This window comes from Georgenia deserti (genome assembly GCF_042680605.1).
Lineage (GTDB): Bacteria > Actinomycetota > Actinomycetes > Actinomycetales > Actinomycetaceae > Allobogoriella > Allobogoriella deserti.
The window spans coordinates 212709-327224 of the sequence record NZ_JBHUEE010000005.1 but is presented as its reverse complement, the minus strand read 5'-3'; the positions used below and the strand labels follow the sequence as shown (position 1 = coordinate 327224).

The following is a 114516-nucleotide window of genomic DNA, read 5'->3' as shown; positions in this document are numbered from 1 at the left end:
TCGCATCGACGTCCTACACGCCATGCTCCGCAACGGCGCCTTCTACGACCCACCCACCCCCGCCGCCGCTTGACGGCAGAGATAGGGACACCCCCCTGCGCATCGAGCAGGAACAATCGTGACGACGGCCGGTCCCGCATCGAGCGAGCAACGAACGATGACATGGGACTCGACCGGCGACACGGCTCGGAATTGATGCGCTTTGTCGACCCCAGCAGCTTGTCTCGGAAAGCGCCCGGCTGCGGCGGGTGGACGAGATACTGAAGCTGACGCCTAGGGCTCATCCGGCAACGTCCTGGATCGACGACTTGCCCTGTCGCGCACGGCATGGTGGAGCTGACCCAGCAGCATGAAAGGGCTCGAGTATTGAGTCAAGCAGGTACGGAAGCACATCACCGCGTGGTCGACCAGAGTTCGCGGCTGCTCGACTACCTATCAGCGGTGGCGCGCGAGATCGGGCCCGCGCCGGTCCGGGACGTGCGCCAGCACGAGTTCACGTTGTGGCCGAAGGACGTCCCGAGCCATCGATCGGTTCTCCTAGGTCCGACGCAGGAGCGGCCCACATGGCTGCAGGTGCGACGGGTGCCAGCACCCGATCCGGTCGAGGTGCCTGACGCGCTCGATCCCTTCATCGATAGGGACTCGATTTGTGAGCCGAGTCAAGAACCCAGGGTCCGCTCGGACGCCATCGACGCTTGGGTCCGCAGCCAGGTGCCGGGCGACATACCTACCGACCAGCAGGACTTCGACCACGTCCAGGCCATTGCTGACGAGGTGCAGCAGCGCCGGGCAGACCTTCGTGAGGAGATTGACCAGGCCTTCTGCGAATGGCGCTCCACGACCTGGGCCGCCTGGGTCGAGTCGGTTACTCCGGACTTCGCTGCCAGGTCGCTCTACAGCAAGCTCTACGCACTCCACCTCCGTGCCGACTCCGAACAAGACCAGTACGAGGTGGTGTGGGGCCACGCTGTCATCTCATACCGCGGCGAGGGGGCTTCGGTTGTGGCTCCCCTGCTGACCACGCCAGTCGTGGTGGACATGGATACGAATGACGGAACGTTGCGCATCAGCCCAGAGCACACGGTCGAGCTTGAGCTCGATGCGCTGGAAGGCACGGGACTCGACGGGTTTGAAGACCTCGTCGGTCTTCGCTCCAAGACGCGCGAATATCCCCCAGACCCGTGGTCTGCCGGCGAGCTCGCGGAAGTTCGTCGCAAGCTGATCGCGCCGCTGGGGCTCGACGCGTTACTGACCGATTCCACGGACCCGGCTCCCGTGGGCAGCACGCCGATGCTCAACGACGGCTGGGTACTGATGATGCGCAAGCGTCCCTTGCGCCAAGAGCGCTTCTACGACGAGCTTGCCGGAAAGCTGCGAGAGACCGAGCGCGTACCGGACGCCCTCGCGTCCGTAGTGGCCGATAAGGACCTGGTAGACGACGCACTTCGCTCGATCGGGCACGACGTCGACGCCGACGACGGGACGGCCAGCAGGATACTGATGCCGCTCCCGACCAACGACGACCAGGAGAGGATCGCACGGCAGCTCGCGCACTCCCGCGGGGTGACAGTGCAGGGGCCTCCTGGCACCGGCAAGTCCCACACGATCGTCAACCTGCTGTCGCACCTGGTGGCACAGGGCAAGCGCGTGCTCGTTACGGCGCAGAACGATCAGGCGCTCCGGGTGCTGCGCGACAAGATCCCGGAGGAACTCCGCGACCTGTCGATCGCCGTCCTCGGGTCGACGCCCGCGGCGATGGAAGAGCTACGCAGCTCTGCCCAGTCGATGCAGGACTCGCTATCCGCGATCGAGCCCGTGCGGGAGGAAAGGCGGATCGCCGAGCTCGGCGAGATGATCGACCAGATCCGCGAGAACCTGAGGCGGACGGACCTCGCTCTCGTCGAGGCGCTGCGCAGTGAGCAGCGCGAATACCCGCTGCCGACCGGGCCCGCACGCGCCCCTCAGGTCGCCGAATGGATCAGCGAGCACCGCGACGTCGACGTCATCTCCGACCCCGTGCCGCCAGAATCTGTGGTCCCTCTGACGGCGGGAGAGTTGACCGAGCTTCGGGACCTGTCACGCTCGATCGAGGCCTCCGATGCCGAACAGGCGGTCCTCGACCTCCCTGTCGACTCGTGGCTGCCTACAGCTGCCGAGCTGCGTCAGACCTTCGAGCGAGTCGACGCCCTGCAGTCCGCCGTGGCGTCCCTGGAGTCCAGTGGGCTGCGCGTTGACGCCGTCGACCGCTTGAGTCGTGACGAGCTCGAGGCCATAGCCGAGATGGCGGCCCAGGAGGCCCGGGCGCTCGCGAGCCTGTCCGGTCCATGGGAACAGGACCTCGCTCGAGCCATCCGAAGTGCCAACCCCGCCGTCACGTTCACGCTAGAGCACAACCAGACTCTGCAGGCGAAGCTCGACGAGGCGCGGTCCATGACGTCGTGGGTGGCGGGTCAGGAGATTGAGGTCCCCGATGGGGCCCCAAACGTCCAGCTGCCGCTGCTGCGGCAATGGTCCGAGCGCCTCGCCGCCGGAAAGAAGATCCCCCTGTTTGGCGCACGCGACCTGAAGGCACTCAGCGACCAGGTCCGCATCGGAGGCTATCCGGTCACCTCGGCGCAACAGGTCGACCGGGTGGCGTGGGCGGTTCGTCTCCGCACGATCCAGGTCGAGATCCGCCGCCTGATGGCGAGCGCGTACGAACCGCTCGGGCTCCCTGTTCCAGACGGCGGATCGCGCTTCCGGTTCGAGGCGGAGCAGCTCGTCGCGCGTGTGACCGTCGTGCACCGGTGGTGGAGTCAGACGTACCCGTACCTCTCTGCACGCCTGATACCCCTGACGACGTTCACTGACCCTGCCGGCTCCGTCGAGTCTCTACGACGGGTCGCGGAGCTGATCTCCTCGGCGGCGGCACGACTGGACGAGCGCGAGCTCAGCGCCCAGGTGGCCGACCTCGAAGCCCGTCTGGCCGATCGACGTGCGCAAGACAACGCGTCGGGCCTCTGGGGGGACCTCGAGTCTGCTCTCCAGATGCGAGAGCTGGGGCGGTGGGAGCAGGCACAGATGGAGGCGGACCGCCTTGCGAAGTTTCGCCCCCGCCTGAGCCGCCGCACCGAGCTCGCCGGACGTATCGCCGATGCCGGTGCACCAGTCTGGGCTCATGCGATCCTCGGCTCCGGCGGCGACTCGACGGTGATCGACGACCCGCGGGACGCATCCACGGCGTGGACCCTGGCCGCCGCGCGGACCTGGCTCGCAGGGCTCCACGCCGAGTCCGACACAGCACGCCTGATGGAGCGTGCACATGAAGAAGCCACCGACCTCCGAATGCTCGTAGTCGACCTCGCCAGCAGGTCGGCAAGGGTCAGGCTTAAGCGGAATACCAGGGATCGGCAACGCCGCGCCCTGGAGACTTGGCTCACCGCCACCCGGAGAGCCGGCAAGGGCACGGGCAAGAACGCGCCACGCTACCTTGCTCAAGCTCGGACAGCCCTCCCCGAGGCCATGGGATCTGTCCCCGTGTGGATCATGCCGATCTATCGCGTGCTTGAGAACTTCGACCCCCGCGTGTCCGACCCGTTCGATGTGGTAATCGTCGATGAGTCCTCGCAGTGTGACCTACTGTCGCTCGGCGTCCTCGCACTGGGCGAGAAGTCCGTCGTCGTGGGCGACGACAAGCAAACCTCACCGCAGGCCGTCGGTGTGAGGACCGAGCGCATCTTCGACCTGCAGGGCCAGTTCATCGCTGACCTGCAGGGTAAGTCGCTGCTCACGATGGACGAGTCCCTGTACTCGGTCTCCGGTCGTGCGTTCCCATCCACGATCCTCCTGCGGGAGCATTTCCGCTGCGTGCCGGAGATCATCGCGTTCTCCAACCGGTACTACAACGGCAAGGTGCTCCCTCTGCGGGAAGTGACTGTCCCGGAGATCGGCGCTCCACTTCGGGCCGTGCATGTGTCCGACGGCGCCTCGGTCAGAGTCGGATCCACCGGGTCAACCGCCGCGAGGCGGAGGTGCTGGTGGAGCAGGTCGCCGAGTGCGTCGCTGATCCGCACTACGAGGGATTGACGTTCGGTGTAGTCACGATGATGAGCGGGCCACAGGCGCAGATCATCGAGAGCATGCTTGTGAAACGCCTGGGTCCCGAGGAGTACGAAAGGCGCCGACTGCGGGTGGGCAACCCGCCGGTATTTCAGGGCGACGAGCGCAACATCGTCTTCATCTCCGTCGTCGCCGACGACAACTCATACGCGGCGACGAGTGCCATGCACGAGCAGTGGGCAAACGTTGCAGCGTCCCGCGCCCAGGACCAACTGTGGGTCTTCTACACCGTCGACCCCTCGACGCTGAACCCACAGGACCAGCGACGGCAGCTCATCGAGTACGTCTGCGATTCTCGTGTTCGTGCGACTCACGACGACCTCTTCGATCTGACCGAGTCGAAGTTCGAGCGCGACGTGCTAGCCCAGATGCTCGATCGTGGCTACAGCGTCGAACCGCAACACCGCGTCGGCAGTTACCGCATCGACTTCGTCGTCACCGTGGCTGAGGGTGAACGACTGGCAGTCGAGTGCGACGGCGACTCATTCCACGGTCCCGACAAGTGGGATGAAGACGTACGACGCCAGCGTGTGCTTGAACGGCTTGGCTGGACGTTCTGGCGCGTGCGCGCGTCCGCCTACTACCTCGACCCGAACATGGCGATGCAGCCACTATGGGATCGACTTGAGGAGATGAAGAGGCGCGCGACGGAGAGTGAGGAACGCCGGCGTGCGAAGGATGAGAAGCTCGCCGCTGAGCGGCTCGCTCGCCTGGAACGCGAGGCCGAGGAGGCTGCGCGGGCAGCGTCCTCGATCACTCGGCACGACGACGAGCCGGACCCCACACCTGCGAGCGTGGAGAGCCCGGCGCGCGACGAGCCGATAGCAGCAACAGACATGGAGGCGTCCCCGCATCCATCGGGCCGTGACCCTGCGTGCGAATCCGGCTCCACGTTCGACGCCGTGCCGCCGGCCGTCATCCGCCGCTGGGCACGAGCAAACAACATCGCGGTCGGCAAGAGGGGCCGCCTCGCTCCAGAGCTCAAGCGGGCCTACGACGCCGCCCACGGGGAGGGCCGTGAAGCCCGGGAGACGCCCTCGTCACCGGCCACACCAAGCATTGCGCGGCGAACTCCGCCTTTGGTGTCGACCAAAGAGTCAACCCCATCACCCGCAGACGTGGATGAAGCTTGGCGCTCCGGCCAGCGCTACCAGTTGGACTACCAGGGCAAAGTGCGGCCTCGTGGTGGCGGCATCGATCTCGAGTCTGCCGTCGGCGAGAGCTCTGCCCGCGCAGTACTTGAGGCGATGAAACGCGCCCGGCCGCATGGCGGCGCGTTCAAGATCGACAGCTCAGGCATCCTTGTGACGTGCCGGGACAACGTTCCGGTGTTCGTGATGCGGGTGGCGCCCGAGAACTGGTTCCCTGGCCACCTTCGGTAGCCGCAGCAGAACTAAGCACCGACCCGGGGGCCTACGTTGAGAGTCTTGCCACTCGCATAGCGAGCCGCATAAAGGTCCTTGACACGTGACAACATGCCGCAGCCGAACCCCGCTTGACCGCCCCCGCACGAGACGGCCCGTGACCTTCGACTCCACGGAATGGTCGCCGTAGCGTCACCAGAAGGCGGCAGCGCTGGAGAGCGCAACACGGGAGCAAGCGCCACGGTGCCCTACGGGCCACCGGGCCCAGCCCTGAGTCCGCTGGCCGCCTGCACGGCACAGCCGTCGTATCGAGAGAAGGACCCGCGGTGACCACGTTCCGTCCCCCAGCCCGTCCGGCCCAGCGCCGCCGTCGTCTGCGCGGACCGGCCGCCTCCCTGGCGGCCGTGCTCGCCCTGGCCGCCTGCGGCGGGTCCGGGCAGTCCAGCGCCCGCGGCGGAGGCACCGACGACGGCGACGGTGGCGGCGGCGAGGTCACCGCCGCCGACCAGGTCCGCGCCTACGAGTCACTCGTGCGCCAGGGCGCGCCGTCATACAGAGCACGGAGGGCACGAGCGCCAACGCCACTGGGGACGAGGCCCGCCTGGCGAGCATGATCAAGCGGACGGCGCACGCGATCGTGCGGGACATGCACCGCGCGCCGTTCGGCTGAGGCACCTCTGCCGCGACCGCGGCACCGCCAACAATCAGCGCTCGACCGGCACACTCCCGCCGGCGTCGATGGAGTGGTGGATCGCGTCGAGGATGGCGGTGACGTGGCGCGAACTGGCCAAAGAGATCAGTGGTTCGGCTCCCGTGATCACGCAGTCGACCATGTGGGAGACCGCGGCGGCCAGCGCGCCGCTCTGCCTGCCGTGGATCGTCGGCATGATCGAAGTGCGCGGGTACTCGTAGCGGTCCGCGGTGGAGACCTCGAGCTGGTCCGCCTTCCGGTCCAGATGAATCACGCCGGCCGTCCCCACGACCTCGATGAAGGAGTCCGTCATGGTGGGGAACGTGTCGGGGTACGTCCAGCAGGATTCGAAGGTCGCGACACCCCCGCCGGCGAACCGCACCTGCGCCTGGACGGCGTCCGGAGTCTCGATCCCGCGACTGTGCAGGACGCCTCGCACCGCGGTCGCGTAGACCTCGACGGCCGGCTCCCCCATGTACCAGCAGACGAGGTCGATGTCATGGCTGGAGAGGAACCAGGCCGGCGTCGTACCCGGGGCCCAGCTGAGCATATGCGTGGGTACGAAGATCCGGTCATTCTTCCGGGCGTAGGCCATCCGCGGTGTGCCGAGACCGCCACGTGCGACCTCCTCGTGGGCGGCTGCATAGGACGGGATCCACCGGTGGTTGAAGCAGGTCATGGCGTTGACGCCACTGCGCTCCACCGCGGCGATGATCTTGTCCGCGTCCGCCAGGCTCGTCGCCAAGGGCTTCTCGACGAGGAAGGACTTGCCGGCTTCGGCGGCGGCGACCGCGATCTCGGTGTGGAGGTTGTCCGGGGTGGCGATGCACACCAGATCGACATCGTCACGGGACAGGAGATGGCGGTAGTCGTCGGTGGCCTCCTCGGCGCCGCACTGGTTCGCGAGTTCGCGCGCACCGTCCAGTGGGAGGCTTGCGACCCCGACCACTCGCGCCCTCGGGTCGGCGACGGCCGATGCGGCATGCGCCGTCCCCATGATCCCGGCACCGATGACGGCAACACCGACCGTCCGTCCGTCCGCGGTGACCGGCGCCCGGGTGTCCATCGATTCGTTCATCGCCGTCAGCCCCTCGCCACATCGACGGTCCGGCCTGAGATGGTTGAGGACTCGATCGCCGAGACCACCGCGACGGCCTTGCGGCCGTCGGCCGCGGTCACCGGCGGAGCCGATCCGGGCGAGGTAGCGAGGAAGGCGCGAATCTCGGCCTGAAGGTCCCCGGCCGGCACACCCTGTTGTGCCGGCCAGTGGTACGTGTCGAGATACGTCTGCCGTCCGAGCCCGGCCGTGGTGAGCGCGACCGCGTTGTGGGACAGATCGACTTCGACCATTCCGTCGCTGCCGATCACCTCGATGCCGGCGTGCAGGCCCGAAGGTCGCTGCGGCGGCAGCAGCCAGGACCACGAAACCTGGGCCGTCCGTCCGTTCTCGAACGTCAGCTCGCCTCGGACGAGGTCGCGGCTGTGACTGCGCACGCTGCTCGCCGTCGCGCGGACGGACGTGATCTCCAATCCAGTGACATGTCGCACGAGGTCGACGTCGTGGATCCCGAGGAACCAGTCGACCGACGTCCGCGGGGCGATCCGGTCCCCGACCGCCGTCGAGTTGTTCCGCCAGCACCGCACGGCCCAGACCTCGCCGACGTCGCCGCGTTCGAGGGCCGCGCGAGCCATCGCCACCCGCGGGTCGAAGCGCAGGAGGTGGCCCACCATCAAGGCGTCCGGGCTGGGGCAGGCGGCGATCAGCTCGTCCGCCTCCTCGAGGCTCGTCGCCAGCGGCTTCTCGACGAGGACCCGCACGCCCCGCGCGAAGGCCGGAAGGAGGATGTCACGCCTGATGTCGTCCGGAGTGCAGACGCTCAGGGCGTCGACCGCGTCGAGCACATCGCCGACGTCGCCATGCACCGGCACCCGGAACCTGGCGCTGAGCTCTGCGTGCGCGGAGCGGTCCGGCTCGACGATGGCGACCAGATCCACTCCCGGTTCGGCCTGATAGATCTCCGCGTGCAACCGACCCATCAAGCCGGCTCCGACCACAGCGACACGAACGGGCATAGGGCATCTCCTTCACAACAGGCCGACAAGCTTGACGACGAACACCAGGGCCACCCAGATGCACAGGGCGACGAGAATGCGCAAGGAAAGCTGTCTGAGGGACATCCGGGCCTCAACCGATCAGGCTGCCGACGGAGTCGACGACGACGTATACCGCGAACGCGCCGTAGAACAGCGCGGCGAGGATCATCATGGCGAGCCGAAACCCGCCGATCCGGATGGTCCTGGGCAGTGCCTTGCGATTGAGTTTGATGATCAGGGCCGAGGAGAAGAAGATCACCAGACCTCCCACCAGACCACTGAAACTCAGCAGAAGGACCGGCGCGGTCAGCCCGGCGGCCAGAATTCCGACGCCGAACAGCACCTGGAGCCAGATCGCGGTGAGGTAGATCTTGCTCTCGGACCAGAACGTGCTCTCGCGGAGCGGGCCGACCTTGAACGAGTCACCGACCACCCGCGCAGCGATGTCCAGGTTCCCGACCGCCGTCGAGAACAGAATGCAGAAGCCCGCTACCCAGAACAACGTCCCGAACCATGGAGCGACAGCGTCCTGGAATGCCTGGCCCTCGGCCAGGAGGAACGCAAGATCCCCTTCCGGGACGTCCTGGCCGAAGACCGTCGAGTACGCCAGGACGGACAGGACAACGATCGAGAGGGTTCCGAGGACGAGAAAGAGCCAGAACTGTTCTCGCTTGGCCAACTTCCACCACCGGTTCCAGCGAGTCAGATTCGCCTCGTCCTGCGGGAAGAAGTGCCCGAGCGAGGGCGCGGAGGTCTCGGCACCGGTGATCGGTGAGACGACCCGCGGGATGTGCGCACCCATCCCCCAGTTCTTGTCCCTGATCCAGTTGCTGACCGTGAGATTGCCGAGGCCGCCGGAACCCGCGTACACCACGGCGCCGAACAGCACGAGCACATCCACCTCTGCCGGGATATGCCCGAACGAGACGAGGCCTCGGGTCGCTTCGCCCCAGTCGGCGAGCGTCGTCGCCATCACGACGGCGACGGCGAGAAAGGCCAAGGTGATGCCGACGACGACGAACTGGAACTTCTCCAAGGTCTGATAAATCACCGGCGAGATGCTGAACGCGATCCCGATCGCAAGCAGACCCAGAATCGTCAGGATGACGGGGTCGCCCCAGCCCGTGGCGTACGTGAGCACCGTCATCGCGCTGGTCGCGATGCCGGGGAACAGGAACCCGACGATCGGAAGTGTCGCGAACAGGATCCCCCAGGGCTTCCACAACCGGGCAAAGCCGGTGATCGCGGTTTCCCCGGTGGCCAACGTGTACCGCTGAACCTCGGTGTTCAAGAAGTACTGGAGGAAGACGCCGAGGAATGCCGCCCACAACAGGGCCAGTCCGATGTCGGATGCGAGCAGGGGCCAGAAGACGAACTCGCCGGAGCCGACCGCGCCGGCGAGAAGCACGAGACCGGGTCCCATGATCTTCCAGAACGATGGGGCTTCCGGCATATCCCGGTACGTCACCGCCGGGAGCTGATGGCTGGGAATCTCGCTCGCCACCACCTCGGATGGAGACGAATTGCTGCGCTCTGACATGGGCCCTCATTCCTTGCTTCGTCATCGAATGCTCGGAGTGGGCGTCACATTGACGTGCAACCGTTTGCACGTCAATGGGCGGCGGTCGTGCCCCGCGGGACAGGTCAGGCCAGGTGTGGGCTCGCCGCCACCCCGCTCTCGGGTCCGGCGCGATGCCACGCACCAGCTCGCGCCTCCTCGGCGAAGTGACAGGCAGTCAGATGGCGTGGTGCGTCCGCGACGGTCGGCTCGAGCAACGGGGCCTCGGCCGCGCACCGATCCTCCGCCAGCGGGCAACGGGTGCGGAATCGGCAACCGGAGGGCGGGTCGATCGGTGAGGGCAGCTCCCCCGTCTCCGGCAGTCGCTCCTTCCGCCCCGACTCCCACGGGAACAGGTCCGGCACGGATTCCAGCAACATCTGCGTGTACGGGTGCGTCGGCTGCGCGAACACCTCCTCGGTGTAGCCGGTCTCGACGATCCTGCCGAGGTACATCACGGCCACTCGGTCGCACAGGTGCCGGACCACGGACAGGTCGTGCGAGATGAACAAGATGCCCAGGCCCAGGCGCCGCCGCAGGTCGTCGAGCAGATTGAGCACCTGAGCCTGCACCGAGACGTCCAGCGCCGAGACGGCCTCATCGGCGATGAGCAGGCGCGGTTCCACGCTGAGGGCGCGGGCGATCGAGATGCGTTGCAGTTGGCCGCCGGAGAACGCGCGCGGCTTGCGCCGGGCGTGCTGCGAACTGAGCCCCACCATCTCGAGCAGCTCGTCCACCCGGCGGTCCCAGTCGTTCGGCTCGACGATGCCGGGGTGCGCGCGCCAGCCCTCACACAGCAGGTCGCGCACGGTCATGTCCGGGTTCAGCGACGAGTACGGGTCCTGGAAGATGAGCTGCACGTTCCGGCGCGCCTCCCGCCGCTGCCGCGACGGCAACGAGCCGAGGTCCTGACCGCACACCTCGACCGACCCGCTCGTCACGGGCTCGAGGCCGACGATCGCCCTGGCCATCGTCGACTTCCCGCACCCGGACTCCCCCACGAGGCCCACGGCCTCGCCCGGCCCCACGTCGAGGCTCACACCAGCCACCGCCTCGACCTGCTGCCGCCCTCGGCGCAGCAGCCTGCCTCGGAGCTTGAACGTGCAGGTGACGTCAGTCGCGCGGAGCACGGAGTCGGTCGTCGTGGTCACCAGCGAACACCTCCTTCGCGTAGTGGCATGCGGCGGCACGGCCCTCGGCCACCGGGGTCATCGCCGGTGTCTCCGCCCGGCACCGCTCGGTGGCCAAGGGGCACCGGGGGTGGAACGGGCATCCGGTCACCGCGTCGGAGAGGTTGGGCGGACTGCCGGGAATCGGCTGCAGGTCCTGCTGCTCGCCGGTGACCCGCGGCACCGACTCCAGCAGGCCCACCGTGTAGGGATGGGCGGGCCGTTCGTAGATGGACCGGATCGGCCCGCGCTCCATGACCTGGCCCGCGTAGAGGATGTACACCCGCTTGGCGTAGGAGGCGACCACGCCCAGATCGTGGGTGATGAGCAGTGTCCCGGCTCCGGTCTGCTTCGCCAGGTCTTCCAGCAGCGCCATCACATGGGCCTGGACGGTGACATCCAGCGCCGTCGTCGGCTCATCCGCGATCACCAGACTCGGTCCGAGCGCCAGTGCCATCGCGATGACCACGCGTTGGCGCATGCCACCCGAGAGCTGCTGCGGGTACTGCTTCGCCCGCCGCTCCGGATCAGGGATCTTCACCATGCGCAGCAGGTCGACAGCCCGCCGCCACGCCTCACGGCGGCTCGCCTTCTGGTGGACGGTGAACAGCTCGGCCAGTTGCCTGCCCACGGTGAGCACCGGGTTGAGGGCTGTCAGCGGGTCCTGGAACACCATCGACATCTGCCGGCCCCGGATGGTGGCGAGCTCAGCATCCGAGCCGATCTCGAGCGGCCGCCCGAGGAACTGGACGCTGCCGTCGGTCACCTCGCCCGCGTCGGGCAGCAGGCCCATGAGCGCGAACCCGATCGTGCTCTTGCCGCTGCCGGACTCACCGACGAGCGCCACCGTCTCGCCGCGGCCGACGTGGAAGGAGACCTCACGCACCGCGCCCAAGACCTCCTCGCCGCTGCGGTAGGCCACCGACAGGTGGTCCACCGCGAGCGCGGCTCGTTCCTCCTGGCCCACGGCCCCCTCCTTCGGTGATGTCACGGCCGCGGCGCTCATGACGACCGAGACACCGGGACGAAGTTCGGCTGGTTGTTCGGTGCGGGTTCCAACCCTTCGACCCCCTCGCGCACGCCGTAGGTGGCCAGCACCTGCAGCGGGAAGATGCCGACTGCGTCGTCCCAGATGATCTGGCAGGCCTGGGCGTACAGGTCGGCCCGCTGGTCCTGGTCGGTGATGCTGCGCGCGTTGCCCAGGATCTCGTCGAGATCCGGGTTCGAGTAGCCCATCCGGTTGGCCTCGGTGGTGTACAGCCGCCCGAGTGTGTAGTCGGCGTCGCCGGTGGCGTTGGCCGCGTTCTGCAGGTCCATGTCCCAGTCCAGCGCGAGGAGCCGGTCGAGCCACTCGGCTTGCTCCAGTTCTTGCAGCTCCACGTCCACGCCGATCTCCTGCCAGTACGAGGCGAACGACTCCGCCAGCGGCCGGATCTGCGGGGCCACTCCTTGCGCCCACATGACGTGCGTCGAGAAGCCGTCCGGGTGCCCGGCCTCGGCGAGCAGCTGGCGCGCCTGATCCGGGTCGTAGGGATACGGCTCCTGCTCGCTGTAGCCGAACACCGCGGACGGGATCGGGGCCGTGGCCACCTCCGCCGTCTCTCCGAAGAGATCGGTGACCACCTGCTCGACGTCGATCGCCATCCACATCGCTCGGCGGACGCGGACGTCGTCGAACGGTTCTCGGCTGGCGTTGAACCAGTTGAAGTAGTTGATGAAGCTCGGCGCCGAGACGATCTCGAGTCCGGGCTCGTCGAGCTGGGCGATCTGGTCCGGCGGGACGGACCAGGTCACGTCCACCTCGCCGGTGCGCAGCGCCGTCAGCCGTGTGGAGTTTTCCGGGATGTAGGGCAGCTCGAGCCGCGGCGACTCGGGCGCCCCCGCCCAGTAGTCCTCGACCGCATTGAGGTGGAGGTGGTCGGAGGCGGTGAAGGAGTCCACCTCGTACGGGCCGCTGCCCGCCGGTGACGTCGCGAAGAAGCTCTCGTCACCGACGGCGTCGGCCGGGACGATCGAGACCAGCGAGAGGTTCGACAGCATGGTCCCGAGGGGCGAGCTCGTGGTGATGGTGACGGTGCGCTCGTCGGTCGCGTCGACGGCGTCGAGCGCGCCCCACAGGGCGGCCTGGGGCGTCGATCCGCCGGCAATGTTCTCGATGCAGGCCTTGACGTCCTCGGCGGTGACGGGGCTGCCGTCGCGGAACGAGACGTCCCCGAGCGTGAAGATCCAGGTGTTCTCGTCGGGCTGATCCCACTCGGTGGCGAGGTGCGGTTCGAACCCGTCGTCGGTTCTGACCACGAGTGAGTCGAAGATCAGGGCCGCGGCCATCAGTGTCGCCTGCTCGACGTTGGCCGAGCCGAACGGGTTCAGATCGAGAATCGGCCGGTCGAAGGCGGCACGCAACGGCGCTGTCTCCCCGCCGCCCGTGTCACCGTTGCCGGACTGCATCCCGCACGAGCTGAGCACGAAGGCTCCCGCCCCTGCGCCGGCCAGCCCGAGAAAGGCCCGGCGGTCCAACGGCCTTGTGAGCGTGTTGTTCCTGGTCTGGGTGGACATCCAACTCTCCTTCGAGCGAGTGATTCGGTTCGGGGTGGGAGATGCGACGGCGCACCTCTCACATGGCTTGGTTCTTGTCCGCACGCTTGCTGTCGGTCGCCATGCCGGTGGCCACGACGAGGCACACCAGCGCGATGCCGGGGAAGGCGGCGATCCACCACGCGGACGAGAGATAGTCACGGCCGTTGGCGATGACCGAGCCCCAGGACGCCTGGTCCAGCGGGACGCCGAGGCCGAGGAAGCTGAGCGAGGCCTCCGCGATGATCATCAGACCGATCTGCACCGTGGCGGCCACGGCGAGCGGGCCCAGGACCCGCGGCACGATGTAGCGCACGATGATCCAGAAGGTGCTCACCCCCAGGACCCGGGCGCCCTCCACCGCCTCGCTCTTGCTCGCCACCAGGGTCGAGGCCCGCACGACTCGGGCGAAGATGACCCAGCGTGTGATGGCGAGCGTGACGATGACATTGGTGACCGACGGGCCGAGGACGCCCGCGATGAGGATGGCGAGCAGAATGCTGGGAAAGGCCAGCTGAATGTCGCCAAGCCGCATGATCAGTGCCTCGCCCCACTTGCCGAAGTAGCCGGCGATGAGGCCGAGGACGAGGCCGAGAGCACCGGCGACCAGGACGGTCGTGGCGGCGATGAGCATGGAGATCCGTGATCCGGAGATCACCTGGGCGAGGATGGACCGCCCGACCTGGTCGGTACCCAGCCAGCTGATGGATCCGTCACTCAGGGTGGAGCCCGGTGCCAGGAGCCGGTCCGTCGTACTCGTCGCACCGGCGTGGTACGGCACCACGAGGGGGCCGACGAGTGCCACGAGCACGTAGAGCGCGATCACCGCGCGGGCCACGAACCGTGCGTCGACGGAGAAGGTGATGGTGCGACGTCGCGCGGAGGGAAGTGCAACGGTTGCCATGGCTGGTTCCTCACCCGTTCCCGAAGCGGACCCTCGGGTCCAGATAGCTGTAGAGGAGGTCGACCGCGAGGTTCATCGCGACGTACAGCGCCGTGATCACCAGGACGGCCGCCTGGACCACCGAGTAGTCGCGGTAGGTGATCGCCTCGATCATGAGCCGGCCGACTCCCGGCCAGGCGAAGACCTGCTCGACGATCACCGCACTGCCGATGAAGACACCGAGCAGCAGGCCGATCACGGTGATGACCGGGATCAGCGTGTTCCGCACGACATGCCCGTAGAAGATGCGCTGCGGTGGGAGTCCGTTCGCCCTGGCGGTGCGCACGTAGTGACGGTCCAGTTCCTCCATGACCGAGTTGCGCACCGATCTGGTCAGCCACCCGATGTACGGCAGCGCCAGGGCGATCGCCGGCATGATCAGGCTCTGCGGGGTGGTGAATCCTGAGGATGGCAGCAGCCCGAGCGTCGCCGAGAAGGTGATCACCAGCATGATCCCCACCCAGAACTGCGGCATGCCCTGGAAGGCGAGCGACAGGGTCGAGACGGCTCGCCCGACGGCGCTCTTCGGGCGGCGTGCCGCCATGACCCCCAGCGGAAATCCCACGGCGATGGTGACGATCATGGCGCTGAAGGCCAGCGTCATCGTCGCGGGAAGCCGTCCGAGGGCCGCTGCCATGGCCGGGATGTGCAGGCGGTTGGAGTCGCCGAAGTCCAGCCGGACCGCATCGGCGAGGTAGGTCAGGTACTGGACCAGGAGCGGATCGTCGTAACCGAGCTCGGCGTTCAGCGCGGCGACCTGGTCCGCAGTGGCCGACGGCCCGAGCAGCAAGGCAGCCGGCTCCCCCGGAACCAACCTGACGACGATGAACACGATCGTCAGGGCGCCCCACAGCACGAGGACGGCTTGGCCGATCCGCCTGATGACGAGCGCCCCCATGGTCAGCCGACCGTTTCCGGGACCATCTCTGGTCCCAGGTAGGCACCGTCCTCGAGCAGCTGGTGCTGGAGGGTCGCGACATCCACCGAGCGCGGCTGGACGCCGGCTGCCACGGCAAGGGCGGCAGCGGTTCCTGCAGCCTGGCCCATGGCGAACGAGGGCGGCATGACCCGGATGGCGGCCAGCGCCTCGTGCGAGGCCGAGACACATCGTCCGGCGACCAGGACGCCGTCGAGGTCGCGCGGGACGAGCATCCGGTACGGCATCTCGTAGACGTTGGCCGTCTCGTCGTCCTCGAGGCGCCCGCCCTCGTCGACCGGAGAGTGGATGTCGACCGGGTAACCGCAGGTGCCGATGACGTCCTCGAAGTGCCGTCCCGTCTCGAGGTCCTTGAGAGTCAGCGTGTAGTCGCCGACGATGCGGCGAGTCTCACGGACCCCGATGGTCGATGCGGTGTCGAGCAACGTCGCGTCCGAGAATCCCGGGATGCGGCGGCGCAGGAAGTCCACGAGTTGCTGGACCTGCTCCCGCCCTTCGATCTCCGCCTTGGTCAGGTCCGCGACGTCGACACCGCTCACCCCGAGGATGCGGGTGGTGTTGATGCGCCACACCCCCGGCCGCAGCGTCTTGTACAGACCGATGCCCTTGCGGGGGATGGTGAACTCCCCGCTCTGACGGGCCTTCTCGACGATCGAGGCGAAGGGCCGGAACTCCTGCGCCTCGGTCACGTACTTGTCGACAGCCGCGTCATCCACGCCGGCGATCCGGAAGAAGAGGGTCATGGGCTGTGCGAGGCCGTCCTCGTTCCGGCCGTACACGGTCTCGCCACCGGCGCCGGCGACCACGTCGGCGTCGGCCGAGCAGTCGATCACCACGGAGGCGTCGATCGCCTCGATCCCGGACTTGCTGGCCACGAACAACCCGGTGACCCGTTCGCCCTCGGTCCGCGGGGCGATCACGCTGGTGTGGAACAGGATCTCGACGCCGGCCTCACGGAGCATGTCCAGGCCGGTGAGCTTGACCGCCTCGGGTTCGAACGGGGTGACCTTGTCATGGCCATAGGTGATGTAGCCGCAGTACGGGCTGTTGGCCGGGACCTTGGACGGGTGAATGGCCTGCCCCTGCTCCTCCATGCGCAGGACGAGCTCCTCGAACACTCCCTTGATGAGCTGGGTGGAGCCGTCCAGGCTGTACGAGGTCATGCACGGACCGACCAGCCCTGCCGTCAGATTTCCGCCGACGTAGCCGAACCGTTCGATCACCAGCGTCCGGGCGCCGCGCCGTGCTGCGCTGATCGCAGCTGAGAGGCCGGAGGGCCCGCTGCCGACGACGGCGACGTCGACGCTCGTCCGGACGGGCGCGTCGACGTGGAGCGTTGCTGTGGGATTCACGTGTCTCCTTCCGAGACGGGAAGGACGTTCCTTCCCGTGGCGTGCTGGGCGGCTGTGCCTGACCGTCAGGTCGGCCGGTCGCCTCTCGACCGGCGGGGTGCTTGGGCGATCGTGCGTCCGGGACGGGGCGCGCAGGGCAGGACGACGTTCTTCGGCCCGGCGCTCTTGTCGGTGATGAGCTCGACGAGTACGCGCACGGCTTCGGTCCCGATGTCGCCGTAGGGCATGCCGAAACCCGACCAGGAATGCTTGCGCACGCGCGGGATGGCCATGTCTCCCAGGACGGCGACGGACAGGTCGTCGGGCACGTCGAGTCCGAGCTTCCTGATCGCTCTGAAGACTCGAGCCCCGTCCTCCGGGGTTTCGATGACCACGGCCGTCGCACCGGCGTCGACCGCCTCGCGGATGAGGCCAGAGAGTTCAGCGTCCGGGTCCGGGCGGGCGGCGGTGGTCTCGAGCCCGTGGTCGCGGACGGCCCGTTCCCAGCCGGCGAACCGGTCGAGGTTCGGCTCTTCAGGATGACTGACACCGATGTACAGCGCTCGCCGGTGGTTCAGCTCCGCAAGACGAGTGACGACGTCGTAGGTGGCACGTTCGTAGTCGGCCGTCACCCACGAGATCTCTGCGCCGCTGATCTCACGGCGGCCGATGTAGACGAACGGATACCCCTCGTGGGCGAGGCGGGCGACCTCGTCGCGGTCCTCCCCGCGACCGAGGAGGATGCTTCCGTCGGCGATGCCGAGCTGATTGACGCCGTCCGCGTAGATACTTCGCGCGCGGCCCACGCCGCCTCCGGCACTGGTGAAGAGCAGCAGGTTCTGCTGCAGGCGCTCCGCCTCGGCCTCGATGCCCAGCAGGAACGGGTAGTACTGGTCCAGCCCGGCGATCGGGAAGGTCGGCTCGTAGGTGAAGACCCCGAGGATGCGGTTCTTCCCGCCCGCGAGCCGCCGAGCCGCAGGGTTGGCGCTGTAGCCGAGCGAGCCGCTCAGCGCCAGAATGCGCTGCCGGGTCTCCTCCGAGATACGTGCCGCCGTGCGGCCGGAGAGCACCATCGAGACCGTCGCCTGGGACACGCCGGCGGCACGCGCGATATCCGCTTGCCGTGTCCGCGAGGGACCGTGCCGGTCCTTGCTCTGCACCGTTGCTCCTTGCTGGGCCTCAGCACCCGTCAGCTGCATTGCTTATGCCCATAAGCATGGACGCCTTGGTCGTCGCTGTCAATACGCATAAGCAGAGTCTCGGACGCATCGAACTCCGCACGCCGTGCGGACGTTTCGCCCAGATCAGGGAGGACCTTCGGCCCTGCCCCACCCGGTCAGCGCGGCGGACGATGAGAGCACGAAACGAGCCGAGGAGCCCACCATGCAGATCCCCCAGAAGGTCTTCGTCGTCACCGGAGCCGGAAACGGCATCGGGCGCGAGGTGGTGCTCACGTTGCTCGCGCGCGGTGCCCGAGTCGCCGGCGTCGACGTCAGCGAGGCCGGACTGGCCGAGACCGCCCGCCTCGCCGCAGCCGGTACGCGGCTGTCGACCCACGCCGTCGATCTGGCCGACCGCGCCGCGGTCGACGCACTGCCCGACGCCGTCCTCGCCGCCCACGGCCAGGTCGACGCCCTGCTCAACGTCGCCGGCATCATCCAGCCGTTCGTGCGCGTCGCCGACCTGACCCACGAGCAGATCGAGAAGGTCATGGCCGTCAACTTCTGGGGCGTGGTCAACCCCGTCAAGGCGTTCCTGCCGCACTTGCTCGCCCGACCCGAGGCAGCCCTGGTCAACGTCAGCAGCATGGGAGCGCTCGCCCCGGTCCCGGGCCAGTCCGCCTACGGGGCCTCCAAGGCGGCCGTCAAGCTCTTCACCGAGGGCCTCTACGCCGAGCTCAAGGACACCCCGGTACGGGTGACCGTCGTCTTCCCGGGCGCCGTGGCCACCGGCATCGCCACGAACTCCGGCGTCGACATCGCCGGCCACGACCAACCGGCCGAGAAGGCCACGCCCAAGATGACACCCGCACCGCTCGCCGCCCGGCAGATCATCGAGGCCGTCGAGACCGGCACCTACCGCGTCACCATCGGCAGCGACGCCCGGCTGCTCGACCTGCTCTCCCGCCTCGCCCCGAGGCGCGCCACCGAGATGATCGCCGGCAAGATGAAGTCACTGCTCAGCGAGCCGGCGCGGCACTCCGCGGCGGCGTGAGGTTCGACGCGCCGGCAATCGCAGACGAGGGACGAGGGTGGTCGCCGTCCCGGCGGGCGCGGGCCGGGCACGGGCACGGCTGCCAGCCGGGCCGGACGCCCGCACCGCGTTGCTAGGCGGTCTCGAACTCCGTGACCGCCGTGCTGGCACCGCGCAACGGCGCGATCTGCTCGACCTCGGCCTGCACGCGCTGTTGATCTCGATCGGACAGCGCCTCGAAAGTCGCGACTGTGATGCTCAGCCTGCGGCCGTTCTTACGCGGACGCCAGATGCCAACGATCGCGCCATCGATCATGACCGTGCCCGGGTCTCCGACCTTCTTCCACACCTCCCGGTGATACGCCGGCGGCACGATCGTCTCGCGGTCCCGTAGCTGGGTGTAGGGGTCGCGGGGCGGCAGCAGGCGGACCCCGCGCACCGCCGGAGGCGAGCGCAATGCGTCGAGGTCCTCGGTGAGCACCCACGCCGCTCGCCTGAACTCGACCTCGGTCACCTCGTCCTCGATCAGACTCCACCAATGGTCCGCGTCCTGGGTGCGCACGCCCAGCCACGCGGCGAAGTCCGCTCTGGTCGACGGGCCGTAACACCGCAGGTAACGGCGCAGCAACTCCGCCCGGGCGGTGCGCGGGTCGGTCTCCGGGATCGGCTGATCCAGCCACTCCTCGACCAGCACGAAGGGAGCTTTGTTCCCCACGCGCGGCGCGAAACACACCACTCCTCGCAACGTCAGGATGCGCACGCAGAAGTGCACGACGGCCTCGCCGATCGGTTGACCGGCGGCGTGCGGGCCCTCCTCCTCCCAGACTGTCCGCTGCTCGGACGGGAGCCTGCCGGCGATCCGCTGGGCGAGCTCCGCGCCGAGCTCGTCGATGGCCAGTCGTCGCCCGGTCAGGACCTCCCCGATCTCCGCCTCGGTCAAGTCGACCGCCTCGGTCAGGGTGAGACCGACCTTGTCCACGGTCGGCCCGGCGCCGAGGATGAACTGGCGCATCACCTCCTCCGTCGGCGGGAGCACGCCGGTGGTGAAGACCGGTGCGTCGGTGGTCGGGATGTAGAACGGCGCGCCGCGCATGCACCAGCTCTGCAGCAGGCTCTTGTCGCCGACGGCGTTCTCGAGCCGATCTGCCGTCATCCCCTGCACGCGGGCATGCAGCGCCAGCCGTGCCGACCCGGGTGGGCTGTTCTGCACGCCGCACGCACCGGTCGCCTCGAGCAGGCCGTCCTCGTCCTGGCGATTATCGAGGTGCTGAGCACGGAGGCGGAACGCGATGACGTCGTCGTTGGGCACCGTCACGGCCATTGAGAGCAGCGTATCGAAGGCCCTGGCCGCTCACGCCTGACGGCTGTTCCATTCCTGCTTGACGACTCGCTCCAGTTGGCCGGCGGCACCGCGGCGGGCGTGCCTGGCGCGCCATCCCCGACGTTGCGGGTCTGTCGATGCCGTCACGATCCGTCTCACAGGTGCCGGCAAGAAATCCATTGCACCACCCAGCAGGCCGTACTAGTTTCTCGCGTTTGTGCGCGCGACCATCCGGGTCTACTGGCGACTCCTCGTGGCGGGCTTCCGCCGCCAATCCACCTACCGTCTCGCCGCACTCGGCGGGCTGGTGGCCAATGCCACCTTCGGCCTCCTCAAGGTCGCCATCCTCTTCGCCACCGTCGAGGCCGCCGGTGGTGAGCTCGCCGGCTACGACACCGGCCTGATGAGCTCCTACGTCTGGCTGTCCCAGGGCCTGCTCGGCTCGGTGAACCTCTTCGGCGGCAGCGACATGGCCGAGCGGGTCAAGAAGGGCGACGTCGCCGTCGACTTCCTCCGGCCGGTGGACGTCCAGGGCGCCGCGATCGTCACCGAGCTCGGGCAGTCCCTCTTCGCGCTGCTCCCCCGCGGCATCCCGTCGGTGATCATCGGAGCGCTCGTCGTCGGCATGTCCATGCCCGACTACCCGTCCGCCTACCTGCTGGGCCTCGTCAGCGTGGTGCTCGGCATCGTCATCTCCTCCGCGTTGGTCTACCTCATCGCGGCCTCGGGGTTCTGGCTGGTCGAGACCCGCGGCATCCAGATGCTGTACATGGTGGTCTCCGGGTTCTTCGCCGGGCTGTTCGTCCCGATCGCCCTTTTCCCGGGCTGGCTCGAGGCGATCGCGCACGCCACCCCGTTCCCCTCGATCCTCATGTACCCGATCGACGTGCTCTCCGGCCGCGTAGACCTGTCCACCTCGCTGCAGCTGGTGGCCGCCCAGCTCGGATGGCTGCTGGTCATCGCCGCGGCCGGACACCTCATGACCAGAGCCGGACGCCGGCGGCTGGAGGTGCAAGGTGGCTGAGGCCCTCTCACTGCGGCAGCGGTGGCGCCCCTACCGCGCGGTCCTGGCCTCGCGGGCCAGATCCCAGGCGTCCTACCGCTCGAACTTCCTGCTCGACCTCGGCGGCTCGCTGCTCGTGGGCATCATCGAGCTCGGCGAGGTGTGGGTGCTCTTCCACAACGTCGTCGAGCTCGGCGGACTCCGGTTCACCGAGATCCTCCTCGTCTTCGGCCTGGCCGACCTGTGCTACTCGCTCGCCGACATGACGTTCGGGCACTGCGACCGGCTGCCCACCTACATCCGGGCCGGCACGCTCGACGTCTTCTACCTGCGGCCCCAGCCGTTGTTGCTGCAGCTCGTCACCTCCGACATCTCGTTGCGCCGGTTGGCACGCGCGCTCATCGGTCTCGCGGCGTTGGTGGCCGGGCTGGTGCTCAACGACATCTCCTGGGGGCCGGCCGCCGTCGGGATGCTGGTGCTGGCACTGGTCAGTGGCTTCTTCACCTTCTCGGCGATGTTCGTCTGGGCGGCGGGGCTGCAGTTCTTCCTCATCGACGGCGCCGAGATGACCAACGCGTTCGTCTACGGCGGCCGCTACGCCGCCAGCCAGCCGGCGTCGGTGTGGACGCGGCCGGTCAAGGCGGTCTTCGGCTTCTTCTTCCCCATGGCCTTCACCGGCTTCCTGCCCGCCGTCGTCCTGCTCGACCTGCCCGGGACCGAGTGGATGCCACCCTGGCTGGGCTGGTGCACACCGGTGGCTGCGCTGTGGTCCTGGGGCATGGCGCTGCTGTGCTGGCGATGGGGTGTCCACCACTACCGAGGAGGCGGCGGATGAGTGCACCGGCGACGACGGCGACCGAGACGGACCCGATCATCGAGACCGAGGGCCTGACCCGGCGATTCAGCGTCCGGGACGGCCTGCGACGGCGGACGGTCACCGCCGTGGACAACGTCTCGGTGCAGATCGGTGCCGGGGAGGCGGTGGGGTACATCGGCGCCAACGGCGCGGGAAAATCGACGACGATCAAGATGCTCACCGGCATCCTCGTCCCGACCTCGGGGTGGGCACGCACCTGCGGTCTGCGGCCGGTTCCGGAGCGTCGCCGGCTGGCCCGGCAGGTCGGCGTGGTCTTCGGGCAGCGCTCCCAATTGTGGTGGGACCTGCCGGTGCGCGAGTCATTCCGGATCCTCGCGGCGATCCATTCGCTCCCGCGCGAGGAGGAGCGACGCCGCACGGACGAGCTCATCGACCAGCTCGAGTTGTCCGAGTTCCTGGCGACTCCGGTGCGACAGCTTTCGCTCGGCCAGCGCATGCGCGCCGAGGTGGCGGCGGCCCTCCTCCACTCCCCCAGGCTGGTGATCCTCGACGAGCCGACCATCGGCCTCGACGTGCTCTCCAAGCAGCGCTTACGCGACTTCCTCATCACCGAACGGCGCGAGCACGGCACCACGCTGCTGCTGACCACCCACGACATGGGCGACGTCGAGCGGCTGTGCGAGCGGGTCCTCGTGGTCGACCACGGGACCGTGGCCTACGACGGCGATCTGCCCGGTCTGTCCCGGACCGTCGGCGCCGAGCGGGTGCTGGTGATCGACCTGGTCGAGACGAGCGGGGACCTGACGGGGATCCCCGGGACGCGTCATCTCGAGTCCGAGGGCAGTGGGCTGCGCCAGCGCCTCGCGCTGGACGACGGCGCGACCACCGTGGCCCGGGTGCTCGCCACGGTCTCCGCCCGCGCCGAGGTCCGCGACCTCACGATCGAGGAGCCGGACATCGAGGACGTGGTGCGCAGGATCTACGCGGCGCGACGGTGAGGGCCCTGGAGTAGCCGCCTCAGCGAAAGTCCTTCGCCGAGGTGCACGAACCTTCGTGCGCGCAGAAACGCACACGTAGACCGGCAGGCCGATGGCGATACTCGCGACCTCGCACGGCCGTTGCCGTCGGCCGTGTCGGTGGCGTCTGGTTGCTTGGTCAGTGACATCCGTCAGCGACGGTTGAGGAACTGAGTACAGAAAGGCGAGAAGGAGTGCGCCCTAGATGGCTGAGCGAGAGACGTCTCACTGTGGTGGTCGACGGCACCGGCACTCGAAGAAGTCTCTGTGATGACTGCCTTGCACAGTGGTACCGCCGAGAAGTGCAATCGAGCCTCGCTACTTACTTCGTGCTCGCTGGTGTACTCGTTCCCAGCCAGGCAGCCGTATTCGCGCTCTACATCACCGGGCAAGTAGGCGAGTCGAACGGCAATCTCTGGGCGCAGATCCCGGACGCCATGCGGGAATTGGCCCCGGCCGTGTCGGAACACGGATGGACGGTTCTGGCCATCCTCGCGACCTTGATCGTTGCGATCACCGTTTCCCTGCATCAGGTATCCAGGCGCATGGATGGGCTGATGGCGAAGGATCGCGGGCGCACTGTTGTGTCCGCCGACGTCCGCGCTCGAGCCTGGCTGGAATGGACCCTCGTTGCCGAGTTCGTTGCGGCGCTGTCGTGCGCTGCGTTGGCACTGATGACGGGGATCGCCGGGATCTGGTCGATCGCGGGAGCAGGAGGTGTGCTCTTGTTCGCGGCGGCGATCCTCCTGATGTTGTGGGGTTTGCTGACGGCAGTGCGGTCCCTGGCAGCCGTCAACAAACGTGACCACATAGGCCACGCGCTCGGCCGGGCACAGAGACGAAGCGTGCTGGCCGGCCGACGTCCCCGGGTGGAGCAGGCGTCGCGATTCCACCGTCAGTGGGCTGCCACGCTCTGGTGGGTAGCGCTGCTCGCGATAGCACCCGTGTGTTGGGCCGCTGGACGCAACGCACCGACCAACGCCAAACTGCAGATCCTGGCGTTGTGGTTGCCGGCTTTGGGAGTAATCGTGTGGTCGTTGACCCGCACCTTTTGCTCCGGCTCGGCCCGCAGAACCGGGGCCACCCGTACGTTCATGACCGGTGGGGCCGTCATGCTCGGCACCGTTCCCGCTTCCGTGTTCATCGGTCTCATGGCTGCTCTCTTTCCCGCGACGCCACACGAAATGCGCGCCGTCGTCGCACTCGGCGTCACTCTTTGGGTGATTGTTCTCGGGACCCTGCTGGCGTTGGGCGAGTCGGGCAGTGGCCCACTCCGGGTCATTGCTCGCGAAGGGCTTGGCCTCAATACGGTGCCGAAGCGCGCGCTTCGTCACGCTCGGCGAGCACGCCTCGGCCCGCTCAACCCGAGTCGCTGTACGAGCGGCACGAAGGTTCGACTTGCCGGCGTGCTCGTGGCCACGGCAATCGGCACCGTCGTGCTTCCTGTCATGAGCATCACAGGCTCATCGGCGAATTCGACCGTGGACGCTGGTACGTGGGTCGTCGGGGAGTTGCTTGTTCTAGTCCCGATCGCATTCTTCGTGCTCGGCCATCGCGGTCCGGCACGTGCAACCGGCCTCGTACTGCTGTATGCGCAGCCGCTGCTTCTCTCGATTCTATTGTTTGATCACATCGAAGCTGACTCCTTTTCTCAGCGGGCTGCAGCGACTGTCGCATTCGCAACAGTCATGTTTGCGGTCGTAGCGGTCTGCTCAGGAACGGGTCCGCGCGAAGTGTTGGATAGATTGCCGTCGTGGCTCTTCGCCGCCCCAGCTTTGTTCGTCGCATCAAAGGTACGGAAGGGGCGGAACGCGCGCGCTCGCCTCCTGGACGACCCAAGCATTTCCACGCCCGGACGAACTGTCACAGGTTGCGGAGACGGGGGGTGCGGGACGCGGCCACGTGACTTTGACGATGACTGGTTCGTCGCTCGTCACACTGTCGTGCCACGAACTGCGCATGCTCGTAGTATCGCCCGCTCGGCGCTCTCACCCAGTAGACCTCGCCCTTTCTAGCGATTTCAGCTAATCGTCACCGGAACGAGGTTAGATTTCATTTCACCAAATGACTTGTCGGCAACAGCACCTTTCGGAGCCAACCGCGAACTACTCGCTGAACGCCAGCAGCCCTTCGGTGGACAGGCACGAGATCAGGCACCGCTCTTTGCGATCCGCGAGGAGTTGTGCGGTCCAGTCGGTGAAGCCGCCGTCGCCGAGTTCAGCCGTGCCGGCCGTGATGAGCAGGGCGCCCTCGGTGTAGTAGCCCCTCGCCCTGGTCCGCGCATGATCGGCCACCAGCGCGGGCGCCGACCCCGGCTCGCCGGTCACACCCGGCAGCACGCTATCCGCGAGGCGTTCGGTCAGCGCCGGGTTGTCGAAGACGCTGTAGGTGATCTGTGAGGCAGCGTCGGTCAGTACGGTCACCAGCACGTCCCGCCAGTACCTCATATGCGCGATCAGCAGGTCGGCCTCGGTCTGGGCCGCGCCACGATCACGCGCGCTCGAGACCAAGGTGAACAGCTTGAAGTGACTCGGGGCGCCGGCGTCGAACTGCTGGGCGCGGAGCTGGCGGTGGCAGGCGGCCAGGTGCACCACCGGAGCGCCGGCACGGCGGCGGGCCGCAGCCTCGAGGGCAAGGACGTTGGTGGCGTCGCTGACCACCTCACTCGACCGCATGGTGCTCACCACGCGGTTCTGGTGCGCGGCCCCGAGCGCCATGCACGTGCCCAGCGGCGCAACCGGTGAGAGCTCGAGGCCATCGAACTCGTCCGGCAACAACTGCCAGAGCCTCGCCTCCAGCGCCGTCAGACGCCGTGGATCCGTGCCGGCCGGACGCACGAACCGATTGGCCTGCCACCGCTGAGCGAGCCGCGCCGGCGTCACGGCCTCAGCTCGTTCCCGCGCCACGTCGAGCAACAGACTCTGCAGGTCCGTCGGCGACAGTTCTCGGCACAGGAGGTCGCGTGAGCTCGTGGGCAACCTCGACCAGATCCGGTCGGACGGACGGCCCTCGGCGTTTGACATGGCGACACGGTAGAAGCGGCCCGACATCTCAGGCAGCGGATTTTCGCCGGCTCCCATCCGCTTCACTGCCCCAGGGGCGAGTCCACCGTCACCGGCGCGGGTGAGCAACCTCGCTCCCACGCTGCGGCTGGCCGAGCTTGCGCGAGATCGCGTGCGCGGCGTCGCGCATCACCGGGACGAGGGCGCGCATCCGTGCAGGTGGGAAGTACGGACGGGTCGCCGAAATGCTCACGGCCGCCACGATCCGTCCACCCCCGTTGCGCACCGGTGCCGCGACGCACCGGATCCACTGCTCGTTCTCCTCGAGGTCCATCGCCGTCCCGGACTCGCGGTAGCCCTCCATCCGCCGGATGAAGTCGGCCAGACCTGATTCGAGGCCGTCCTCACCTTCGTGGTCGGCGCGGTACAACGACTCCCAGTGCTCGGTGCGATCGAGGATCAGTGCCTTACCGATGCCGGTTCTCGTCAACGGCATCCGATGCCCGATCCGCGAGTTGGCCACCGGGCCCCGCGAGCCGGCGATCTTGTCCAGGTACAGCACCTGTCCGTCGTCGACGATGCCGAGATGGACCGTGTCCTGGTAGGTGCTCGCCAGGTCCTCGAGCACCGGCCTCGCCACCACGGGCACCGGGTTGTTGCTCAACGCCAGGAATCCGTACTCGATCAGCGCCGGACCCAGGACGTACCCGGCGGTGCGCCGCTCGACGTACCCCTCCTGCTCGAGAAGCTGCAACAGCCGGTGCGCCGTACTGCGGCCCACACCGGAACTCTCGACGACGTCGTTGAGGGAGTGCGCTCCGCCGGCGACCGCGCGTAGCACGGCAAGTCCGCGGGCCAGCGTCTGAGTTCCGGGCGGCACCGTCCCGGCCTTGTGTCCGTTCACCGGGCCACCTTACGCCGGTCCCGCATTGTGGGATTGCGTTGAACTCTTTGGGACGGCCGAGTGAAGTGTGGCCACCGGGCGTGAGGTTCTCCTCGAGCCGCAACGCAGCTACGTGCCGGCACACCACCCGAAGCAGTCACCGGGACGCGAGTGCTCGCGCCCCGGCAAATGAACCCGTCGACAAGCTCGAAGGTGAGAAATGATGCGGAAGAAGACCTCGATAGGAATGGCCTCCCTGGTGGCGGTGAGCCTCACCGTCGCCGCGTGCGGGGCCGGCGGCTCGGGCGATTCCGGGGACGGCGACGGCCAGGTCACGCTCCGCGTGATGTCGGCGACCGTCGTCGAGAGCCCGGAGCGGGAGGCCGAAGAAGCTCAGGCCGAAGCCTTCATGGCCGAGCACCCGAACATCACCATCGAGTTCATCGGAACACCGATGAACGATCTGTACACGCAGCTGACCACGATGGCGACCGGTGGCAACGTCCCGGACGTCTTCACCAACTCCCCCGAGTTCTACGCCCAGGCGAACGAGCTCGGGATCGTCGAGCCGCTGGATCAGCTCCTCGGCGAGGACTGGGTCTCCGGATTCCAGCCGGAGACCCTGGAGCAGGCCCGGATCGACGGCGACCTCCAGTTCGCTCCCTTCTTCACGATCCCGATGGCGCTGCTCTACCGCAGTGACCTCCTCGAAGAGGCCGGCCTCGAACCGCCCACAACGTGGGACGAGTTCCGGGAGGTCGCCGAGGAACTGACCGTCGACGAGAACGGCGACGGCACGCCGGACCGGTACGGCTTCGCTCTGGTCGGCAGCAACGACGGTTCCGGCGGCTCCCGGTTCATCCCCATCATGCGCACGTTCGGGGCCGCCGAGCTTGTCGAGTCCGGAGACAGCTGGGCTACGCAGTTCGGCACGCCCGAGGCGACGCAGGCCTTCGAGCTCTACGGCGACCTGGTCGACGGCGGGCTGGTCCCGCCCGGTCCGCTGCAGACCTCCTACGGTGAGGCGATCAGCCACATGGCCAACGACACCGCCGCCATGATGGTGACGGGCTCGCACAGCACCGGTGCCATCATCGACCAGAACCCGGACCTGGAGGGCAATCTCGCGGCTGTCCCGCTGCCGACCGCTCCTGGACAGGAGTCTTCCTCGTCCCTCGGCATGCTCGGCTTCTCCGTCTCCTCGACGAGCGAGCACAAGGAGGAGGCCGCCGAGTTCCTCCGGTTCATCCTCAACGAGGAGAACCAGGTGGCCTGGAACGAGGCGACCGGCCGGATGCCGGCCCGCACGGACGCCGCCGAGACCGTCCGGGAGGACCGGCCCGAGCTCGCCGGCTTCCTCGACGCCGCCGAGCACGCCTTCGTGATGCCGCAGGTTCCCTACTACTCGAACCTCCAGCTCATCGCGGCCGAGAACTACCAGTCGGTGATCACCGGCGAGAAGACGCCGGAGCAGGCCGCTGCCGATGCCGCCGCCCGCGCCGAGCAGGAGATCGAGAACTCCTGATGTCCGCAGTCACCACTCGCCGCGTGCGGTCGAGGGCGGCGCCACCGGGAGAGCGGCGGCCACTGTTCGGCCGGGACGCCCGGGCCGGCTACGGGTTCGTCTCCCCCGCCATCATCCTGATGGCGCTGCTGGTGGCCTACCCGCTGCTGTACGGGCTGTACATCAGCGTCTTCGACACGAACCTCGTCAACAAGTGGGACTTCGTCGGCCCGCAGTACTACGAGCGCGCCGTGACGTCCTCGGCCTTCCTCGGCAGTGTCTGGACCACGCTGGTCTACGCCGTCCTGGTCGTCGCAGGCACGCACGTCGTCGGCATGGCGTTGGCGTTGGCGCTCAACCGGCGCGGACTCATCGTCTCGCTGTTCCGGATCATCCTGCTGCTGCCGTGGCTCTTCCCCGAGGTGGTCGTCGCCCTGTTGTGGCGATGGATCCTCAACCCCGTCTACGGGATCCTCAACCACATCCTCATGGGCGTGGGGATCATCGACCAGCCCGTCAGCTGGCTGGAGAGTCCCGCGCTCGCGATGCCGAGCGTGATCTTCGCGTCCGTGTGGAAGGGGTTCCCGCTCGTCATGGTCCTGCTGCTGGCCGGGCTGCAGTCCATCCCGGCGGAGCTGTACGAGGCCGCCTCCATCGACGGCGCCGGCAAGGTCAAGTCCTTCCTGCACATCACCTTGCCGGGGCTGGCACCGGTCCTGCTGGTGACGGTCATCCTCGAAACGGTCTGGTGGTTCAAGCACTTCACGATCGTCTGGCTCATGACCGGCGGCGGGCCGGTGGACGCGACGAGCGTCGTGAGCATCTCGATCTACCGGGAAGCGTTCCAGAACTTCAACTTCGGCCAGGCGGCGGCCTATGCGGCGATCGTCTTCGCCATCTGCCTCGCCGCCGCCGGCCTGTATCGGAAGGTCATCCGTGATGAGCGCTGATCTGAGGCGTCTGTCCTCCAAGACCCTGCTGTACGGATTCCTCGTCATCAGTGCGGCCGTCGTCCTCATCCCGCTGGGCTGGCTGGTCTCGACGTCGTTCAAGAACGACACCGAGGTGTTCAGCACCCCACCGACCTGGATCCCGCAGGAACCGACCCTCGAGGCGTTCATCCGCGTCTGGACGGACTACCCGTTCCTGCAGTACTTCCAGAACTCGATCGTGGCGGTGGGCTCGTCCACGTTGATCGCCGTCGGGTTCTCGGCCCTGGCCGGATACGGCATCGCACGCTTCACCTTCCCGGGGCGTGGCGCGTTCCTCGTGTTCCTCCTGGTGACGCAGATGTTCCCGTCGATCATGCTGCTCATCCCCTACTACCACATCGTGCAGCGGCTCGGACTGGTCAACACCGTCCTCTCCCTGGTGATCACCTACAGCTCGTTCACCATCCCGCTGTGCACCTGGATGATGTACGGGTTCTTCCAAGGGATCCCGCGTGAACTCGACGAGGCGGCCTCCATCGACGGCCTCGGGCGGCTGCGGACCTTCGCGTACGTGGTCCTGCCCCTCGCCCTGCCGGCTCTCGCGGCCACCGCGATCTACGCGTTCATCACCGGGTGGAACGAGTACGTGTTCGCTCTGGTCCTGACCCAGAGTGAGGACGTCCAGACCGTGGCGGTCGGGATCGGGAACCTCGTGGGCCAGTACCGCATCCTGTGGAACGACCTGATGGCGGCGTCGCTGTACGCACTGGTGCCGATGCTGCTCATCTTCGGGTTCCTGCAGCGGCACCTGATCACCGGTCTGACCGGAGGGGCCGTCAAGGGGTGAGGCGCACGCCCGCGACCGGCCGGGCACAAGGCTCGGCAGAGAAACGACGAATGGTGAATTGATGAAGATCACGCGACTCGAGGTCGTCCACGTCGCTCCCAAGTACTCCTTCCTCAAGGTTCACACCTCGGACGAGCACATCGTCGGCATCGGTGAGGCCTGCCTGGAGGGCAAGGCACGGGTGGTCGAGGTCGCCCTACGCGAATTCTCCGACTATCTCATCGGTCAGGATCCGCGGCGGATCGAGAAGATCTGGCACGAGCTGTACCGCGGAACGTTCTATCCGAGCGGTTCGATCCTCGCCAGCGCGATGTCCGCCGTCGACCAGGCACTGTGGGACATCCTCGGCAAGCATCACGACGCGCCGGTGCACGCGCTCCTCGGCGGCGCGGTGCGTGAGCGGATCCGGCTGTACCAGCACGTCCAGGTCGAGGACCACGGACCGTTCACGCTGGACCAGGGTGACCGTCACATCGAGCTGCTGACCCAGCGGGCGCGGCAGGCCGCGGCCGACGGCTTCACGATGATCAAGACGGCGCTGCCCGGGCCCGCACGGCAGATCGAGAGCCGGGCATACGTGCGGTGGCAGGGAGAGCGGTTCCGGGCTCTGCGCGAGGCGGTCGGCGACGACGTCGACATCGCGATCGACTTCCACGGCCGGGCCACGCCCGACGTCGCGCTGGCCGTCATCCAGCAGATCGCCGAGTACCAGCCGATGTTCGTCGAGGAACCCTGCCTCCCGGAGAACGTCCCCGCCATGGCGCGGATCGCGGAGAAGTCGCCCGTGCCGATCGCGACCGGCGAGCGGCTGTTCACCCGGTGGCAGTTCCGCGACGTCCTTGAGCGGGGCGCCGCGAGCGTGCTCCAGCCGGACCTCGCGCACTGCGGCGGGATCAGCGAAGGACGCAAGATCGCCGCTCTCGGCGAGACGTACTACGCCGGGTTCGCACCGCACAACCCGCTCGGCCCGGTCAACCTCGCCGCAAGCGTCCACCTCACCGCCACCGTCCCCTCCTTCGTCGCCCAGGAGCAGCAGTTCCTCGGCGAGGGCGTGGTGGCGACGCCGTTCGAGGTACGCGACGGCTACGTCGAGTTGCCGACCGGGCCCGGCCTCGGGATGGAGCTGCTGGACCGGCCGCAGGACGAGCCGGAATTCGACGGCGGATGGACGCTCCCGACCTGGCGCGATCACACAGATGGAGGACTACTTCCTTGGTAACCGACAGCACGACCATGCCTCGTGAGCAGATCGCGCGCCGTTTCCTCGGGGCGCTCGGATACCCGCAGGACGAGGCTTCCGTCCCGGAGTCCGGCAAGACGTTTCCCGACGGCGGCCACTACCGGGTCGAGATCCCCAGCGTGGAAGGGCCCCGGTGCCTGGAGGCGGTGCTCGCCGAGGCGGACCGGCTCGAGGTACCCGTCCATCGGGTCTCCTCGGGGTCCGGCATCGCCCTCACCCTGGAGCAGGACATCCGCGCGATGGCCGAGATCTGCCGCGACCGACAGATCGAGCTCAGCCTCTTCGTCGGCCCGCGTGCCGGCTGGGACCCGAGCGCGCAGGCTCGCACGCCCACGGGCGCGATCCTGGGCGCGCGGCACGAGGGCACGGATCAGCTCGTCTACGCGATGGCGGACCTGATCCGCGCCAACGAGCTCGGCGTGCGGGGCGCGCTCGTCGCCGACGAGGGCCTCCTCGAGGTCGCCTCGGCGATGAAGGCGGAGGGCGTCCTGTCCCCGGACTTCGTCCTCAAGGTCTCGGTCCAGCTCATGGCGCCCAACCCGGTCTCCGCCGCCCAGCTCGAGCGCCTCGGGGCCGGCTCCATCAACGTGCCGCCGGGCCTGCCGATGAACAAGCTCGCCGGCATCCGCACGACGACGTCCGTCCCGATCGACATGTACGTCGAGTCCCCGGACACCCTCGGTGGATTCATCCGGCACCAGGAGGTCCCCGGGTTCGTCCGTGTTCTCGCGCCCGTCTATCTCAAGTTCGGACTACGCAACCACGCGGACGTCTACCCGAGCGGACATCATCTCGAGGACCTCAACGTCCGTCTGGGGATCGAGCGTGTCCGTCGCGCGGCGGTCGGGCTGGAGCTTCTGCGGGACAGCGGCGTCCAGGCGCGCATGTCCGGTATCGGCAGTGCCGGCGTCGCCGTCCCGGAACGGACGGGCGCCCTGACGTCCTGAGTGGCGGCGCCAGGCCGGCGGGCCGCGCTCCACGCGCAGCCCGGCCTACGGGCCTGCGGCATCGGACCGCCAGCGCCTCCGGCGTCGGACCGGCCGGGCCTGCCGCATCCGTCCGAAGGCGCTACACCCTGCCCGACCTGCGGGTCCGCAGCGCGGCGACCACGCCGCATACCGCCGCGACAAGGTACGCGACGGTGTACAGGCCCTGCGCGATCAGGACGACGGCGGGAGTTGCGCCGTCCCCGGCGATACGGATCAGCCCGGAGCCGTGCAGCACGAGTCCGGTGAGCGCCGCCGCCACGGCGATCCATCGCGTCACCGCCGATCGCAACCCGAGCAGCAGCATGGTCACGAAGAAGACCAGCGTGTAGCTCTGGGTGGCCAGCAGCCACAGCGCATCCCCCTCGGTGCCGAACTCGATCAACCGGGCCAGGTCGCTCGCCACAGTCGCAGCCAGCGCGAGCAGCAGGCCGGGTACGGCGAGGACCGCGGATGATCGGCCGGCACGATCACGCCGCCACGCGAGGAAACCCAGCACGACCGCCACCATCGACGCAGCCACGAGCGCGAGACCGCGGAACGATTCGATCACGAGCTCCTCGTAGGCCCCCAGCACCGTCTGCACCACGATGATGACGGCGAACGTCAGCAGGTGGAGGCCGCCGGCCACGGTCGCGATCACAAGGACCGCGCCGGACCTGGCGATCGCGGCCGCGGCGCCCCAGGCCGCGGTCGCCCACACGCCGGCCGTGGCCATCACCCAGAAGACGTTGTGCTGAGTGAACCCGAAATCAAGGTCGCGCAGCACGAGTTCCTGCAGCACGCCCGACCACATGCTCGCGGCCAGGACGATCACACCCGCTATCGCCCACGGTGCCGAGCGGTCCCGCCCGCCGCTACCCCACGGCGCCGGCGCGCTCTGTGAGTGCCACACCGGCGGACCCGACGGCGGACCCTGCTGCGGCGCGAACGGCTGATCTGCCCCCTGCTGATGTGTCATCTCGCGGACGCTATCGGCAGCCGCCTGCCCGCCACCATCGCCTGCGCGCTGACCTGGGCACACGCCCGTCCGAGCGACGAACGGGCCCGCCGGCAGCACCGCGTTACGGTTGCGTTAACTGCAACGAGTGGCTCACATATCGGAACAGGGCTACGCAGTCGCGGTGATGAGGAGCATCGTGGGCCGCCATTGGCCCCGCCACTTTGGTCACCGACCGCACGGAGATGTGATGAACCTGCTCCTCCTGTCCAACTCGAGCGCACCGGGCAAGGGCTATCTCGAGCACGCCCGGGAAGCGATCGTGGACGTGCTCGACGGCGCGCGTCAGATCGTCTTCGTCCCGTACGCGCTGGCCGACCACGACGCGTACACCGCCCAGGTCGCCGGCGCTCTGGAACCCCTCGGCATCACGGTCACCGGCGCCCACACCGGAGATCCGGCGAGCCTGGTCAAGGGCGCACCCGCCGTCTTCGTCGGCGGTGGCAACACCTTCCGGCTCGCCGACAACCTGCACCGCCGCGGCCTGATCAGCGCCATCCGCGACGCGGTCTTCGGCGGTGCCGCCTACCTCGGCTCCTCCGCTGGGACCAACGTGGCGACGCCGTCGCTGCGCACCACCAACGACATGCCGATCGTCGAGCCCCCGTCGTTCCGGACCCTCGAGCTGGTCCCGTTCCAGATCAACCCGCACTACCTCGATCCCGATCCCACCTCGACCCACCAGGGCGAGACCCGCGAGCTGCGACTCCTGCAGTTCCTCGAGGAGAACCCCGGACCGGTGCTCGGCATGCGAGAGGGAACCTGGCTCCGCCGCCGCGGCGACACCCTCACCCTCGAGGGCGAACCGACCGGCGCCCGCTTCTTCGCCCGTGATGGCCAGCCCACCGAGATCGCGACCGGAACCGACCTGAGCCACCTGCTCCGCTGAACGGAAGGACCCCATGCTCAATCACGTCCTGCACACCCTCGACCTCCTCGACGACCCCGCCGCCAGCGGTGACGCCGTCGTCTCGGCGCTGCGCGAGATCGCAGGCGGCCGCGTCGGCGACGTGACCCTTACCTCCACCACGGTCACCGGCGAGAAGGGCAGCACCGACTTCGTCACCGTGACGGTGCCCGGCTCGCGCGGCAAGAGCACCGGCGGGGACGCGCCAACCCTCGGCGTCGTCGGGCGGCTGGGCGGCATCGGCGCGCGCCCGGAGCTCATCGGTTACGTCTCGGACGGCGACGGCGCCACCGCGGCCCTCTCGTTGGCCGCCAAGCTGCTGGACATGTTGCGGCGCGGCGACCAGCTGCCGGGCGACGTCGTCGTCGGCACCCACGTGTGCCCGACCGCGCCGACGCGCCCGCACGACCCGGTGCCGTTCATGGACTCCCCGGTGGACATGGACGCCATGAACACCAACGAGGTCCTGCCGGAGATGGACGCGATCGTCTCCATCGACACCACCAAGGGCAACCGGGTCATCAACCACCGCGGCATCGCCATCTCCCCCACCGTCCGCCAGGGGTACATCCTCCCGGTCAGCCCGGATCTGGTGGCGGTCTACGAGACGGTGTGCGGTATCGCCGCCCAGGTGTTCCCGCTCTCCACCCAGGACATCACCCCGTACAGCAACGGCCTGTACCACATCAACTCGATCCTCCAGCCGGCGGTCGCCGCCGACGTTCCCGTGGTCGGAGTCGCCCTGACCACCGAGACCGCGGTCGCCGGCTCGGCCACGGGTGCCAGCCACGAGACGGACATCGCCCTGGCGGCCGGCTACGCCCTGGAGGTGGCCAAGCGGTTCGGCGCCGGCTCCCTGGCCTTCCACGACACCGAGGAGTACGCCCGTCTCGTCGAACTCTACGGGCCCGCGACGCACCTGCAGACGGCCGGCCGCTGACCCAGGTCCCGTGCCCGGCGGTGCCGCACCATCGCCGCCGCCGGGCACCCGCCACGTCATACCGACGTCACACGAGCCATGACACGGTACTGATATCGGGACAGTCGTCCCGCACATCGCAACGGAGGTTCCATGCCTGCCCGCCCCGGTGAACTCCTCACCGTCAGCCGCGCCCTGCAGGTGCTGCGCGCCTTCTCGGAGGACCGTCCCTCACGGGGCGTGACCGAGCTGGCCGCCGAGCTCGGCATGGACAAGTCCCAGGTGCACCGCATGCTGGCCACGCTCGCCCTGCACGGGTTCACCGTGATGGATCCGGCCAGCCGCCGCTACACGCTCGGCCCGGCGTTGGTCCAGCTCGGCCACCGCGCCGAGCGCAGCCCCGGCGTGCGCCACCAGCTGGAACCGCACCTGGAGGACCTCGCGGCCGCCACCGGCGAGTCGACCGTGGTGTGCGTGCCCGACGGCTACCGCTACCGCACCATCGCAGCCTGCGAAGGGCCCGGGATGGTCCGCTACGCCACCGCTCTGGGCCGGTCCTACCCGGGCCACCAGGGCGCCACCGGACACGCGATCTTCGCGTTCCACCCCACCGTCTCCCCCGCCGACCTGCTCGGCGCCGACGGCCACCAGCCGGAGGAGGAGACGGTGACCGACCTGCGCGCCCGCCACAAGCAGGTGCGCGAGGACGGCTACGCCATCACCGAGGGCGAGTTCGACGCCCGCGTCATGGCGGTCGCCGCACCCGTGCTGCGCGACGGCACGGTCTTCGGCTCCGTCAGCGTCCTCGGGCCCCCCGAGTACATGCGCCGGACCACGGACGAGATCGTCGCCGCGGTCCTCGCCGGCGCCGCTCGGATCGGGGAGACCCTCCACCCCTGACCCGCGTGCCCCTCAGCACGCAGGAATCGAGAGACTCACCATGTCGCACGAGACCACGCGATCCCCGTCGACCGCGCCCCCGTCCCACCCGAGCGCCTTCGCACCGCGCACCCTCGTCGTCACCGTCGTCCTGTCGGTGCTCGGCGCCTTCATCGGCCTGCACCTGGTGACCACGCTCGGCATCTCGGCGAACACCTCCGTCATCGGAGCGCTCGTCGCCATGCTCATCGGCCGCGCCGGGATCTGGGGATTCCACCGCTTCCGGGACACGAACCGGCAGAACCTCGCCCAGACGGCGATCTCCTCGGCCACCTTCGGTGCGGCGAACGCCCTGCTGACGCCCATCGCAATCGGCTGGGCGTTCGGCCGCGCGGACCTCATCTGGCCGCTGCTCGTCGGGGCCGCCGCGGGCCTGGCCGTGGACTCCTGGGTGCTGTACCAGACGTTCGGCTCCCGCTTCCTGCCCGCCACCGCCGCCTGGCCGCCCGGGATCGCGGCTGCGGAGACCATCAAGGCCGGTGACGAAGGTGGCCGGCGGGCGAAGATCCTGCTCGGATCCGGCGTCGTCGGGGCGGTCCTCGCCTGGTTCAGCCTCAGCGGTTCCGCCGCGGGTGTGGCCCTGATCGGCAACGTCGTGGCGCTGCTGATGTTCGGCGTCGGGCTGATGATCAATCAGTACTCGCCGGTGATCCCCGGGCTGGAGAACGTCTCGCTCTCCGACAACTACATCCCGCACGGCGTCATGATCGGCGCCGGCGTCGTCGCCCTCGTCCAGGCGATCGTCATCCTGAGCAACCGCCGCAAGACCTCCGGCGGCACGGCCGCCGAGGAGACGACGGCCGACGGGGAGAGCACGAACAACGCGGGCGAGATCGGCCCCGGCTCCGGCCCCGACCCGGCCGAGGCTCACACCCGCAGCCCGCGCGAGCTGGGCCGCGGATTGGGCTCCGGCGTCGTGCTGTTCATGGTCGTGGCCGTGCTCCTCGCAGTCGTCTCCGGGATCGCGACCGAGATGTCCGTCCCCGCCCTGATCGGGTGGGTGGTGTTCGCCGCCGTCGCGGCGTTCGTCCACGAGATCATCGTCGGCCTGGCGGCCATGCACTCCGGGTGGTTCCCGGCCTTCGCCGTGACCCTCATCTTCCTCGTCATCGGCCTGGTCATCGGCCTGCCGGAGATCCCGCTCGTGGTCCTCGTCGGCTACTGCGCCGCCACCGGCCCGGCGTTCGCGGACATGGGTTACGACTTCAAGGCCGGGTGGGTGCTGCGCCGGATCCACTCCCGCAGCCCGGGCTACTCCGCCTACGAGATGTCCGGCCGCAAGCAGCAGTACTACTCGGCGATCATCGGCTTCGTCGTCGCGCTGGTCGTCGTGGGCCTGCTCTGGCAGTCCTATTTCGAGGACGGGCTGCTGCCGCCGGTCTCCGTGGTCTTCGCGGAGACCGTCGAAGCCGGGCTGACCAACCCCGACGCCGTCTCGAACCTGCTCATCTGGGCCGTGCCCGGCGCGCTCATCCAGGCGGTGGGCGGCTCGAGCCGGCAGATGGGCGTCATGCTCGCCACCGGCCTGCTCATCTCCTCCCCGTACGCCTGCTGGCTCGTCTTCGCCGCCCTGCTGATCCGGATCATCGTCCGGCACACCAAGGGCACGAAGGCCGAGGAGGACCTCACCCTCGTCGGCGCCGGGCTCATCGCCGGCGACGCCGTCGCCTCGATGGGAACGATCGTGCGCCAGTAGCCGCCCGCCCGCCGTCGACCGCTACACCGATTCCTGACCGCACGACCAGAAAGGACCCCATGGAGGTCACCAACCGCGTCGAGTCCCGCAGCGACTACCTCTCCTTCGAGGCGTTCGTCGGCGCCCGCAAGCTCATCGAGGAGATCATGTGCGTGACGGAGGGCGAGAACGTCCTCATCACCACCGACACCTCCTCCGACATGCGCGTCGCAGAACTGCTCGGCGGCGCCGCCAAGGCCGTCGGCGCGCACCCTGTGATCGTGCGGTACGAGACCCGGTGGGTCTCCGCCGTCGAACCGCCGGCACCCGTGGCCGGCGCGGCACTGGGCGCGGACGTGTGGATCGAGCTGCAACTCGGCTACATCATGCACTCGAACGCCTTCCGCGCCGCGATGGAACGCGGCACCCGATACACGTGCCTGACCGGGCTGGACGTGCAGATGCTCGTCGACACCGTCGCCAAGGTGGACTACCAGGGCGTCCGCGAGCTCGGCGACAAGCTCGTGGAGCTGATGAGCGCCGGCGAGCAGATCCGCATCACGTCCCGCAACGGCATGGACATCACTGGCCGCACCGGTGACCGCCCGATCCACGTGCGCGGCATCCCGGCCGACAAGCCCGGCATGTCGGTGATGCTCGCCGGCCAGATCTCCTGGAACCCGATCGAGGAGAGCCAGAACGGCACCATCGTCTTCGACGGCGCGGTCTGGCCGCCGGACGAGAACGGCCTGGTCAGCAACCCCATCACCCTGACGGTCGAGAACGGCGTCGTCACCGACGTCTCCGGTCAGGGCCGCGACGCCGACGTCTACCGCTCCTGGCTCGCCGCGCAGGAGGACCCCAACATGTACCGCGTGGCGCACTGGTCGCTCGGGTACAACCCGGGCGTGACGAAGTCGACGGGCCGCATCGTCGAGGACGAGCGCGTCTTCGGCTGCGTCGAGTTCGGCATCGGCACCAAGGGTGCGTGGATCGGCGGGGAGCCGTGGGTGGCACCGGCCCACTCGGACGGCTCGAACCTCGCTCCGTCGATCTACGTCGACGGCGTGGCCCTCGAGGAGGACGGGCGCTACATCCACCCCGAGCTGGTGGAGATCTGCCGCCGCCTCGGCGTGGACGGCTACTGAGAGGCTGAGGACATGGAGACCACCAGCTACCGGATCGACGGGCACGACGTCCACGAGCACGTGCTGACCGTCCCGCTCGACCACACCGGCGCCGCCGACGGCTCCCTCGAGATCTTCGCCCGCGAGTTCGTCCGCGACGGCGGGCAGCGGCGGCCCCGCCTGGTGTGGTTCCAGGGCGGGCCCGGCAACCGTGCGAACCGGCCGGACGCGATCGGCGGCTGGCTGGACCGGGCGCTCGAGGACTACCGCGTGGTCCTGCTCGACCAGCGTGGCACCGGCCTGTCGGCGCCGGCCGATCGCCAAAGTCTGGCCGAGATCGGCGACGGCGCGGCGCAGGCCGAGTACCTCACGCACTTCCGGGCCGACTCGATCGTGGCCGACGCCGAGCTGCTGCGGCAGGCGCTGGGCGAGGATCGGTGGACCGTCCTGGGGCAGTCCTACGGGGGCTTCCTCGCCACGGCCTACCTCTCCCGGGCGCCGCACGGCCTGCGCGAGGTGCTCATCACGGCCGGGCTACCCGCACTGACCGGCCCGGCCGACGACGTGTACCGGCTGACGTTCGAGCGCACCGCACGGCGCAACGCCGAGTTCGCCGCCCGCTACCCCATGGACGTGGGCACGATCCGCACCGTCGCCGACCACCTGCGGGCCACCGAGGAACTGCTGCCGACCGGGGAGCCGTTGTCGGTGCGGCGGTTCCTGCAGGTCGGCATCCAGCTCGGCTCGTCGAGCGGGTTCGACGGGCTGCACTACCTGCTCGAGGACCCGTTCACCACGGTGCGCGGCACGAGGCGGCTGCGTGAGCGGTTCCTCCGGGAGGTCGGCTCGGTGGTCTCCTTCGCCGCCAACCCGCTGTACGCCGTCATGCACGAGACCATCTACGCCCAGGGACCGCTCTCCGGCGGTGCGACGGCGTGGGCGGCCGACCGTGTGCGCCGCTCGTTGCCGGAGTTCTCCGTGGATGCGGAGCAGCCGCTGCTGACGGGTGAGCACATCTTCCCGTGGCAGTTCGAGGAGGATCCGGCCCTCGTCCCGCTGCGGGAGGCGGCCGAGATCCTCGCCGCGAAGGAGGATTTCTCGCCGTTGTACGACGTCGAGGCGCTGGCTGCGAACGAGGTGCCGGTGGCCGCGGCGATCTACCACGACGACATGTTCGTGCCCCGCGAGACCTCGCTCGCCACGGCCGAGGCGATCAGCGGCATCCGCACGCTGGTCACCAACGAGTACCAGCACGACGGGATCCGGGCGGACGGGCGCAACCTGCTGGACCGGTTGCTCACCGTCCTGCGCCGCTGAGCTCGGCCCGTGAACCACCGGCTCAGCAAGGAGGGATCGTGAAGCTCGCCGTCGTCACCATCGGGCAGTCACCGCGCGTGGACCTGACGCCGGAGATCCGTGATCTCATCCCGCCCGGCACGGAGCTGGTCGAGTACGGCGCCCTGGACGAGCTCGATCACGACGAGATCGCCCGGCTGCGGCCGCGCCCCGGGGAGCACGCCCTCACCTCGCGGCTGCGTGACGGAAGCTCCGCCGTCTTCGGGCACGATCACGCCGTCGGCCTCGTCGAGACTGCCGTAGCCCGCGCCGAGTCCGACGGCGCGGACGTCAGCTTCATCGTCTGCACGGGCGCGTTCCCGCACGTCGCCCACACCAGGCCGCTCTTCCTCGCGGAGCGCCTCGCGCACGACGGCGTCCGCGCCCTGCTGTCCGGTTTCCGCGAGCGCCGGCTCGGTGTCCTCTCCCCGCTGCCCGAGCAGGCGGCCGACGCCTACGACCACTGGGAGACCTCGATCGGTCTCCGGCCGAGCGCCGTGACCTCCGCCAGCCCGTACACGGACACGCTCGAGGCGATCGCTGCCGCGGCCGCGACCCTCGCGCCCGCGTGCGACCTGTTGGTCATGGACTGCATCGGTTACGACCGCCGCATGTGCGCGGCGGCACAGGACGCTGCCGGGAACACGCGGGTGGTCACGGCTCGCGACGTCGCCGCGCGGCTCATCGTCACCATGCTGTAGGGGTCCGCCCGGGACGGACGGGCGTGGCCCTGGCCGGGCCGGGTCACACCCGGCGCCCGGCCTCCTGCGGTGCCTCCGTGCTCGGCTCCCAGCACTCGATCCCGGACACGCCCGGCAGCCGGTCGCGCGTGAACACCGGATCCCGGCCCTGCCGGCGTTGTGCGACGAAGTCACGCAGCAACCGGAACGCGACCGAGCTCAACGGCAGGATCGCGGCGAGGTTGACCAGCGCCATGATCGCCATCGTCGTGTCCGCCAGGCTCCAGACCAGCTCGGCCGAGCCGATGGCGCCGAGGAACGCGATGACGAGGAAGACCACCCGGTAGCCGCCGAGCACGCCGCGGTTGCGGGTGAGGAAGGCGACGTTGGACTCGCCGTAGTAGTAGTTGCCCAGCACCGAGGTGAACGCGATGAGCAGGATGATCACCGTCAGCAGGTGCAGCGACCAGCCGCCGAGGTTCGTCTCCAGTGCTTCCTGCGTCATGGTCGGACCGGCGTTCGCCCCGTAGGACGGGTTCGAGACCAGCACGATGAACGCGGTGATCGAGCAGACGATGAGGGTGTCGACGTACACGCCGAGCGTCTGCACCAGCCCCTGCTTGACCGGGTGGGTGACGGTGGCCGTGGCGGCCGCGTTCGGGGCGGAGCCGAGGCCGGCCTCGTTGGAGAACATGCCACGGCGCACACCCTGGGACAACGCGATGCCGATGCCGGCCCCCGCCATCTCCCGGATCCCGACGGCGTGCTCGACGATCAGGGCGACCACACCGGGCACACGGTCCAGGTTCAGGGCGATGACGACGACGCCGAGCACCACGTAGATGACGACCATGAGCGGCACGAGCATCTGCGCCGTCAGCGCGATGCGGTGCAGGCCGCCGAAGATGATGGCGCCCACGAGGACGACCAGCACCACGCCGATCACCGGTGCGAGCCAGCTCGGCGTCTGCCCGGCGACGGCGTCGACCGAGGTGCCGATGGCGCCGCTGATGGTGTTCGACTGCACCGAGTTGAACGCGAAGCTGAACGTCATGATGATGACGAGCGCGAACAGCACGCCCATCCAGCGCGCCCGCAGGCCGCGTTCCATGTAGTACGCGGGACCGCCGCGGTAGTCGGGCCCGTCCTTGACCTTGTAGAGCTGGGCGAGCGTGGCCTCGACGAAGCTCGCGGCGCCGACCAGCGTTCCCATGAGCCACATCCAGAAGACGGCGCCGGGCCCGCCGAGCGCGATCGCGGTGGCCACGCCGACGATGTTGCCGGTGCCGATCCGCGCCGCCGCCGAGATCGCGAACGCCTGGAAGGAGGAGACCGGCTTGCCGCGGCCCGGTTCCTGCTGTGGCTTGGCCACGATGGCGCGCAGCATGTCCGGCAGCAGCCGGATCTGTACGACGCCGGACCGGATCGTGAAATAGAGGCTGATCACGGCGAGGACGGGCACGAGGAGCCACAGCCACAATCCGTCGTTGAACGTGGCGAGCCCTTCCTGGAAGCTCTCCATGAGCGGAACGGTCCTTCCGTCGTCGGCGGACTCCGGCATTGGAGTCGGAGCTGGTCCGCAATGCTATGGGCCATCCTGGTGAGCGTCACACTCACCTGCCGACTGGCCGGCCGTCTCCGGCCTACGCGAACGTCACTCCGCCGTCGACGATGAGGGTCTGCCCGGTGACGAAGGACGCGCCCGGCGAGGCCAGGTGCCGGACCGTGCCCACCAGATCCTCCGGCGTCATGGGCCGGGCGATGGCGCGCTGGCCGGCGGCGACGGGCAGATAGTCGGGATCGTTGAGGGCGCGGGTCGCCTCCGTCTCGACCAGCCCCGGGGCGATGGCGTTGACGGTGATCCCGTCCGGACCGAGCTCCTTCGCCAGGCTCCGCGTCATGGCGATGACCGCGCCCTTGGACGCGACGTAATGCACGAAGTTCGGCACCCCCATGTGCACCGTGGAGGAGGCGGTGTTGATCACCCGGCCGGCGCCGCGGGCGCGCATCAGCGGCACGAGCGCCTTGGTGACAAGCCAGACGCCGATCGTGTTGACCCGCAGCACCCGCTCGAAGTCGGCGACCTCGATCTCCTCGAACGGCTGCTTGCGCCCGAGATCCTGGTAGATCCCAGCGTTGTTGACGAGCACGTCGACGTGGCCGTACCGCTCGCGGCAGGCGTCGGCGAGCGCCCCCACCGCCTGCTCGTCGCCGACGTCGGTGCGCACGAACGACACTTCGCTTCCGGCCTCGGACAGCTCGCGCGCGAGCGCGTCGCCCTCGTCGATGACGTCGGCGACGACCACACGGCACCCATCGGCGGCGAACGCCCGGACCAGGTGTTCACCGATCCCGCGTCCGCCGCCGGTCACCACGACGACGGCATGCTGATCTGTCATCGAGCCCTCTCCTCAGTCGAGGCGGGAAGGCGCCCCCGCCCACAGAACTGCCTACTCCGCGGGAAGCCGCACCGAACGCCACGGGTCGATGCCGCGGATCTGCTCCGAAGGCCGGTCGTAACGAATGATGGCGTGCTCCTCGGTGCACTCGGCGATGGCGTGCATGAGATGGTTGCGGCCCAGGCCGGACTGCTTGACGCCGCCGAACGGCACCAGGGGTGGGCTGGCGCCGACGCGGTGGGCGCCCACGAACGTGTTGCCGGCCTCGATGTGGCGCGCGACCTGCCGCGCGTGGTCCGGGTCGGCGGACCAGACCGAGGAGCAGAGGCCGTATTCGGTGCGGTTCGCCTCGGCGATCGCGTCGTCGTCATCCTCAACCGGGATGATGGGGATGATCGGCGCGAACTGTTCGCTGAGCACGAGCTCGTGGTCCCGGGCGATGCCGGTCACCACGGTCGGCCGGATGTACCGCCCACGGTCGAGGTCCGCGTCGGGGTGAACCCGGCCACCCTCATGCAGATGCACGTCGTCCCCGGCGAGGGCTTCGAGCAGCCGGCGCGCGTTGGCGTACCCGCCTGGCGTGGTCAGCGGCCCGAGGTGGACGCCGTCGGCGGCGCCCGGCCCGAGCACGAGCTGGTCGACGAGCGCGGTGAACTTCTCGACGAACTCCTCGTGCCGGGAGCGGTGGACGTAGATCCGTTTGATGTTGAAGCACACCTGGCCGCTGACCGCGTAGCAGCCGGCGATCATCTCGCGCAGCGTGTCTTCGCCGAGGTCGGCATCGGCCAGCACCAGGGCGGGGTCGTTCCCGCCGAGTTCGAGCGAGACCTTCTTGATCGTCTCGGCGGCCGAGGAGAGCACCTGTCGGCCCGCCACGACGCCGCCGACGAACGTGACCCCGCGCACGGCCGGGTGCGAGGTCAGTGCCGTGCCGATGTCGGGCCCGGTGCCCTGGACCACCTGGAGGACGCCGTCGGGCAGCTGGGCCGCGAGCAGCCGCAGCGCGGCGGTCACCCCCAGCGGGGCCGCCTCGGCCGGCTTGACCACCGCGGTGCAGCCGGCCACGAGCGCGGGCGCCACGCAGTTCATGGTGAGGTAGACGGGCGTGTTCCAGGGCGTGATCACCGCGACTGGGCCCAGCGGGCTCCGGTGGACGAGCACCTCGTCCGCGCCGCCGGTCCCGTCCTGGCCGGTCAGGTCGTGCAGCGCCGCCGCCTCCTCGGCGATCGCCGCGAACGCCCGCAGCAGGTGCGCGCCACCGCGGACGTCACCGGCGGCCTCGAACGCCGGCTTGCCGACCTCGGCGACCACCATCTCCGTCAATTCGCCGGCGCGGCTCTCGATCGCCTCCGCGCCGGCCACGATCGCCGCCGCGCGTTCCTGCGGCGAGCGCGCCGCCCACCCGGGAAAGACCTCGGCGGCGCGGGCCACGGCGGCCTGGATTCCGGCGTCGTCGGTGGGCATGCACCAGCCGACGACTTTCCCGGTGGCTGGGTCGTCGACCGGTAACGGCTCGGCGCTCGATTCGGCGGACGCCTCGGCCGCCCCGACGGCGGTCGCGGCCGGCAGTCCATCGAGTGCCGGCCACAGCCGCCCGCCTGCCTGCGTGGGTGCGCCGTCGTCCGCCCAGTGCGCGTGGCCCGCTGTCGTGGCCAGAGACATGGTCAACTCCTTCGTCGTGAGGCCGGGCCCGTGGCGCCCGCCGTGCCAACGTAGCCCCGGCATGCGCCGTCGTCAGTGTCGTGGGCGACAGGCCCGCGTGATCTAGTCGGTCCGGGCCGCCAACTCCTCGGCGGTGACCCAGTTCCCGTGCAGGCCGCGCGGGATCCGCAGCGGCACCTTCAGGGTGCAGACCGGTTCGCGGTCGACGTGCTGGGCGTCGAGGATGACCAGCTCCGAGTGCATCATGTCGCGCCGGGAGACGATGACGAAGACGTAGCCGTGCCCCTCCGGCGCGCTCTCGTCCCCCTGGACGAAGATCGGCTCGCCGACCGTCGCGTGGTCGCCCGGGTAGTAGATCTGCTGCTTCCCGGTGGTCAGGTCGACGGCGGAGACCCACCGGAATCCGCCGCCGGGGGCCTGATGGCCGGGCAGCTCGGTGAGCCCGACGACGCCCCAGTGGTACTCCAGCGTCTCGTAGCGATCGTCCATCCGCGGGAACTCCGCCGGGTTGTTCGAGATCCGCCGCTCGGTGAACGTCCGGTTCTCGTCCGCGAGGTCGATGGTCCAGCGGGAGAGGAAGCCCTTGGAGGTGTCCGGGTCGTGGGCGCGGCCGTCGATGATCGGGAACCAGGGGAAGTAAGACGAGTCCCCCACCGGGGTGTCGATGTAGATGTGACGGCCGTCGTCGTAGGCGCCCATCATGTGGCTGGCGAACCGGTTCGGGCCCTCGAACCAGCGGATCTGCTCACCCTTGCCCTTGCGTGGGATGACGCCGAGGTAGACGCTCTCGTCCGGGTCCCACTGGAAGATCGGCTCGCCCTTCTGCAGCCACTCCAGCTCGCTGCGGATCGGGATCACCGGGAAGATGACGTAGTTCTGGGTCACGCAGAAGTCGTGCAGCATCGACGAGTACGGCGCCTTGAACCAGGTCTCGTGGATGATCTGCCCGCTCGCGTCCGCCTCGTAGTAGGCGACGTCCCGGGTGGTCTCGCCCTTGGCGGAGTAACCGAAGAAGACCATCTCCCCGGTGCGGGGATCCATCTTCGGGTGCGCCGTCGACGTCTGCGAGGTCAGCGACCCCTCGAAGTCGTCGTGCCCGACGGTCTCCAACGTGTCCGGATCGAGGATGATCGGCGGCGAGTCCTCCTTCGCGGCGTACAGCTTGCCGCCGTGGAAGAAGACGTTGGTGTTCGCCAGCCCGCGCGGCATCCCCTCCACCTCGGGCATGTCGGAGAGCCGGTTGCGGTACAGGCCGAACAGCGCCCGCCCGGCGGCCCGTTCGGCGTCGAACCGCGGGGTGTGGATGAACCGGCTCTTGTAGTCGACCCGGCCCTTGTGGAACCGGAACGAGATGGCCATCCCGTCGTCGTTGAAGTTGCCCAGCGTCCCCTCGTCGACGAACTTCGGGAACTGCCGGTCGCAGACCACCTTGTAGAAGGTGCCGTCCAGATGGGCCGGAACCTCCCCCTGGATGCACTCCAGGCCGCGGATGTCCGCCTCGACCCGCACCGGCGCGTCGAAGGGGTGCGCGGGCTCGGGGAACCGGACGGTGGGCCACACGTCCGGCTCGCGGATCGGCTCCTTGGGCTCAACGCGCGTCCAGCGGATCCGCTCGGCCGCGGCGTCGTCCTGGGGACGAGTGTGGTGGGTCACGGGGTACTCCTCTCGATGACGGTGGCGCTCGCCGGCTCAGCAGTGGACAACGGCAGGGCGTCCGGACCGCGCCGGATCGCCGCCCGGATGGGAAGCAGGGCGATGAGGGCGACGGCGAGCAGCGCGGCAATGGCCAGGAAGACCGAGCTCGCGCCCCAGCCGGCGGCGACGAGGTGGCCGGTGACCGACGGTCCGAGAGTCGCGGCCAGCCGGCCGAGGCCGATGTGCAGCCCGAATGCCGAGGACCGGATCCGGGTGGGGTACGCGGCGGGGATGAGCGCGTAGTAGCCGGCGATGGCGGCGCCGAAGCCGATCGACATGGTCAGCGGGACGATGAGGATCGTCTCGCCCCGCAGAAGGGTGATGCCGAGCAGCGCCGCTCCCCCGGTGCCGAGGGCGAGGGCGGCGACGGTCAGCGGGTGGCTGCGCACCCGCAGCGAGACGACGGCGTACAACAGGCCGCCGATGGCGCCGCCGAGCGGTGCGAGGGTGCCGAACGTCAGGCCGAGCTCGGTGTCGTCCGTGGCGGTGGTGATGAGGTCGGGCGTCCAGCCGATGTTGACGTAGAGCGTGGCGTTGAGGATGCAGTAGCCGACGGCGAGCAGGACGGTGACGAGCAGCAGTTCCGTGGACAGCATCGACCGGGCGGTCTGCCGCATCGAGGTGTGCTGCTCGGCGGAGGTAGACGAGAGCTGATCGATCGGTTCGCGGTGCATCCGGACGAGCAGCCGGTTCAGTGTCGGCAGGGCGTCGCGCCGGCGACTGGTGGCGAGGAATTGGAGGGATTCGGGCAGCAGGGCGAGGCAGAGAGCCAGGATCACCACGTTGATGACCGCGCCGAGGAGGAACATGCTCTGCCAGCCGGCGGTGGGGATGAGGCGCATGCCGATCAGGCCGCCGAGGAACCCGCCGAGGCCGAGGCCGGTGGAGAACATCGCCATCATGAATCCGTGCCAACGCCGGCTGGAGTACTCGGCCACGAGGACGCCCATGACGGCGGTGATGGTGCCGATGCCGATCCCGGTGACGAACCGGCCGGCGAGCATGAGGTGGTAGCCGGGCGCCAGCCACGCCATCGCCATGCCGAGCGTGATGAGCGCCTGGCCGGTGATCGCGAGCCGGCGCCGTCCGAACCGGTCGGCGAGCGGGGCGATGAGGACGGCGCCGACCACCATGCCGGCGATCGCGGCCGAGAGGAGGTAGCCGTAGGCGACGGGGTCGACGCCCCATTCCTCGCGCAGCGGCGGGCCGGCCAGTGAGATGGCGATGATGTCGTACCCGTCCGACAGGGTCGCCAGGATGCACAGTGCGACGGTCATGAGCTGGAACGCGGTCATGCGTCCATCGCGGATGCGGGATTCGATGTCCATGGGTGGTCCTTCCGGCGTGGGCGACGTCGACCGTGCCGTGGTCAGGAATGGCGTGGCGGCGCGGGGACTCTCGGCTCGACGGTGAGCCGGAAGACCTCGCGGGCCGTGTTCTCGAAGAAGTCACGCTTGTCCGCCGCCGGCATCGCCAACGCGTCCATCGCGGCGACTTCGGCGGCGTCGTACTGGTACGGGTAGTCCATCGCGTACATGACGCGGTCCGGCCCGGTGACCTCGCGGGTGAACATGATCGCCGGCTCCCACGGCATGCCGGAGGTGGTGATCCAGATGTTGCTGCGGAAGTACTCCGACGGCTTCTGTCGCAGCGGGCCGGTGGCCTCGTAGCGGCCGGCGGCGACCTGCTTGGCGTGCATGTGGTCGATCCGGTTCAGCCAGAACGGCAGGGCCTCACCGAGATGGCCGACGACGACGCGCAGGTTCGGGTGCCGGTCCAGCAGGCCGGAGGTGATGATCCGCAGCAGGTGCAGGCCGGTCTCGACGCCGAACCCGTAGACCGCACCGTCCAGACCTGCCTCGTGGAACGGTTCGATCATCCGGTTCGGCGGCGTCGTCGGGTGGAGGTAGAGCGGGACGTCGAGGTCCTCGACGGCGGCGACGATCGGTGCGAAGCGCGGATGGTCGAGGTAGGCGCCGCGGATATGGCTGTTGAGGATCAGGCCCTTCAACCCGAGGTCGCCGACGGCACGTTCGAGCTCGGCCACGGCGGCGTCCGGGTCCTCGTAGGACACCGCCGCCAGCGCCGAGAACCGGTCCGGGCGGGCGGCACACGCCTCGGCGAGCCGGTCGTTGGCGATCCGCGCGATCCGGGCGCCTTCCTCGGCGTCGAGGATCTGGGTGCCCGGGGCCGTGAGCGCGAGCACCTGGTGGTCGATGCCGGCCGCGTCCATGTCCTCGATACGCCGCTCGCCTGCGTCCTGGAGCCGTTCGACGACGGCGCGCGGCTGGGGGTGCTCCGAGCCGAGGAAGTACCCCATGAGGCTGGTGAAGCCGACGTCGTCGACGCCATCCATGGCCAGGTGGGACCGGTAGAGGTCGATCATCTCCGGTGGCGCGTAGGCCTCTTCGGTGGCGATGCGCAGATAGTCACGCTCGGCGCCGCCGGCGTCCTCAGGCATGCCGGGCCGCCTCGTCGTCCTCGGATGTGACCGTCTCGCCGGTGACCGGGTGCGGGTAGTGGAACGGGAAGACCTCGGTGTTCGGGAAGAACTCATAGCCCGGTCCGCGGATCTCGTCCGGCCCGGTCGGGTCGTCCGGGTAGGTCTCGAAGTTCATCTGCATCGGCCGCTGGTGCGCCCAGCCGGTGGAGTACTCGCCGTGCCAGACGGGCCGGTAGTTGAGCACCTTGAACTTCCACACACCGCCGTCGTTGACGTATTCGTTCTCGTAGATGCCGCCCTCCCACCACTGCTCCATCGAGGCGTGGCCGGGGAAGGTGTCCTTGGCGTCCTCGTGCAGACCGGCCTGCATGAGGGAACGGAACCGGCCCTTGGCGGACAGGCCGTCCTCGGCGACGGTGATCACGTCCTGGTGCTGGGGGTGGTCGAGGAGGAACCCGAAACGCGGTCCGTTGAGGTCCGCGGTGAACCGCTGGCGGAACCGGCCGACGTACAGGCGCCGCACGCCCGCCTTGCCGATGAAGCGCGCGCCGCAGAAGTTGACCTCGCCGTCGTCGGCGAAGAGGTCGACGACCTCCTGATACAGGCACTTGTCCAGGTAGTAGCCGTACTGGTGCTGCAGGCGGCGGACCGCCTGCTGGGCCTCGAGGATGCTCATGCGGTGGGCGAGTTCCTCGACGCGTGCGGCCACGTCGGTCGCGGTGTCCAGACTCATCACAACTCCTTCGTCAGGTGTGAGTCGACGGGTCGGCCGGGCCGTTCCGTCCGAGCAGTACCGTGATCCCACCAAGGGCGGCGCGGGCGAACAAGGACGTTCCTCGAAGGTTCCGCTCAGCAGAAATGCGATACTCACCTGCAGCGCCGACGACGGCGCGAACGGCGCGATGACGCGGTTTGGAGGCGGACGGATTTCCTCGGTACGGAACTACTCCAGACCGGTGCTGCGCTCGGCCGAGCGGGCGCTGCGGGTGGTCCAGCTGCTCGGGCAACGCGGGCGGGTGAGTCTGACCGAGGTGGCGCGCGAGCTCGGGGTGAGCCCCTCGACGGCGCACCGGCTGCTCACCACGTGCTGCGAGATGGGCTTCGCCCGGCAGGAGGACTCGGGCGGGACGTACGAGAGCGGGGCGGTGCTGCAGGAACTCTCGCTCGCGTTCTCACGGGCGACGGCGCTGCGTGACGCGGGCGCCGCGCAGCTCAGTAAGGCGGCCAAGCAGTTGCGAGAGACGGTCAGCGTGGTCGTCCTCGAAGGCCGCGACGTCCGCTTCGTGGAGACGCTCGAGAGCGATCGGGCGGTGCGGGTGGCGACACCCCTGGGCCGCACGCTCCCGGCGCACGCCACCGCGGGAGGGCTGGCGATGCTCGCTGCGCTTGCCCCGGACGAACTGCATCGCCGCTTTCCCACCCGGGGCCTGCCGCAGGTGTCATGGTCGGCGATCACCACGTGGGACGACCTGCTGGCCGAGCTCGGCCGGGTCCGCGAGCGCGGGTGGGCGATCCAGATCGGTGAGGCGGACGAGGAGGTGGTCGCCGTGGGGCACGCGATCCTCGACGGGCTCGGTCTCCCCCGCGCCTCACTGGTGGTCTCCGCGCCACGGGCACGCATCACCACCTCCGAGGAGGCCCGCGCGGTCGCGACGGCTCTCGAGCCGCACGCGCACAAGATCCAGCGGAGGCTGCGGGGCAGTCACTGACCGGGCGGCGTCCCGGTCGTTCACGGTCGGGTTCAACCGGCGTTGGCGTGAGGATGCATGGGCGTTCATCACAGAGTTCTACGTTTCCCGGCGTGATGAACCTCAGAGGAACCGCACTCGCCGGGCTGCTCACCACCGCCACCGTCCTTGCAGCGGCTCCCGCCGCAGCAGAACCTCCCCCGCACGCCGGCCCGCCGACCGAGGTCCGGGTGCTGGCGTGGAACATCTACCACGGCGGGTTGGACGATACGTGGGAGGACGCGGCCAATCGTGACGCCGTCATCGAGCAGATCGTGGACGTGGCCCCTGACGTGTTCTTCTCCGTCGAGACCTACGGCGCCGGGGAGGCGATCACTGCCGGACTCGAGGAGTCCACCGGCGAGGACTGGACGGGCGTCCAGATCACGCCCAGTTCGACCGGAGATGACAATCTGTGGCTCTTCACCCACTTCGACGTCGACACCGTGTTCCCGGCACCGAGCGGTGATGAGGAGACCGATGCCTTCCACATCGGCGGCGCCCGAGTGATCGCCGGCGACGGGCGGGTGATCAACGCCTTCACCATGTGGAGCAACTACACCGACCCCTGGGTGGGTGACCTGATCGAGGCCAACGCCCAGGACGTCGCCGCCGGCCGCGAACCGGCTGTCCCGGCCTCGGAGATCGTCGCGGCCGATCGCCGCCAGACGGCGTTCGTCGCGGACTTTCTCGACTACGTCGGCACCCATGCCGCACCGCACGAGCCCGTTCTGATGGGCGGTGACCTGAACACCGTGCCAGCCGGCGACTGGGCCGCCCGTTGGGCTCACTGTGCGGATCATGCCGGGCTGTCCTACGACCTCAATGCCACGGAGCAGTTCACCGACGCGGGCTTCGTCGACACGTTCCGGGCCGCCAACCCCGACGTCTGCGAGGCGCCGGGGATGACGTGGAGCCCGCGGTTGGAGATGATGACTCCGGACCGCATCGACTTCGTCTACGCCCGTGGCAAGGTCGTCCAGGTTCGCGACGCACGCACGATCGACGAGCGGGTCGGCACCGGCGCGGAGTTCCCGTCCGACCACGCCGCCGTGGTCGCCGACCTTCGAATCAAGTAGCGCGGCGGGTCGTGCGTCATCGCGCTCTCCCCGGTCGGAACCGGCGGGCCTACGCCGCGGTCCGCACCCGTAGGAAGTCGTTCACCCCGAACGCCCGCTGCATCCGCTGTTCCGCCGCCGGGAAATGGGGGTTCGCCTCTGCCGCGGTAAGCAGTTCCGGGCTGTCCACCTTGAACCTGCGGCCCTCGTACACCACGACGGCGGAACCCGCGGCGAGGACGTTCTTCAGCCGGTCCAAGCCCACCGAGGAAGACCACTGCCCGACGTGCCATGTCCGCGCCTCGGTCCACCGGCCCCGCGCCCTGCGCTGCCTCAGTAGCCGTGCTCGACGTCGACGACGTTGCGCAACGGCTCGCCACTCACCCACCGAGCGACGTTGTCAAGCAGGATCTGGCGGCCGCGCTCGCCCGTCAACGGCGTCGTCGCGCCGTTGTGCGGGGTGATGATCGCGTTCGGCAGGGTCCACAGCGGACTGTCGGCCGGGAGCGGTTCGTGCTCGTGGGCATCCAGGCCCGCCCCGGCCAGCTCGCCGGAGCGCAGCGCCTCGACGAGTGCCTGCTCGTTGACGATTCCGCCTCGCGAGACGACCACGAGGAACGCGCCGGTCCGCATAGCCCGAAGCTCTTCGGCACCGATCAGGTTCCTGGTCTGCGCCGTCAGGGGTGCGGTGACCACGACGTAATCACTGGTGCGCAGGACGGCGGCCAGGCCGTCCGTGCCGTAGCGCAGCCGCACGTCGCCGTCGGCCGGGCCCGCGTCCGTACGCCGCAGCGCCTGGACGTTCATGTGGCACGCCTGGGCCTTGCGCGCCAGGTCCTTCCCGCTGTTGCCGTAGCCGACGATGCCGAGCGTGGCGCCGGTGAGCTCCCCGTGGGTGTATCGGTCCCACTCGGCGCGCGCCTGCGCTGCCAACCATCGGGGCGCGTTCCGGCTGAGCATCAGCATCAACATCAACGCGTGCTCCGCGAGCGGGATGGCGCCGTTGCCCGCCGCCGAGGTCAATCGCACCCTTGGCGGGAGTGCACCCGTGTCCAGCCAGGAGTCGACGCCGGCCGTGCGGCTGTGGACCCATTCCAGTGAGGGCAGGAACGCCAGATCGTCCGCGTGCGGTGTCGCGCCGAGCACCGCGCCGACGTCCGCGGGAGCGACGCCGGCACGCCGGCACGCACCTGTACTGAGCTCGTCCACCTCGACGACCGGGCAGTGGCGGGCGACCTCGCGCACCCGCTCGAGGCCCGGATCCGCGGGCGCCTTGACGAGGATGACGGCGCTCATTTCAGGCCCGTCGTCGAGATCCCGCGGATGAGGTACTTCTGGGCGAAGGCGAAGAAGCACAGGATCGGGATGAGCGACAGCAACGACATCGCCATCAGCGTCCCCACGCCCTCGTTGGTCTCGGAGTCGACCAGTGCGTTGAGTGCGACCGGAACGGTGAAGACGGCGTTGTCGGTGAGGTAGATGAGTTGCCCGAAGAAGTCGTTCCAGGTCCAGATGAACGTGAAGATGGTCGCGGTGATCATCGCCGGGCGCATCAACGGAAGGATGACGTACCAGAAGACCCGGAACGGTCCGGCGCCGTCGATCCAGGCGGCCTGGTCCAGCTCGCGGGGGATCCCCCGGATGAACTGGACCATCAAGAAGATGAAGAATGCGTCGGTCGCCAAGAACTTTGGCAGGATCAGCGGAACGAAGGTGTTGACCAGGCCGAGGTTCGAGAAAATGATGTACTGCGGAATGATCGTCACGTGCATCGGAAGCATGACCGAGACCAGCACGATGGCGAAATAGAACCGTCGGGCACGGAAATCGAGGCGTGCCAGCGCGTAGGCCGTCACGGAGCAGGCGAAGAGATTGCCGATGATGCAGCTGGCGGCGACCACCAGCGAGTTCCCGAAGAAGACGAGAAAGTTGTAGCTGCCGACCTGCCACCCTCGGCGGAAGTTCTCGAGGGTGAGCTCGGTCGGGATCAGGCTCGGGTCGGTCAGGACCAGGTGCCCGGGTTTGAAGGCGCTGACCGCCATCCACAGCAGCGGGTACAGCATGAAGAGGCCGAAGGCGATGAGCCCCGCGTGGCGGAGCACACTGTTCCGGCGGCGCCTTCCGCTCATGGACGCGGGCAGGTGCGCGCGCTCGTGCGCGGGTGTCTCGGACGGCGCGGGGGCCACGGTCTGTTGTGCCATCTCAGTCTCCGTAGAACACCCAGAACTTCGACAACGCGAAGTGCACGGCGGTGATCACGGCGATCACGAGCAGCAGCACCCAGGCCAGCGCCGCGGCGTAGCCCATGTCGAAGTTCACGAAGGCGTTCTGGTAGATGTACAAGGTGTAGAAGAGCGTCGAGTCGGACGGCCCACCGGTACCGCCGCTCACCACGTGCGCCTGCGTGAAGGCCTGGAAGGCGCCGATCGTCTGCAGGATGAGGTTGAAGAACACGATCGGCGTCAGCAGCGGCACCGTGACGGAACGGAACTGGCGCCAGATCGACGCGCCGTCGACTCGTGCGGCCTCGTAGTACTCCTCCGGTATCTGCCGCAGACCCGCGAGGAAGATGACCATCGGTGAACCGAAGGTCCACACGTTGAGCACGATGAGAGTGCCCAACGCCGTCGACGGGTTCTGCAGCCAGCTGGAGCCGTGAACGCCGAACAGGTCGAGTACCTGGTTGACCAGGCCGTCGTGCCCGAAGACCTGCCGCCACAGCACCGCCACAGCCACGGACCCACCCAGCAGCGAGGGCAGGTAGTAGGCGCTGCGGTAGATGGTCAGTCCGCGCAGACCGCGATCGAGGATGAGCGCCAGCGCCAGGGCGAAGGCCAGCTGAAGCGGCACCGAGACCAGCACATAGGTCACCGTCACCCGGACCGAGTTCCAGAACCGCGGATCCGCGGTCAGCCGCTCGTAGTTGTCGGCCCCGATGAACGTCGGACTGGAGAGGATGTTGTAGTCGGTGAACGACAGGTAGAGCGAGGCCAGCATCGGCACGGCGGTCACCAGGACCAGACCGAGGAGCCAGGGCGTCATGAAGATGTGGGCGACGCCGTCCTGTCGCGTCAACGAGCGCCGCCGGGGCGGATCCGAGTGCGGCCCTGATGCCGCACCCTGCGGCGCGGGCGCCGCGTGAGTTGCGGCTTGTGCCATGGTGACCAACTCAGCTCGCCCGATCGATGTTGCGTTGGACTTCGTCCACGATCTGTTGGGCACCGTCGCTGATGCCGGTCTCGCCGTTGATGATGCCCTCGACCACACGGCGGAGCGTCACTCGCCACTCGCTGGCACCCGGGGGCGATTCGTACACCGGGTCGCGCGTGGCCGCACGGTCGGCTTCGCCGACCTCGAGCATCTCGAGCTCGATGTCGCTGGCGAACTCCCGGTACTCCTCCGCCACACGGGGATTGATCGGGGTTCCCATGGTCAGGCCGACGTGCCGCAGCATGGTGGTGTTGTTGATGCAGTAGCTGAGGACCTCACCGGCCGGCTCGAGCACCTCGTCCGCGGCGTTCGCGTAGACGGCCATTCGGGGCATGTAGAGGAAGCGGAAACCCTCCGGGGCGTCCGGTGCGATCGGCGGATGCTTCAGGCCGAAGTCGAAGTCCGGGAACATGTCGGCCTCGTCGATGGCGTGGTTGGCGTTGCCCAGATGCAGCAGGATCGAGTCGCCGATGTCGGTCCAGCTCGGCTCGACACCGTCCTGCTCACTGACCGTGGTCGTGGCGCCCGCCTGGCGCAGGTTCTCCCAGTACGCGATCCACTCGGCGAGCGTCTCGGCCGTGAACCCCAGTCCGCCGTCCTCACTCCACAGCTGTTCCCCGTGCTGGCGGAGCCAGTTCTGGACCGAGTGGTCGTGGTCGACCCGGTAGGAGAGGGCCTTGCGGCCGTGGGAGTTGTTGTTCGTGTAGTCGCGGGCGATCTCGGCGAGATCGTTCCAGTCCCATTCGTCCGGAAGCTCGACGCCGTCCTCGTCGGCGAAGGTCCGGTTGTATCGGACCACCGGCACGTGGATGCCGAACGGCACGGTGTTGAGCTCACCCTGGAGCTCGAAATCACGGATGTCGTCCTCACTGAAGTCGGACAGGTCCAGCGTCTCGAGATCGTCGACCCGCCGGAACAGCCCGTTGGCGTGATAGGTGAGCACGTCGGGTGAGGGCACCCAGAAGACATCGGCGACGTTCTGGGCAGCCATCTGCGTCGTCATCCGCTCGCGGTAGGCGTTGTACTCCGCGAACTCGAGCTCGAGGTTGATGTCGGGGAGCTCGTCGGCCATCTCGTCGAAGGCGGCCTGGTAGTTCTCCTGGCGGACGTTGTTGCCCCAGAACGCATAACGGACGGAGCGGCCGGCGTTGCCGCCACCGCCACCACCTGCGCTACCCGCGACGCCGGAACAACTGGACAGGACACCGGCTCCCATCGCCGCGCCCGCGGCCGCGAGCAGGTGTCGTCGACTCAGCACACGCATCGTTCTCTCCCGTCATTGGAAGGTGCAGGGCCCGATCCGATCGGGTACGCCCCACTGTTGCCACATCTAGATTGTCTGTCAAGTATGCACGTCTAGTTGTTACTCCACTGGATCTCGAGAACCTCGAAGAGGCCCACTCGAGGTGTCCGGAACACCACGACATCGCCCTCGCGGTGCCAGCTCAGGTCCTCCGAGGACACCTGGGCACGGGCGATCACGGGGTCTGCCGGCGTCCGCACACGCAGCCGGCCGGCCGGGACCGGCACGGGTTCGACGAAACGCTGAGGTGCATCCCCCGAACGGTTCAGCAGGTGCACAACGGTGGCTCCCGCCCGGTTCGTCCCGAGGACGACCTGAACCTGGGCGGGCAGCTCGGCCTCCACCTGGCGGCCACTGCGGGTCAACGTGAACACCTTCGCGACCACCGCATCGCGCACCCGTGTGAGCCCGAGCTCGTGATAGAGCTGACCGGGCCGCCACGGCACCACAGCGAGCCGGCCGCGACCGACCCGGCCGGCAACCCACCCGGGATGCGGCACCGGCACGTGGCCGTAGCACTTCTCCGGTGGCCCGTAGAGCGCGCGCCCGAGAGCCCGCCAGTCCACCTCGGCCTCGGATGACGGCTCGAGCACACCGAATCCCCCGACCGCCGGGACGTAGTCACCCGAGGAATCGACGGGGATGTGCAGGCCGAACAGCGATTCCTCGGTGGTGTACTCCGCCTTCCATCGGGCGAGCGAACCGGCGCCGGGAACCTGCAGCTCCCCTCGGGACCAGGCGGAGTCCCCGGTGGCGACCACGGCAGATCCCTGCTCGAGCAACGATTCGACGCCGGCGACGCCGTGCGGGGCCAGCGGCCCCAGATCCGCGAGGATCACCAGGTCGTACTGCTGCGGATCGATGCCGTCGAGCGCACTCTGCTCGAGCACGTCGAAGGGCACGTGCTGCTCGACCAGACACTGGTACCACCCGCGGAACTCGGCGAGCCTGCGAGCATCGTGCGAACCACCGTGCGGCCGGACCAGCCCGACGCGAGCGCCCGAGCGCAGGCCGGCGTAGAGGCTGGCGTGGTCGCGGTGGAAGCGCGTCAGGCTCCGGCCGACCTCGAGCCCCTCGTACCGCGCCGTCTCGGGTGTGCCCATGAGGTAGGTCGAGGGATGCCCACCGTGGGCCATGGCCTGGAGAAGATACTGGGCCACGTGGTTCGGGTCCTCACCGGCCCATCGATACGGCATGTCGACGAATGCGGTGCAGTTGACGTACACGGTGCGATCTCGGTCCCGTGACCGGTGCGCACTGACCGACTCCGAGGTCAGGTGGTGCCACAACGGCCGCCCGACGGCGTTGTTCGCCTCGTGGTACGTGATGTGCGCGCTCTCGCGCAGCATCAGCGCCACGTCACGGTCCAGCTCGGAGATGTGCTCGCGCATCCGGGTGTTGAGGTCGTCGAGCACGCCGGCGGACCACGAGCGCCACACCTGGTAACCGGGCGAGTCGGGCCCGGTGGGGTGCTCGACGTCGGGCGCGTAGGAGCGGAACGCGCTCAGGCACGACGTGCAGTGGCACACCCCGTGGTACCGGCGGGAATAGTCCCGCTCGTTGAAGTGCATCATGTTGAAGAAGAATCCGGCGACGTCGTACCGGGAGAGCACCTCCGCCACGACGTCGAACATCTTCCGCTGGTAGTACTCACCCGAGGGGCAGACGCTGCGGTAGCCGTTGTAGATCTGGGCACGACCGTCCGGGCCGACGAAGCACCACTCCGGATGCTCCTCCGCACGCCGGGCGTCGACCTTGGAGAAGTCCATGCGGGCGAGCACGCGAATGCCGCGCCGGCGCGCAGCACTCACCGCGTCACCGATCAGATCGCCCGACGCACGAGCCGCCAGCGCCGGGTTGACCGTCTGACAGTCCAGTTCACTGGGATAGTTCGCGATGATCCCGCCGACGCTCAGCAACCACGTGTCGGCGCCGTAGTCCTCGATGAAGTCGAGGACAGCCTCGACATCGAGATCGGCATCGATCTCCCGCAGGTTCGTCTGAACACCCCGGAACGGCTCGTGCCACCACGGCGAGCTCATCCGTGTCCTCCGTCGAGGACCCGGAACAGGGCGGAGTGGTCGAGCTCGCCCCAGGACCTCGCCAAAGCCTGGTCCATCTGGCGGGCGACCGCCGCGGTGCCCGGGAGCTCGGCGCCGTAGTGCTCCGCCGACGCGAGTGCGATGCCGAGATCCTTGCGATGCAGCCGGATGCGGAAGCCCGGCTCGAAGGCCCGGTCGATCATGCGTTGGCCGTGCAGCTCGAGCACCCGGGACGAGGCGAAGCCGCCGGAGAGCGCTTCGCGGACCGTCGCCGGGTCGATGCCTGAGGCCTCGGCGACCGCCATCCCTTCGGCGACGGCCTCGATCGTCAGAGCCACGATGATCTGGTTCACCACCTTGGTGGCCTGGCCGGCACCGACCGGGCCCATGTGGGTGATGGTCCTGCCCATGAGGTCGAGCAGAGGCAGGGCCCGCCCGACGGCGGCGTCGCTCCCGCCGACGAAGATCGTCAACGTCCCGTCCCGCGCGCCGACGTCGCCGCCGGAGACCGGGGCGTCGACGTACTCCCCACCTGCGTCGTGGACCCGCCGGGCGAGGTCGACCGTCGCGACCGGCGAGATCGAGCTCATGTCGATCACCAACGTGCCGGGCGCCAGCCCGGCGACGACGCCGTCCTCGGCCGTGAGGACCTGCTCGACGTCGGGAGTATCGGGAAGCATGAGGATGACGACCTCGGATCGCCGGGCGACCTCCTGCGCCGACGGCGCCGCCACCGCCCCTTCCTCGACCAGGACCTTCGAGCGCTCTTTGATCCGGTGCACGGTCAGGTCATGACCGGCGCGGATGAGGTTGAGTGCCATGGGCACACCCATGACCCCGAGGCCGATGAATCCGATTCGCACACGTTCTCCTTGCTCTGGAACTGCCGCGGCCGCAGGATTCCGTTGCTCGCCGCCCGGCGGACCGTCCGGCCGGGCGCCGTCGTCGTTGACCGCCGGCGCAGCCCTCTCGATGTGTCACGTCATCTGGTTGGACCAGTTGCTGGTGATACTTCCTGGTCGGACCTCGCACGTCAAGGGGTTCGCGGCATGGATATAGCTTGGCTATTCCGTGCCGAAGCGAGATTCGCGCAGAGTTCACGCGAAGGACAGCGCAGGCCGAGACGCACCGATCCTCGGCAGTTGGTTGGACCACTGTCGTTCGGGCACCCTGTAGGGTCACCCACATGTCGAGAAGCGTGAGGCATGCGTGAGATGGCGCGCCCGGCGAGCGTCCATGCACAGACCGTCGACCGACTGCTGACTGCCATCCGGGAAGAGCAGTTCGCGGTCGGCTCGGTCCTGCCGTCGGAACGCGCCCTCGCCCAGCAGCTCGGGGTCAGCCGCAATACGTTGCGCGAGGCGATCCGGGCGCTGGCCCACGCGGGCGCACTCGAGATCCGCGGCCGATCCGGCACGGTGGTCACGCCGAGTTCCACGTCGTACGACGCAGCCTTGCGCGCACGCGCGGAGGCCGCCGGCGAACAGAGCCCGCTCGACCTCATGGTCGCGCGTATGGCCGTGGAGCCCACCTGCGCCGAACACGCGGCGGCACAGGCGGGCGAGGCCGAGCTCGAGGCCATGCGAAACGCGCTGGAGCGACAGCACGAGGCCGTCATCGCCCACCAGGACCCGGCAGCCCCCGACCTGCTGTTCCACACCGCGGTCGCCGGCGCCACACGCAACCCGGCCCTGATCGCCCTGCAGGGGCAGCTCGCCCAGATGATGAGCGGCGACCTGTGGGCCGAACTCAAGGGACACGTGCGCCAGAGCGAGGACCACCTCTACCGCTACCTCACCCACCACGACCTCATCTTCGACGCGGTTCAGTCGGGCGACGGCCGGCGAGCCCGGCAGCTCATGATCATGCACCTGGTCGACATCGAGGAAGCACTGCTGGCCGACGCGACCTGATCAGGACCAGGTGAGGTGGACGACCTCGAGGAGCTCCAGCTCCTCCACGCTCACCCGGGCAATCCCCTCGACGACGTCGACGGGCACGCTCCGGTCCGCCACGACCAGCCGCGCCCGCACGGACACCGCCCCCTCGGGCAGGCGCACCCGGACCTCCTGGTCGGTCAACGGGATGAGCTCGTGACGCTGCCCTCGCATCGCCATCGGGTCGTTGAGGTTGACCAGACACGCCGCCAGTTCCCCGTCGCCGGCCAGCGTCGCGAGGTCGACCAGCCCGGCGCCGCGGACCTCGACCTGCGGCGAGTCGTCACCGCGCGCCCACGTCACGGCGTTGGCGATCAGCCTCCCGTGGTCCGCCTGCAGCGCCCTCCAGTAGACCTCGCCGAGGTTGAACGCGACGTACACGGTCCGCCCACCCGAGGGATGCTCGCGCGTGACGACGGCGGGCGGACCGTCGTAGGAGCGCGGATAGACCTCCTCCATGGGAAGGTCCGGGTACGCGGGGATGAACCGGAACGGCACATCGGTCCCCGGTTCCGCCCGAACATCGAGCAGCGTGGTGCCGCCGACGATCCGGCGCGCGCCGTCGTAGCCGCGGTTCAGCGGGTGATCACCCTCGAGTGCGATGTAGTTGTTCTTCACCGGACCGTACGCGTCGCGTTCGAGTCGGACGCCGAGCAGGTCCCCGAGCGCGAACTCCCGTGTCCCGCCCGGCGTCGCACGGGCACCCGAGTCGTAGCAGGCCACCACGCTTCCGCCGCGAGCGACGAACTGCTCGAGCACCTCGACGTGTGCCGGCGCCAGGTCGCAGGACGCCGGGAGCACGAGGACGCGCACACCGGCAAGTCGCTCGAGCGTCAAGATCTCGTCGGAGATGTACTCGAACGGGATACGCGCCTCGACCAGCGCCTGGTAAAGACCGTCCTCGTGCGCCCGGGGGTCCCGGTCGGACGGGGTCCACGGCGTCGGGCCGTCGGGAGCGCGGACGTCGAGGATCGCGACCTCGGCCACGTGCGTGAGGCGCTCGAGCAGCGGCTCGCACCGATGGTGCAACTCGAACGCCTCCGTCACCGGCTCGACCCAGCGAGGGTCGAAGATCTCCGCCTTGAACTTCGAGAACCACGGTCGCCCACCGTGGACGAACCCGTCGACGATGAAGCTCGTCAGTTCGGCCGGACTGGTGACCGAGTCCTTCCAGCGCAGCGCGTGATGCTCGGTGCCGACGGAGGCCAGCAACGCCACCGGGCGGTCGGGGAAGAGGCCACGGGCTCGTTTGCCGATCCGCCCCGGCGTCCATGCCGCCTCGTCCTCCCAGCGCCCTTGCTTGTCGATCACGAGCATCGGGTACCGGTCCTCGATCAGCTCACGCACAAGGTCCCGGGTGATGCGCGGGTTCCGGTTGGGGATGAACCGCACGTGCGGTTTCACGGCGCGCACAGCGTCGTCCCACAGTCCGACCAGTTCGCTGAACTTCGTGCTGCGCCACCGGGTGTAGGCCGCCCACGCCGGATCCGTGAGGTCACTGGGGCGGGGCAGCTCGTGGCCGGTCTCGGCCCGGAATCGTCTCGCGACGGGTTCGGAGTAGGACACGCCCTTGACCGACTCCCACCGGTTGGCAAACAGGGCGTCGACGTCGTACCGCTCGGTGATCTCCTGCGCGATCTGCGTGATGTGCTCGCTCAGGTACGTACTGAACGGATCCGTCCAGAAGACCCCGGGCATCGAATCGTGCTCGATCGGATTGCCCTCCTCATCCCGGGCGAGCCACTCCGGGTGGGCTTCGGCAGCGTCCTGATGAATCGCGTGCGGGTCGACGCGAGCCATCACGTGCATGCCGAGTCCGCGTGCGGCGTCGACCAGCTCGCCGAACGGGTCACCGCCGGCGAGATGCGCGCTGCGGTGATGGAAGGGCAGCTGCGTGGGATAGAAGGCCATGTACCCGCCGGCACTGAGGCACAACGCGTTGGACCGCGTGCGGCGCATGACGTCGATCCAGAAGTCGATGTCGAACGTTCCCGGGTCGTCGTCGGTGAAGGTGACCTGGGTCCACCGGGTCGCCGTCCGGAACCATTCCGGGGAACGGTCCGCGTCCAGGCCTTCGGGTCGAACATCTGCGAGCGCCACGGCGCCTCCTCCTGAGCTTCGTCGCTGAATTGTCAGACATGCTGACATGTACGTCATGGTCGTGGCAAGATCCTGCTATGAAGTGGAACGACTACGACGTCAGCGCCAACATCTCGCTCCTGTTCACCGACGTGCCCTATCTCGAACGATTCCGTGCCGCAGCGGACGCAGGCTTCACCTCGGTCGAATCATGGTGGCCGTTCCCCACCGCCGATCCCACGGCCACCGAGCTCGACGACGTCGCAGGCGCCGTCGCCGACGCCGGCGTGCGCCTGACCGGCCTGAACTTCTTCGCCGGCGACATGCCCGGTGGAGAACGCGGAATCGCGTGCCGGCCGGAGCGCGCGAACGAGCTCGAGACGGCGACCGAGGCGCTGCTGCACCTGGCCCGCGCCACCGGGTGTCGCGCGTTCAACCTCCTCTACGGCCAGCTCGACCCGTCCGAGAGCGAGAAGCAACAACGAGCCGTCGCCGTCCGCGCCTACCGTGCTGCGGCCGAGGCCGTCGACGAGATCGATGGGACGGTGCTCGTCGAACCGCTCGCGCACGGCCTCAACGGGGCCTACCCACTGACCACGCATCGTGACGCATTGGATCTCGTCGAGGAGGTCGGCTCCCCGCGCCTGGCACTGCTGGTGGACACCTTCCACCTGGGCCACAACGGCGTCGATGTCGCCGCCGCCGTACGCGAGACGCGCGGGAGGTTCGGGCACGTCCAGCTCGCCGACGCACCGGGCCGCGGTGAACCGGGCTCCGGCGACCTGAACTGGGACGAGATCGCACGGGCGCTGCGCGAGACCGGCTACACCGGCACCGTGGCGGCCGAGTACAAGCCGACGCGGCCCACGCGACAGACCCTGGGCTGGCTCGAGGCCTGACGGCACCGGCCGGTGGAAACTGTCATGATGTCTGGCGAGTGATCGCCACTGACATGGCCGGGATCTCGCCGTGCCGGAGGAAGGACGAGGTGTGTCGACAAGCCCCAGCCAGTTCAAGCTCGGCCCCACCTCGCTCACAGAGGCGCTCTTCGAGTCGCTGCGCACGCGGATCATCAACGGTGAGATCAAGCCCGGGGAGAAGGTCACCGAACAGCGCGTCGCCGGCGAGTACGGCGTGGCCCGGCCGACCGCCAAGTCATGCCTCGAACGCCTGACCAGTCTCGGCCTCCTCCGCAGGGTGGCGCACAAGTCCGCCGTCGTCCCGCGGCTGGACGAGCACGAGATCGAGGACCTGTTCTTCAGCAGGTCGACCTTCGAGGCGACCGCGGCGGCCCACCTCGCGCGCCGCCGTCACGTGCCGCAGGAGATGACGACGGCCCAGGAAGCCATGCAGGTCGCCGAGGACCACGGGAACTTCACCGAGCTCGTCCAGGCCGACATCGCGTTCCACTGGGGCCTGGTCCACGGCTTCGACAGTGAGCGGCTGACCCGGATGTACGAGATGATCTCGGGCGAGATCCATCTGACCATCGGGCAGTACCGCGCGCACCGGCGCACCTCGATCTCGACGGTGGTCGGTGAGCATCAGGCCGTAATGGACGCGATCGCCGCCGGCAACGAGGCGGGCGCCTGCGAGGCCCTCGTCAGTCACATCGCGCTGGCCCGGGACCGCGTGCTGGCCGAACTCCGCGAGGGCGGGACCACCGCCCGGGACTGACAGCGCGCCCGACTCTTCAGTACAGCCCTCCGTTGACGTCGACGACGGCGCCGTGCATGTGCCGGGCGTCCTCGCCGGCGAGGAAGGTGATCGTCTCGGCGACGTCGCGGCCCGTGGTCAGGCGCCGGGTGGGCATGGCGGCCGCGATGGACCGGCGTTGCTCCGCCGTCGTGACCTCCCACATCTGCGGGGTGTCCGGCGGGCCGGGGCAGACCACGTTGACCCGGATCCCGGTGCCGGCCAGCTCCGTGGCCAGGTGCCGGCCGAGCCCGATGAGTCCGTACCGCGCCACGGTGTAGTGCGGTCCCATCACGCTGCTGTACCGCCGGCCCGCGATCGAGGAGGTGATGACGATCGAGCCGCCCGCACCCAGGTGCGGCAGCGCCGACTTGATGGTCAGCATCGCCCCACGCAGGTTGATCCCGATCAGGCGGTTCCACTCCTCCAGCGTCAGGTCGGCCAGTGGCGTGGCCGAGCCGACGAACGCGTGGGTGACCACGACGTCGAGCCGACCGGCGTGCGCGAGGGCGGACCCGACCATCTCATGCTGGGACCTCTCCGAGGTCGGGTCGAAGGCCACGGTCGCCAGTGCTGCGCCGTCACGAGCGGCCGGCCGTTCCAGGTCCGCACCCGTCACCGAGGCTCCCGCCTCGAGGAACGCCTCCGCGGTCGCCTGCCCGATTCCGCCGGCCGCGCCCGTGACCAGGACACCGCGTCCGCTGAATTCTCCGGCCATCAGTACAACCCTCCGTTCACGTCGAGCACGGCGCCGTGGATCTGGCGGGCACGCTCACTCGCCGCGAAGGTCACGACGCCGGCCACGTCATCGGGCTCGGCGATCCGCCGCAGCGGGGTGGATTCGATGATCTTCTGCACCTGGTCCTCGGTGGAGTTGGCCGTGAGGATCGGGGAGTCGGTAGGCCCCGGTGCCACGCAGTTGATCCGTACGCCGGTCCCTGCCAGCTCGGCCGCCACGTGCCTGGTCAGGCCGATCAGGCCGTACTTGGAGACCGTGTAGTGCGCGCCGTTGGCGACGGACCTGGAGCGGCCGGCGATCGAGGAGATCACCACCACCGCTCCCCCGCCCCGTTCGATCATCGAAGGCAGCACGGATCGGACGCAGACCATGGTGCCGGTGACGTTGATGTCCCAGACGCGGTCCCACGACTCGACCGGCATGTCGGTGAAGTTCTCGGGAAAGCCGACGGCGGCGCTGGTGACAAGGACGTCGACGGCCCCGTGCTCGGCGGTCACCGCCGCCATCTCGCGGCGCACGGCCTCGGCGTCGGAGACATCCAGCCGGCGTGGGACCCAGCGTCCGGCGCCGTCCGGTTCGGGAGCCTGGTCGATGATGTCGAACCCGTACACGGTGGCTCCGGCGGCGAGGAACCTCCGGGCGGTGGCCCGCCCGATCCCGCTGCCCGAGCCGGTGATGGCTACGATCTGTGCCGGCATCGCTATCGCACCTCGAAGTCCATGGCGTTCTCCGACAGCACCTCACCGGCGCGGTCGGTGACGGCCATCTCGATCCGGTACCCGCCTGGCTCGGCGTCGGCCGGGACGGGCCAGATGACGTTGTCGCTCTGCTCGGCCGAGTCGGCCGGCAACGTCCCGGTGAAGGTGCGTCCGGTGACGTCCTCACCTCCGGCCGCGCGCCGGATCCGCCAGGAGATCTCGGCACCGTCGACGTCGGTGTCGTAGTCGTTCGTGACCCAGAGCTTCCCGGCGAACGTGCTGCCGCGCGGGTAGACCTTCTCCCGACCAAGCAGGTAGGGCGAGGCGGTGCGTTCGAAGCTGACCAGCACGCGGGTGTAGACGGCCTTCATCCAGTCGTAGACCTTGTACGGGCGCCGGTAGTAGTCGAGCAGGCCCGAACCGATGATCGGGCAGGAATCGCTCCAGTAGTAGAGGTACATCGAAGCCACCGGCGAGTACTTGCGCTGCCGGAAGAACTCGATCTGCTCCTTGACCACCAGCGCCTCGTAGGACTGGTAGTTGTCGATGAACTCCTCGAGCGAGTTGCCCACGTCGATCTTCGCCCCTTTGAAGGCGAGGTCGTAGAACAGGCCGTGGTACTCCCAGGTGTCCCAGTCCGGTGGCCAGAGCTTGTCCTCGGGGATGAAGGTCCTCAGCGTCTCCAGGTTCGGGATCGATGCGGCACCGAACTCGACGATCTGGGGTTGGACGATCGTCTGGTGCATGTCCCGGTCGCCGGGTTGGACGCCACCGATCATGAGGTTCTGGGCACCCTCGCGGTAGTCGCCGAGATGGATCCACCGGGTGGGGTCGACGGTCCCGAGGGTCTCCTTGAGGATCTGGCAGAGCCGGAAGTAGTTGTTCGGCTTGTCCGGCAGCAGGTAGATCTCCGGTTCCTTGAAGACCGACCACATCCCGATGCTCGCGTGGTTGACGAGCATCTCGCCCATGTCGCGGATCATCTCCGAGGCGCGGGCGATGAAGTCGTCGCTGTCGGAGACGCAGTAGTGCAGCGGGAAGACCTGCCAGACGAGGAACCCGAGCTCGTCGCACATCGTGTAGAACTCGTCCGGCTCGACGTGACTGCCGATGCGGATCGAGTTGATCTGCATGTCGAGCATCTTCTGCAGGTCCTCGCCCCACAGTTCCCGGTTGCCCTCGCTGAGCCACTGGGAGGTGATGTAGCGCATCCCGCGCAGGAAGATCCGCTTGCCGTTGAGGTACCACTGGCCGGTGGCGTCGTCGTGGGTGATCTCCTTGATGCCGAACGTCTGGTCGAGGTGGTCCTCACCCACCCGGATCGTGGCGGTGTACAGGTCCGGGCTGCCGTGGTCCCACGTCCACCACAGGCGGGCTTCGGCCACGGTGAGGACCAGCTTGACCACCGAGCGACCCGGCGGGAGCACGAGCGTGCGCTCGCCGCCGCGGGTCGCGGGCCCGTCGAAGGTCTTCGGGGTGACGGTCAGGTCGGCGTCGGCGACGACGGTCCGACCGGTCGTGTTGACCACGGCGACGTCGACGGCGACCAGACCGGATCCGTCGGGCTTGTCGAGCTGGTCGCCGAGCCAGTCCTTCTTAATCCCGATCCGGGTGAAGATGCGGACGTGGTCGACGTAGACCGACGGTCGCGCGACGAGATCGATGCTGCCCCAGGGGCCGCCCGAGGTGCCGTCCTGACGGAACTTCGTCATCGCCCCGGGCCGGTGCATGGCGTCGATCATGTGGCCCTTGATCTGGTTGATCGCGACGGCTTGATGGCGCTGGTAGTCGTCGGAGAGCGGGTTGTCGGAGAAGACGGCCTGGACGTACTCGGTGTCGTCGCGCGGGGCACCGTCCTTGAGGACGATGACGTTGTCGCCGCCTGGGTCCACCGCATCGGTGATGTCGAACTCGAACGGGTTGAACATGCCCTCGTGGTGGCCGAGGTAGACGTCGTTCACCCAGACGTCGGCGTAGTAGTCGACCGCCTCGAACCGGACGAACAGGCGCCCGCCGGCCAGCTCGTCCGGGACGGTGAAGTGCCGGCGGAACCACACGGTCCCGAAGTAGTCGCCGATCTCGGTGAGGTACCAGTTGGTCGGGAGATCGAGCTCGGGCCAGGAGCTGTCGTCGTGGTCGGCGCGGGCGTACTTCTCCGCCGCCGCGCCGTCGGGCTCGTCGTCCAGGCGGTACTTCCACGTGCCGTTGAGGGCCGCGGTCGGGCGGCCCTGGTGCAGTGAGATCACAGTTCCCCTTTGGTTCGTCTGACGTGCATGGCGAGGTCGGTGGCCGGGAAGGCGGTCGCCCGGACGGGCCCGCCGTCGGATCCGGTCAGGGCGATGGGCGCCGCGACGAGGAGCACCTCGCCCGGGAGGCGGTCGAGTCCGCGGAGATACTCGATGAGCCCGATCCCCCGGCGCAGCAGCCGGTCGTGCGTGACGAACTCCTCCGGCCCGCCCCGGCGGCCGGTGAGCGTGTGCCGGATGGCGGCGTCCTGCGGGAAGTCGAACCCGACGGCGCGCGGGTGCCGTTCGGCGATCCAGTCGGCCGCCTCCGGGTCGATCCACGGTGCGTCGGACCAGTACTCAGGTGTGGCGATGTCGCGTCTGCGGTCCCAGTCCGTACGGATCAGCAGGATGTCGTCATGCCCGACGTCGCCTCTCGCCTCCCGTAGCGCGGTAGCGGTGACCGGACTCGACTCGGGGACCGTGCTGACGTCGGCGACGAGGGCGCGTCCGATCCACGTGGTCGGCGGCATCGTCTCCAGGCCGCCGCCGTCGGCGACGACGTGGGCGGGGGCGTCGGCGTGGGTGAAGGCGTGGGCCGACATGGCGAACCGGCTGGTCTCGAACGGTCCGCCGTCGTCCAGGGTGTCGACGACGGTCCGCTCGTGCCGCCAGCGGAAGTGGTCCGAGTCGATCGGGAAGCTCAGGTCCACGGCGGCGCTGCCGATACCGGCGGCGAGCAGGTGCCCGCCGTCGACGGCGTTCTCCTCGGTGGACCCGGACCGGGTGTCGGCCGCGTTCATCCCTTGGCCCCCGTCGTCGCGATGCCTTCGACGAGGTACTTCTGTGCGGCGATGAAGAACCCGACCACCGGGGCGAGTGCCGCCATCGACATCGCGAACAGTGCTCCGTGCGAGGACTGCCCCGTCGCGTCGAGGAAGTTCCGCAGCGCGATCGGCACGGTGTGCGTCGACGGCTCGTTGAGGTAGATCAGCGGGGTGAAGAAGTCGTTCCAGGTCCAGATGAACGTGAAGATCGCGGTGGTGGCCAGCGCGGGCAGCGTCAGGGGCAGGATGATGCGCCAGTAGATACGGAACGGCCCGCACCCGTCGATCTTCGCCGCCTCGTCCAGCTGCCGGGGCAGGGACCGGATGAACTGCACCATGAGGAAGATGAAGAACGCGTCGGTGGCGAGGAACTTCGGCAGCACGAGCGGCCAGAACGTGTTCACCCAGCCGATCGCGGAGAACATCACGTACTGCGGGATCACCACTACGTGGTACGGCAGCATGATCGTGAGCAGGACGACGCCGAGGATCCAGCCCGCGGCCCGGAAGTTCAGCCGGGCGATGGCGAACGCGGCGAGCGAGCACGAGAAGAGATTCCCCAGCACGGCCGCCACCGAGACGATCAGCGAGTTGAGGAAGTAGACGTCGAAGCCGTAGGCGAGTGCGGTCCAGCCCTCGATGTAGTTCGCGAGCGTGAAATGCTCGGGCCACAACCCCGCGCTGGAGAAGATCTCCTCCTGCGGCTTGAACGAGCTGGAGAGCATCCACAGCAACGGGTAGAGCATGACGATCAGCGCGGCGATGAGCGCGACGTGCTTGAGCAACTGCTTGAACCGCGACGGCGCATGACCCGCCACCGTGGGCGTCCACCTCGGAGTACCTCGTGCGCTGCGTCGCGTCCGGCGTATGGGCAGCACTGCCATGGCTATTTCTCATCCCCGTAGAAGACCCAGTAACGCGAGCCGATGAAGTTCGCGGCCGTGAAGATGCCGATGCCGAGCAGCAGGACCCACGCCATGGCCGAGGCGTACCCCATCTCGAACTGCACGAATCCGCGTTGGTAGAGGTAGAGGGTGTAGAACAGCGTCGAGTCCACCGGCCCGCCGGTTCCCCCGCTGACGATGTAGGACGGGGTGAACGCCTGGAAGGCGTGGATGAACTGGAGGACCACGTTGAAGAACACGACGGGTGTGAGCAACGGCAACGTGATCCGGAAGAACTGGCGGATCCGGCCTGCGCCGTCAACCGCCGCGGCCTCGTAGTACTCCCGTGGGATCTGCCGCAAGCCCGCCAGGAAGATCACCATCGGCGACCCGAAGGTCCACACGTTGAGCACGATCAGCGTGGACAGCGCCCACTCCGGGTTGCCGATCCAGCTGATCTGCGGAACGCCGAACAGCCCGACCAGGTCGTTGAAGATCCCGTCCGCGCCGAAGACCTGCCGCCACAGGATCGCGATGGCCACACTGGAGCCCAGCAACGAGGGCAGGTAGAACGCGCTGCGGTACAGCCCCATCCCGCTCAGGCCGCGGTTGAGCACGAGCGCAAGCCCCAGCGCGAACGCCAGCTGCAACGGCACCGAGATGAACACGTACCGCACCGTCACGCCCACGGAGGTGAAGAATTTGGGGTCCTGGAACAGCTCGCGATAGTTCTCCAGCCCCACCCAGGTGGGGGCGGCGACGAGCGGGTAGTCGGTGAACGAGATGACCAGCGAGGCGATCATCGGGATCGCCGTGATACCGATGAAACCGAGCAGCCAGGGCGTCAGCATGACCCAGGCAGCCCTGGCCTCTCGCCGGTTCTGCCTCGAGATGGGCGGATCCTTCTTGCGCGTCATCGGGTCCGTTCCGTCGGTGGTGTGGGCTCGGGATCGGCGCGGGGACACGGCGGTGCGCCGGGACCTGGCGCCCGGTGTGCCCGGCTCAGTCCGCGCCGATGGCGGCGGCGAGGTCGTCGACAAGACGTGCTCCAGCCTCGGCCGGGGTCAGGTCGCCGAAGGCGACGGCGAGTCCCACCTCGGTCATGATCGTGTCGGACTGGCCGCTGCCCGGCGGGCGCGGCGTGGCGTAGACGGAGATCGGCGCCACCTCGTTGGCGAAGTCGAGGACCTGCTGGTCCACCTCTGAGAGGTTCCCCGCGACGGTCTCCTCCCAGTTGCTGTTGCCGGGGGTACCGAGCTCGAGGCCGAAGATCTCGTTCGCCCTGGGGTCGTTGACGAAGAAGTCGATGATGCTCGCGCCGTCCTCCTTGACCTGGGAGGCCTCGTTGACGCACACGAAGCTGCCGATGACGAAGGCCGCAGGCTCGGCGCCGATCTGCGGGAACGGGGCCAGGCCGAGGGGATTGTCCTCCCCGAGCGCGGTCTGGAAGGTGACGAGCTGGTTCGAGTTCTGCACGTGCATGGCGGCGTTCGCCTGCGCGAACATCGTGTCCTCGAAGGGCGCGCCCTGGTTCTCGGAGGCGGACTCGGCGGACTGGCACAGTCCTTCGTCGAGCATCTCCCGCCAGTACCGGAACCATTCCTCGGCGTCGGCAGCCTCGAAGTTGAGCTCCGCGGACGCGTCCGGCGCGAACATGGACTTGCCGTTCTGGACCAGCATCGTCTCGAACGGAGGGCCGGCGATCGCCTGGTAGGTGGTCCCTGCCTGGTTGTCCTCCAGCGCGTCCCGGAAGCCCTCGCAGGCCTCGTAGAAGGTGTCCCAGTCCCAGTCGACGGTCGGCAGGTCGATGCCGGCCTCCTCGAACAGGCGCCGGTTGTACATCGTCGCGGGGATGGTGGCGCCCACGAGCAGCATCACCAGGGTCCCGTCGAAGCGGCCGGCATCCAGCGACTCGGCGGAGAAGTGCGAGAGGTCGAGGTGGCCCTGCTCGGCGAGCGCCTCGAGGTCGGCCAGCTGGCCGTGCTGGGCGTAGTCGGCGACCTGGCGCTCGGTCACATGCAGCACGTCCGGCGCGTTACCACCGGCGAACTGGGTGGGCAGGCGCTCGAAATACCCGCCGTAGTCGGCGTACTCGCGCTCGATCGTCACGCCCTCGTGTTCGGAGGTGTACAGGTCGTAGATCTCGTTGTACTTGGCGTGGCGGACGTCGCCGCCCCACCACGCGACCCGGACGCGGGTCTGCCCGGAGCCGCCTCCGCCCGAGCCGTTGCCACCAGTGCCGCGGCTGCCGGTGCACGCCGAGAGGGCGACGAGCCCGGCGCCGAGCGTCCCCGCTCCGGCGAGCCGGAGGAAGGTCCGTCGATCGTTGTTCTGAACCACTGTGAACTCCTTCGGTCACACAACTGTCCGGTCTGATCGGATCGGATCACGAGCATATTCGAGGTGACTTTCGCGCCGATCGGCTCAGCCTTGGGCAGATAGCGGCAATGACAGGCAATCTATCCGATCCGATCGGATCCGAAACTACCGTGTGCTGGGTCACAACGCAAGAGCCCCTCAGCCGAGGATGTCGGTCGGCGGAGCGAGTGCGTCCGCGGCGTCGAGGATCGCGTGGGCGACGACGAGCGTGGCGAGCCCGTCACGGACCGTGGGAGCGTCGGCGCGCTCCGCGCCACGGACGAGCTCGAGGAACGCCGATGTCTCGCCGTCGTACCCCATGTCTCCGGCAATCGCCGCCGGGTACTCGGTGCGCTCCTCGGCTGCCTCCCCCGTTCGGCTGCGTAGGGCGGTCGAGGTCCACATGTCCTCGCCACCGACGACGGCGGCCCCTCGCTCCCCCAGCACGGCGGTCTGGTTGTACCCCACCGCTGAGGTCCACGAGAGTTGGAGCGTTCCCAGTCCGCCACCGGTGAAGCGGACGGCGGCGGCGACGTTGTCGTCGAAGCCGGGCAGGTCCGGGCGCGACTCCACGGTGGCGCCGACCGCGGTGGCGATCTCACCGCCGAGCCATCGCAGGAGGTCGATGTCGTGGGACAGCGATTCCATCGTGACTCCGCACCGCCTGTCCGGATCGATGCGCCAGTTGCCGGGCGCGGGACGGACCGTTCCGCCGCGGGTGCGCACGATCTGCAGGGTCCTGCCGAGCGCGCCGGATCCGACGAGCCGGTGTAGGTCGCGGTAGGGCTGGTGCCAGCGCCGCATGAATCCCATCATGAACGGCACTCCTGCCGCCTCGACGAGCTGCGCGATCTGACGGCCGTCCTCGACCGTGGCGGCAAGCGGCTTCTCGCACAGGACGGGTCGGCCGGCGGCGAGCGTCTGCTCGATGATCGACACTCGCGCGCTCGGCGGAGTGAGGACGTACACCGCGTCCACCCGGTCGACGAGCTCCGTCACCGAGCCGACGACGTCGGCGCCCGTGCGCGCGGCCAGGTCGTGCGCGGCAGAGGGGTCGAGGTCGACGACACTGGTGATCGCGACGTCGCTGTGCCGCCGGAGAGCGGCGACGTGGTGGTGGGCGATGCCGCCGGCGCCGATGATGCCGATCCGCATGGTGTCTCCCTCGTGTGTGTCGGCCGTCGGGGGTCGGGTGGAGCGGTGCCGACGTGCTCGGCGTCAGCTGTGTGCCAGGTCAGTCGAAGGCCGCACGGAAGCGGTCTGCGGAGGCTTCGATGTGCCGATGCATCGCGGCCGCGGCCGCAGCCGGATCGCCGGCGCGGACCGCCTCGACAATGGCGGCGTGCTCGCCGACCGCGCGCGTGGTGATGAGTTCGTCGTTGGCCAGGCGGAAGAGATGGATGTGGGTGTGCAGGCGGGCGAGGGACTCCTGGACGAGGTGGTTGCCACCGGCCCGGGCGACGGCGTCGTGGAACTCGGCGTCCCGGAGCGAGAAGTCCGCGTAGGCACGCATGTCCAGGGCATGCCCCACGCCGCCCATGCGTTCGGCCAGTGCCGCCAGTCCGGCGGCGTCCTCGGCGCGCGGCCGCTCCGCCGCGTGGCCGGCGGCGACCGGCTCGAGGAGCAACCGGAGCTCGACGAGGTTCTCGAACTGCTCGCGCGTCATCCTCGGCACCACGCGATAGCCGGCCAGGTGGTGGCGCACCACCAGGCCGTCCTGCTCGAGGCGGTGCAGCGCCTCGCGGATCGGGGTCTGGGAGACCTCGAGTTCGCGGCCGAGCGCATCGATCGTCACTCGGGCGCCCGGACCGAGCCGGGCGGAGAGAACCCGGGAGAGCAGCTCGTCGTAGACCTCGTCCGCGATCGGTGTCGGGCCGGCCTTCGCGCGCCGTCGCGCCCGGCCGGCCGCAGGTGGGGTCATCGCACCGCGCCCCCGGATCCCGGGACGGGTTGCCGCGCCACGCCTCCGGCCGGTACGGCCACCGGTTCCCCGTCGCGAGCGGCGGAGAGCTCGGCCAGCTCGATGATCTCGACGACCCGGCGGGCGTGCGTCGGCGGAACCCGCAACGGCCGACCGTGCCGGACGGCCGCGGCAACGTCGTCGTAGATCTGAGCCCCCAGCCGCCCGGGCGGCCGCAGGCCGCTGACGACCCGGTCCTCGCCGTCGTGGCGGCGGATCTCGATCCGAGTGCCGTCCGGGGCCACGGCCATCCCCTCGCTGCCCCAGACTGCGGCCCTGGCCGGGGCGAGGCCGGTGCGGCGGAAGATCTCCGCGTGGACGGTGACACCGGAGTCGGTGGTGAGGTCGAGCCCGATCCAGTCCTCGACGTCCTCTCCGTCCGCGCGGTGCGTCCGGCCGGCCACGGAGCAGACCTCACCGCCGGCGAGCAGCAGCGCGTGGTCGATGACGTGCGGACCGACGAGGCGTGCCACTCCCCCGCCGCTGCGCCGCCGGAGCACCCACGGGACCACCTCGGTCCCGGCGTGCGGCGCGCCGGGGGTCGCGGTGACGTAATGGCCCTGATGCCCGCGGGCGAGGGTGAGGTGCCACGGTGTGCCGATCTCCCCGGAGCGGAGGAGCTCGGCCAGGGCGGTGACGTCCTCCTCCCACCGGCGTTGGTGGTGCACGGCCAGGACCCGGCCGGCGCGGTCCGCCCGGGCGATGAGGTCGTCCGCCTCGGCGACGGTCACCGTCATCGGCTTCTCGACGAGCACATGGCGCCCGGCCTCCAGCGCGGCGGCGGCCACCGGGTGATGCAGATCGTGCGGCAGCGCGACGACCACGAGGTCGACGTCCGCGGCCACGGCGGCCTGCCAGTCCGTAGTGCGGACTGTGCCGTCAGGAAGGTCGAGCGAGTCGAGCGTGGCGGCGTGCGCGGCGGCGACCGCACGCACCTCGAACCGCGGATCGGCCCACAGCAGGGGCAGGTGGTAGTGACGCCCACTGTTGCCGGCGCCGATCAACGCGGTCCGGATCGGCTCCTCCGCGGCGCTCACGCGAGCGCCTCCTCGATCCCGACCACCTCACCGCCGCGGGCGGCCGAGAGGTAGGCGGCCTCCATGATGCCCATCGTCCGGAGGTTGTCCCGCCCGCTGTGCCGGGGCTCGCGTCCCTCCCGGACAGCGGTGGCGAGCTCGCGCATGCTGAGCCCGTAGCTGCGGCTCGCGTGTCCGCCGTCGTCGGCGCGGTCCGGGAAGAGCTCCTCCTCGGGACCGCTGCCGAAATCGGCTCGTGCGCGGGCGTCGCCCGCCATCGGTCCCGGCCGCTGCACCACGGCGGACCCCGTGGTGGTGTCGATGCGGAAGTCGTTGACCGGCAGGGAGCGGGCGAGCCAGGTGGAGGTCAGGTGGGCGATGACGCCGCCATCGAAGGTGACCAGCAGCGCGGTGAGTTGTTCACCCGGGATCGGCTCGGCCTCCAGCCCGCGCCTGGTGCGGGCGGAGACGGTGACGGGCTCGGTGCGGGCGAGCCACTGCAGCCGGTCGATGAGGTGGACGCTGAAGATGGCCATCTCGAGTTTGTGCTCCTCGGCCCGCCACTGTCCCGGGCGTTGGCGGCGGTCCTGGAAGCTGCGCGCCTCGAGGTAGACGGCACTGCCGGCGTCGGGCCTGTCCAGCCGCTGATCGAGCCACTGATACTCCGGGAACCAGCGGAAGTTCTGGCCGACGGCCAGGCGCACCCCGGCGGACTCGGCCGCCTCGGTATAGCGCACGGCCCGGGCGCCGGTGGTGGCGAACGGCTTCTCCACGAGCAGGTGCAGCCCGGCGGCGAGCGCGGGGTCGATGACCTCGTCCCGCACGGCGGGCGGGGTGAGCAGCGCGAGGACGTCGACCTCCCCGGAGGCGATGAGGTCCTCGGCGCGGGCGAAACGCCGCGGGACCTCGTGCCGGTCGCAGAAGGTCTCGAGTACCTCGGCGCGTGGGTCGCAGGCGGCAGTGATCTCGACGACGTCGCCGGCCGCCTGCCGGTAGCCCGTCGCGTGCTGGTGCGCGACCCAGCCGGTACCGACCAGGCCGACCCGCAGCCGATCACTCATCGCCGGCTCCCGGCAGTGCGTACCAGCGGGTGGCCGTACCGCCCAGGACGTCCGTGAGCGCCGCGGCCGGCACCACCTCGCGTGCGGCCGCGGCGACGGCGTCCCAGGCGGTCGCGTAGTCCGTCTGCAGCAGCACCACGGGCCAGTTGCTGGCCGCCATACACCGGTCCGGGCCGAACCGCTCGAGGACGGCTCGGACCCAGGACCCCACGGCCTCGACCGGCCAGTGCTCCGCCCGCGCGAGAACCGCGACACCGACGGAGAGCTTGACGGCGACGTTCGGGCAGGCGGCGAGCGCGTCGAGCCCGCGGTACCACGAGTCGGTCTCGCCGTCGGTGAGCGGGGGCGAGCCGAGGTGATCGACGACGATCCGCAGCTGGGGAACGGCGCGGGCCACGCGGACGACGGTCTCGCGTTGTGCCGCGGTGACCGGCACGACGTCCCAGGCCAGGCCGGCGGCGGCGAACTCGTCGAACGCGGCCAGTGCCGTCCGGTCCGACGCCCAGTCGATCGGGTCGGTGCCGATGAGCCGGCGCAGACCGACGACGGGAGCCGCTGCGGATCGGTCGGCGCGCGCCCGCAGATCGGAGACGAGGTCCCGGCAGCGGGCCGGGTCCTCCAACGGCGCCCAGGCGACGATCCCCCGGACGAAGGGTTCGGCAGCGTAGCTCAGCAGCCGGTCGTTCTCCTCGGGAGCATCGACGGACTGCATGACGACGGTGCCGGTCACTCCGGCGCGGGCCAGATCAGCGGTGAGGTCGGCGGGTTCGTAGGCGCGGTGCAGGATGTCCTGCCCGGGTGGTTGCCAGGACTGGGTGGGCACCGCCCGGGCGGGCCAGAGATGGTGGTGGGAGTCGATGACGAGCGGGGAGCTCGTGTTCTCGGATGGCGGCATCAGTGTCCTTCGAAGTCGGCCGGGCGGCGGGCGAGGAACGCCTCGACGCCCTCGCGGAAGTCGCGGCTGCCGTAGATCTGGCGGTAGACGTCCTCGACCTCGACCGTGGCGAGGGCGGCATCGATGCGGCGTTCCAGTTCCTTGAACGAGGCGAGGCTCAGCGGTGCCGCGCTGCGGATCGCGGCGAGCATCTCCTCCAGCGCGCTCTCGAGCTCGTCCGCCTCGCACAGGCGAGTGACGAAACCGGCGTGGGTGGCTTCCTCGGCCCCGACGAGACGGCCGGTGAGCAGCATCTCGCTGGTGCGACGCCGCCCGAAGCACTGCTGCAGCCGCGCCATCGAGGTGGCCGAGAGGGTGTTGCCCAGGGTGCGGGCGATCGGCGAGCCGAAGCGGGCGGCCGGGGTGGCGAGGACCAGGTCGCTCAGCGCCGCGAGGACGAGACCGCCACCGACGCACACCCCGTCGACGACGGCGATCACCGGGACGCGCAGGTCGAGCAGCGCCTGCTGCACCGCCCGCATCCGCGCCTCGTAGGCGACCCCGTCCGCGCCGGTACGGATCTGCTGCAGGTCGCCGATGTCGGTGCCGCCGGCGAAGGCGCCGCCGGCGCCCCGCAGGACGACGACGCGCACACCCCGGTCGGCGGCGGCCTCGCGACACGCCTGTTCGAGGGTGTCGTACATCGCGGCGGTGAGGGCGTTGCGCTTCTCGGGCCGGGCGATGGTGAGCGTGAGGATGTCGTCGGTGCGCGCGACGTCGACCTCGCCGCTCATGACCTGCCTCCCCCGACGATTTCCTCGTGGTGCTCGTCGAGCAACGGCGGCGGCCGCCGTGTCACGGCGGGCGTCCCGCTCATCTTGACCGGAAAGCCGAGGGTCTGGACCTCTCCCTCGACGGGGTGCGGGATGGACTGGACCATCTCGCGTGCCCGGGTGTGCTCGTCCGCGAGGACCTCGTCGTAGGTGCGGATGGGACCGGCCGGAACGCCGCCGGCGAGCAGGTGCTCGACCCAGTGGTCCGTACCGTGCTCGGCGAGGATCTCCTCGATGACGACGGCGAGCTCGGCCTTGTTCCGCATCCGGTCCGGGTTGGTCGCGAACCGCTCGTCGTGCTCGAGCTCCGGGCGCCCCAGGGCCTGGCACAGGAAGTGCCAGAGGCGCTGGTTGTTCGCCCCGATGGTCATCCACCCGTCCGCGGTGCGGAACGCCTGGTACGGGGCGGACATCCGGTGGGAGGAACCGGTGCGGCGCGGGACGTTCCCGCTGGACCAGTACTCGGTGGCCTCCCAGACGGTCAGGGCGATCGCGGCGTCGTACAGCGAGGTCTCGATCCGCTGTCCTTCACCGGTACGCAGCTTGTGCACGTAGGCGGCGAGGATGCCGGAGAGGCAGAACAGGCCGGAGCCGAGGTCGGCCACCGGCACACCCGCCTTCGCGGGCGGCCCGTCCGGGTGCCCGGTCAGCTCCAGGATGCCGGCCATGCCCTGGGCGATGAGGTCGTACCCCGGCCGCTGCGCGTAGGGCCCGGTCTGTCCGAAGCCGGAGATGCTGGCGTAGATCAGCCCGGGGTTGAGCTCGCGGAGCGTGTCGTACCCGATGCCGAGCCGGTCGACGACGCCGGGCCGGAAGTTCTCGATGACGACGTCCGCCGTCGTCGCCAGTTCGAGGAACTCGGCCCGGCCGTCGTCGGAGCGCAGGTCGAGCACGACGCTGCGCTTGTTCCGGTTGAGCGCGAAGAACGCCGGCCCGTCGTCCCCTTTGCCGGACCGTCCCCACGAGTGCCGCGTCTGGTCCCCGCCGCCGGGCGGTTCGACCTTGATGACGTCGGCACCGAGATCGGCGAGCTGCATGGTGCAGAACGGTCCGGCCATGACCTGGGTGAGGTCGATGACCCGCATGCCTTCGAGCGCGTGCACGTCTCTCCTTCGATGGTGCAGTGGTTTGCCGGGGCCGGGCGGGATCAGCCACCCGCCTGGCTGACGGCCTCCTGGTGGAACTGCTCGGCCGCCTGGTCCAGCGGGGTGCCCTGGAGAGCCATCTCCTCGTACATGCGGGTGAACTCCTGCTGGAAGATGGCGGCGAACGCCTGGCCGTACAGCGTGCGTCCGACACCGGCGTCCGTGAGCTGCTGATACAGCTCCAGCTCGGCATGCTTGGCCTCACTCAGCTCGGGGTCCTCGAGGAGTGCCTCGAGGTTCTCCGTCTGGGTGTTGGCTCCGTTGTCCGAGCCGTACGCGAGCGCGGCCTCGGGGTCGTTGACGAAGAAGTCGATGAACGAGGCCGCGGTCGCGACGTTCTCGCAGTTCTCGGCGATGGACAGGCCGGAGAGCCACAGGGCACTGCCGGCGGTGCCGTCGGAACCGGACGGCAGCGGGAAGACGGCCAGCTCGTCCCCCGGAGAGGCTTCGTCGATGGTCTCCTGGACGGTGCCGAGGGCGTTGGCGGGCCAGATGTGCGCAGCGCGGTCGCCGGCCGCGAAGTCGCTCTGCTCGACGGGCTGGTTGCGCTGCTCCACACCCACCTCGGCGGAGTCGATGGCACCGCTGTCGGCGAGGGCGTTGACCCACTCCCAGTACCCGGCGACGGTGTCCGGCTCGAACGCGATGCCGTTCTCGTCGTAGAGCTCCTCGCCGTGGCTACGGACCCAGGCCTCGAAGAGGTCGGTGTGCTGGCCGACGTTGCTCATGGCCGGTTCCCCGGTCTCCTCGGAGATCTGGGTCAGCCAGTCAGCCAGCCAGTCCCAGTCGTAGTTCTCCGGCGGCGTCTCCAGGCCGAGCTCCTCGACCTGCGTCACGTTGACCATGAGGGAGCCGAACGCGGCGCCGTACGGGATCATGTAGAGGTTGCCGTCCGCCCCGCGGCCGCTGTCGAGCACCTCGTCGGGGATGTGCGAGGTGTCGATGGCCCCGGACTCGACGATGTCGTCGAGGGGCATCAGGGCACCGCGGTCGGCATAGTCGGCCAGGGTGCGGTTCTGCATCTGCGGCAGGCACGGCAGGTTCCCGCCGGAGGCCTGGACGGTCATGTTCTCCCAGTGGCTGGTGAACTCGCCGGTGGTGCCATTGACGGTGACCTCGGGGTGCTCGTCCATGTAGAGGTCGATGACCTCCTGGGTACGTTCGTTGCGCCCCGGACCGCCCCACCAGGTGTACTGGATCTGCCCGGCGACCTCACCGTCCGCGGCCGCTTCGGCGGCCTCCTCGGGCGAGTTCCCGCCGCCGCAGGCGGCGAGGGCGAGTGAGGTCACGAGGACCGCACCCAGTGCTACGGGTTTCCGCGCGATGCGCATGGGGATCTCCTTCGATCGTCTCTGACGCGTGGTCACTTGATTCCGGTGGTGGCGATCCCCTGGGTGAGGAGTCGCTGGGAGGCCAGGAAGAACCCGACCACGGGGGCGATGGCCAGCGTCGCCATCGCGAAGAGGGTGCCGACGGACGAGGCTCCCGTGGAGTCGACGAACTGCACGAGACCCTGCGGCACGGTGTAGAGGTCGGTATCGCTGAGGTAGAGGCGAGGACCGAGGAAGTCGTTCCAGGCGTTGACGAAGGTGAACATCGCCGTCGTCGCCATCGCCGGCCCGAGGAGAGGGACGATGACCCGGAAGAAGGTCGTCCAGTGTCCGCAGCCGTCGATCCGGGCCGCCTCGTCGAGGTCGCGGGGCAGGCCTCGGATGAACTGGACGGCCAGGAACACGAAGAACGCGTCGGTGGCGAGGAATCGCGGCACCACGAGCGGGAGGTACGTGTTCAGCCAGCCCAGGGAGTCGAACAAGATGTACTGCGGCACCATCGTGACCTGGTACGGCAGCAGCAGCGTGCCGATGAGCACGGCGAAGAGCACCCGCTTGAACGGGAAGGTCAGCCGGGCGAAGGCGTACGCCGCCAGGGTGCAGCCGACGATGTTCCCGATGACCGACAGCACCGCGATGAGGGCGGAGTTGAGGAAGTAGCGGGAGAAGTTCAGCGTGGAGGTCGGCGAGAGCCCGGAGCGGTAGTTCTCGGTGGTGAACTCGCCGGCGAACGGCAGGTAGCTGGTGCCGATGAGGGCGTTGGGCCGGAACGAGGCGTCGACCATCCACAGCACCGGGTAGATCATCGCGAGGAGGACCGCGATGGTCACGGCGTGGCGCGCCAACGCGCCGATCAGCCGGTTCTCGGCGGCCTTGCGCGGAAACAGGATGCCGCGGCGGGTGACCGAGCCGGCGGCGGGTGCGGCGCTCATGTGTCCTCCCCGTAGAAGACCCAGAAACGCTGACTCCAGAACAGCAGGCCGGCGATGACCGCGAGGCCGGCGAGCAACGCCCAGGCCAGGGCCGAGGCGTAGCCCATCTGGAAGTTGGTGAAGCCGCGTTGGTAGAGGTAAACGGTGTACAGCAGGAGCGAGTCGGCCGGTGCCCCGGTTCCGCCGCTGACCACGTAGGCCGGGGTGAAGGACTGCAGCGCGTTGACGAGTGTGAGCAGCCCGTTGAAGAAGATCACCGGCGTCAGGTGCGGCAGGGTGATGGAGACGAACTGGCGCCATTTGCCCGCACCGTCCAGGGCCGCCGCCTCGTAGTAGGAGGTGGGGATCTGACGTAGTCCGGCCAGGAAGATCACCATCGTGCTGCCGAACGTCCACACGTTGAGGGCGATCAGGGTCAGCAGGGCGGTCGCGGGATTGCCGATCCAGCTGCGGGAGATGTCCAGCCCGACGGCGCCGAGGACGGCGTTGACCAGTCCGTCGGAGCCGAAGACCTGGATCCACAGCAGCGCGATCGCCACCGAGGTCCCGAGCAGGGACGGGACGTAGAAGAGCGTGCGATAGACCGGCAGACCGCGGATACCCCGGTTGAGGAAGACGGCGAGCGCCAGCGCGAACGCGAGCACCAGCGGCACGCTCAGGCCGGTGTAGAGCAGCGTCACCCGGACGGAGTTGAGCCAGCGCGGGTCCTCGAACAGCATCCGCTGGTAGTTCTCCAGCCCGACGAACTCCGGAGAGCCGATGAGCTCGTAGCGGGTGAAGGACAGCACGAGGGAGGCGATCATCGGCCCGATCGTGATGAGCATCAGGCCGAGCAACCACGGGCTGAGGAATCCGTAAGCCGCCACCGCCTCGGAACGGCGGCGGCGCCGGAGTGCGCGCCGACGTTCGGGGTCCTGGTGAGTGGGTCCGTCCGGTGGCCGGGCCGGGCGGGGCCGGGCGGGTGAGGCGGTCGCACTCATGAGCGTTCCTCTCCTTTGCGCGCCGCGCGGGCGTGGCCCTCGACGAGCTCCGGCATCGTCTGGGCGAGCACGGCCGCGATCGGCACCGTGAGCTCGGCCTCGCGGGCGGTGGCGACGACATCCCACAGGTCCTTGCTCCAGGGGCGGTAGCGCACGGCCACCCCGGCGTCGTCGTAGGTGCCGGCGAGGTCGTCGAAGAACCCCCAGTTCTCGGCCGACCAGGAGGCGCCTGTCGAGGTCCTCAGGACGTCGAGGACGGTCTCCTCGTCCGCTCCGAAGTGCCCGGCGATCGCCAGGCCCTCGTGGAGGGCGCCCAGTGCGGCGAGCATGGAGAGCTGGTTGGCGAGCTTGACCGCGGCCGCGGACCCGACGGGCCCGGTGGGCACGGGGGTGCCAAGCGCCTCGAGCACGCCGGCGGCCTGCTCGTCGGGGCTGCCGCCGACCATGAGGGTCAGCTCGCCGCTCAGCGCCCGGGCGGCTCCGCCGCTGACGGGTGCGTCGTGGACGCGGACGCGGTGGTCCTGGCCGGCCTCGGCGAGGCGGATCGCCGTCGGGGGCAGCAGCGTGCTGTGCAGCAGCACGCTGCTGCCCGCCTCGAGCTCGGCGAGCAGGCCGGATTCCCGGACGACGGCGTCGGCGGTGCCGTCGTCCGGGACGGCCAGACACACGACGGCGCACTCGCGCAGGTCGAGCGGGGCCTCGGCGGCGACGGCGCCCGTTCCGGCGAGGTCGCGGGTCCGTGCCGGATCGCTGTCCAGGCCGACCACCTCGTGACCGGCCTCCACGAGGTGGCGGGCCATGGGCATGCCGATGTTGCCCAGTCCGATGAATCCGACGCGCATGGGAACGCTCCTTACCGACTGAGGTCAGCTCTGGGCGGCGACGGGCTCGTCGACCTGCACCGTCTCGTCCGGGGCCCACCCGAGCTGCTCGTACATCCGGCGGCGGCCGCGCTTGTCGTTGTCGGCCTCCTGGCGGGCGTACTTGGCGACCTCCTCGATGTGCTCCTCGGGGACGACGAGGACGCCGTCCCCGTCGCCGACCACCAGGTCGCGGGGATTGACGCGCACGCCGCCGACCGTGATCGGGGTGTTGTGCTCGACGTACTCGATACGGCCCTGTGTCATCGACTGGCTGATGAACCGGGTGAAGATGGGCACCTGCTGAAGGCGGCACTCGTCGGTGTCCCGCACGCCGCCGGAGCTGACCACGCCCTGCGCGCCGTGGACATAGAAGTTCAGAGTGTTGAACGAGCCGAGCTGGCCGACACCGAGGTCGGGCGCCTCGATGACGACGACGTCACCCTGCTGGATCTCGGAGACGTAGGGCTCGATGTGCTTCTCCTTGTACCAGTGGTTCCGCGCCCAGTCGGTGTACTCGTCCGGGGTGACGGGCGGTGCCTGGATGTGGCTCGCCGCGAGCCGGACCGTCAGGGCCGGCCCGGCGAGCCGGGCGCCGTCGAACAGGGGGCGGATGTCCCGGTGCACGCTGCCCTTGCTGAACAGGCCGATCCAGTCCATGCCGTCCCGGACGTCGGAGACGCGCAGGCCGTCGTACAACTTCTTGATATCCGCGTAATCCATTCCTCATCCTTCCTTGCGCTCCCGGCATCTCCGGAAGCTGGTCACCATCCGGTGGCGACGTACTTGACGTCGACGTACTCGAGGAGCCCGTCGCGCGACCCCTCACGTCCGACGCCCGACTGCTTGACGCCACCGAAGGGCGCCGCCGGGTCGGAGACGAGACCGCGGTTCAGGCCGACCATCCCGGCCCGCAACCGACCGCTCAGCCGCAGGCCTGCGGCGAGGTCGCCGGTGTAGAGGTAGGAGACGAGCCCGTAGTGCGTGGCGTTCGCCGCGGCGACGGCGTCGTCAACGTCGTCGAACCGGACGACGGGTGCCACCGGCCCGAACACCTCCTCGTGCAGGATCCGTGCCCCGGGCGGGACGTCGGTGAGCACCGTCGGCGGGTAGAAGGTGCCCGGCCCGCTGGGCCGCTCGCCGCCCAGGCGGCAGGTGGCACCGCGCGAGACAGCGTCGTCGACAAGATCCTGGACCTTGGTGACGGCCGCGGCGTCGATGAGCGGGCCGCAGCCGGTGGCCGGGTCGCTGCCAGGCCCGACGACGACGGAAGCCATCCGCTCGGTCAGGGCGGAGACGAACTCCTCGTGTACGCCGGCCTGGACGTAGAAGCGGTTGGCCGCCGTGCAGGCCTGCCCGCCGTTACGCATCTTGGCGAGCATCGCTCCCTCCACGGCGGCGTCGAGGTCGGCGTCGTCCAGCACGAGGAAGGGGGCGTTGCCGCCGAGCTCCATCGTGGTGCGCATGACCGACGCGCTCGCCTGGGACAGGAGCTGGCGTCCGACCTCGGTGGACCCGGTGAACGAGAGCAACCGCACCGGGTCGGCGTCCATGAGCGCCCGGACGACCTCACGGGCGCGAGTGGTGACCACGAGTTCGAGGACGCCCTCGGGTAGGCCGGCGTCGGTGAGGATGTTCGCGACGGCGATGGCGGTCAACGGGGTCTGTGCCGCGGGCTTGAGGATGGCGGTGCAGCCGGCGGCGACCGCCGGGCCGATCTTGCGGGTGGCCATGGCGGCCGGGAAGTTCCACGGCGTGACGAGCAGGCATACCCCGACGGGTTCGTGCTCGACGATGACGCGGTTCGTGCCGGCCGGGTTGATGAACTGCTCGCCGCGCAGGCGCACGCCCTCCTCGGCGTACCAGCGGAAGTACTCGGCGGCGTAGGTGACCTCGGCGCGCGCGTCGTCCAGGGCCTTGCCGTTCTCCAGGCTGATGAGGCCCGCCAGCTCCTCGCGCTGGTCGATCATCGCCTGGTGGGCGCGCTGCAGCACGTCGCTACGGCGTCGCGCGGGCGTGGCGGCCCAGCCGGGCGCGGCCGCGGTGGCACGGTCGAGGGCGGCAAGGGCCTCCTCCACACCGAAATCCGCGAGGCGGGTGATCACCTGACCTGTCGCGGGATCGTGCACTTCGAACGCGGCGGCCTCGTTCTCGGCAGCTTCGAACCGCGCCGAGGTCCGGGCGGGACGAGTGGCGGTCATCGTGCACCGACCTCCGTGGGGTCCTGCTGGATCCGGCTGAGGTCGCCGGTCCAGGCCGCGGCCAGCAGTCGCTCGGCGTCCGCTGTGGTCAGGGGGATGGGGTTGTTCTCGGCGAGGCGCGCGGCGCGCGGCCCTTCTGCGGCCGCCCAGCGCAACCGGTCCTCCTCGACGCCGATCTCGGCGAGGCTGCGCGGGATGCCGACGCTGCTGAGAAACTGCGCGACCATCGACGGCGCGGCGGCGGCGAACTCGGCCTCGGTTGCGTCCGCCGCGGGAGCCGGTGCCACCTCCTCGACGGCCAGGATCCGGGCGATGCGCGCCATCTCGGCGGTCCGCACGGCGAGGTTGTGCGCCATGACGTAGGGCAGCAGGAGGCCGACGCCGACTCCGTGCGCGGTACCGGTCAGGGCACCGACCGGGTACTGCAGGGCGTGCGCAGCCGCCGTCCCGGCGGTGCCGAACGCGAGGCCGGCCATGAGGGAGCCGTACATCACCGAGGCACGCGCCGCGGCGTCGGTCGGTTCGCGGTGAGCGCGCTGCAGTCCGGCGGCGATGTGCGCCATGCCGGTGAGGGCGAGGTTGTCCGTGGTCTCACCCCGCCCGACGAAGACCCGGTCCCGGGCGAGCGCGGGGTCCGGCGCGTGCCGGACGGCGGTGTACGCCTCGACGCAGTGGGAGAAGGCGTCGGCCCCGGCGCTCGCGGTTACCGCGGGCGGGCACGTGTAGCTCAGCTCCGGGTCGCAGATCGCGGCCACCGGGATGAGGTGGCGGCTCGAGACGCCGACCTTGCTGCTGCGCCCAGCGTCCGTGACGACGGCGACCGGGGTCACTTCCGAACCCGTGCCCGCTGTGGTCGGCAGGGCGACGACGGGGACCGACGGCCCGGGCACCCGGTTCTCTCCGTACAGCTCTGTCAGGTCGCTGCCGTGGCGCAGCAGCACCGCGACGAGCTTGGCCAGGTCGATGCTGCTGCCCCCACCAACCGCGACGATGACGTCCGCACCGAAGGATCGCGCAGCTTCCACGGCGTCGTTGACACCGGAGACCGGCAGTTCGGGCACGACGTCGGAGTAGAGCGACGTGCGCACGTCCTCGGCGTGCAGGGACGCGATGATCTCCTCGAGCTGTCTCCCGCCCACGAGGTACGGGTCGGCGCAGACCAGTGCCCGGTTACCGTGCTCGGCGGTGACCCATCCCGCAGCCCTGCGCTGCCCGGCGCCGAAGAGGACCTGCTTCGGTCCCCTGGCGGCGGCGAACGAGAGCCGCACCGAACTGCTCGTGCTGACTGTCTCTGCGACCACGCCGTCGAACCCCTTCTTCAAAATCCGATCCGATCGGATCGTACGAGAAGGACGTTATGGCGGGTCGACGGCAGTGTCAACCCCGTCCCACTCCCCGCCCCCAGCCGCCGAGTCGTCACTTTTGTGCCGACTCGTCACTGTTGTGCCCACTCGTCACTTGTATGCCGAGTCGTCGATCTTGTGCAGTCTCCGGGCCGGACGGCCGCCCGGCCCGGGATCGAGCCCGAATCGGGCTCGGTCCGACAGCGGCGGCCATAGCGGCAGAGGCAGGGGCAGCCACAGCGACAGCGGCGGCCACGACGGCAACGGCAAGCACGGGCCGACGCATGGATTCTCCTCGTCGCGGCGCGCGGCCATCGTTCTCAGGATGTTCCGCGGGCGTCGCAGGGCTCGACGGGCAGCTGGCCGGCAGGCGTGCGCCGCCACGAACCAGATGGCGAGCCGGCACCGTCACGTGGCGACGTGCGGGCGCGAGGCCCGCGGCGGCACGCCACCCGAGCTAGGCGTCGTCCGGATAACCGGCGCGGAAGCGCTCGGCCGAGGCGAGGATGTGGGTGCGCATCGCGTAGGACGCCGCGTCGGGGTCGCGGGCTCCGAGGGCGTCGAGAACGGCGTCGTGCTCGCCGATGGCCAGGGAGGTGATCTGGACCGTGTAGTTGAGCCGGAACAGCTGGACGTGCGTGTGCAGGCGGGTCAGGGCGGCGCGCATGACCCGGTTGCCGGCCGCCTGGGCGATCCGGTCATGAAGTTCCGCGTCCAGGCGCGCGAACGCGGCGTAGCCCGAACCCTGCCCCTCGGCCGCGGGCGTCACCATCTTGCCGTTGACCTCACGGAGTCCGGCGAGGGCGTCGGGCTCGATGCGTTCCGCGGCCCGGCGAGCGATCGCCGGCTCGAGGAGGAGGCGCATGTCGATGAGCTCCTCGAACTCCTCACGGCTCATCGGCTCCGCGACGCGGTATCCCGACAGGTGCGTGCGGACCACGAGCCCTTCGTTGTCCAGCCGGTGGAGGGCCTCGCGGATGGGAGTCTGGGAGACGCCGAGCGATCGAGCCATCGCGTCGATGGTGATGCGCTCACCGGGAGCGAGGTCGGGCGAGAGGATCCGCGTAAGCAGGTCCTGGTAAACCTGCTCGGCGAGCGGCGTCGGCCTCGCCCGAGTAGGCGCCCCTTCCCGGGACGGCGATCCCGCCTTCGCCTCGAGCTCCTCCCCCATCGAGCCATCCTCCCGTCGACGTCCGAACGATCAGATCGTATCGGACGGGACGGTTGAGAGGCGCCCCGACGCAGTCGGAACGACGTGTGCGACGGGGCGGCTCTCAGCGCAGGCCGGCGAGACCCTGCACGCGCCACTGCATGACGCGATAGATGCTGTTGTCGCCTGTGTTCCACTGGCTCACGGTCATGTGGATGTCGTCGAGCCGCGAGCCGGGGATGATGTAGCTGCCGTAGAGCTGAGCGACGTGGGTGTCGTCCTCCTCGCCCCAGGAGGTCCCGTGCAGGAGGGTGACGCGGGGGCCCTCCTCCCACGGCTGCGTGGGGTGGTCCAGAAGCTTGGCCTCGATGCGGTAGTCGGGGTTGTTGAACCAGGTGAGGAGCCACTTGTCGCCGAAGCGGCGCAGGCACATCTCACCGATGATCTCGTCACTCAGCGGAGTTGCCGGCTTGCCCCAGCCCCACCCGGAGGCGTCCCGGCCCCACGGGATGTACTGGTCCGGATCGGTGATGTGCTCGGGCCGCACCCGGTGCAGGATCATCGGCCCCTCGCGGAGGAACTCGGCAGAGTACATGTAGAGCCACCCGTCCGCGCCGAGCTCCCAGGTGCACAGCTGCCAGGCGCCGTCGTAGGCGGTGGCGTCGAACCGGGCGCCGCTGTCCTGCCAGGTCGCACCGCTGTCCGTCGACGTCCAGATCCCGCTCCAGATCGCGTTACCGAAACCCTGGTTGGCCACACCGTGCAGATACATGGTGTCGCCGATGGTGATGACGTCGGAGGGGATGATCGTCGAGATCTCGTCGCCGTGCTGGTAGTCGACGAGCTGCTGGGCCTCGTCTCCGCCGACGGCGGCGGAGAAGGTCACGCCGCCGGGCAGGCCCCGCGTCTCCGACCACAGCCCGGTGGGGGACATCCATTCCCCCTGGCCCCAGTCCGGCCCGCGAAACGTGTCGCCGAAGACGTAGAGCGTCCGGCCGTCCGGCGTACGCGCCGGGATACCGAGGTCGGTCCACGGCATGCCGAACTCGTCGGTCAGTCCGGGGCCGGTCAGGTTGGCGATCTTCTTGATCTTCAGTTCCGGCCGCGCGGCGGCGGAGCCGGTCAGTGCCACGGACGCCAGCGCCCCTCCCCCGGCGGTGGCCGCCATGCCGCGAAGCATCGTCCTGCGATCGATCATCTCGTCACGTCCTTGGTCCTCGATGGGCGTTCCGTGGCCGCACCGCCACGTGGACTCGCACGGCGCTCACGGTCTCGTCGACGCCGAGGTTACCGAAACCGAAATCGATTACACCAGTCGTCGACGTCGCACGCCGGTGAGTGGAGACGCCCTTGCCCGCTCAGGTTGCAGAATCCGTCGGTTTTTCGACGGATTCTGCAACCTCGTTCGGGTGGGCGCGGTGATAGCCGTCCAGCTCCTCCGCGCTCGGGACGGCCGTCTGCGCCCCGCTGCGGGTCGCGGTCAGGGCGCCGGCCAGGCAGGCGCGGTGTACGGCGTCCGCCAGGTCGGTCCCTGCGGCGAGGGCGGCGGCCAGCACGCCGCAGAAGGCGTCCCCGGCGCCGGTGGTGTCGACGGCCCGGACTTTCGGTGCCGGGACGTGCGTACGATCGGCGCGGCGGCGGGCCACCACGGCTCCGTCCGCGCCGAGGGTGACGACGACGGCCGGGACCAGCTCGTTCAGCGCCGCGGCGAGCTCGTCGGGACTCCCCTCGCGTCCGGCCACCTCGCGCGCCTCGGGCTCGTTGACAACCAGCACGTCGACCTCCTCCAGCACGTCCGCCGGCAGCGGTCGGGAGGGCGCCGCGTTGAGGACGAAGGTGGCCCCCTCCCGTCTCGCACGTGCGGCTGAGCTGACCGTCTCGAGAGGGATCTCGAGCTGCGCAAGGATCACGTCCGCCTCGCCGAGCCGGCCGGCGGTGCCATCCTCGATCGTCACCTCGCTGTTCGCACCGGGCGCCACGATGATCGTGTTCTCACCGTCCGCAGTGACGGCGATGAGTGCGGTCCCGGTCGCCAGCTCGGACAGCGAGACGGGATCGGTGCGGACACCGGCCTGCCGCAGCGACGCCAGGAGCAGTTCGCCGTCGTCGTCGTCCCGGCCGACGGCGCCGACGAAGGTGACGTCTGCTCCCCCGCCGCGCGCCGCGGCGACCGCCTGGTTCGCCCCCTTGCCACCCGGCGTACGGCGGAGGTTCTCGCCCAGGATCGTCTCGCCGCCGCGCGGGTGCCGCGGCACGTCAACCACGAGGTCGACGTTCGCGCTGCCGACCACGACGACGCTGCCCGCCATGCCCCTCCCCAGGTTCGACTCGACGGCAGCCTACGTCGCCATGCGGCGAGGTCCGCGGCGGCGCACGCGTCACACGACTGTGACACGGGTGAAACGCCGGGAGCTCACGCGCTCCCTAGCCTCGGCCGCGCAGGGGGCCGTCCACGGGAGGAAGCCCATGGCCATCGAGACCGACGTCGCCGCTCGCGCGGGCGAGCGGCGACCGCATCCGGATCTGCACAACGACGACCTTGCGCCTGTCGCATCCGGGCAGCGCCGGTGGGGCTGGTTCGAGATCTTCAACGTGTGGACCAACGACGTGCAGAGCCTGGCCGGCTACACACTCGCGGCCACGCTGTTCGTCACCGCCGGCATCAACGGTTGGTACGTCTTCGCCGCGATCGTCCTCGCGGGTCTGATCGTGAACTGGCTCGTCAATCTCTCCGGCACGCCGAGCGTCCGCCACGGCGTGCCGTACGCGGTCATGGCGCGCACGTCGATGGGCGCGAGAGGCGCCCGCTTCCCCGCTCTGGTACGCGGCGTCGTCGCGGCGATGCAGGTCGCCATTTTCGCCCGGGGCATCAGCTGGATCGGCCGGTTCCTCAACGTCGCCGGCCCGGCCGTCTACGTCGTGATGATCGCCTTGCTGATCGCCATCTGGGTCGAGGCCGGCGATCGCTTGCTGCCCGCCGTCCGGTCGATCTTCGCCGGCGAGGCCGTCACCGGGTGGGCCGCCGTCGGCGCGTTCGTCGGCGTCGTCGGCACGATGATCGCCTACTTCGCCCTGTTCAGCATGGACCCGGACGCTGCGTACCACTACACCCACGGGTGGAACCTGCGGGCGTTGGTCGCGGTCGGCGGTGCCGCGGTCTTCTCCGTGCTCACCGTCTGGGTCCCGGCGCTCGTCGCGCTCAGCGGCTTCGCCTGGGTGATCGGTGCCCTGCTGGGCGGTGTCTTCTACCTCGTGGCCATGCGCACGATGCCGGCTCGCGCCGCCTCCTGAGACCGGACGACCGGCCGCCCACCTGACCCCTTGCCACCAGCCGCACCGACCTCTATCGTCATCTGTCGAAACGCTTAAACGCCCGGACAGAGCGGTTGAGGGACAGCAGATGACGACAATCCACGACGTCGCGCGCGTCGCCGGTGTGTCCATCTCCACCGTCTCCTACGCCCTCAGCGGCAAGCGTTCGATCACCGAGTCGACCCGGCGCCGCGTCGAGGCCGCGGTGCGCGAGCTCGACTACCGTCCCAACGCCGGCGCCCGGATGCTCGCCGGCCGCCGCACCTACATCTTCGCGGTCACCGAGCCGCTCCGCGCGGACACCTACGAGCCCGCCCACATGGCATTCGTCCTGGCCACGGCCACCGCGGCACGCACGTACGACTACGACGTCCTCCTCCTCACCCAGGACGAGGCCACCGGCGGCCTGAGCCGCGTGACGTCGAGTCGCCTCGTCGACGGGATCATCGTGCTGGACGTGCTGCGCGAGGACGAGCGCGCCGACCTGGTCCGCTCGCTCGACATCCCCTCCGTCCTCATCGGTGTGCCTGACGACACCGCGGGCCTCGTGTGCGTCGACCTGGACTTCGAGGCGGTGGGCCGCATGGCGCTCGACCGCCTGGCCGACGCCGGACATCGCACCGTGACACTGCTCGGCCAACCGCAGGCCGTCTACGACCGCGGCTCGAACTTCCCACCTCGACTGCGCGACGCCTTCCTCGCCCGCGCGGCCGAGCGCGGGATCGACGCCGCCTTCCACGCCGTCGAACGCGAGCCGAGCGACATGCGCGCCCGGCTCGCCACGCTCCTCGACGCGGACACCCCGCCCACCGGCGTGGTCTTCCACTGCGAGGAACAGCAGCAGACCACCGCGCTCGAACTGCTGGCCGAGCGCGGCGTCGCGGTACCGGGCGAGATGTCGATCGTCTCGGCCGCACCGACCTTCCCCACCTCCGGATTCCGCCCGCCGCTGGACCGGATCCCGCTTGTGCCCGCCTACACCTGTGGGCGCGCCGTCGAACTGGCGATCAATCAGATCGCCGGCTCAGTCGAACCGCGCGTGGAACTCGTCCCACCGACGTACGAGGACCACGGCTCCGTCGCCCCACTCCCGGCCGCCTAGCGCCGCGAACGACCTGGAAAGGACTGACACCGGACCATTGTCGAAGCGTTTCGACCATCACGCCCCCCACCACCGCCGCCGCACCTCCGGCGGCCGGTACCACCGAGATGACCGCCACCTGCGCGGCTCCTACGAGGAGGTAGGCCCATGGCCAGGAAGACACTGACACTCACCACGGCAGCACTCACCGCGAGCGCACTCGCCCTGGCCGGATGCTCCGGCTCCGGCGACGACGAAGGAGGCGGCGGGGGCGGCGACACGCTGCGCCTGTGGCACTACGAGAACCCGGACAGCGCGATGGGGGTGGCCTGGGACCGCGCCATCGAGATCTTCGAGGAGGAGACCGGTGCCACGGTGGAGTTCGAGGAGCGCAGCTTCGAGCAGATCCGCACCACCGCGAGCCAGGTACTCAACTCCGACCAGGCGCCGGACATTCTCGAGTACAACAAGGGCAACGCCACCGCCGGGCTGCTCGCCAGCCAGGGGCTCCTGAGCCCGATCGACGACGCCGTCGAGGAGTACGGCTGGGACGAGATGCTCGCCCCCTCGCTGCAGACCACGGCGCGCTACGACGACAACGGCGTCATGGGCTCGGGCAGCTGGTACGGCATCCCGAACTACGGCGAGTACGTGCAGGTCTATTACAACATCGACATGTTCGAGGAGGCCGGTCTCGAGGTCCCCACGACACTCGAGGAGTTCGAGGACGTCCTCGCCGCCTTCGCGGACCAGGGCATCACTCCCCTGTCGGAATCGGCGCAGGAGTACCCGCTGGGCCAGCTCTGGTACCAGCTCGCGCTCACCCAGGCCGACCGCGACTGGGTCGACGCCTTCCAGACCTACACCGACGAGGTGGACTTCACCGGCCCGGAGATCTCCTATGCCACGCAGACCGTCGCGGACTGGACCGAGGCAGGCTACATCTCCACCGACGCCACCGGGCTCGTCGCCGAGGACGCCGGCGTGGGGTTCATCGACGGCAGCTACCCGATGTTCTTCTCCGGCAGCTGGTGGCACGGCCGTTTCGCCACCGAGATCCAGGACTTCGAGTGGGGCACGTTCCTCTTCCCCGGGGCGGAGATGTCACCGGGCTCGTCCGGCAACCTCTGGGTGATCCCGGAACGTTCGGCCAACCCCGACCTGGCGGCGGAGTTCATCGACATCACCATGCGGCCCGAAATCCAGAACCTCATGGGCAACAACGGTGGCGTGCCGGTCGCGGCCGAGCCGGAGGCGATCGAGGACGAGAAGAGCACCGAGCTCATCGAGAACTTCAACACCCTGACCGACCGTGACGGCCTGGCCTTCTACCCGGACTGGCCGACGCCGACCTTCTACGACGACCTCAACGCCGGCCTGCAGGACCTGCTCAACGGCACGCAGAGCCCGGAGGCGATCCAGGAGCAGCTGGGCGAGCAGTACCGGTCCGGCATCGAGGAGTACACGGAGTGACCCGGTCGCCGCGGGCGGGCACGCGTCCGCCCGCGGCCCCGGGCCCGTCCGCCGAGGAGAGCACCGTGGCCACTGCACTGGCACCACCGACGTCGCGGACGCGGCCGAGCACGGGCCTGATTCCCGGGCTCAGCCGCCGGAGCTACTGGATCTACCTGATCCCCGGTCTGCTCCTGCTGACGCTCATCATCATCGTTCCGCTGCTGTGGAACATCTACCTGACCTTCACCTCATACCGCGGCATCGCCCCACCGGAGTGGATCGGGCTGGAGAACTGGGCGGAGCTTGCCGGCGACGCGCGATTCTGGACCTCGTTCCGCAACTCGATCGCGATGGTGCTCGCCATGGTCGTCGTGCCCACGGCACTCGGCCTCGTACTGGCCGCGATCCTGTTCGACCTGGTCGGGCGGAAGTTCGGCGGTCGGCTGGCGAGCTTCCTGCGCGCCACCTACTACCTGCCGCAGATCCTGCCCGTCGTCATCGCCGCCATCGTCATCGGCTGGATCCTGCGGCCGCAGAACGGGGCGCTGAACCAGATCCTCGGCGCGATGGGCCTGGAGTCGCTGCAGCGCAACTGGCTCGGGGACCCGGCGACGGCGCTGCCGAGCATCATGGTGGTGCTGGTCTGGGTCCAGATCGGCTACCCGGTGGTCATCTTCATGGCGGCGCTGCAGCGGGTGGATCCGGAGCTGTACGAGGCGGCCGAGCTCGACGGCGCGAACTGGTTCCAGCGCTTCCGCGCCATCACCGTCAGTGCCATCCGCCCGGAGACCTTCGTCGTCGTCCTCACCTGCACCATCGCCGCACTGAAGGTGTTCGGACCGGTCTACGCACTCACCGGCGGCGGCCCGGGCGACTCGACGATCGTGCCCGCCTACTACGCCTACAGCGAGTTCTTCCAGTCCCAGCAGGTCGGCTACGGCGCCACCATCGCGACGGCGCTGACCGCCGTGATCGTCGTCGTCGCGGTGGTGTTCGTCATCGCGCAGAGCCGGCTCGAACGCCGTGAGGAGCAGATCTGATGGCCCGCGCGGACGTGCTCGAACCCACCGCACCGGCTCCGGCTTCCCGAGGCCGCACCCCGCGCGGCGCCCGGAGTCGGCGACGCCCGGCCGACTGGATCGTCCTGGCCGTCGCAGTCCTGGCGGCCGTGGTCATCGCGGTCCCGTTCGTGCTCATCGTGCTCAACTCGTTCAAGTCGCCGGCCGAGTACAACACCACGGGACCGCTCACTCCGCCGAGCGAGCTCTACACCGACGGGCTCGTGGCGTTCTGGGAACGGGTGAACTTCCCGGAGAAGCTGTGGAACAGCATCATCATCTCCGGATCCGTCGCGGTCCTCGCCGTCGGGCTGTCGCTGCTGAACGCCTTCGCCCTCGGCATCGGCCGGGTGCGGGGACGGACCTCCATCGTCGTCGTCATCCTGCTGGCGAACATGCTGCCGCAGGAGGTGCTGCTCTACCCCTTGTACTTCATGTTCCGGGAGGTCGGGCTCTACGACAGCCTCTGGTCGGTGATCATCATCTTCACCGTCATCCAGTGCGCGTTCGGCACCTACCTGCTCTCCGCCGTGCTGGGCACGTTCCCGAAGGAACTGCTCGAGGCCGCCTCGCTCGACGGCGCCAGCCGGCGTCACATCCTGTGGCGCGTCGTCTACCCCATCACCCGGCCCACGCTCGCCGTGTTGCTCATCTTCTTTTTCATCTGGACGTGGAACGAGTTCCTCATCCCGTTGACGTTCCTCGTCTCGGGCGCCAACCAGACCGTGCCGGTGGCCATCACCGCACTCCAGGGCGACCGGCTCATGGACGTGACCACCACGAGCGCCTCCGCCCTGCTCGGGCTGATCCCCACGCTCATCTTCTTCCTCATCTTCCAACGCACCCTCACCCGAGGCATCACCGCAGGAGCCGTGAAATAGATGAAGTTCACCGACGGGTTCTGGCACATCCGGCCGGGAGTGACCGCCCACTACGCCGCCGAGGCGTACGACGCCGAGACGCGCCGGAACGCCGACGGCGACGCCGTCGTCGTCACCGCCCCGACCAAGGTGATCGCGACCCGGGGCGACACTCTCAACCGCCCCGTCCTGACCGTGAGCCTGTCCAGCCCGCTCGAGGGAGTGGTCCGGGTCCGGGTCGAGCACCACCGCCCGAGACCGGGCGCCTTCGGTTTCGACCTCGTCGGCGCCGAGCCCGGGCACGGCCGGGCCCACCTGGACGACGACGGCGGAGCGCACCTCGCGTCCGGACCGCTGCGGGCCCGTATCGCCCCCGGCGCGCCGTGGGACCTGCGGTTCGAGGCCGGCGGGCGGCTGCTGACCCGCAGCGGGCACAAGTCGCTCGGTTACATGCAGCTCGGTCCCGGCGCCACCGTCCCCGCCGAGCCGACCGGCGTCGCCGGCGTCACCACCACCGGCCGGGCGCCGGCGCCGGCCTATCTGCACGCCCAGCTCGAGCTCGGGGTGGGCGAGCTGGTCTACGGGCTCGGCGAGCGGTTCGGGCCGCTGGTCAAGAACGGCCAGAGCGTGGACGTGTGGAACGCCGACGGCGGGACCTCGAGCGAGCTGGCGTACAAGAACGTGCCGTTCTACCTCACCAGCGGCGGGTACGGCGTGCTGGTCAACCACCCGCAGCACGTCTCCTTCGAGGTGGGCAGCGAGGCTGTCGAGCAGGTGCAGTTCTCCGTGCCCGGCGAGGCGCTGGAGTACCTGGTGATCTACGGCCCGACGCCGGCCGAGATCCTCGAGCGGTACACCCGGCTGACCGGTCGGCCGGCCCGCGTGCCGGCGTGGTCCTACGGGCTGTGGCTCTCGACGTCGTTCACCACCGACTACGACGAGGCCACCGTCACCCGCTTCATCGACGGCATGGCCGAGCGTGACCTGCCGCTGAGCGTCTTCCACTTCGACTGCTTCTGGATGCGGGAGTTCTCCTGGACGGACTTCACGTGGGACACCCGCGTCTTCCCCGACCCGGAGGGGATGCTGCGGCGGCTGCGCGAGAAGGGGCTGCGGGTCAGCGCCTGGATCAACCCCTACATCGCGCAGCGGTCCCCGCTGTTCGACGAAGGAGAGCGCGCCGGGTACCTCCTGCGCCGCACGGACGGCACGGCCTGGCAGTGGGACTTCTGGCAGGCCGGGATGGGACTGGTGGACTTCACCAACCCGGACGCGACGCGCTGGTTCCAGGAGAAGGTGCGCGCGCTGCTGCGCCAGGGCGTCGACGCCATCAAGACAGACTTCGGTGAACGGGTCCCCGTCGAGGACGTGGTCTGGCACGACGGCTCCGATCCCGGCGTCATGCACAACTGGTACGCCCAGCTCTACAACCGGGCGGTCTTCGAGGTGCTCGAGGCCGAGCGTGGCCACGGCGAGGCAGTGGTGTTCGCACGGTCCGCCACGGCAGGGGGTCAGCGGATGCCGGTGCACTGGGGCGGGGACAACTCCTCCACGTTTCTGTCGATGGCGGAGAGCCTGCGCGGCGGACTGTCCCTCGTGCTCAGCGGGTTCGGGTTCTGGAGCCACGACATCGGCGGGTTCGAGGGCACCCCCGACCCGGCGGTCTTCAAGCGGTGGGTCGCTTTCGGGCTGCTCTCCAGCCACTCCCGCCTGCACGGCTCCACCAGCTACCGGGTGCCCTGGGCGTTCGAGGAGGACGAGGCGACCGCGGCGGCCGGCGAGGACGCCGTCTCGGTGACGCGGCAGTTCACGAGGCTCAAGCTCGAGCTCATGCCGTACCTGTACCAGGCCGGCCTCGAGGCCCACGAGCGTGGCCTGCCGGTGATGCGCCCCATGCTGCTCGAGTTCCCCGAGGACCCGACCGTCTGGCACCTGGATCGGCAGTACCTGCTCGGGCGCGACCTTCTCGTCGCCCCGGTGTTCTCCGAGGACGGCGCGGTGACCTACTACCTGCCGGCCGGGCGCTGGACCAACCTGCTCACCGGCGAGAGCGCCACGGGCGGGTGGCGTACCGAACACCACGGGTTCGCCAGCCTGCCGCTGTGGGTGCGTGAGGACGCGGTCCTGGTCACCCGGCCCGGTGCCGACCGGCCCGACACCGACTACGCGGACAACCCGCTGGTCACCGTCTACCCCGGCGCCGCCGACCGCAGCGTCGAGATCACCCACCCGGACACCGGCGCCGTCACCACGTTCACGGTCACGCGCGAGACGACCGGCGCCACGGTGCGGTCCGAACCGGCCCTGCCGTTCCGGGCCCGCCTCGCCGGCGGAGAGATCACCGAGACCCACGACGGCACCGTCCGTCTGGACATCGCTGGGTGACCAGTACCCGGTGGCCGCGCCCCACCACCGTCGGCATAGTCTGAACGCCATGACCGCCCTGGCCGATCTCGCCTGCCTCACCACAGCGCCCGAGACGGGAGCGCCGATTCTGACGGTCCGCCGTCACGGCTACAAGCTGCTCGGGGGCGCTGCTCTGTACGACCTCGTCGACCGGGGAAAGCTCGGCCGCACCGGCGAGGGCCGAGCATCGCGCGTCGTCGTCCTCGACCCCTCGCCTGTTCCGGAGCCGTCCTTGGAGTACGGACTGGCGCGGGTACGTGGACACGGCGAGCAGTGGCCGCGCAACGCCGTGCTCCGGCTGGGCGGCGGCGTCAAGCTCCGCGAGGGGATCTACGGCGGCCTGGCGGCGGAGGGAGTGCTCGGGCGGCGAGAGAGGGCCGGCTTGTTCTCCCCGGACAGATACCGGGTCCTCGACGTGCCGCGGCGCGACAACATCATCGGCCACCTGCACGCCGCGCTGCTCGAGGGCTATGAACCGCACCCCGCGACCCGACGTCTCGCGGCGTTACTGACGGTCGGCGACCCTCACGCCGGTCCGCTGCTCGACATCGTGCTGGACTGGCCGGGCTCGGGGCAGCGGCTATCCGGGTCGGCCAGGTCCACGGCGCGGAAACACGCCACGGCGTCCGGCATGGAGATGGCCAAGCACGACTGGATCGCGCTAACCACGCTCCGGGCGATCCTGCTGCCGCAACAGATCGCCCAGGCGAGCGCGGTCTTCGGCATCGCGGATACGGCGATCCCGAAATGAACGCCCGTCGCGGCACCCGCCGGATGCGCGTCAGACCACGGCGACGTCGCTGAGCAGCACGCCCTCGCGCGGAAGAGCCGGCGGCCGGTTGAGCGCGATGGACAGGTCCTGGACCGGGACCCGGTACTGCATGCCGCGGGTGAGCTGGCGCACCGTCTCCTTCATCAGCTCAATCGTGATGTTCTCGCCGGGGCAGCGGTGGCCGGTGGCGACGTCGCCGCCGCCCTGCGGGATGAGCGTGTCCGGGTCACCGTCCCAGTCACGGAAGCGTTCGGGGACGAACGCCTCCGGGCGGTCCCACAACGCCGGGTCGTGGTTGGTGCCGTAGAGGTCCAGGATCACCAGCGCCCCGGCGGCGACCTCCTCACCGTGCCAGGCGAAGGTCTCGCGGGCGCGGCCCGGCACGGCGGGGAAGAACGGGTAGCGGCGCCGCACCTCGTGGACGAACCCCTCAAGATCGGCCTCCTTGCCGGCGGCGAACTCCTCGTACCACGCGGGGTGCTCGATGAGGGCGACGGCGGCGAAGGCGAGGAACCGGCTGATCGCCACCGTCGGCCGCAGCACGTTGATCAGCTCGACCGCCGCGACCTGCGGGCTCAGTGGCCGACCGTCCGGTTCCGCGTGCGCGGCGATGACGGCGAGCGGGCTCTCGGGCGGTGGGGACAGCTCACCTGCCCGGGTGCGCTCGACGAGGTCGGCGGCCCAGGCCTCCGTACCGCGGCGCCGGAGCCTGGCCCACCAGTTCGGCGGGCCGACGAGCGCGACGCGATCGACCATCGCGGCCAGGTCCTGCGCGCGCCGGCGCACATCCGCCTCGTTCAGGCGCACCCCGGTGAAGCGCAAGGCCGTGCGGGTCAGCACCACCTGCGCGTGCCGGTGCAGCTCGATGCGGTCCTGACCCGACCACAGCCGCACGGCGCGCTGCCACTCCTCGATGAACATCTCCCGGATGCGGCCGACGGCCTCCGGACCGCCGAGTAGCCCGCGGAACATCGCCTTGCGGTGGTGGTGCGCGGCGTCGTCCAGCGCCTGGACCGAGCCGTCGTCCTGCAGCAGATGCTTGACGAACGGTGGCACGGCACCGCGGCGGGTGAACAGTCCGCTGGCGTAGAACAGTCGGGTCGCCTCACGGCCGCGCATGAAGACCACCGGCACTCCGAGCACACGGGCACGGAACGCCGCGGTCCCGAGCTGCTCGCATCGACGGGAGGCAAACGCGTACCCCTCCCGGAGCAGGTCGAGACCACTGTCGGGCGTGGGCAGGTGCGGGATACCGGCGTACGGGTCGAAGGGCATGGCGCCAGGTTCGCATCCTCGCGCGCGTCCGGCAGGTCGAGGCCGTCGCCTGGGCCGCGGACAGCGTCAGCCGACGGGCTCGAGCAGGAAGAGCGGGATCTCGCGGTCGGTCCGCTCCTGGTAGTCCGCGTAGGGCGGGTACGCGGCGACCGCGCGCTCCCACCACTCGGCGCGCTCGCCACCGGTGAGCAGCCGCGCGCGGGTCTCGAACGGTTCCGGTCCGTCCTGGACCTTCGACCACGGGTCGGCGACGAGGTTGTGGTACCACTGCGGGTGCTCCGGCGCCCCACCCATCGACGCGACCGCCAGGTAGGCGCCGTCGTGCTCGACCCGCATCAGCGGCACCTTGCGGATCTTCCCGGACTTCGCGCCCCTCATGGTCACGATCACGACCGGGAGGCCGGTCTCGTCGTGGGTGTTGCCGCGCGTGCCACCCGAGGACTCGTACTCCTCGACCTGGTTGCGGGCACGGGCGCTCGGGCTGGGCAGATACTCGAGTTCGCTCATGCTCGCGTGAACGCGAGGCCGGGGCTCGCCATTCCCCCTTGCTCGCCAATCCCCCTTGCTCGCCAATCCCCCTTGACGGGACGCGGCGCGCGAGCCATGCTTAGTCAACCGATCGGTTGACTACGTGGTACGAGAAAGACGGACCCGATGACTCACGACGACGAGCGAGACCTCGACCGGGCGTTCCTGGCACTGGCCGACCCGATCCGGCGCCGCATCATCGCCCGACTCAGCCGCGGGCCCGCCACCGTCAACGAGCTCACCGAGCCGTTCGACATCACCAAGCAAGCCATCTCCAAGCACGTCCACGTCCTCGAAGAGGCGGGTCTGGTGACCCGCAGCCGCGACGCCCAGCGCCGCCCCGTCCACCTCAACCCCACCCGGCTCGAGGAGCTCACCGCCTGGATCGACCGGTACCGGCTGGTCAAGGAATCCCAGTACCGCAGCCTCGATGCCGTTCTCGACAAGGAGCAATCACCATGAGCACCCACCCGCTGCACCTCGACGTCCCCGAAGGTCTCCCTTTCATCGACTTCACCCGCGAGTTCGACGCCCCCGTGGCCGCCGTTTTCCGCGCTCACGCCGACCCTGAGCTGGTCCGCCAGTGGCTCGGGCCGCGCGGTTACGAGATGACCGTGGAACAGTTCGATTTCCGCTCCGGCGGCACCTACCGCTACACGCACGTCGACCCGGACGGCAACGCCTACGGCTTCCGCGGCAGTCTCCACACCGTCCGCGAGAACGAACTCGCGATCCAGACCTTCGAGTTCGACGGCGCCCCGGACGTGGTCAGCATCGAGACGCTGCGCTTCGTCGACCTCGGCGACGGCCGGACGCGGCTCGAGGGCCACAGCGTCTATCCGAGCGTCGAGGCGCGCGACGCGATGGCGCAGTCCGGCATGGAGACCGGCATGTCCCAGGGCTACGAACGCCTCGAGGAGGTCCTCGCGGACCGGCGGACTACCCGCGTCTGAGACTCGGTTGGAACCGGCGCGGCACCGCTGACTGCGGTGCCGCGCCTGCGTGTCGCCAGGGGGGCGGCCCTCCTGTGTCCGTTCCACCCGACGGACGCCCACTGGACGTATCGCTGCTGGTCAGGCACGCTGGTGGGGCCGGTCGTCGGGGGCACGGCACGGAACGCAAAGGAGCGGACCATGACGGTCGACGTCGCCACCACGGCGTACGAGACGCGACCACAACGTGTGGTGAGCGGACCGGGCGCCATACGTCAGGTGGCCGACGAGGTCGCGCGCCTGGGACTGAGACGTGCGATGGTCGTCACGGGCACGTCCGGACTCGTGAGCGTGCAGGGGGCGCTCCCGGGTCTGAACGTCGTCGCCGTCTTCGACGCGGTCCGCCCGCACGTCCCGCTCGAGGTCGCCGAGGCGGCACGCCACCTCGCCCGCGACAGCGGCGCGGACGTCCTGGTCAGTGTCGGCGGCGGGTCCGCCGTCGGCACGGCGAAGGCCGTCGCGCTGACCGAGCACCTGCCCATCGTCGCGGTCCCGACGACCTACGCGGGGTCCGAGGCGACCGACGTGTGGGGGGTGACCCAGGCGGGCCAGAAGACCACCGGCACGGACGCCTCCGTCCTCCCCCGCACGGTGATCTACGATCCGGAGCTCACCGTCGGCCTTCCGCCGGAGCTGACGGTGCGCTCCGGGCTCAACGCCCTGGCCCACTGCGTCGACTCGCTGTGGGGGCCGCTGGCCGGGCCGGTCTCGACCGCCCTGGCCGACGAGGGCATCCGCCTGCTCGGCCTCGGCCTGCCGGTGGTGGTCACCGACCCGGCCGACATCACTGCCCGGAGCCGCTGCCAGGAGGGCGCGTACCTGGCCGCCAGCGCGTTCGCCGCCGCCGGTTCGGGGATGCACCACGCGGTCTGCCACGTGCTCGGCGGGGCGTTCACCCTCGAGCACGCCGGTCTGCACGCGGTGCTGCTCCCCCACGTCGTGGGGTTCAACACGCCGGCGGCGCCGGTCGCGGCCGAGCGGATCGCGACCGCGCTCGACAGCGCCGGGCTCGGTCCGGACGGAAGCACCAACGCTCTCGCGGCGAGCGGACATCCGATGGCCGAGGAATCGCTCGCCACGCTCTCCGCGCTGTACTCCAACCTCGGCGCGCCCACCTCGCTCGGCGCCTTGGGCCTCCTGGCCGACCAGGTCCCCGCGGCCGCCCGGCTGGCGGCCGCGGCAGTCCCGCCCACCAACCCGCGCCCGGTCACCGAGGCCGACATGCTCGCCCTCCTCGGGCGGGCCCAGGCGGGCGAGCGTGCCGTCGTCGTCCCGTTGTGACCGGGCGGGGCCACACACCGGCGGTTTATGTCGTCACATCGGCGCGGTAAGCAGTCCTGGCGTACTCCGCCAACGGGGCAGGCTGGACGGTGACCCGGATGTTCCACGGCACGTGGTCCTCGACCTGCAACTTGGACGAGGGCGTGTCCTCCCCCCACACCAGCGTCAGCTCGGTGCCCGGTTCGGCGAACTCGGCGTCGACGACGGCCAGCGAGAGAATCGCCCGCTCGTTCGCGGAGTAACCGGTCCAGGTGGACACGCCCACGACCTCGCCCCCGGACTCGAGGCGGTCGAAGTGGAAGGTGTCGTAGAGCGACATCGGCAGGTTGATGAACTTCGCCCCGGGGCCCGGGTGGAACATCGAGCCGTAGGCGGCCGCGGTGTCGTCACCGTTCCAGACCAACGTCACCTTGCGACGCCGACCGGTGGCGCCCTCGGCCTCCATGCGCTCGAGGGCCGCGCGGCCGACGAAGTCGTGGTCGAAGGAGATGATGCGACCGTAGTCGAGCTCGTACGGCGTCACGTAGTAGTCCGCGATGTTCTCGGAGTGGAAGCTGCCGCCGAGCGGGGAGATCGTCTCGTAAGCTCCTCCGTCCAGCCAGCGGCGGTAGTCCGCCAGCTCCTCGCCGGTGTAGATCGCCGGGAGCGGCCGCGGCAGCCAGCCGGATTCCAGGGCGTTGGTGTGGTAGGCCCGGGCACCGACCTGGACCAGTCCGTGGGCCTCGCCGGCCTCGAGCAACGCGGCGTGCACCGCCTCGTTGTCCTCCCACGGTCCCCACATCTCGAACCCGGGCTCGCCGGCCATCCCGTGCCGCAGCGCGCGGACCTCCTTGCCGGCGATGGTGAAGCGCGTCATGCCGAAGAACTTGAGCTTCGGCGGCTCGGCGCCGATGGCGTCCCGGATGACCTCCATCGCCCCGGGACCCTGGACCTGGTAGCGGTAGTTGACCGGGTCGCCCTTGCGCACCAGCGAGTTGTCGTCGCGCCAGATACGCACGTCGTAGTCGCCGGTGACGGCGTGATAATGCAACCAGTTGATCGACGGCGGGATCCCGACGGCCTGGTACTCGTCCTCCTCGAGATGGAAGAGGATGTTGTCGCCGATGACGTAGCCGTCGTGGTTGACGGCGACGAACTGCTTGGCCTTGTCGACCGGGAAGTTCGCTACGGAGTTGACGGCCAGATCGCTGATGAGCTGCAAGGCGTCCGGGCCCTTGATGTTCAGGTCCACCATGTGGTGGGACTGGTCGTAGATGACGGCGGTCCGCCGCCACGCGAGCTGCTCGTCGCGCCAGTTCCGGAACTCCGGTACCACGCGCGGGACCACCGACGGTGGCGTCTGCGACTCCCAGAGCAGCGTGACCGGATTGCCGGCCTCGGCGATCGCTTCCTCGAGATTCCTGGGCACGGTGATTCCTCCTCGAATCGGGGCGGGCCGGCACCGCCGGCGCTGCGTCCAGTGTCCGCACCCGGCGCTCCTATGAAAAGCATGTTTATGCGACGAAGCACCTGAGAAACTCTTGGGATGTCTGTCCCGTTCACCCTCCGCCAGCTCGAGTACTTCGACGCCGTCGCCAGCGAGGGCACGTTGGCCGCTGCCTCCGAACGCTGCCACGTCAGCGCCTCGGCGCTCGCTCTCGCGCTGGACGACCTGGAACGGCACCTCGACCTTCAGCTGCTGGTCCGCCGCAAGGGCCGCGGCGTCACGCTCACCCCGGCAGGGTCCCGGGTCCTGTCCATGGCCAGGCGGTTACTCTCCGGCGCCGAGACCCTCACCGCCGAGGCGTGGCAGACGGCGACGAGCCTGAGCGGGCGCCTACGCCTGGGCTGCTTCTCGACGCTGACGCCGTTCTTCGTGCCGGCGCTGCTGCAGGACTTTGAGCGGCGGCACGCCGGGCTGGAGCTCGAACTCGTCGAGGCCTCGGCTCCCGAGTTGCACGAACTGCTGCTGCAGGGACGGGTCGACGCCGCGCTGATGTACCGCGTCGACGTCTCGGCCCAGCTCGTCTTCGAGCCGGTGCACCGCTACCGCCCCCACGTCCTCGTTCCGGAGGGGCACCCGCTCGCCCGCCGGGAGTCCGTCCAGCTCGGCGAGCTCATCTCCGAGCCCCTGATCTCCCTGGACGTCGACCCGACGCGGCAGAACACCGAGCACCTCTTCGAGGCCCTGTCGCTGCGTCCGTCGGTCGGTCACACCACCACGAGTTTCGAGTTGGTCCGGTGCCTGGTGGGCCGAGGGCTCGGTTACGCGGTGATGTTCCAACGCCCGGCCTCACCGTGGTCCTACGACGGGCACCGGGTGCGCTGCCTCGACATCGCCGACGCGGTGCCGGAATCCGTCGTCGGGCTGGCCCGTCCGGCCGGTGCGCCGCGCTCGGCCCGGCACGACGCGTTGCTCGACTTCCTGATGGCGACGGCACGCCCGCCCGTCCCGGTCGAGTAGGTCTGCCTGCGCCCGCCGGCGCGTCCTCCCGGCGCGCTCGAGGGACCGGTCAGGACTCGACGTCGTAGTGCAGCACGACCGCGCCGCCGGTGGCGTAGTTCGGCACGTCGGCGCCGACGGCCTGGCCTTCGGGCGAGGCCATGGCGGCGGCGTAGGTCTCCTCGTCCGGGAAGTCCGCCTCGAAGATCGCGAAGTACGGGCTCGGCCGGTCACCGGCGTCGACCGAGAGAGTGAACCGGCAGGCCAGCATGCCCGGAAGCTTGCGCGCCAGCGGCAGGTGCACCGTGCGGTAGTGCTCCTCGAACGCGGCCGGGTCGGTCGGTGGCGGGTAGAGCACGAGAACCTTGTGCACGGACTCCTCCTCGAACGGCGTCGTGTCCGGCCAGTCTCGCGGCGGCGCGCCTACCGGCACAGCCGTCGCGGGCCACCGGCCGCGTACGCACAAGGAACCGTGCGCGTGCGCACAAGTCCGCGCGGGCCGCCCGGGCCTGGCGGCGACGGCGTTGCCATATGCTGACAGACGGCGGCTCGTCGGTGAGCCGCGCCGCCGGGCGACGGAGACCGCGAGACGACGAAGGAGCGCACATGGCTCACGGGACGGTCGAGGACGAGGTCACCGCGCAGGTCGAGGAGGCGGCCGCCTCCTCTCTCGGCCAGTGGCGCATCATCGCGGGCAACCGGTTCGTCCCCCTGCAAATCGCCGCCGCCGAGGACTTCCGTGGGCGCATCCGCTGGCGCTACGTCGAGGACACCTGCATCACCGAGATCACCGCCGCGCCGCACCGGGTGATGCGCACCGCCCAGCTCATCTCCGACAAGGACCCGAAGCACTTCAAACTCAGCCTCCAGCTCGAGGGCAACTGCGTGGTCAGCCAGGACGGGCGCCAGGCCCTGCTCCGGCCGGGTGACCTGGCGATCTACGACACCTCACGGCCGTACACCCTCGAGTTCGACGACGACGTGCGATGCCTCGTCATGGCCTTCCCGCAGGAGGACTTCGAGGTCCCGGCGCAGCTCATCCGACGCGTCACGGCCGTGCGCCTGGCCGGCGACGACGGCATCGGCCCGTTGATCTCCGACTTCATGCGCCATCTCGCCGAGGACATGGACCGGCTCGCCGGGGTCGCCGGCGCCCGGGTGCTGCGCAGCTCCTTCGACCTGCTCACGGCGCTCGTCTACGCCCAGCTGTCGGCGGAGGAGTCCACCGGGTACGGACGCGGCGTCGAGATGCACACCGTCAAGATGTACATCGACCGGCACCTGAACGATCCCGACCTCAGTGCCGCAGCGATCGCCCGCGCCCACTTCATCTCGGTCCGATACCTGCAGTACATGTTCCACGAGGAGGGCCTGACGGTCTCCGGATACATCCGCTCGCGCCGGTTGGAGCGGTGCCAGCTCGACCTCAGCGACCCCGCCCAGGCCTCGCTCTCCGTGCTGCAGATCGCGCAGCGGTGGGGCTTCCCGGACGCCAGCCACTTCTCGAAGGTCTTCAAGGCGCACGTGGGCCTGGCTCCCCGCGACTTCCGCACCACGCAGCTGTCCGCGTGAGCGCCGAGGTCCCGGCAGACGTAGCACCGGCCGGTGACGTGCGCCGCTGGGGCAGTCGCGTGCGCTTTCGGACAAGACCGGCCGCCGTCCGCCCGGACACACTGACCGTGGGCCGGCGTCGAGGCCGCCCGCGGACCGTGGCGCAGCCACCGGACGCACCATCCGTCGAAGGGGAACGAGCGTGGTGATCCACGACGAGCTGTACGAGACCGGGATCAAGCAGCGGCGGCACATGTTCGGATCCGCCGGCGCCGAGGACCAGGTGGAGCACACCAGCGACCTGAACGACAAGCTCCAGGACTACGTGACCCGCACGTGCTTCGGCGACATCTGGCAGCGCCCCGGTCTGAGCGTGACCGACCGCAGCAAGATCACCTTCGCCATGCTCGTCGCCACCGGCAAGACACACGAGATGGGCGTGCACGCACGCGGGGCGCTCGCCAACGGCGTCTCCCCCGTCGAACTCCGGGAGATCGCGCTGCACGCGGTGCTGTACTGCGGCATCCCCAGCGCCAACGAAGGGCTGCGGATACTCGAGGAGGTTTTCGCGGAGAGGAAGGTCTCACCCGAGCTGGACGGTGAGTCGACACGATGAGCGGACCCGAGCCCGGGCTGGAGGGAGACAGCATGGACACGGCCGGCGGCGACCGCGTCGGCTTCGTCGGCCTCGGCACCATGGGCACACCGATGGTCACCAACGTGGTCCGCGCCGGCTATGCCGTCGTTGTCCACGATGCCGATCCGGACCGCACGGCGAGGATCGCCGCCGAGCTCGCCGAGGTGCCCGGCGGCGGGCCCGCCACCGCGGCGACCGACCCAGGCGACCTCGCCGGGTGCGACGTCGTCGTCACCATGCTGCCCACCAGCGCGATCGTCCGGTCGGTGCTGCTCGACGGGACGGAGCTGCGTCTTCCGCTGCGGCCGGGCGCCGTCGTGGTCGACATGTCCTCCTCGGACCCGACCGAGACGGTCGAGACCGGCCAGGTGCTCGCCCGCCACGGGGTCGCCCTCGTGGACGCCCCGGTCTCCGGCGCCAAGGAACGCGCCGCGGAGGGCACGCTGGCGATCATGCTCGGTGCGGACGACGACGCCGCCGCCGAGCGGGCCGTACCCGTCGTCGAGACGATGAGCCGCAGCATCTACCGCACCGGCAAGCTCGGCACCGGCCACGCCATGAAGGCGCTGAACAACTTCGTCGCCGGCGCCGCGTTCACCGCGACCGCGGAGGCGCTGACCGCCGGCGCACGGTTCGGTCTCGATCCGCAGGTCATGATCGACGTGCTCAACGACTCGACCGGCCAGACCTTCTCCAGCAGCGTGGTGTTCGGCCCGCACATCGTGGAGGGCCGGTACGCGACCGGGTTCGCCCTCCCGTTGCTGACCAAGGACGTGCGCATCGCCCAGACGCTCCAGCAGGCGGTGGGCCACCACGCCCCGGTCGCCGACGCCGTCTCCGCCGCGCTGGGTGAGGCGCTCGAGGCGCTGGGCGACGTCGACCACACCGAAGCGTTCCGGTACTGGGAGAAGCAGTAGCGCTGCACCTGCCCCGCACGATCGAGCGGCACCGCTGCCGCGAAAGGAGGTCCGCATGGATCGCTTCGAGCGCCTCGTCGTCGGACTGGGCCGGGTGATGGGGGTGATCGGCGCCCTGGCCATCGTCGTGCTCATGCTGGCGATCGTCATCGACGTCACGGCCCGCTACCTCACCAACGCCTCGGTCCCTGCCATGCTGGAGATCTCCGAATCAGCACTCGTGGTGGCCATCTTCTTCGGTCTGGCCTGGGCCGGTGCGTCCGGCGCCCACGTCTCGGTCACCCTCGTCAGTGACCGGCTACCGAGGCGCACCAACGCGGTCCTGCAGGTCGTGGTGTGGGGCCTCGCCACCGCTCTCAGCGCCTGGCTGCTCTACGCCGGGTTCATCCGGGCGCTGGACGCGACCAGTCGCGGCGAGTCCCGCATGGGGCTGATCCAGTTCCCCCTCTGGCCCCTGCGCTGGGCGATCGTCGCGGGCTTCACCGCGTTCCTGCTCGTATGCCTGGCGAACCTGATCCGCTCGCTGCGCGGCCGGACCATCATGCCGGAGGGCATCGCCGAGCAGCCGCGCACCGAGGCGGGTGGCGCCGACCCGCGCGGCGCGGCCTGACGGGGGCAGCATGCAGATCTATCACGTCGTCCTGCTCGTCCTGGCGCTGCTGCTCATCCTGCTGGCCGTCCGGATGCCGGTGGCCCTCGCCCTCGGCCTGTCCGGCGGCATCGGCCTGGTGCTGCTCCGCGGCTTCGACTACGGCACCAACACGCTCGCGTCGGTGCCGTTCACCTCCTCCGCCAGCTTCACCCTGACGATCATCCCGATGTTCATCCTCATGGGGATGTTCGCCGTGCGGGCCAACGTCGCCGTCAACGTCTTCACCGTCGCGAACCACTTCGTCCGGCGGGCACCCGGCGGCCTGGGCGTGGCCACCGTCATGGCGTGCGCCGGCTTCTCGGCGGTCTCCGGCTCCTCCATCGGCACCGCCGCCACGATGTCCAAGCTCGCCGTCGGCCAGATGCGTCGCTCCGGCTTCCCGGCCTCCCTGGCCACCGGGATCGTGGCCATTGCCGGCACCTTGGGCGTGATGATCCCACCGAGCACGTTCCTCGTGCTCTACGCCGTGCTGTCGAGCCAGTCCGTGGCCCGCGTCCTCGCCGCCGGCATCATCCCCGGGCTCCTCGCGGCGGCCGGGTACATCGCCTACATCATGATCGTCGGCCAGCGGATGATCCGCCGGGAGCTCGCCCGGACATCGGGCGGAACCGGGGACCTGTCCGCAGCCGTCGAGGATGCCCAGGCGGAGCTGCGTGCCCGCACCGGCGGCGGCACCTCGATCGCCTCCCTGCCGTGGCGCGGGCTCGTGCACGTGGCGATCCTCTTCCTCATCGTCATGGGCGGGATGTACTCCGGCGTCTTCACCTCGACCGAGGGCGCCGCCGTGGGGGCCCTGGCCGGACTGGTGATCCTCGTCGTCGAGAACCGGCGCGAAGGACTCGCGCACATCTACCGCGCCTTCCGCGACTCCCTGCTCGACACCGCACAGACGACGTCGATGGTCTTCTTCATCGTCATCGGCTCGGGCATCCTCTCCGCGTTCCTCGTCACCGCCGGCGTGACCAACACCGTGACCGAGTGGGTCACCGGCCTGCCGATGCCCCCGATGCTGACGATGGCGTTGCTGCTCATCTGCCTGGTGCCGCTGGGGATGTTTCTGGAGTCGATGTCCATCCTCATCCTGTCGGTCCCGATCCTCGTGCCGATCGCCACCGAGCTCGGGTTCGACACCATCTGGCTCGGGATCATGATCGTCAAGCTCATCGAGATCGGGATGGTCACGCCGCCGGTCGGCATCATCACCTTCGTCATCGCGGGCACCGCGGACGTGCGCTCGGAGACCGTCTTCCGCGGCGTGCTGCCGCTGGTGGTGATGGATCTGCTCACCACCACGGTGCTCTTCCTCTTCCCGCAGATCACGCTCTTCCTGCCCTCACTCGTGCGCACGTAGCGCGGATTTCGTTCCTGGACCACACATCGTGCGCCCGTGGACAACCACCGCGGGCGGGGCTGACGCATCGTGGTCGGTGAGCGTCGGGCGGTCGACCGCCTGCGGTCCCGCCCGACGTGAGAGACGCTGACCGAGAGGATGAACAACGATGTTCGATGGTCGCAGCAACACCCGGCGGGTCGCCGTCGCCACGCTCACCGCCGCAGCGCTGGTGGCCCTGTCGGCCTGCTCCGAGGGAGTGGTCGACAGCGGCGGAGGCGGCGGCGGTGACGGCGACTCGCCGGAGGTCACCCTCACCCTGGTCACCGCGGCCGTGGAGAGCACCCCGAACGCCGCCGTCCAGGACTGGTTCCTCGACGAACTCGAAGAACGCAGCGACGGGCGGATCGCCGTCGAACGGACCGAGGCGTACTCGCTGTGCGACGCCCCGGAGATCGCCGAGTGCGTCCGGGACGGGCGGGCCCAGATCGGCGTGACGATCCCGGACTACACGCCGGAGGTCTTCCCCTCGACGTCGGTGGTCTCCATCCCGTTCCTCGGGCAGAACTGGCAGGCGATCATGCACTCACTGCACGACCTGCACGTGAACAACGCGGACGCCCAGGCGCAGATGGAGTCCAACGGGTTGCACCACGTGGCCACCTGGCCGGTAGGGCGCCTGCTCATCGGGTCCAACGAACCGGTCTCCGGCCCGGACGACCTGAGCGGCCTCTCCATGCGGGTCTCCGGCCCTCTCATGCAGCAGCTATTCGAGAACAAGGGCGTGAACATCCAGGCGATCCCGGCGGCCGAGGCGTACGAGGCCGTCGAGCGCGGCATCGTCGACTCGATGGCTGCGGGCATGGACTTCCCGGTGGACTACCAGTTGCGTGAGGTGCTCTCGCACTGGACCGACCCCGGCATCGGACAATACTCCTCGTTCGGCATGTGGATGCAGCTCGACGCCTACGAGTCGATGCCCGAGGACCTCCAGCAGGTGGTCGACGAGGTGGCCGCCGAGCTCAGCTCGGGCGTCGGTGCCCAGGAGTTCAACGAGACCGCCGCCCAGCAGTGCCCGCCCATGATGGAGGCCGAGAACGTCGAGGAGCTCTCCGCCTGGGACGAATCGGTCACCGCGTCCTGGGAGGACGAGACCGGGGACACCCTGCAGGACGCGTGGGTCGACCTGGCCACCGAGCAGGGGCTCGAGAACGCCCAGGGCGTCCTCGACGACTATCTCGCAGGCCTGGAGGAGCACGCCGTCGACGTCGACGACGCCACCCTTGCCTGCATCGACGAGTTCCAGAACAGCTGACGAGGAGACCCGGCCATGACCACACAGACACCGACCGCCCTGCTCGAGGAGATCACGGTCGCCGAGACCGAGGGACGAGCCGTCCCGGACGCCGCCACCGGCGAGACGCTCGGATACGCCCCCGTGCACACCACCGACGACCTCGACGCCGCGGTCCGGGCCGCGCGCGCCGCTCAGCCGGCGTGGGCCGCGCTCGGCCACGAACGCCGCTCCGAGATGCTGCGCCGGGCCGCCGAGGAGGTCGAGGCCCGCGCCGAGGAGCTCGCCCAGGTGATCGCCCGCGAGCAGGGCAAGCCGCTCAACGGCGCCGGCGCACGGTTCGAGGCCGGCGGTTGCGCCGTGTGGATCCGCTCGGCGGCCGACACACCGCTGGAACCGGAGGTGCTCTTCGAGGCCGAGGGAACCCGCTCGGAGCTGCACTACGACCCGCTCGGCGTGGTCGGGGCGATCAGCCCGTGGAACTGGCCGGCCCTGATCGCGATCTGGCAGATCGCGCCAGCGCTGCGGATGGGCAACACCGTGGTGGCCAAGCCGAGCGAGTACACGCCGTTGAGCGTGCTCGCCGTCGTGGCACTGATGAACCGGCATCTTCCGGAGGGCGTGCTCACCGCCGTCTCCGGCGACCGCGAGGTCGGCGCGGCGCTGGCCGGCCACGAGGACGTCGACAAGGTGATGTTCACCGGATCGACCCGGACCGGGCGGGCCATCGTGCAGAGCACCGCGCAGAACCTCGCCCGGTTGACCCTCGAGCTCGGCGGCAACGACCCGGGCATCGTGCTGCCGGGCACGGACGTCCCGGCGATCGCCGAGCAGCTCTTCTGGGGCATCTTCATCAACACCGGGCAGACGTGCGCGGCCCTGAAGCGGCTGTACGTGCACGAGTCGGTCTACGACGACGTGGTCACCGAGCTCGCCCGGATCGCCGAGGCCACCCCGCTGGGGGCGGGGACGGACGAGAACAGCGCGCTGGGACCGCTCACCACGGCCCAGCAGTTCGAGATCGTCACCGAGCTGGTCGAGGACGCCCGGCGCCGCGGCGCCCGCATCGTCACCGGTGGCGAACCGGCGCCCGAACTCGGGCCGCACTTCTACCGGCCGACGATCGTCGCCGACATCGACGACGGCGCACCGCTGGTGGACACCGAGCAGTTCGGACCGGTCGTCCCGGTCATCAAGTACTCCGACGTCGAGGACGCCGTCGCCCGGGCGAACAACTCCGAGCAGGCGCTCGGCGCGTCGGTGTGGGGTGACCCGGAGCAGGCACGCCGGCTCGCCGAGCGCATCCAGTCCGGAACGGTGTGGATCAACCAGCACGGCACGCTCAACCCGGTGGTGCCCTTCGGGGGTCTGAAGTCCTCCGGCTACGGCCTCGAGTTCGGGGTGCACGGGCTCAAGGCGGTCGCCGCTCCCAAGGTCATCACCGTCTGACCGCCCCCGGTGGTTCCCCCGGCCGGGCAAGCCCTCGGACCGCAGCCCCCGTGCGGTACCGGGGGCTTGCCCCCGCCACCCGCTCACCAAAGGCAAGGAGGCCCATGAAGCTCGGCACCGTGGAACGCCCGGACGGCTCCGCCGTCGTCGTCGAAGTCGCGGACGAGCAGGCCGCGGTCCTGCCGTACCCGGACCTGGACCACCTCGTCGCAGATCCCGACTGGCGGCAGGCTGCCGAGACCGCCGCCGACCGCGGAGAGCGGATCGCCGTCGCCGACCTGGCGTGGCTGCCGCCGGTGCGCCGCCCCGGCAAGGTGCTCTGCGTGGCGCTGAACAACAGCGCGAATCCGGACCGGATCATCTCGGGGCCGGACACGCCGGCGATGTTCCCCGAGCCCTCCTCGGCGCTGGTGGGTCACCGCCGGCCGATCCGTCTCAAGGACGCCTACGGCCGCGTCCACCCCGAGCCCGAGCTCGCCGTCGTCATCGGCACCGGCGGTGCGGATATCGCGGTCGCGGACGCACCGGATCACGTTCTCGGGTACACGATCTTCAACGACCTCACCTCGCCGACGATGCGGCAGACGGACACCTTTCACTACCGCGCCATCCACCCCGACGCCGAGGACCCGGCGGGGGTGCGCTACGTCGAGAGCTGGGTGAGCTATCCCGCCCGGTACAAGGGCGCCGACACCTTCGGTCCCCTCGGCCCGTGGATGACGACGTCGGGCGACATCCCCGACCCGCACGCGCTGCGGATCACCTGCAGCCACGACGGTCGGGTGGTCACTGACGACAGCACCGCCAACCTGCGGTTCTCGGTGGCCGAGGTCATCGCGTTCGCCTCCGGCTACCTCACCCTCGAGCCGGGCGACGTCATCGCCATGGGGACCGCCCTGAAGGCGTCCGCGCAGGGCGGCGCGGTACAGAACGTCGACCTGAACACTCTCGGCGGAACCATCGAGGTCGCCATCGAGGGCATCGGGGTGCTGTCGAACCCGGTGCATCGGCGATGAGCGTGCTGCCTGCGCACGTACGGGCAGCGATCACGGACCTCAACGCCCGGTTCGCCTGGGCGCTGGACAGCCACGACTTCGCGGCGCTGCGCGAGCTCCTGACGCCCGACGTCCACTACGTCTCGGTCGGCCGGGAGTTCCACGACGCCGACTCCGTGATCGCCTCGTTCGAGGCTCGGACCGGCGCGCGCACCACTCGGCACGGCCTGGGGAACCTGCTCCTGGAGGAGCGGCCGGACGGAGCGGTGCGTGGGCGCAGCAGCTGGCACACCTTCGCCGCCCACACCGCGCTGGGCACTGACGGCACCGACAGCCCCGGCAGCACCCCCGGCGCCGTGCCGGTGCCCGAGGTGTTCATGGTGGCCGACTTCACCGACAGCTACGTTCGCGACGACGCCGGGGACTGGCGGATCGCCGAACGCATCATCACCCCGGTCTTCCGCAACCCCCACCTCGCCCCCACCTGAGATCGCGAC

The 114516-nt window shown here is 69.5% G+C and carries 102 protein-coding genes; 45 read left to right on the top strand and 57 right to left on the bottom strand.

Annotated elements, in window-relative coordinates:
* Positions 1–399 precede the first annotated feature (399 nt).
* From ACFSE6_RS11615 to ACFSE6_RS11605, 3 genes are all read left to right on the top strand, one after another.
* On the top strand, positions 400–4065 hold the full coding sequence (locus ACFSE6_RS11615; protein ID WP_388006874.1) for an AAA domain-containing protein: 3666 nt from the start codon (positions 400–402) through the stop codon (positions 4063–4065).
* Positions 4017–5480 carry an Lsr2 family DNA-binding protein gene (locus ACFSE6_RS11610; RefSeq protein ID WP_388006871.1) on the top strand — a complete coding sequence of 488 codons (1464 nt, stop codon included), beginning with the start codon at positions 4017–4019 and terminating at the stop codon, positions 5478–5480. Before ACFSE6_RS11615 ends, ACFSE6_RS11610 begins: the two co-directional genes overlap by 49 nt.
* Positions 5481–5788: 308 nt before the next feature.
* Entirely contained in the window at positions 5789–6076 is a 288-nt protein-coding gene (locus tag ACFSE6_RS11605; protein WP_388006868.1) for a hypothetical protein, read from the top strand.
* A 90-nt stretch (positions 6077–6166) separates the two neighbouring features.
* On the opposite strand, the gene ACFSE6_RS11600 is transcribed toward ACFSE6_RS11605, so the two are convergent.
* From ACFSE6_RS11600 to ACFSE6_RS11555, 10 genes are all read right to left on the bottom strand, one after another.
* Positions 6167–7231: a Gfo/Idh/MocA family protein gene (locus ACFSE6_RS11600; RefSeq protein WP_388006865.1), complete on the bottom strand. Its 1065-nt coding sequence runs from the start codon at positions 7229–7231 to the stop codon at positions 6167–6169.
* Between the two features lie 5 nt (positions 7232–7236).
* On the bottom strand, positions 7237–8226 hold the full coding sequence (locus ACFSE6_RS11595) for a Gfo/Idh/MocA family protein (RefSeq protein ID WP_388006861.1): 990 nt from the start codon (positions 8224–8226) through the stop codon (positions 7237–7239).
* A 112-nt stretch (positions 8227–8338) separates the two neighbouring features.
* Entirely contained in the window at positions 8339–9787 is a 1449-nt protein-coding gene (locus ACFSE6_RS11590) for an Nramp family divalent metal transporter (protein ID WP_388006858.1), read from the bottom strand.
* A 104-nt stretch (positions 9788–9891) separates the two neighbouring features.
* Entirely contained in the window at positions 9892–10956 is a 1065-nt protein-coding gene (locus ACFSE6_RS11585; protein ID WP_388006855.1) for an ABC transporter ATP-binding protein, read from the bottom strand.
* Positions 10919–11941, bottom strand: a complete 1023-nt coding sequence (locus ACFSE6_RS11580) for an ABC transporter ATP-binding protein (RefSeq protein ID WP_388006852.1) — start codon at positions 11939–11941, stop codon at positions 10919–10921. The genes ACFSE6_RS11585 and ACFSE6_RS11580 overlap by 38 nt, the downstream gene beginning before the upstream one ends.
* Positions 11942–11976: 35 nt before the next feature.
* Positions 11977–13530: an ABC transporter substrate-binding protein gene (locus tag ACFSE6_RS11575; protein ID WP_388006849.1), complete on the bottom strand. Its 1554-nt coding sequence runs from the start codon at positions 13528–13530 to the stop codon at positions 11977–11979.
* A 58-nt stretch (positions 13531–13588) separates the two neighbouring features.
* Entirely contained in the window at positions 13589–14452 is an 864-nt protein-coding gene (locus ACFSE6_RS11570) for an ABC transporter permease (protein ID WP_388006846.1), read from the bottom strand.
* A 10-nt stretch (positions 14453–14462) separates the two neighbouring features.
* Positions 14463–15389, bottom strand: a complete 927-nt coding sequence (locus ACFSE6_RS11565; protein ID WP_388006843.1) for an ABC transporter permease — start codon at positions 15387–15389, stop codon at positions 14463–14465.
* A 2-nt stretch (positions 15390–15391) separates the two neighbouring features.
* Complete coding sequence (locus tag ACFSE6_RS11560; RefSeq protein ID WP_388006840.1) at positions 15392–16780, bottom strand: FAD-dependent oxidoreductase; 1389 nt, start codon at positions 16778–16780, stop codon at positions 15392–15394.
* A gap of 65 nt (positions 16781–16845) precedes the next feature.
* Positions 16846–17919, bottom strand: coding sequence for a LacI family DNA-binding transcriptional regulator (locus ACFSE6_RS11555; RefSeq protein WP_388006837.1), 1074 nt, complete (start codon positions 17917–17919; stop codon positions 16846–16848).
* A 223-nt stretch (positions 17920–18142) separates the two neighbouring features.
* Here ACFSE6_RS11555 and ACFSE6_RS11550 point away from each other — a divergent pair, with 223 nt between their 5' ends.
* The gene (locus ACFSE6_RS11550; RefSeq protein WP_388006834.1) at positions 18143–18973 is read left to right on the top strand and encodes an SDR family NAD(P)-dependent oxidoreductase; all 831 of its coding nucleotides are present in this window, start codon (positions 18143–18145) and stop codon (positions 18971–18973) included.
* A gap of 112 nt (positions 18974–19085) precedes the next feature.
* Here ACFSE6_RS11550 and ACFSE6_RS11545 read toward each other — a convergent pair whose 3' ends face one another.
* Complete coding sequence (locus ACFSE6_RS11545; protein WP_388006831.1) at positions 19086–20273, bottom strand: winged helix DNA-binding domain-containing protein; 1188 nt, start codon at positions 20271–20273, stop codon at positions 19086–19088.
* A gap of 217 nt (positions 20274–20490) precedes the next feature.
* On the opposite strand from ACFSE6_RS11545, the gene ACFSE6_RS11540 reads away from it, so the two are divergent.
* From ACFSE6_RS11540 to ACFSE6_RS11525, 4 genes are all read left to right on the top strand, one after another.
* Positions 20491–21297 (top strand): ABC transporter permease, encoded by an 807-nt coding sequence (locus tag ACFSE6_RS11540; protein WP_388006828.1) that lies wholly within the window; start codon positions 20491–20493, stop codon positions 21295–21297.
* Positions 21290–22111 (top strand): ABC transporter permease, encoded by an 822-nt coding sequence (locus ACFSE6_RS11535; protein ID WP_388006825.1) that lies wholly within the window; start codon positions 21290–21292, stop codon positions 22109–22111. The genes ACFSE6_RS11540 and ACFSE6_RS11535 overlap by 8 nt, the downstream gene beginning before the upstream one ends.
* On the top strand, positions 22108–23091 hold the full coding sequence (locus ACFSE6_RS11530; RefSeq protein WP_388006822.1) for an ABC transporter ATP-binding protein: 984 nt from the start codon (positions 22108–22110) through the stop codon (positions 23089–23091). The genes ACFSE6_RS11535 and ACFSE6_RS11530 overlap by 4 nt, the downstream gene beginning before the upstream one ends.
* A 320-nt stretch (positions 23092–23411) precedes the next feature.
* The gene (locus ACFSE6_RS11525; protein ID WP_388006819.1) at positions 23412–25124 is read left to right on the top strand and encodes a hypothetical protein; all 1713 of its coding nucleotides are present in this window, start codon (positions 23412–23414) and stop codon (positions 25122–25124) included.
* Between the two features lie 90 nt (positions 25125–25214).
* Here the strand turns inward: ACFSE6_RS11525 and ACFSE6_RS11520 are convergent, their stop codons facing one another.
* Both ACFSE6_RS11520 and ACFSE6_RS11515 read right to left on the bottom strand, forming a co-directional pair.
* On the bottom strand, positions 25215–26132 hold the full coding sequence (locus ACFSE6_RS11520; RefSeq protein WP_388006816.1) for a hypothetical protein: 918 nt from the start codon (positions 26130–26132) through the stop codon (positions 25215–25217).
* An 88-nt stretch (positions 26133–26220) separates the two neighbouring features.
* Positions 26221–27015, bottom strand: coding sequence for an IclR family transcriptional regulator (locus ACFSE6_RS11515; protein ID WP_388006813.1), 795 nt, complete (start codon positions 27013–27015; stop codon positions 26221–26223).
* A 202-nt stretch (positions 27016–27217) separates the two neighbouring features.
* Here ACFSE6_RS11515 and ACFSE6_RS11510 point away from each other — a divergent pair, with 202 nt between their 5' ends.
* The 5 genes from ACFSE6_RS11510 to ACFSE6_RS11490 all read left to right on the top strand — a co-directional run bounded on the left by ACFSE6_RS11510 (position 27218) and on the right by ACFSE6_RS11490 (position 32464).
* The gene (locus ACFSE6_RS11510; protein ID WP_388006810.1) at positions 27218–28519 is read left to right on the top strand and encodes an ABC transporter substrate-binding protein; all 1302 of its coding nucleotides are present in this window, start codon (positions 27218–27220) and stop codon (positions 28517–28519) included.
* Positions 28519–29448 (top strand): carbohydrate ABC transporter permease, encoded by a 930-nt coding sequence (locus ACFSE6_RS11505; RefSeq protein WP_388006807.1) that lies wholly within the window; start codon positions 28519–28521, stop codon positions 29446–29448. Before ACFSE6_RS11510 ends, ACFSE6_RS11505 begins: the two co-directional genes overlap by 1 nt.
* Positions 29438–30277, top strand: a complete 840-nt coding sequence (locus tag ACFSE6_RS11500) for a carbohydrate ABC transporter permease (protein ID WP_388006804.1) — start codon at positions 29438–29440, stop codon at positions 30275–30277. Before ACFSE6_RS11505 ends, ACFSE6_RS11500 begins: the two co-directional genes overlap by 11 nt.
* Before the next feature lie 61 nt (positions 30278–30338).
* The gene (gene dgoD / locus ACFSE6_RS11495; RefSeq protein ID WP_388006801.1) at positions 30339–31496 is read left to right on the top strand and encodes a galactonate dehydratase; all 1158 of its coding nucleotides are present in this window, start codon (positions 30339–30341) and stop codon (positions 31494–31496) included.
* A gap of 14 nt (positions 31497–31510) precedes the next feature.
* Positions 31511–32464 (top strand): U32 family peptidase, encoded by a 954-nt coding sequence (locus tag ACFSE6_RS11490; protein ID WP_388006798.1) that lies wholly within the window; start codon positions 31511–31513, stop codon positions 32462–32464.
* A gap of 121 nt (positions 32465–32585) precedes the next feature.
* Here ACFSE6_RS11490 and ACFSE6_RS11485 read toward each other — a convergent pair whose 3' ends face one another.
* On the bottom strand, positions 32586–33464 hold the full coding sequence (locus ACFSE6_RS11485; protein ID WP_388006795.1) for a hypothetical protein: 879 nt from the start codon (positions 33462–33464) through the stop codon (positions 32586–32588).
* A gap of 229 nt (positions 33465–33693) precedes the next feature.
* Here ACFSE6_RS11485 and pepE point away from each other — a divergent pair, with 229 nt between their 5' ends.
* The 7 genes from pepE (at position 33694) to ACFSE6_RS11450 (ending at position 41106) form a co-directional block, all read left to right on the top strand.
* Positions 33694–34392: a dipeptidase PepE gene (gene pepE, locus ACFSE6_RS11480; protein ID WP_388006792.1), complete on the top strand. Its 699-nt coding sequence runs from the start codon at positions 33694–33696 to the stop codon at positions 34390–34392.
* A gap of 13 nt (positions 34393–34405) precedes the next feature.
* Positions 34406–35350, top strand: coding sequence for a DUF1177 domain-containing protein (locus ACFSE6_RS11475; RefSeq protein WP_388006789.1), 945 nt, complete (start codon positions 34406–34408; stop codon positions 35348–35350).
* Between the two features lie 132 nt (positions 35351–35482).
* A complete protein-coding gene (locus tag ACFSE6_RS11470; protein WP_388006786.1) occupies positions 35483–36229 on the top strand; it encodes an IclR family transcriptional regulator in 747 nt (248 codons plus the stop codon).
* Positions 36230–36269: 40 nt separating this feature from the next.
* The gene (locus ACFSE6_RS11465; protein ID WP_388006783.1) at positions 36270–37964 is read left to right on the top strand and encodes an OPT/YSL family transporter; all 1695 of its coding nucleotides are present in this window, start codon (positions 36270–36272) and stop codon (positions 37962–37964) included.
* A gap of 59 nt (positions 37965–38023) precedes the next feature.
* Entirely contained in the window at positions 38024–39091 is a 1068-nt protein-coding gene (locus ACFSE6_RS11460) for a 2,5-dihydroxypyridine 5,6-dioxygenase NicX family protein (RefSeq protein WP_388006780.1), read from the top strand.
* A gap of 12 nt (positions 39092–39103) precedes the next feature.
* Positions 39104–40387, top strand: a complete 1284-nt coding sequence (locus ACFSE6_RS11455) for an alpha/beta fold hydrolase (protein WP_388006777.1) — start codon at positions 39104–39106, stop codon at positions 40385–40387.
* A 38-nt stretch (positions 40388–40425) separates the two neighbouring features.
* A complete protein-coding gene (locus tag ACFSE6_RS11450) occupies positions 40426–41106 on the top strand; it encodes an AroM family protein (protein ID WP_388006774.1) in 681 nt (226 codons plus the stop codon).
* A 43-nt stretch (positions 41107–41149) separates the two neighbouring features.
* On the opposite strand, the gene ACFSE6_RS11445 is transcribed toward ACFSE6_RS11450, so the two are convergent.
* From ACFSE6_RS11445 to ACFSE6_RS11415, 7 genes are all read right to left on the bottom strand, one after another.
* On the bottom strand, positions 41150–42607 hold the full coding sequence (locus ACFSE6_RS11445; RefSeq protein WP_388006771.1) for an alanine/glycine:cation symporter family protein: 1458 nt from the start codon (positions 42605–42607) through the stop codon (positions 41150–41152).
* Positions 42608–42728: 121 nt separating this feature from the next.
* Positions 42729–43484, bottom strand: coding sequence for an SDR family NAD(P)-dependent oxidoreductase (locus ACFSE6_RS11440; protein WP_388006768.1), 756 nt, complete (start codon positions 43482–43484; stop codon positions 42729–42731).
* 51 nt (positions 43485–43535) lie between these two features.
* The gene (locus ACFSE6_RS11435) at positions 43536–45146 is read right to left on the bottom strand and encodes an aldehyde dehydrogenase family protein (protein ID WP_388006765.1); all 1611 of its coding nucleotides are present in this window, start codon (positions 45144–45146) and stop codon (positions 43536–43538) included.
* A gap of 102 nt (positions 45147–45248) precedes the next feature.
* Positions 45249–46799: a carotenoid oxygenase family protein gene (locus tag ACFSE6_RS11430; protein ID WP_388006762.1), complete on the bottom strand. Its 1551-nt coding sequence runs from the start codon at positions 46797–46799 to the stop codon at positions 45249–45251.
* The gene (locus ACFSE6_RS11425; RefSeq protein WP_388006759.1) at positions 46796–48169 is read right to left on the bottom strand and encodes an MFS transporter; all 1374 of its coding nucleotides are present in this window, start codon (positions 48167–48169) and stop codon (positions 46796–46798) included. The genes ACFSE6_RS11430 and ACFSE6_RS11425 overlap by 4 nt, the downstream gene beginning before the upstream one ends.
* Positions 48170–48210: 41 nt before the next feature.
* Positions 48211–49302, bottom strand: coding sequence for an amidohydrolase family protein (locus tag ACFSE6_RS11420; RefSeq protein ID WP_388006756.1), 1092 nt, complete (start codon positions 49300–49302; stop codon positions 48211–48213).
* Positions 49295–50017: a nuclear transport factor 2 family protein gene (locus tag ACFSE6_RS11415; protein WP_388006753.1), complete on the bottom strand. Its 723-nt coding sequence runs from the start codon at positions 50015–50017 to the stop codon at positions 49295–49297. The genes ACFSE6_RS11420 and ACFSE6_RS11415 overlap by 8 nt, the downstream gene beginning before the upstream one ends.
* Before the next feature lie 223 nt (positions 50018–50240).
* Here ACFSE6_RS11415 and ACFSE6_RS11410 point away from each other — a divergent pair, with 223 nt between their 5' ends.
* Both ACFSE6_RS11410 and ACFSE6_RS11405 read left to right on the top strand, forming a co-directional pair.
* Positions 50241–50993 (top strand): IclR family transcriptional regulator, encoded by a 753-nt coding sequence (locus ACFSE6_RS11410; RefSeq protein WP_388006750.1) that lies wholly within the window; start codon positions 50241–50243, stop codon positions 50991–50993.
* A 95-nt stretch (positions 50994–51088) separates the two neighbouring features.
* A complete protein-coding gene (locus ACFSE6_RS11405; protein WP_388006747.1) occupies positions 51089–52090 on the top strand; it encodes an endonuclease/exonuclease/phosphatase family protein in 1002 nt (333 codons plus the stop codon).
* Between the two features lie 49 nt (positions 52091–52139).
* Here ACFSE6_RS11405 and ACFSE6_RS11400 read toward each other — a convergent pair whose 3' ends face one another.
* The 7 genes from ACFSE6_RS11400 to ACFSE6_RS11370 all read right to left on the bottom strand — a co-directional run bounded on the left by ACFSE6_RS11400 (position 52140) and on the right by ACFSE6_RS11370 (position 59487).
* On the bottom strand, positions 52140–52328 hold the full coding sequence (locus ACFSE6_RS11400) for a hypothetical protein (protein WP_388006744.1): 189 nt from the start codon (positions 52326–52328) through the stop codon (positions 52140–52142).
* A 74-nt stretch (positions 52329–52402) separates the two neighbouring features.
* Positions 52403–53365: a D-2-hydroxyacid dehydrogenase gene (locus ACFSE6_RS11395; protein WP_388006741.1), complete on the bottom strand. Its 963-nt coding sequence runs from the start codon at positions 53363–53365 to the stop codon at positions 52403–52405.
* Positions 53362–54270 carry a carbohydrate ABC transporter permease gene (locus ACFSE6_RS11390; protein ID WP_388006738.1) on the bottom strand — a complete coding sequence of 303 codons (909 nt, stop codon included), beginning with the start codon at positions 54268–54270 and terminating at the stop codon, positions 53362–53364. The genes ACFSE6_RS11395 and ACFSE6_RS11390 overlap by 4 nt, the downstream gene beginning before the upstream one ends.
* 1 nt (position 54271) lies before the next feature.
* Positions 54272–55228, bottom strand: a complete 957-nt coding sequence (locus ACFSE6_RS11385) for a carbohydrate ABC transporter permease (protein WP_388006735.1) — start codon at positions 55226–55228, stop codon at positions 54272–54274.
* 10 nt (positions 55229–55238) lie between these two features.
* A complete protein-coding gene (locus tag ACFSE6_RS11380; protein WP_388006732.1) occupies positions 55239–56543 on the bottom strand; it encodes an ABC transporter substrate-binding protein in 1305 nt (434 codons plus the stop codon).
* Between the two features lie 92 nt (positions 56544–56635).
* Positions 56636–58624, bottom strand: coding sequence for an alpha-amylase family protein (locus ACFSE6_RS11375; protein ID WP_388006729.1), 1989 nt, complete (start codon positions 58622–58624; stop codon positions 56636–56638).
* Complete coding sequence (locus ACFSE6_RS11370) at positions 58621–59487, bottom strand: 2-hydroxy-3-oxopropionate reductase (protein WP_388006726.1); 867 nt, start codon at positions 59485–59487, stop codon at positions 58621–58623. Before ACFSE6_RS11370 ends, ACFSE6_RS11375 begins: the two co-directional genes overlap by 4 nt.
* 342 nt (positions 59488–59829) lie before the next feature.
* Between ACFSE6_RS11370 and ACFSE6_RS11365 the strand changes: the two genes are divergently transcribed.
* Positions 59830–60537 (top strand): FadR/GntR family transcriptional regulator, encoded by a 708-nt coding sequence (locus ACFSE6_RS11365; protein ID WP_388006723.1) that lies wholly within the window; start codon positions 59830–59832, stop codon positions 60535–60537.
* On the opposite strand, the gene ACFSE6_RS11360 is transcribed toward ACFSE6_RS11365, so the two are convergent.
* Positions 60538–62661, bottom strand: a complete 2124-nt coding sequence (locus ACFSE6_RS11360; RefSeq protein ID WP_388006720.1) for a family 10 glycosylhydrolase — start codon at positions 62659–62661, stop codon at positions 60538–60540.
* A gap of 77 nt (positions 62662–62738) precedes the next feature.
* On the opposite strand from ACFSE6_RS11360, the gene ACFSE6_RS11355 reads away from it, so the two are divergent.
* Entirely contained in the window at positions 62739–63539 is an 801-nt protein-coding gene (locus tag ACFSE6_RS11355) for a hydroxypyruvate isomerase family protein (RefSeq protein WP_388006717.1), read from the top strand.
* Positions 63540–63630: 91 nt separating this feature from the next.
* Positions 63631–64317, top strand: coding sequence for a GntR family transcriptional regulator (locus ACFSE6_RS11350; RefSeq protein WP_388006714.1), 687 nt, complete (start codon positions 63631–63633; stop codon positions 64315–64317).
* A gap of 16 nt (positions 64318–64333) precedes the next feature.
* On the opposite strand, the gene ACFSE6_RS11345 is transcribed toward ACFSE6_RS11350, so the two are convergent.
* The 24 genes from ACFSE6_RS11345 to ACFSE6_RS11230 all read right to left on the bottom strand — a co-directional run bounded on the left by ACFSE6_RS11345 (position 64334) and on the right by ACFSE6_RS11230 (position 90061).
* Positions 64334–65053: an SDR family NAD(P)-dependent oxidoreductase gene (locus ACFSE6_RS11345; RefSeq protein ID WP_388006711.1), complete on the bottom strand. Its 720-nt coding sequence runs from the start codon at positions 65051–65053 to the stop codon at positions 64334–64336.
* Complete coding sequence (locus ACFSE6_RS11340; protein WP_388006708.1) at positions 65053–65772, bottom strand: SDR family NAD(P)-dependent oxidoreductase; 720 nt, start codon at positions 65770–65772, stop codon at positions 65053–65055. The genes ACFSE6_RS11345 and ACFSE6_RS11340 overlap by 1 nt, the downstream gene beginning before the upstream one ends.
* Positions 65773–65774: 2 nt before the next feature.
* A complete protein-coding gene (locus ACFSE6_RS11335) occupies positions 65775–68018 on the bottom strand; it encodes a glycoside hydrolase family 2 protein (protein WP_388006705.1) in 2244 nt (747 codons plus the stop codon).
* A complete protein-coding gene (locus ACFSE6_RS11330; RefSeq protein WP_388006703.1) occupies positions 68015–68800 on the bottom strand; it encodes a cyclase family protein in 786 nt (261 codons plus the stop codon). The genes ACFSE6_RS11335 and ACFSE6_RS11330 overlap by 4 nt, the downstream gene beginning before the upstream one ends.
* Positions 68797–69708: a carbohydrate ABC transporter permease gene (locus ACFSE6_RS11325; protein ID WP_465254143.1), complete on the bottom strand. Its 912-nt coding sequence runs from the start codon at positions 69706–69708 to the stop codon at positions 68797–68799. Before ACFSE6_RS11325 ends, ACFSE6_RS11330 begins: the two co-directional genes overlap by 4 nt.
* 2 nt (positions 69709–69710) lie before the next feature.
* A complete protein-coding gene (locus ACFSE6_RS11320) occupies positions 69711–70625 on the bottom strand; it encodes a carbohydrate ABC transporter permease (RefSeq protein WP_388006698.1) in 915 nt (304 codons plus the stop codon).
* A gap of 85 nt (positions 70626–70710) precedes the next feature.
* Positions 70711–72048 carry an ABC transporter substrate-binding protein gene (locus tag ACFSE6_RS11315; RefSeq protein WP_388006695.1) on the bottom strand — a complete coding sequence of 446 codons (1338 nt, stop codon included), beginning with the start codon at positions 72046–72048 and terminating at the stop codon, positions 70711–70713.
* 177 nt (positions 72049–72225) lie between these two features.
* A complete protein-coding gene (locus ACFSE6_RS11310; protein ID WP_388006692.1) occupies positions 72226–73221 on the bottom strand; it encodes a Gfo/Idh/MocA family protein in 996 nt (331 codons plus the stop codon).
* A 79-nt stretch (positions 73222–73300) separates the two neighbouring features.
* Positions 73301–73987: a GntR family transcriptional regulator gene (locus ACFSE6_RS11305; RefSeq protein ID WP_388006689.1), complete on the bottom strand. Its 687-nt coding sequence runs from the start codon at positions 73985–73987 to the stop codon at positions 73301–73303.
* Positions 73984–75063, bottom strand: a complete 1080-nt coding sequence (locus ACFSE6_RS11300) for a Gfo/Idh/MocA family protein (protein WP_388006686.1) — start codon at positions 75061–75063, stop codon at positions 73984–73986. The genes ACFSE6_RS11305 and ACFSE6_RS11300 overlap by 4 nt, the downstream gene beginning before the upstream one ends.
* Complete coding sequence (locus ACFSE6_RS11295; RefSeq protein ID WP_388006683.1) at positions 75060–76103, bottom strand: Gfo/Idh/MocA family protein; 1044 nt, start codon at positions 76101–76103, stop codon at positions 75060–75062. Before ACFSE6_RS11295 ends, ACFSE6_RS11300 begins: the two co-directional genes overlap by 4 nt.
* Positions 76096–76998 carry an amidohydrolase family protein gene (locus ACFSE6_RS11290; protein ID WP_388006680.1) on the bottom strand — a complete coding sequence of 301 codons (903 nt, stop codon included), beginning with the start codon at positions 76996–76998 and terminating at the stop codon, positions 76096–76098. The genes ACFSE6_RS11295 and ACFSE6_RS11290 overlap by 8 nt, the downstream gene beginning before the upstream one ends.
* Positions 76998–77771: an enoyl-CoA hydratase gene (locus ACFSE6_RS11285; protein ID WP_388006677.1), complete on the bottom strand. Its 774-nt coding sequence runs from the start codon at positions 77769–77771 to the stop codon at positions 76998–77000. The genes ACFSE6_RS11290 and ACFSE6_RS11285 overlap by 1 nt, the downstream gene beginning before the upstream one ends.
* A complete protein-coding gene (locus ACFSE6_RS11280) occupies positions 77768–78913 on the bottom strand; it encodes a CaiB/BaiF CoA transferase family protein (protein ID WP_388006674.1) in 1146 nt (381 codons plus the stop codon). Before ACFSE6_RS11280 ends, ACFSE6_RS11285 begins: the two co-directional genes overlap by 4 nt.
* A gap of 44 nt (positions 78914–78957) precedes the next feature.
* Positions 78958–80286, bottom strand: a complete 1329-nt coding sequence (locus tag ACFSE6_RS11275; RefSeq protein WP_388006671.1) for an ABC transporter substrate-binding protein — start codon at positions 80284–80286, stop codon at positions 78958–78960.
* A 32-nt stretch (positions 80287–80318) separates the two neighbouring features.
* Positions 80319–81218, bottom strand: a complete 900-nt coding sequence (locus tag ACFSE6_RS11270) for a carbohydrate ABC transporter permease (protein ID WP_388006668.1) — start codon at positions 81216–81218, stop codon at positions 80319–80321.
* On the bottom strand, positions 81215–82198 hold the full coding sequence (locus ACFSE6_RS11265) for a carbohydrate ABC transporter permease (RefSeq protein ID WP_388006665.1): 984 nt from the start codon (positions 82196–82198) through the stop codon (positions 81215–81217). The genes ACFSE6_RS11270 and ACFSE6_RS11265 overlap by 4 nt, the downstream gene beginning before the upstream one ends.
* Complete coding sequence (locus tag ACFSE6_RS11260; protein ID WP_388006662.1) at positions 82195–83040, bottom strand: NAD(P)-dependent oxidoreductase; 846 nt, start codon at positions 83038–83040, stop codon at positions 82195–82197. The genes ACFSE6_RS11265 and ACFSE6_RS11260 overlap by 4 nt, the downstream gene beginning before the upstream one ends.
* Positions 83041–83064: 24 nt before the next feature.
* The gene (locus ACFSE6_RS11255) at positions 83065–83781 is read right to left on the bottom strand and encodes an RraA family protein (protein WP_388006659.1); all 717 of its coding nucleotides are present in this window, start codon (positions 83779–83781) and stop codon (positions 83065–83067) included.
* Positions 83782–83822: 41 nt separating this feature from the next.
* The gene (locus tag ACFSE6_RS11250; RefSeq protein WP_388006656.1) at positions 83823–85259 is read right to left on the bottom strand and encodes an NAD-dependent succinate-semialdehyde dehydrogenase; all 1437 of its coding nucleotides are present in this window, start codon (positions 85257–85259) and stop codon (positions 83823–83825) included.
* Complete coding sequence (locus ACFSE6_RS11245) at positions 85256–86527, bottom strand: iron-containing alcohol dehydrogenase (protein WP_388006653.1); 1272 nt, start codon at positions 86525–86527, stop codon at positions 85256–85258. The genes ACFSE6_RS11250 and ACFSE6_RS11245 overlap by 4 nt, the downstream gene beginning before the upstream one ends.
* 532 nt (positions 86528–87059) lie before the next feature.
* Complete coding sequence (locus ACFSE6_RS11240) at positions 87060–87773, bottom strand: GntR family transcriptional regulator (protein WP_388006650.1); 714 nt, start codon at positions 87771–87773, stop codon at positions 87060–87062.
* A gap of 103 nt (positions 87774–87876) precedes the next feature.
* Complete coding sequence (locus ACFSE6_RS11235) at positions 87877–88950, bottom strand: DUF4185 domain-containing protein (RefSeq protein WP_388006647.1); 1074 nt, start codon at positions 88948–88950, stop codon at positions 87877–87879.
* Positions 88951–89110: 160 nt separating this feature from the next.
* Positions 89111–90061, bottom strand: a complete 951-nt coding sequence (locus tag ACFSE6_RS11230) for a ribokinase (RefSeq protein WP_388006644.1) — start codon at positions 90059–90061, stop codon at positions 89111–89113.
* Positions 90062–90218: 157 nt separating this feature from the next.
* Between ACFSE6_RS11230 and ACFSE6_RS11225 the strand changes: the two genes are divergently transcribed.
* The 7 genes from ACFSE6_RS11225 (at position 90219) to ACFSE6_RS11195 (ending at position 98675) form a co-directional block, all read left to right on the top strand.
* Positions 90219–91043 (top strand): cytosine permease, encoded by an 825-nt coding sequence (locus tag ACFSE6_RS11225; RefSeq protein ID WP_388006641.1) that lies wholly within the window; start codon positions 90219–90221, stop codon positions 91041–91043.
* A 109-nt stretch (positions 91044–91152) separates the two neighbouring features.
* The gene (locus ACFSE6_RS11220; protein WP_388006638.1) at positions 91153–92166 is read left to right on the top strand and encodes a LacI family DNA-binding transcriptional regulator; all 1014 of its coding nucleotides are present in this window, start codon (positions 91153–91155) and stop codon (positions 92164–92166) included.
* Positions 92167–92313: 147 nt separating this feature from the next.
* On the top strand, positions 92314–93618 hold the full coding sequence (locus ACFSE6_RS11215) for an ABC transporter substrate-binding protein (RefSeq protein ID WP_388006635.1): 1305 nt from the start codon (positions 92314–92316) through the stop codon (positions 93616–93618).
* Positions 93619–93734: 116 nt separating this feature from the next.
* Positions 93735–94640 (top strand): carbohydrate ABC transporter permease, encoded by a 906-nt coding sequence (locus tag ACFSE6_RS11210; protein WP_388006889.1) that lies wholly within the window; start codon positions 93735–93737, stop codon positions 94638–94640.
* Positions 94640–95539: a carbohydrate ABC transporter permease gene (locus ACFSE6_RS11205; RefSeq protein ID WP_388006632.1), complete on the top strand. Its 900-nt coding sequence runs from the start codon at positions 94640–94642 to the stop codon at positions 95537–95539. The genes ACFSE6_RS11210 and ACFSE6_RS11205 overlap by 1 nt, the downstream gene beginning before the upstream one ends.
* Positions 95540–97903, top strand: a complete 2364-nt coding sequence (yicI, locus tag ACFSE6_RS11200) for an alpha-xylosidase (protein ID WP_388006629.1) — start codon at positions 95540–95542, stop codon at positions 97901–97903. It abuts the gene before it with no gap.
* A gap of 49 nt (positions 97904–97952) precedes the next feature.
* Positions 97953–98675: a GOLPH3/VPS74 family protein gene (locus tag ACFSE6_RS11195; RefSeq protein WP_388006626.1), complete on the top strand. Its 723-nt coding sequence runs from the start codon at positions 97953–97955 to the stop codon at positions 98673–98675.
* Positions 98676–98705: 30 nt separating this feature from the next.
* Here ACFSE6_RS11195 and ACFSE6_RS11190 read toward each other — a convergent pair whose 3' ends face one another.
* Both ACFSE6_RS11190 and ACFSE6_RS11185 read right to left on the bottom strand, forming a co-directional pair.
* Positions 98706–99971 (bottom strand): cytochrome P450, encoded by a 1266-nt coding sequence (locus tag ACFSE6_RS11190; RefSeq protein WP_388006623.1) that lies wholly within the window; start codon positions 99969–99971, stop codon positions 98706–98708.
* Positions 99972–100037: 66 nt separating this feature from the next.
* Positions 100038–100478 carry a nitroreductase family deazaflavin-dependent oxidoreductase gene (locus ACFSE6_RS11185; RefSeq protein ID WP_388006620.1) on the bottom strand — a complete coding sequence of 147 codons (441 nt, stop codon included), beginning with the start codon at positions 100476–100478 and terminating at the stop codon, positions 100038–100040.
* Positions 100479–100625: 147 nt separating this feature from the next.
* Between ACFSE6_RS11185 and ACFSE6_RS11180 the strand changes: the two genes are divergently transcribed.
* The 3 genes from ACFSE6_RS11180 (at position 100626) to ACFSE6_RS11170 (ending at position 102772) form a co-directional block, all read left to right on the top strand.
* The gene (locus ACFSE6_RS11180; protein ID WP_388006617.1) at positions 100626–100961 is read left to right on the top strand and encodes an ArsR/SmtB family transcription factor; all 336 of its coding nucleotides are present in this window, start codon (positions 100626–100628) and stop codon (positions 100959–100961) included.
* Positions 100958–101452 carry an SRPBCC family protein gene (locus ACFSE6_RS11175; RefSeq protein ID WP_388006614.1) on the top strand — a complete coding sequence of 165 codons (495 nt, stop codon included), beginning with the start codon at positions 100958–100960 and terminating at the stop codon, positions 101450–101452. The genes ACFSE6_RS11180 and ACFSE6_RS11175 overlap by 4 nt, the downstream gene beginning before the upstream one ends.
* Positions 101453–101632: 180 nt before the next feature.
* Complete coding sequence (locus ACFSE6_RS11170) at positions 101633–102772, top strand: maleylacetate reductase (RefSeq protein WP_388006611.1); 1140 nt, start codon at positions 101633–101635, stop codon at positions 102770–102772.
* A 25-nt stretch (positions 102773–102797) separates the two neighbouring features.
* Here the strand turns inward: ACFSE6_RS11170 and ACFSE6_RS11165 are convergent, their stop codons facing one another.
* Positions 102798–104180: an aminomethyl transferase family protein gene (locus tag ACFSE6_RS11165; RefSeq protein WP_388006609.1), complete on the bottom strand. Its 1383-nt coding sequence runs from the start codon at positions 104178–104180 to the stop codon at positions 102798–102800.
* Positions 104181–104297: 117 nt separating this feature from the next.
* Between ACFSE6_RS11165 and ACFSE6_RS11160 the strand changes: the two genes are divergently transcribed.
* Positions 104298–105215, top strand: coding sequence for a LysR family transcriptional regulator (locus ACFSE6_RS11160; RefSeq protein ID WP_388006607.1), 918 nt, complete (start codon positions 104298–104300; stop codon positions 105213–105215).
* Between the two features lie 49 nt (positions 105216–105264).
* Here ACFSE6_RS11160 and ACFSE6_RS11155 read toward each other — a convergent pair whose 3' ends face one another.
* Positions 105265–105567 (bottom strand): EthD family reductase, encoded by a 303-nt coding sequence (locus tag ACFSE6_RS11155; RefSeq protein ID WP_388006604.1) that lies wholly within the window; start codon positions 105565–105567, stop codon positions 105265–105267.
* 233 nt (positions 105568–105800) lie between these two features.
* On the opposite strand from ACFSE6_RS11155, the gene ACFSE6_RS11150 reads away from it, so the two are divergent.
* The 9 genes from ACFSE6_RS11150 (at position 105801) to ACFSE6_RS11110 (ending at position 114507) form a co-directional block, all read left to right on the top strand.
* Positions 105801–106766, top strand: coding sequence for an AraC-like ligand-binding domain-containing protein (locus ACFSE6_RS11150; protein ID WP_388006601.1), 966 nt, complete (start codon positions 105801–105803; stop codon positions 106764–106766).
* A gap of 181 nt (positions 106767–106947) precedes the next feature.
* The gene (locus tag ACFSE6_RS11145) at positions 106948–107361 is read left to right on the top strand and encodes a carboxymuconolactone decarboxylase family protein (protein WP_388006598.1); all 414 of its coding nucleotides are present in this window, start codon (positions 106948–106950) and stop codon (positions 107359–107361) included.
* On the top strand, positions 107358–108299 hold the full coding sequence (locus ACFSE6_RS11140; RefSeq protein ID WP_388006595.1) for an NAD(P)-dependent oxidoreductase: 942 nt from the start codon (positions 107358–107360) through the stop codon (positions 108297–108299). The genes ACFSE6_RS11145 and ACFSE6_RS11140 overlap by 4 nt, the downstream gene beginning before the upstream one ends.
* A gap of 55 nt (positions 108300–108354) precedes the next feature.
* Positions 108355–108909 carry a TRAP transporter small permease subunit gene (locus ACFSE6_RS11135; RefSeq protein ID WP_388006592.1) on the top strand — a complete coding sequence of 185 codons (555 nt, stop codon included), beginning with the start codon at positions 108355–108357 and terminating at the stop codon, positions 108907–108909.
* 10 nt (positions 108910–108919) lie between these two features.
* Positions 108920–110302 carry a TRAP transporter large permease gene (locus ACFSE6_RS11130; protein WP_388006589.1) on the top strand — a complete coding sequence of 461 codons (1383 nt, stop codon included), beginning with the start codon at positions 108920–108922 and terminating at the stop codon, positions 110300–110302.
* Between the two features lie 148 nt (positions 110303–110450).
* On the top strand, positions 110451–111596 hold the full coding sequence (locus ACFSE6_RS11125; RefSeq protein WP_388006586.1) for a TRAP transporter substrate-binding protein: 1146 nt from the start codon (positions 110451–110453) through the stop codon (positions 111594–111596).
* Positions 111597–111611: 15 nt separating this feature from the next.
* Entirely contained in the window at positions 111612–113024 is a 1413-nt protein-coding gene (locus ACFSE6_RS11120) for an aldehyde dehydrogenase family protein (RefSeq protein ID WP_388006583.1), read from the top strand.
* A 104-nt stretch (positions 113025–113128) separates the two neighbouring features.
* Positions 113129–114040 carry a fumarylacetoacetate hydrolase family protein gene (locus ACFSE6_RS11115; protein WP_388006580.1) on the top strand — a complete coding sequence of 304 codons (912 nt, stop codon included), beginning with the start codon at positions 113129–113131 and terminating at the stop codon, positions 114038–114040.
* Positions 114037–114507: a nuclear transport factor 2 family protein gene (locus ACFSE6_RS11110; protein WP_388006577.1), complete on the top strand. Its 471-nt coding sequence runs from the start codon at positions 114037–114039 to the stop codon at positions 114505–114507. Before ACFSE6_RS11115 ends, ACFSE6_RS11110 begins: the two co-directional genes overlap by 4 nt.
* Positions 114508–114516: the final 9 nt, after the last annotated feature.

What these genes read in the sequence shown, in the direction of transcription:
- ACFSE6_RS11600 (WP_388006865.1), bottom strand. Translation starts at nt 7,231, where the DNA reads ATGAACGAATCGATGGACACCCGGGCGCCGGTCACCGCGGACGGACGG.
- ACFSE6_RS11595 (WP_388006861.1), bottom strand. Translation starts at nt 8,226, where the DNA reads ATGCCCGTTCGTGTCGCTGTGGTCGGAGCCGGCTTGATGGGTCGGTTG.
- ACFSE6_RS11590 (WP_388006858.1), bottom strand. Translation starts at nt 9,787, where the DNA reads ATGTCAGAGCGCAGCAATTCGTCTCCATCCGAGGTGGTGGCGAGCGAG.
- ACFSE6_RS11575 (WP_388006849.1), bottom strand. Translation starts at nt 13,530, where the DNA reads ATGTCCACCCAGACCAGGAACAACACGCTCACAAGGCCGTTGGACCGC.
- ACFSE6_RS11570 (WP_388006846.1), bottom strand. Translation starts at nt 14,452, where the DNA reads ATGGCAACCGTTGCACTTCCCTCCGCGCGACGTCGCACCATCACCTTC.
- ACFSE6_RS11565 (WP_388006843.1), bottom strand. Translation starts at nt 15,389, where the DNA reads ATGGGGGCGCTCGTCATCAGGCGGATCGGCCAAGCCGTCCTCGTGCTG.
- ACFSE6_RS11550 (WP_388006834.1), top strand. Translation starts at nt 18,143, where the DNA reads ATGCAGATCCCCCAGAAGGTCTTCGTCGTCACCGGAGCCGGAAACGGC.
- ACFSE6_RS11545 (WP_388006831.1), bottom strand. Translation starts at nt 20,273, where the DNA reads ATGGCCGTGACGGTGCCCAACGACGACGTCATCGCGTTCCGCCTCCGT.
- ACFSE6_RS11530 (WP_388006822.1), top strand. Translation starts at nt 22,108, where the DNA reads ATGAGTGCACCGGCGACGACGGCGACCGAGACGGACCCGATCATCGAG.
- ACFSE6_RS11520 (WP_388006816.1), bottom strand. Translation starts at nt 26,132, where the DNA reads ATGTCAAACGCCGAGGGCCGTCCGTCCGACCGGATCTGGTCGAGGTTG.
- ACFSE6_RS11510 (WP_388006810.1), top strand. Translation starts at nt 27,218, where the DNA reads ATGCGGAAGAAGACCTCGATAGGAATGGCCTCCCTGGTGGCGGTGAGC.
- ACFSE6_RS11505 (WP_388006807.1), top strand. Translation starts at nt 28,519, where the DNA reads ATGTCCGCAGTCACCACTCGCCGCGTGCGGTCGAGGGCGGCGCCACCG.
- ACFSE6_RS11500 (WP_388006804.1), top strand. Translation starts at nt 29,438, where the DNA reads ATGAGCGCTGATCTGAGGCGTCTGTCCTCCAAGACCCTGCTGTACGGA.
- dgoD (WP_388006801.1), top strand. Translation starts at nt 30,339, where the DNA reads ATGAAGATCACGCGACTCGAGGTCGTCCACGTCGCTCCCAAGTACTCC.
- ACFSE6_RS11490 (WP_388006798.1), top strand. Translation starts at nt 31,511, where the DNA reads ATGCCTCGTGAGCAGATCGCGCGCCGTTTCCTCGGGGCGCTCGGATAC.
- ACFSE6_RS11485 (WP_388006795.1), bottom strand. Translation starts at nt 33,464, where the DNA reads ATGACACATCAGCAGGGGGCAGATCAGCCGTTCGCGCCGCAGCAGGGT.
- pepE (WP_388006792.1), top strand. Translation starts at nt 33,694, where the DNA reads ATGAACCTGCTCCTCCTGTCCAACTCGAGCGCACCGGGCAAGGGCTAT.
- ACFSE6_RS11475 (WP_388006789.1), top strand. Translation starts at nt 34,406, where the DNA reads ATGCTCAATCACGTCCTGCACACCCTCGACCTCCTCGACGACCCCGCC.
- ACFSE6_RS11470 (WP_388006786.1), top strand. Translation starts at nt 35,483, where the DNA reads ATGCCTGCCCGCCCCGGTGAACTCCTCACCGTCAGCCGCGCCCTGCAG.
- ACFSE6_RS11465 (WP_388006783.1), top strand. Translation starts at nt 36,270, where the DNA reads ATGTCGCACGAGACCACGCGATCCCCGTCGACCGCGCCCCCGTCCCAC.
- ACFSE6_RS11460 (WP_388006780.1), top strand. Translation starts at nt 38,024, where the DNA reads ATGGAGGTCACCAACCGCGTCGAGTCCCGCAGCGACTACCTCTCCTTC.
- ACFSE6_RS11455 (WP_388006777.1), top strand. Translation starts at nt 39,104, where the DNA reads ATGGAGACCACCAGCTACCGGATCGACGGGCACGACGTCCACGAGCAC.
- ACFSE6_RS11445 (WP_388006771.1), bottom strand. Translation starts at nt 42,607, where the DNA reads ATGGAGAGCTTCCAGGAAGGGCTCGCCACGTTCAACGACGGATTGTGG.
- ACFSE6_RS11440 (WP_388006768.1), bottom strand. Translation starts at nt 43,484, where the DNA reads ATGACAGATCAGCATGCCGTCGTCGTGGTGACCGGCGGCGGACGCGGG.
- ACFSE6_RS11435 (WP_388006765.1), bottom strand. Translation starts at nt 45,146, where the DNA reads ATGTCTCTGGCCACGACAGCGGGCCACGCGCACTGGGCGGACGACGGC.
- ACFSE6_RS11425 (WP_388006759.1), bottom strand. Translation starts at nt 48,169, where the DNA reads ATGGACATCGAATCCCGCATCCGCGATGGACGCATGACCGCGTTCCAG.
- ACFSE6_RS11420 (WP_388006756.1), bottom strand. Translation starts at nt 49,302, where the DNA reads ATGCCTGAGGACGCCGGCGGCGCCGAGCGTGACTATCTGCGCATCGCC.
- ACFSE6_RS11415 (WP_388006753.1), bottom strand. Translation starts at nt 50,017, where the DNA reads ATGAGTCTGGACACCGCGACCGACGTGGCCGCACGCGTCGAGGAACTC.
- ACFSE6_RS11405 (WP_388006747.1), top strand. Translation starts at nt 51,089, where the DNA reads ATGAACCTCAGAGGAACCGCACTCGCCGGGCTGCTCACCACCGCCACC.
- ACFSE6_RS11395 (WP_388006741.1), bottom strand. Translation starts at nt 53,365, where the DNA reads ATGAGCGCCGTCATCCTCGTCAAGGCGCCCGCGGATCCGGGCCTCGAG.
- ACFSE6_RS11390 (WP_388006738.1), bottom strand. Translation starts at nt 54,270, where the DNA reads ATGGCACAACAGACCGTGGCCCCCGCGCCGTCCGAGACACCCGCGCAC.
- ACFSE6_RS11385 (WP_388006735.1), bottom strand. Translation starts at nt 55,228, where the DNA reads ATGGCACAAGCCGCAACTCACGCGGCGCCCGCGCCGCAGGGTGCGGCA.
- ACFSE6_RS11380 (WP_388006732.1), bottom strand. Translation starts at nt 56,543, where the DNA reads ATGCGTGTGCTGAGTCGACGACACCTGCTCGCGGCCGCGGGCGCGGCG.
- ACFSE6_RS11375 (WP_388006729.1), bottom strand. Translation starts at nt 58,624, where the DNA reads ATGAGCTCGCCGTGGTGGCACGAGCCGTTCCGGGGTGTTCAGACGAAC.
- ACFSE6_RS11365 (WP_388006723.1), top strand. Translation starts at nt 59,830, where the DNA reads ATGCGTGAGATGGCGCGCCCGGCGAGCGTCCATGCACAGACCGTCGAC.
- ACFSE6_RS11355 (WP_388006717.1), top strand. Translation starts at nt 62,739, where the DNA reads ATGAAGTGGAACGACTACGACGTCAGCGCCAACATCTCGCTCCTGTTC.
- ACFSE6_RS11345 (WP_388006711.1), bottom strand. Translation starts at nt 65,053, where the DNA reads ATGGCCGGAGAATTCAGCGGACGCGGTGTCCTGGTCACGGGCGCGGCC.
- ACFSE6_RS11340 (WP_388006708.1), bottom strand. Translation starts at nt 65,772, where the DNA reads ATGCCGGCACAGATCGTAGCCATCACCGGCTCGGGCAGCGGGATCGGG.
- ACFSE6_RS11330 (WP_388006703.1), bottom strand. Translation starts at nt 68,800, where the DNA reads ATGAACGCGGCCGACACCCGGTCCGGGTCCACCGAGGAGAACGCCGTC.
- ACFSE6_RS11325 (WP_465254143.1), bottom strand. Translation starts at nt 69,708, where the DNA reads ATGGCAGTGCTGCCCATACGCCGGACGCGACGCAGCGCACGAGGTACT.
- ACFSE6_RS11320 (WP_388006698.1), bottom strand. Translation starts at nt 70,625, where the DNA reads ATGACGCGCAAGAAGGATCCGCCCATCTCGAGGCAGAACCGGCGAGAG.
- ACFSE6_RS11310 (WP_388006692.1), bottom strand. Translation starts at nt 73,221, where the DNA reads ATGCGGATCGGCATCATCGGCGCCGGCGGCATCGCCCACCACCACGTC.
- ACFSE6_RS11305 (WP_388006689.1), bottom strand. Translation starts at nt 73,987, where the DNA reads ATGACCCCACCTGCGGCCGGCCGGGCGCGACGGCGCGCGAAGGCCGGC.
- ACFSE6_RS11295 (WP_388006683.1), bottom strand. Translation starts at nt 76,103, where the DNA reads ATGAGTGATCGGCTGCGGGTCGGCCTGGTCGGTACCGGCTGGGTCGCG.
- ACFSE6_RS11290 (WP_388006680.1), bottom strand. Translation starts at nt 76,998, where the DNA reads ATGCCGCCATCCGAGAACACGAGCTCCCCGCTCGTCATCGACTCCCAC.
- ACFSE6_RS11285 (WP_388006677.1), bottom strand. Translation starts at nt 77,771, where the DNA reads ATGAGCGGCGAGGTCGACGTCGCGCGCACCGACGACATCCTCACGCTC.
- ACFSE6_RS11275 (WP_388006671.1), bottom strand. Translation starts at nt 80,286, where the DNA reads ATGCGCATCGCGCGGAAACCCGTAGCACTGGGTGCGGTCCTCGTGACC.
- ACFSE6_RS11270 (WP_388006668.1), bottom strand. Translation starts at nt 81,218, where the DNA reads ATGAGCGCCGCACCCGCCGCCGGCTCGGTCACCCGCCGCGGCATCCTG.
- ACFSE6_RS11265 (WP_388006665.1), bottom strand. Translation starts at nt 82,198, where the DNA reads ATGAGTGCGACCGCCTCACCCGCCCGGCCCCGCCCGGCCCGGCCACCG.
- ACFSE6_RS11260 (WP_388006662.1), bottom strand. Translation starts at nt 83,040, where the DNA reads ATGCGCGTCGGATTCATCGGACTGGGCAACATCGGCATGCCCATGGCC.
- ACFSE6_RS11255 (WP_388006659.1), bottom strand. Translation starts at nt 83,781, where the DNA reads ATGGATTACGCGGATATCAAGAAGTTGTACGACGGCCTGCGCGTCTCC.
- ACFSE6_RS11250 (WP_388006656.1), bottom strand. Translation starts at nt 85,259, where the DNA reads ATGACCGCCACTCGTCCCGCCCGGACCTCGGCGCGGTTCGAAGCTGCC.
- ACFSE6_RS11240 (WP_388006650.1), bottom strand. Translation starts at nt 87,773, where the DNA reads ATGGGGGAGGAGCTCGAGGCGAAGGCGGGATCGCCGTCCCGGGAAGGG.
- ACFSE6_RS11235 (WP_388006647.1), bottom strand. Translation starts at nt 88,950, where the DNA reads ATGATCGATCGCAGGACGATGCTTCGCGGCATGGCGGCCACCGCCGGG.
- ACFSE6_RS11230 (WP_388006644.1), bottom strand. Translation starts at nt 90,061, where the DNA reads ATGGCGGGCAGCGTCGTCGTGGTCGGCAGCGCGAACGTCGACCTCGTG.
- ACFSE6_RS11225 (WP_388006641.1), top strand. Translation starts at nt 90,219, where the DNA reads ATGGCCATCGAGACCGACGTCGCCGCTCGCGCGGGCGAGCGGCGACCG.
- ACFSE6_RS11220 (WP_388006638.1), top strand. Translation starts at nt 91,153, where the DNA reads ATGACGACAATCCACGACGTCGCGCGCGTCGCCGGTGTGTCCATCTCC.
- ACFSE6_RS11215 (WP_388006635.1), top strand. Translation starts at nt 92,314, where the DNA reads ATGGCCAGGAAGACACTGACACTCACCACGGCAGCACTCACCGCGAGC.
- ACFSE6_RS11205 (WP_388006632.1), top strand. Translation starts at nt 94,640, where the DNA reads ATGGCCCGCGCGGACGTGCTCGAACCCACCGCACCGGCTCCGGCTTCC.
- yicI (WP_388006629.1), top strand. Translation starts at nt 95,540, where the DNA reads ATGAAGTTCACCGACGGGTTCTGGCACATCCGGCCGGGAGTGACCGCC.
- ACFSE6_RS11195 (WP_388006626.1), top strand. Translation starts at nt 97,953, where the DNA reads ATGACCGCCCTGGCCGATCTCGCCTGCCTCACCACAGCGCCCGAGACG.
- ACFSE6_RS11190 (WP_388006623.1), bottom strand. Translation starts at nt 99,971, where the DNA reads ATGCCCTTCGACCCGTACGCCGGTATCCCGCACCTGCCCACGCCCGAC.
- ACFSE6_RS11185 (WP_388006620.1), bottom strand. Translation starts at nt 100,478, where the DNA reads ATGAGCGAACTCGAGTATCTGCCCAGCCCGAGCGCCCGTGCCCGCAAC.
- ACFSE6_RS11180 (WP_388006617.1), top strand. Translation starts at nt 100,626, where the DNA reads ATGACTCACGACGACGAGCGAGACCTCGACCGGGCGTTCCTGGCACTG.
- ACFSE6_RS11175 (WP_388006614.1), top strand. Translation starts at nt 100,958, where the DNA reads ATGAGCACCCACCCGCTGCACCTCGACGTCCCCGAAGGTCTCCCTTTC.
- ACFSE6_RS11170 (WP_388006611.1), top strand. Translation starts at nt 101,633, where the DNA reads ATGACGGTCGACGTCGCCACCACGGCGTACGAGACGCGACCACAACGT.
- ACFSE6_RS11160 (WP_388006607.1), top strand. Translation starts at nt 104,298, where the DNA reads ATGTCTGTCCCGTTCACCCTCCGCCAGCTCGAGTACTTCGACGCCGTC.
- ACFSE6_RS11150 (WP_388006601.1), top strand. Translation starts at nt 105,801, where the DNA reads ATGGCTCACGGGACGGTCGAGGACGAGGTCACCGCGCAGGTCGAGGAG.
- ACFSE6_RS11140 (WP_388006595.1), top strand. Translation starts at nt 107,358, where the DNA reads ATGAGCGGACCCGAGCCCGGGCTGGAGGGAGACAGCATGGACACGGCC.
- ACFSE6_RS11135 (WP_388006592.1), top strand. Translation starts at nt 108,355, where the DNA reads ATGGATCGCTTCGAGCGCCTCGTCGTCGGACTGGGCCGGGTGATGGGG.
- ACFSE6_RS11130 (WP_388006589.1), top strand. Translation starts at nt 108,920, where the DNA reads ATGCAGATCTATCACGTCGTCCTGCTCGTCCTGGCGCTGCTGCTCATC.
- ACFSE6_RS11125 (WP_388006586.1), top strand. Translation starts at nt 110,451, where the DNA reads ATGTTCGATGGTCGCAGCAACACCCGGCGGGTCGCCGTCGCCACGCTC.
- ACFSE6_RS11120 (WP_388006583.1), top strand. Translation starts at nt 111,612, where the DNA reads ATGACCACACAGACACCGACCGCCCTGCTCGAGGAGATCACGGTCGCC.
- ACFSE6_RS11115 (WP_388006580.1), top strand. Translation starts at nt 113,129, where the DNA reads ATGAAGCTCGGCACCGTGGAACGCCCGGACGGCTCCGCCGTCGTCGTC.
- ACFSE6_RS11110 (WP_388006577.1), top strand. Translation starts at nt 114,037, where the DNA reads ATGAGCGTGCTGCCTGCGCACGTACGGGCAGCGATCACGGACCTCAAC.